Genomic DNA, 115,343 nt, shown 5'->3' on the forward strand with positions numbered 1-115,343 from the left:
CCTCCATGCCGAGCCGTTCGAGAATCCGGACGGTGGCGACGCCCGTCGCCGGGAAGACGGCGTCGTTGACGCAGGTGACGAAGAGGGCGACGCGCATCACGGGTTCCTCGGGGACGGTTCGGTTCGGGCGGCGGCCGCGTCCCAGGCGGCCCGGCCGGCGGGGTCCTTCCGCGGTACGTAGTGTCGCAGGGGCTGCGTCCGCGCGACGAGCCGACGCGTCGAGGGGAGATCCCCGACGAGCCCGGCGGCCCGCGCCTGGACGAGGACGTTGCCGAGGGCGGTGGCCTCGACGGGACCGGCGGCGACCGGCAGCCCGGTGGCGTCCGCCGTCCACTGGCACAGCAGCTCGTTGCGGGCTCCGCCGCCCACCAGATGGACCCGTGCGATCTCCCGGCCGGCCAGTTCGGCGGCCTGTCGCAGGGTGCGCCGGTGAGCCAGGGCCAGGCTCTCCAGGACGCAGCGGACCACCGCCCCGGGACTTTCGGGCGCCTGCTGCCCCGTCCCGCGGCAGTGGGCGCGTATCCGCTCCGGCATGTCGCCCGGGGCCAGGAACTCCGGCGCGTCCGGGTCGACGAGCGCCGCGAAGGGCTCCGCCCGCACGGCCTCGCCGAGCAGCTCCGGCAGGCCGGCGGTGAGCCCGCGCCCCGCCCACGTCCGGCGGCACTCCTCCAGGAGCCACAGGCCCATGATGTTGCGCAGGAAGCGGACGGTGCCGTCCACCCCGCGCTCGTTGGTGAAGTTGGCCGCCCGGGACTCCTCGGTGAGCACCGGGGAGTCCAGCTCCAGCCCGGCCAGGGACCAGGTGCCGCAGGAGACGTAGGCGAAGTCCGGAGCGGTCGCCGGGACGGCGACCACCGCCGACGCCGTGTCGTGCGAGGCGACCGTCGTCACCGGCGTACGGGCGTCGAGACCGGTGAACTCGGCCACGTACGGCAGGAGTTCGCCCGCAGGGTCGCCGGGTGAGCGGAGCGGCGGCAGCAGCCCGGGGTCGACGCCCAGCCGGCCCAGGAGCTCCCCGGACCAGGTGCCCGCGACGGCGTCGAAGAGGCCCGTGGTGGAGGCGTTCGTCTCCTCGGCGCCGACCGTACCGGTCAGCCAGTGGACCATCAGGTCCGGCATCAGCAACAGCGCGCGTGCGGCACCCAGTTGGGCCGTTCCGGCGGCCGAGGCGAGCTGGAAGACGGTGTTGAAGGGGAGGTGCTGGAGGCCGGTGACCCGGTACAGCTCCGCCGGGCCGACCCGCGCCCACACGGCCTCGGCGGCGCCGTCGGTCCGTGGGTCGCGGTAGTGGTACGGATTGCCGAGGAGGGAGCCGTCCGCGTCGAGGAGTCCGTAGTCCACCGCCCAGGTGTCGACCCCGACGGAGGCGACCCCGCCGGAACGGGCCGCCACGCGCAGCCCGTCCAGGACGCCCCGGAAGAGGGCGAGCGCGTCCCAGCGCAGTCCGTCGGGCAACCGGACCGGGGTGTTGGGGAACCGGTGGGCTTCGGTGAGGTCCAGGCGGTCGGCGCCGACCCGGCCGAGCATCACCCGTCCGCTGGTGGCCCCCAGGTCCGCCGCCGCGAACACCCCGCGCGGTCCGCTCATCGGAGGAAGGCGGCCGCCACGCCCGCGTCCACCGGAACGTGGAGCCCGGTGGTGTGACCGAGGTCGCCGCCGACGAGAGCGAAGACGGCGTTGGCGACGTGCTCCGGCAGAACCTCCCGCTTGAGCAGGGTCCGCTGGGCGTAGAAGGCCCCCAACTCCTCCTCCGCGATGCCGTACGTGGCGGCCCGCTGGGCACCCCAGCCACCGGCGAAGATGCCCGAGCCGCGCACCACGCCGTCCGGGTTGACGCCGTTGACTCGAATCCCGTGCTCACCCAACTCGGCGGCGAGAAGCCGCACTTGATGGGCCTGGTCGGCCTTGGTCGCGGAGTAGGCGATGTTGTTCGGGCCGGCGAAGACCGCGTTCTTGGAAGCGATGTAGACGATGTCGCCGCCGAGCCCCTGCGCCGTCATGACCCGCGCGGCCTCCCGGGAGACGAGGAACGAGCCCCGCGCCATGATGGCGTGCTGCACGTCCCAGTCCCGCGCCGTGGTCTCCAGGAGCGGCTTGGAGATCGAGATGCCCGCGTTGTTGACGATCAGGTCCACCCCGCCGAAGGCGAGCAGCGCCGACCGGAACCCGGCCTCGATCAGCTCCTCCGACGTGACGTCCACGGCGACGGGCACCGCCCTGTCGGGGCCGCCCAGCTCCTCCGCGACCGCCGCCGCGTTCGCGGCGTCGAGATCGGCGACCACCACGCAGGCGCCCTCGGCGACCAGCCGGTGGGCGATGGCCCTGCCGATGCCGCTGCCCGCGCCCGTCACCAGCGCGACCCGGGTGGCGAGCGGCTTCGGCTTCGGCATCCGCCGCAGCTTGGCCTCCTCCAACTCCCAGTACTCGATGCGGAACTTCTCCGCCTCCTCGATCGGCGCGTACGCGGAGACGGCTTCGGACCCGCGCATGACGTTGATCGCGTTGACGTAGAACTCGCCCGCGACCCGCGCCGTCTGCTTGTCGCGGCCGAAGGAGAACATGCCCACGCCGGGGACGAGGACGATCGCCGGGTCCGCGCCCCGCATGGCGGGGGAGTCCGGGGTGGCGTGCCGCGCGTAGTAGGCCGCGTACTCCTCGCGGTACGCGGTGTGCAGCTCCCGCAGGCGGGCGACCGCCCGCTCGACGGGCGCGTCGGCCGGCAGGTCGAGGACGAGCGGCCGGACCTTGGTGCGCAGGAAGTGGTCGGGGCAGGAGGTGCCGAGGGCGGCGAGCCGCGGGTGCTCGGCACGGGCGAGGAAGTCGAGCACCTCCTCGGAGTCGGTGAAGTGGCCGACCTGCGGGTGGTCCTGCGAGGCGAGCCCCCGGACGTACGGGGCGAGCGCGGCGGCCCGCTCCCGCCGCTCGGCGTCGGGCAGGGGCGCGTACCCCTCGACGACCGGGCCGAAGGGCTCCGGGCGGCCCCGCTCGGCGAGGAAGGCCTCGGCGGTGCGGATGATGTGCAGCGCGTTCCGCTCGCGCTCCTCCGAGGTGTCGCCCCAGGCGGTGATCCCGTGCCCGCCGAGGACGCAGCCGACGGCCCGCGGGTGGGCCGCCTGCACGGCGGCGATGTCGAGGCCCAGCTGGAAGCCGGGGCGCCGCCAGGGCACCCAGACCACCGTGGAGCCGAAGCATTCGGCGGTCAGCTTCTCCCCGTCGGCGGCGCAGGCCAGCGCGATTCCCGCGTCCGGGTGGAGGTGGTCGACGTGCGCGGCGTCCACCAGGCCGTGCATGGCGGTGTCGATGGACGGGGCCGCGCCCCCTTTGCCGTACAGGCAGTGGTCGAAGGCGGCGACCATCTCGTCCTCGCGCTCGACGCCCGGGTAGACGTCGACGAGCGCGCGCAGCCGGTCGAGGCGCAGCACCGCCAGCCCGTCCTCGGTGAGCGTGCCCAGGTCGCCGCCGGAGCCCTTCACCCACATGAGGTCGGTCGGGCCGCCGGTCACGGGGTCGGTGACGGAGCCCTTCGCGGAGGCGTTGCCGCCGGCGTAGTTGGTCGTGCGGGGATCGGAGCCGAGCCGGTGCGCCCGCTGTACGAGGGAGGCGACGACGGGGTGTGTGGCCGGGGTCATGTGCTCTTCTTTCGGGCAGGATGCGAACGGATGTCGAGAGGGGTCACGCGCCCCAGCCGGCCTGGTCGCCGCCGACGCGCTCGGTAGCGGTCCGCTCCTGCCGTCCGGAGCGGAGGTAGGCGGCGACCGGGTCCGGGTCGAGGCCCAGCTCCTCGCGCAGTCCGCGCAGCAGGGGCCGTACGTCGGTGTCGTAGGCGTCCATCAGGACGGCGTTGGCGGCGAGCACGTCCCCGTCCCGCTGCGCGGCGGCGAGGGCCTCGCGGTCGACGAGCAGCGCCTTGGCGGTGGCCTCCTGGACGTTCGCCACGGATCGGATCACCGCGGGGACCTTCGCCTCGATGTTGTGGCACTGGTCGAGCATGAAGGCGATGTTCGCGGCCGGCTCCAGGCCGCCGTTGCGGACGACCTCGTACATGATCCGGAAGAGCTGGAAGGGGTCGGCGGCCCCGGCCATCAGGTCGTCGTCCGCGTAGAACCGCGAGTTGAAGTCGAAGCCGCCGAGCTTCCCCTCCCGCAGGAGCACGGCGACGATGAACTCGATGTTGGTGCCCGGCGCGTGGTGGCCGGTGTCCACGACCACCTGCGCCTTCGGGCCCAGCTTGAGGCAGTGGGCGTACGCGGTGCCCCAGTCCGGCACGTCGGTCGCGTAGAAGGCCGGCTCGAAGAACTTGTACTCCAGGAGCATCCGCTGCCCCTCACCGAGCCGCTCGTACACCTCGGCCAGGGACTCCGCGAGACGCTCCTGCCGGGCGGTGATGTCGTCCTGACCGGGGTAGTTCGTGCCGTCCGCGAACCACAGCTTCAGATCGCCCGAGCCGGTCGCGTCCATGATGTCGACGCAGTCGAGGAGATGGTCCACGGCCCTGCGGCGCACGGCGGCGTCCGGATGGCAGACGCTGCCGAGCCGGTAGGCGTCGTCCTGGAAGGTGTTGGAGTTGATCGCGCCCAGTTCGAGCCCGCGCTCCTTGGCGTACGCGGCGAGGGCGGCGTAGTCGTCGACCCGGTCCCAGGGGATGTGCAGCGACACCTTGGGGGCGACACCGGTGAAGGCGTGGACCTGCGCCGCGTCGTCGAGCTTCTCGTACGGGTTCCGGGGGACGCCCGGCTGCGCGAAGACCTTGAACCGGGTCCCGGAGTTGCCGTAGCCCCAGGAGGGCGTTTCGATCCGCTGGGCGGCGAGTGCGGCCTTCACGGCAGCGATGTCGGGCATGTCCACCTCGGAGTCCTTGAAACCTTGAAATGAATCGATTCATTTCACCGTCGGAAGCTAGCCATCGTGCGGCAGATCGTCAAGAGTCTTGACCGTGATCACACCCACGGCCTAGCGTCCTGGTCCACGGAAATGAAACATTTCAGTCGATCGGGAGACCGGATGACGAACACGCGGCGGGTCTGCTTCCTGCTGAAGGTCCGGGCCGAGCGGATCGAGGAGTACCGGGAGCGGCACCGGCACGTCTGGGCCGACATGCTCGCCGCGCTCTCCGCGGCCGGCTGGCACAACTACTCCCTCTTCCTGCGCGAGGACGGGCTGCTCGTCGGCTACCTGGAGACCCCGGACTTCGACCGGGCGCGCGCCGCGATGGAGGCCGCCGAGGTCAACGCCCGCTGGCAGGCCGAGATGGCGGAGTTCTTCGAGGAGCTGGACGGCCGGGCGCCCGACGCGGCCATGCGCCCGCTGACCGAGGTCTTCCACCTCGCATGACGGGCCGGGGACCGCGCCGGGGACGGCCGGGCTGCGGACCGGGCTGCGGGCGGCCGGGTGGCGACGAGTGGCCGGGTGGCGACGAGTGGCCGGGTCGCGGCGGACGGCCGCATAGGATGAAACGCGGGGCGGAAGCCCACCCGGACCGGGTGGCGGCAGGGGCAGGACGGACCAGGTGGGACGGATGACGGACACCGCGCGGACGGTCGGGAACGTCGGCATCAAGGACGTGGCACGCGAGGCGGGCGTCTCCGTCGGCACCGTCTCCAACGTGATCAACCAGCCGGACCGGGTCTCACCCGCGACGCTCCAGCACGTGCGGCGGGTCATCGCACGCCTCGGCTACGTCCGCAGCGAGTCCGCCCGCCAGCTCCGCGCGGGCCGCAGCAGGATCATGGCCCTGCTCGTCCTCGACATGGGCAACCCGTTCTTCGTCGACATCGCGCGCGGCGCCGAGCGGACCGCCCGCGCGGCCGGCCTGGGCGTCATGGTCTGCAACAGCGACCAGAACGCGCGCGACGAGGCCGACTACCTCTCCCTCTTCGCCGAGCAGCGCGTCCGCGGCGTCCTCGTCACCCCGGCCGACCCCAGCGGGGCGAACCTGCGCGACTTCCGCCGCCACGGCATCCCCTCCGTGCTCGTCGACCGGGTCGCGGGCGACGGCGCGGGCTGCTCGGTCTCCGTCGACGACGTCGTCGGCGGCTCCCTGGCCATCCGCCACCTCGCGGCGGCGGGACACCGGTCCTTCGCCTACGTCAGCGGCCCGTCCCACCTCCAGCAGATCCGCGACCGGCGCGAGGGCGCGCTCCTCGCGCTCGCCGAGGCCGGTCTGCCCGCCTCGGCCCTCCGGGAACTCCCGGCCGAACGCCTCGACGTGGCCTCAGGGCGCGACGCGGGCGCCCGTCTCCTCGGCCTCTCCGACCGTCCGACCGCGGTCTTCTGCGCCAACGACCTGCTCGCCCTCGGGGTCCTCCAGTCGCTGTACGCGGCCGGGGTCCGGGTCCCGGAGGACATGGCCATCGTCGGCTACGACGACATCGAGTTCGCGGCGGCCGCCACCGTACCCCTGACGTCCGTACGGCAGCCGGCGCTCACGCTCGGGGCCAGGGCGGCGGAGCTGCTCCTGGAGGAGACCGGCGAGCGGGCGGACGAGCACCGGCACGAGCACGTGGTGCTCCAGCCGGAGCTGGTCGTCCGCCGCTCCACCCTGGCGGGGCGCTGACTCCTCCGCCGTACGGGCGGGGTCCCCGGCTCCGTACGGCGGGGCCTCGGCTCTCCGTACGGCCGGCGTACGGCGGTACGGCGGGGCCTCGGCATTCCGTACGGCCGGCGTGCGGCGGGGTCCCTCAGCGGACGCCGAGCAGGTGCTCCAGGGCCAGCTGGTCGAGGTGCTCGAAGGCCATCGAGCGGGCCGCCGCCGCGTCCGGGTCGAAGGTCTCGTACGCCGTCGGGTCGGCGAGCAGCGCGGCGAGACCGTCGGCCGCCGTGGGCACGGCGAGCTCGGGCAGCCGGGAGGCCGCGAGCGCCCCCTCGACGTCCGGGTCGGCGCGGAAGGCCGCCGCGCGCTCCTTGAGGACCAGGTAGTTGCGCATGCAGTTCTTCGCGGACTCCCACACCCCGTCCGCGCCGTCGGTCCGCACCGGCTTGAAGTCGAAGTGGCGCGGCCCCGCGTACCCGGCCGTCTCCAACAGGTCCACCAGCCAGAACGCCTGACGCAGATCGCCCGCCCCGAAGCGGAAGTCCTGGTCGTACTTGATGCCCGACTGGCCGTTGAGGTCGATGTGGAAGAGCTTGCCCGCCCACAGCGCCTGAGCGATGCCGTGCGGGAAGTTCAGGCCGGCCATCTGCTCGTGGCCCGTCTCCGGGTTCACCCCGACGAGCTCGGGGCGCTCAAGCCGCTCGATGAAGGCGAGCGCGTGCCCGATGGTGGGCAGCAGGATGTCGCCGCGCGGCTCGTTCGGCTTGGGCTCGATCGCGAAGCGCAGGTCGTAGCCCTGCTCGGTGACGTACTCGCCGAGGAGGTCGAAGGCCTCCTTCATACGGTCCAGCGCGACCCGGACGTCCTTGGCGGCACCGGACTCGGCGCCCTCCCGGCCGCCCCAGGCCACGTACACGGTCGCGCCGAGCTCGACGGCCAGGTCGATGTTGCGGAGGGTCTTGCGCAGGGCGAACCGGCGCACGTCCCGGTCGTTGGCGGTGAAGGCGCCGTCCTTGAACACCGGGTGGGTGAAGAGGTTGGTCGTCGCCATCGGGACCGCGAGGCCCGTCCGCTCCAGGGCGGCGCGGAAGCGCTTGACGGCGGTGTCGCGCTCGCCCTCCGAGGCGCCGAAGGGGATGAGGTCGTCGTCGTGGAACGTGATGCCGTACGCGCCGAGCGCGGCGAGCCGCTCGACCGCCTCGACCGGGTCGAGGGCCGGGCGGGTGGCCTCGCCGAAGGGGTCGCGGCCCTGCCAGCCGACGGTCCACAGCCCGAAGGTGAACCGGTCCTCGGGGGTGGGGGAGAAGCGCTCCGGCATGGTGTGTCCTTCTCTCGATGCTCGTCTGCCGAGTGGCGCCCAGGTCTGGTCGCCGGATTTGTTTTCTGAGATAACTAATACGGGACTGGGTGCTCCGGCGCCAGACCCGCCCCCGGGACAATCAGCGAGAGATGAGGTGAGGGCGTGCGCACCAGCCGCCCCGTCGTGATCGGCGTGGACAGCTCCACGCAGTCCACCAAGGCCGTCGTCGTCGACGTGGAGAGCGGCGAACTCCTCGCCGTGGGCCGCGCCCCGCACACCGTCACCGGCACCGGGGGAGCCCGCGAGACCGACCCCGAGGAGTGGTGGACCGCCCTCGTCACCGCCGTCCGCGCGGCCGTTCGGGACGCCGGCGTCCCGAACGGCTCCGTCACCGGCATCGCGGTCGCCGGACAGCAGCACGGCCTGGTCGCGCTCGGCGCCGACGGCAGGCCGCTGCGTCCCGCGCTCCTCTGGAACGACACCCGCTCGGCGCCCCAGGCCGCAGCCCTCGCCGCCGCCCTCGGCGGACCGAAGTCCTGGCTGGAGCGCACCGGTTCGGTTCCCGTCGCCTCGATGACCGCCGCGAAGTGGCAGTGGCTGCGCGAGCACGAGCCGGCGCACGCCGCGGCGGCCACCGGCGTCCGCCTCCCCCACGACCACCTCACCGAGCGCCTCACCGGCGTCGCGGTGACCGACCCCGGGGACGCCTCGGGGACTTGCTGGTACGGGACCGGGGCGGGGACGGGGACGGGGGCCAGGACAGGGGTAGGGGCCGGGGGCGGGGGCGGGGCCAGGGGCGCGGGCGGCGACGGCTCCTCCGGCACTTCCGGCTCCTCCGGCTCCTCCGGCTCCTCCGGCTCCTCCGGCTCCTCCGGCACTTACGACCCGGAGATCCTGGACCTCCTCGGCCTCGACCCCGCCCTGCTGCCCACCGTCGCGCCGTCCGGCGCCACCCGCGTCGGCACCCTCACCGCGGCCGCCGCCGAGGCCCTCGGACTGCCCCGTACGGTCGCTGTCGCCGCCGGCACCGGTGACAACATGGCCGCCGCCGTCGGCCTCGGCCTGGGCGGCGCGGGCCTGCTCGACCACCCGGTCGTGAGCCTCGGCACCTCGGGCACGGTCTTCGCCGCCACCCGCGCCCGGCCGGCCGACCCCGGGCTCGCCGGGTTCGCCGCGACCGACGGCACGTACCTCCCGCTCGGCTGCACCCTCAACTGCACGCTCGCCGTGGACCGGTTCGCCACGCTCCTGGGGCTCGACCGCGAGGACGCCACGGCGGGCGGTGACGCCGGAGTCGTCGTACTGCCGTACCTCGACGGCGAGCGCACCCCCGACCTGCCGCACGCCGCCGGACTCGTCACCGGGCTGCGGCACGGCACCGATCCGCGGGCGATCCTCGGTGCCGCGTACGAGGGTGCGGCCTTCACCGTGCTCCGCGCGCTCGACGAACTCCTCGCCGCCTGCGGCCTCGACCCGGCGGAGCCCGCCGTGCGCGACCGTCCGCTGCGGCTGATCGGAGGCGGCGCGCGCGGCCGGGCCTGGACCGACACCGTACGCAGGCTCTCCGGGCGGCCCCTGATCGTCCCCGCCGCCGAGGAGCTCGTCGCCCTCGGCGCGGCGGCCCTCGCAGGGGGCGCCGTGACCGGCGACGACCCCGTGGCCCTGGCCACGGCCTGGGGCACGGGGGCGGGAGAACTCCTGCCACCGGTCGCGCGCGACGGGGCGACCTGGGACCGGATCGCCGACGTGCTGGCGGCCGCGACCCCCGGCCTCCTGCGCTGAGCGGAACGGGGCTCTGCAGGGTCGACGGACCTTGACGATCAAGGGGGAGAGTTCCATGACCAAGTTCTCGATGCCGGGTGCGGCGGTCGCCGTCGTCGCCCTGGCCGTGCTCAGCGTTTCCTGCGGCACGACCGCCCCGGCCGACACGAAAGCCGGGAACGGCGGGAACGCCCCGGCGAGCACGACCGCCCCGGCCGACACCGCTGCGCCGGCCGACACGGCGGCACCGACCGATCAGGCGGCCTCCGACGGAGGTGCGGGTGAGACGCAGGAGTCGCCCTCGGCGCCCGGGACGGCCGGACCCGAGAAGGTCCGCGACGCCTTCGCCGGACTCCAGGCGACCCTGAGCGACTCGTGCGACGCCGACTGCGCCTACTTCCTCGGGCGCGTCTACGCCGAACTCCAGGGCATGGACCAGGCCATGAAGGCGGATCCGAAGGGACCCGGCCACTTCCCCGAGCCGATCGCGCTGATCGAGAAGCTCGACGGGGAGCTCGGCGGCGACCGTTCCTTCGAGAACCTGAACAAGCACCAGAGCCTGCTGATCGGCACGCGCGACAAGATCAACACGTGGATGCAGGACCACCCCGACGACTACCGCTGACGCACGGGGCAAGGGCCAGGCCGATTCCTGTGGATCATCGCGGGCGCGGCACAGGCCCACGCCGTCACCTCGGTCACCGCCACGGGCGGTACGACCGGCACCGACAGCTACGCCTACGACTCGACCGGCAACCTCATCAAGAAGACCCCGGCCGGCGGCGCGGTGCAGGACCTGACCTGGAACGAGGAAGGAAAGCTCAAGACCTCCACGATCTCCGGCCGGACCACGTCGTTCCTCTACGACGCCGAAGGCACCCGCATCATCAAGCGCGACCCTGCCAAGACCACCCTCTACCTCCCCGGTGGCCAGGAACTCGAACTCACTCGCAAGGCCGGCACCACCCCCGCCGCCATCTCCAACGGAACCCGCTACTACAGCGTGCCCGGCGGCTCGGTCATCCGCACCAGCAAGGACAACAGCGTCCGCATCCTGGTCTCCGACCACCACAACACCAACACTCTCTCCATCTCCGCCAGCAGCCTCGCGGTCAACCGCCGCAAGACCATGCCGTTCGGCGGACAGCGAGGAGCCGCCCCGTATTTCTGGCCCGGCACCAAGCGCTTCGTCGGTGGCGACATCGACAGCACCACAGGTTTCACTCACGTCGGCGCCCGCGAATACGACACGACTCTCGGCCAGTTCATCAGCGTCGACCCCCTCCTGGAGATCGACAAGCCCCAGACCGTCAACGGCTACGGCTACGCCGGCAACAGCCCCGTCACCTTCTCGGATCCCACTGGCACCTGCATGGACGCAGGTAACGGGCACTGCGAAGACGACACAGCCTGGACCCCCGACGACAACATCAAGGACGACGGCGGGCAGGAGACCTTCCCGTCTTCAGATGGCGGCTCCGGTTCAGATGGCACCAATTCAGGCAATTCAGGAAACGGAAATAGCTCCGGAAGCAGCTCCGGCTGCCACTACGCAATGGGCATGAACTACTGCGAGTCAGGCGGCCCTGCAGACTCCAGTGGATCAAATCCGGCACCTGGCCCTCAGGTTAATTATGGGACTGGATATCCGGTTGCTCCAGGAATGGGGCAGGGGTGCACCAGTGGGTGGCAGTGCGGGTTGGTATACACCGTCGCTTTCGCCTCCCTCGCTGTTGTTATTGCCCCGCTCTGCGCGGCGTTGCCCTCCGGATGTGCCCAGGCGGTAATTGATGAGATCATTGCCAACGAGATAGGCGCGCCGATTGCTCGTCCTGGACTAAGGGCGCCCATTTCTCCGGCTGATACCCGGGCGACGTCGGAAACCCTGCGCGCTGTCGTAGCGAACCTTCACGCAAAGAGCATTGTGAGTAAGCATAAGACGGCACTCGCAGGGGCACTCCAGTTGGATGGAGGCGAGCAGCAAGTGCTTCTGGCATCTAGCGGTGTGCACACGCCTGCAAACTTCGTGCCGATGGTTGGCGACGCTGGAAACCCGGCACGCTTCAAGGCGGTATCCACCGGGAAGAATGCTCGTCAGAATGAGACTGAGTATAAAATGCTCACGTACATCGCCAACCAGATAGGCGCTCCCTCCGACGTTCGCGGGTCGCTCGTTATGCATTCTTCGCGGCAGGCGTGCACTTCCTGCACGGGTGTACTCGGGCAATTCATGGATCAATTCCCGAATATTCGCATCACCTACACGTCGGGGCAGTAAGGTATTGGCCGTCTGCCGCCCTAGGTGGACGGCCAATGCTATAGAATTGCGTCATGCGAATGATCGATGCCCTCAACCTGGAAAACCCGTGGACCCCTGCGCATCAGGCCGTCGAAGCAAGTGATTATGAGGGGCTCACTCGACTGCTCCATGCTGGAGCAGATCCGAATGAAGTTTGTTCAGGAATGACCCTCCTTGTGCATGCGATCGATGTGGAGGGTGATGGTGCTCGGCAATCTGGAGCGCCTTTGCATTCTGCCATGACGGCAATTCTGCTTGCTTACGGCGCCGATCCTTCAATGGAGCTATCAAACGGTTTCAGCCCTCGAGGGATGGCGGAAGGGTACGCTCATGATATGGCCATTGGTCTTCTCGACCGATATGGAGACCAAAGCTAGGTAGAGGTCTACCTCGGTCATCTCGGTGGCCCATCGGTTTTTTGATGGGGCGCCGTTGGTTTTAGAGGGCATCTAATCGGCATTTACGGGATTGCATGCGAGATATCTGTTTCGATTCGCCAGGTTGGTGCAGATTCTCCGGTCAGCTCGCGGTTCATTTCGTTAGCCGTCGCCTAGTACTCCAGCAGGACTTTGGTGTCTGACCTGGGGTGATGCCGGGCGGCTGGAGTGTAGCGGGGTGGTAGCTGGTCAGGGGTGGTCTCGAAGAGACCGCCCCTCGTTCGTCCGGCCGCTGTTGCCCGAGTCGTTGCGGGGGCGGAAGCGGCTGGACGACCGCAGGGTCGGCGATCCGCACCCGGCTCCGCCGCCGTAGCATTCCGCACACGATTCCCGAGCGGGCCGACCAGGTTCGCAACCGGGCCCGGCGAGGCAGCCGCGGAGGCCGCCCGCCGACCTTCGACCGCGAGGCCTATAAACGCCGCAACGTCGTGGAACGGTGCTTCAACCGCCTGAAGCAGTGGCGCGGCATCGCCACCCGGTACGACAAGACCGTCCAGTCTTACGAAGCAGCTGTCGCCCTCGCCTCACTCCTGATGTGGGCCTGACAGGGCCGTCCTAGAAGGGCGGCTCCAGGGAGTACCCGTTCTCGCGATCAGGAACGGATGGAGTTTTCGCTTCGGCGGCCTGCTGTTTGGCGGCGCGCTGCTCGGCCACGGTGGGGTGGGCCGCAATTGCCTGGGGTGCCATTCCTTGCTTGACCAAGATTTCGAACAGGGCCTCGCGTGCCTTGATCGTGCCAAGGTCTTGCAGTTCAGCGGCGGCGCTAGCAAGGTGGCCGGCGGTACTGAGGAGGTCGGCTCTGGCGATGCGGGGGTCGGTCCACGGGGCCGGGTGGGTCTCGACCACGGCTATCGCTTCCTCGGCGCGGCCAAGTCTGGCGAGGGCGAAGGCCCGCCACCAGCACTGGAACTCCTCGTGGCCGTGGTGGGGCACGGTGAGGGGATGGTCCAGGAGGTAGAGCAGTTCCTCGGGTCGGTCGAAAAGTGGGTAGACGAGTGGGGCCAGGAGGTTGGAGCAGTCGTACAAGCTGAAACCGGGTTCGGCCACGGTGATCGCGTCATCCAGCCGGCCGTCCTGCAGCAAGACCGAGGAGAGCCAGGCCCGGTACCCCACCCAGTTGTCAGTGGCGATGGCCTCACGCATCACCGTCTCGGCCTCCTCGGCCCGGCCCCGGTCGCGGAGAGCGCCGGCGAAGATGTCCAAGACAGTGTGTGCGTGCTGTCCGGTCGCCAGCTCGCGCAGGTCGTCGAGCCGGCCGTGGCGTGCCAGCAGTTCGGCGTAGGCGGTGAGGGTGTTCTGGGTGCCAGAGCGTTCTGCGGCTATGTCGGCGCCGAGGACGCCGATCGCCTCGTCGGCGCGACCCATACGTTCCAGCATCTGGGCCTGGAGCACCAGCGCGCCCTCGTCGCTGAAATCCCGGCGGTCCTTTCCGAGGGCTCGCCGCGCGGCCTCGGCGTGCGGGGCGATCAACTTCAGTACCCGCTCGTCACGGCCTTGCCCTTCGGTGATCTCCACCAGCACCGACCGGATCCACCACCCCGGGAGATGCGGCACGAGTAGCTCGATGGCCTCATCGACGCGCCCCGCCCTGACGAGCAGCTCGGCGAAGTCCCGGCACACGTACTGCGAGGAGCAGCTCTCTTCGTCCGGGCGGACCAGATCCAGGGCTTCATCCGTTCGGCCCGCCTGCAGCAGGATGTCCGCCTTCGCCCACAGGGCCGGGCTCCACCCGACCGCGGCAAACGGCTCCATCACCTTCAGCGCCCGAACGAACCCGCCCGATCGGCACAGCTCCTGCGCCGCGCGCTCCGCGCAGAACCACTCGCCGCGCTCTTCCGCCGCCCCGATCACCAGGTCCAGGTGACCGTGCTCCAGCAGAAGATTCACCGCCCGGGGAGACAGACCACCGCAGTTCCCGGCCTGCCATGAAAGATCATCTGTGTTCACGGCTGGAAGGGTAGAAGGAACCACTGACATGCCGCCGAGGAGATGTCGACCGCTCGAATCGGCCTGCAGCGAGGCAGCAGACTCCGCCGCCCGGGCTGCCGCATGAAATTTGACGACAGAACCTGGGCCCACCTCGGAAAAGACCCCATATCGATCACGGTAGGGGGTCTTTGGCACCCACGTTTGGCACCAATCCTCTGGCTACCCGCCCTTGCCGTTGGCTAGAGGCGTGTCGCGGTGCGGACGAGGTCGGCGACGGCTTTGGATCTGCTGTGTGGTGGCCAGGCGATGACGGTCGTGACAGCGGGTGCGTCCGGCACCGGCACCGTCGCATGATCGTCGCGCAGGTGGGCTCGGAGGGACTCGGGCACGACCGCGCAGGCCCGTCCGAGCGCGATCAGCTGGAACAGCTGGGTGTGGTCGCGCACTTGCGGGCCAGGTCCGTCCGGATAGCCCCCGCCCCGTCGAGGCCAGCGTGGCAGGGGCAGGTCCGTCAGGGTGGTGACCTCGGCTATCGACATATGGGGTCGGTTGGCCAAGGGGTGTCCCGCGGGCAGGACCACGACCTGCTGTTCGGTGTGCAGGTCCTCGGTGTCGAGTCCGGCCGTCGTGTCGAAGGGCCGCTGGAGCAGAGCAACGTCGGCACGCCCGTCGCGCAGCAGCCTTTCCTGCTCGCCGGGCCCGCACAGCATCACCTCGACGGCGACCGCGCCGGGCTCGGCGGCGTAGGCGTCCAGCAGCTTCGACAACAGTTCGCTGGACGCTCCGGCTTTCGTGGCCAGCACCACGCCGGGCGGTTCGGCAGCTGCGCGGCGGGTGCGGCGCTCGGCGGCTTCGACCGCGGCGAGTGCGGCCCGGGCCTCCCGCAGAAGCACCGACCCGGCCTCGGTCAAGGCGACCGCGCGAGCAGTGCGGTGCAGCAGAACCACTCCGAGCCGCCGCTCGAGCTGCTGGATCGCCCGCGACAGCGGTGGTTGCGCCATGGCGAGCCGCTGCGCCGCCCGCCCGAAGTGCAACTCCTCCGCGACGGCGACGAAGTATCGTAGCTCCCGCGTCTCCACCGCGTCATCGTATCCGGCGCTCACCACGACCGATACCCGTGCGGTATCACCGCCCACCCAGTCGGTCTTGGACGTCCCACCCGAGTCCGCACCACGCTTGATGACATGAGTGAACAGACGATCGCGCTGGTGACCGGTGCGAACAAAGGAATCGGATACGAGATCGCGGCGGGCCTGGGCTCCCTCGGCTGGCGAATCGGCGTGGGCGCGCGGGATCAACAGCGCCGCGACACCGCGGTGGAGAAGCTGCGCGCAGCCGGGACCGACGCGTTCGGCGTTCCGCTCGACGTGGCAGACGACGCAAGTGTGGCCGCCGCGGCCGAGCTGATTGCCGACCGCGCCAGAGGGCTCGATGTCCTGGTCAACAACGCCGCGATCACCGGCGGTATGCCGCAGACGCCCACCACGGTCGATCCCGCGACCGTACGAGTCGTCGTGGAAACCAACGTGATCGGGGTCATCCGCGTCACCAACGCGATGCTGCCCATGCTGCGCGGCTCGGCATCGCCGCGGATCGTGAACATGTCCAGCAGCGTCGGCTCGCTCATCCTGCAGACCACGCCCGGCATCGACATGGGCCCGATTCCCGCTGCGTACTTGGCGTCCAAGACCTTCCTCAACGCCGTCACCGTCCAATATGCCAAGGAACTGAGCGACACCAACATCCTGATCAACTCCGGCTGTCCCGGCTTCACCGCCACCGACCTCAACGGCTTCCAGGGCGTCCGCACCCCCCACCAGGGCGCGGCGATCGCGATTCACCTCGCGACCCTGCCCGACGACGGACCGACCGGCGGATTCTTCGACGACGGTGGAACAGTGCCCTGGTGACAGGCTCACCGGCCCCTGGTAGTCCAGCTGATGTTCGTTGCTGGTGTGGTGGGAGGGGCTGGCGAGACGGGACGGCCACCGCTATTCATCGTGGTTTGTGACGTCGACGAAGAGTTCTGCGGTGGCCGTTGGCCACACTTAGACCCTGGCGGGGCCGAGAAGTTGTTCAGGGAGTTGATGGGGCGGGTGGCCGGCCGGTTCGGCCGGGTTGAGCCGCGTCGGACCGCCGAGCGGATGGTGCGCGGGCTGCTTGCCGAGCTGCCGCGTAAGAACTGCCGGACGATCGCTGAGCAGGCCGGGGACGCCTCCCCGGCGGTGATGCAGTCGTTCTTGTCGCGCGGCGCGTGGGATCACGACGGGGTCCGGGACGACGTGCGGGACATGGTCGTCGAGCATCTGGGCGGCGGCGGGACGCTGGTGCTGGACGAGACCGGGGATGTGAAGAAGGGCGTGCACACCGTCGGTGTGCAGCGGCAGTACTCCGGCACCGCCGGTCGGATCGAGAACACCCAGGTGACAGTGTGCGCGGTCTGGGCCACGCCGGCCGGGGCGGCGTTCGTGGACCGCAGGCCAACGACCGGGCTGGGTGACGGCCGACGAGGTCTATGGCAGCGACCCGATGCTGCGTGCCGGTCTGGAGCAGCACCGGATCGGCTACGTCCTGGCCACTGCACGCTCGATGCGGATCAGCATCGGCCCGGCCCGGATCCGCGTCGACGACCTGGCAGCCGGCCTGCCCGAGTACTGCTGGCAGACCCGCAGCGCCGGGGCCGGGGCCAAGGGACCGCGCTGGTATCAGTGGGCGTACCTGCACCTGGTCGCAGTGGCGACGTCACCACCAGCACACCGCCCGACGATGCCACTACCAGCGACGACAAGCAGCGCCGCTATGACGAATCTCGAACGTCAGCTGGAGTACTAGGGCGTGTGTCGAAAGTCCCGCCTGCCCGGCGGCGCCCGGCACGCACGCTCGCCGCGTTGTCGGGATCACCCCGATACATCCAGTATCGGGGCGACCCTCCGCCTTGCGATCGCACGCACCGGACACCGCCGGGCCTGCCCTTCGGGCAGACGGCGCTACTTTCAACACACGCCCTAGGCGGGGCGGTGACGGACGGACGCGGGCGGACGGGGACGGACGCCGCCCCGACCGCGTCTCAGCGTGCGGGGTCGCTCAGGAGCAGGGTGTTGAGCGTGGCGTAGTCGAAGCCTCCCCCGAGGGTCGTCGTCGTGCCCTGGGCCAGCAGTTCGAGGGCGGCCAGGCGGACGAGTCCGTAGGCCGCCTCGGCAATCGAGGATCCCGCGCTGACACGGGCGACTCCCGCGGCGGCGAGCTCGGAGACGGGGAGCGCGCCCGGGTCGGCCAGGACGTTCACCGGCAGGGGCGATCCGTCCACGAGCGCCCCGATCGACCGCGCGTCCAGCGCGCCGAGGACGAAGACGCCGTCCGCACCGGCGGCCGCGTAGGCCCGGGCGCGGGCGAGCGTCTCGTCCAGCCAGGCGGCCCGGTCGCCGGTGGGCAGCCGGTGGGTGTCGATGCGGGCGTTGAGGAAGAGCGGGACGCCCGCCTCGTCAGCGGCCCGGCGGGCGGCGGCGATCCGTCCGGCCTGCTCGTCGACAGGACGCAGACTGTCCTCCAGGTTGACGCCGACGGCCCCGGCCGCCAGGACGCCCCGCACGGTCTCGGCCACGCCCGCGGCGTCGGCCGCGTAGCCGCGCTCGATGTCGGCGGTGACCGGTACGTCGACGGCGGCCGTGATCCGGGAGAGCGCGGCCAGCGCCTGGTCGCGGCTCAGGTGATCCCCGTCGCCGTGGCCCAGCGACCAGGCGACCCCGGCGCTGGTCGTCGCGATAGCGGCCGCGCCCGCGTCCGCCACCACGCGGGCGGACGCGGCGTCCCACGCGTTGGGCAGGACCAGCGGGTTGCCGGGCACGTGCAGGGAGCGGAACAAGCGTGCCTTGTCGAGAAGTGTCGCCATGAACGCATTGCACCACGGACGCCCGACGAACGATCACCGTTTCACGTACGCCGAGCGCCAGCGGATCCGGACCGCGGTAAGGTGCGCACTTCCCGGGACGGGCGCGGACCGTGGGGGTTACCGTGGTGGAAACGACGGGGGAGGCACAGTGGTCGCTCTACTGATCCTTTTCGGGGTACTCGGCGGTGTCGGGGCGCTGTTGACGGTCACGCTGATGCGCCGCGGCGGCAGCCGCACGGAGACGGCCGAGGGCCTGCTCCAGGAGCGGGAGGCCCTGAGTCGGGCCCGCCACGACCGGGTGTCCTTCGGCGCCGCCGCGGTCCACAACTCCGTACCCACGGCGAGCGACACGTACAGCCGCCGCGAGGGCCGCCTCTAGGGCGTGTGTCGCCGATCATGTGACTGGCCCGTGCTCGGGTTGTTGACGTGGGCACGGGGCGGGGTGGTCTGGACGATGAGGAGTGGGAACGGCTGCGGCCGTTCCTGCCGGTCAGCAACAGGCGTTGTGGCAGGTGGCGTGATCACCGGCAGGTGATCGGTCGACTCCACCATCGTGCGGGCACATCAGCACGCGGCCGGAGCCCGCAGCCGGAGAAGACCGACAGCCAGGCCGCCCGCCTGCGCAGAGGCTCACGCGGCGGACGGCCACCCGTCTTCGACGAAGAGCGGTACAGGAAGCGCAACACCGTCGACCGGGCCATCAACAAGCAAGCACGCCAGAGCCGTCGCCACCGGATACGACAAACGTGGCTACGCCTACCTCGGCACCGTAACCGCGGCGGCGCCGGCCGTCTGGCTCAGGACGTGAACCGCCGCAAGACCAGACAGTAGAGTGGCCTGCCGAGATCACCCCTTCGAAAGAAGAGTCATGCCCCGCAAGACGGCGGCTGCTCTACGTCTGGACGCTGTCTGCCGGTCCCATCTTCAGGACTACCGGCGCCGGCCCTCACAGTTCTCACCCCGCACGCGTCGCCAGGTGGCCCGGTTCGAGGCCGAACGGGGTCTTCCCGTCCGGGCGCTCGAACACGCCGTCCATTGCTGGCGGGGCTTCGTGCGCCGTCCAGGATGGCCGCTCTACCTGCCCAAACCACACCTGCCCGGCTACGACATCTGGGACGACCGCCTCCTGATAGAGCAAGCCATCGGCGCTCTCGACGGACGAGCAGCCCGGGAACTCGCGTCGGTCGTCAAGGAGACCGACGCCGTCTTCCTGGCACGCACTCTGCCCGACCCTCACGCTCCAGATGTCTGGCCGTGGTGGCGTCGCAGATGCCAGGACCTGGGCGACATCATGCACGTTCCATCACAGGCGCATGATCGGCCGGACAAGTCCTAGAGGTCGTCTTCCTCTGCGCCGGCGTCCCCAACGCCGATGTCCCGGGCCTACAACGACGCCGGCTACTTCGCCCGCAACGTCCGCACCATCGAAGTCCACCGCGACCTCGTAGTAGTCCTCCGTGAACTGCTGATGTGTCTCGGGGCGGCCAACCAGCAAGACGTCGAACAGCCACTCCGCGCTGTCGCTGAAGTCGCGGTAGGGGGCGGGGGCTTCCTCGCTCGCGGTGATGGCGGGGAGGGCTGCGTGGTGGTGGGGGAGGGGGAGAGGGGGCTGGGCTGTTCCGTGGCGCCCACGCGCGCGCATTGGCCGATGGCCCTTCCCTGCTTGCCTGCGCGCTCGGGGTGATGGCCTCTGACTGCCGGTCATGCGCGACCCTGCCGCCCCAGGGAAGGGCGAGATCTAGCCATTTCATGCCTCTGGAATGCAGTGTTTACGTGAACATGGCAAGCTCTGGCCAGAGCAGGGCGTCGGACCCCACGTCAACAGGGCTTTCTTGCAACGGGGTTCACAGTGCGCTGACGTCCTGCCGCTCAAACCGGTCGGCACGCCCCCGTCCGCAACCTGGCCGGGATCGACCGGCCATGCCACAAGGAGTTCCGTTGAGACGTTCTTCCCGCAAGGCCGCTGCGGCCGGTGCGCTGATCGTGGGTGCCGCGATGGTCGCCGTCGCGCTTCCTGCCAGTGCTGCCACGGCCGGTACCACCGCCGTGGGCGGTAAGGCCGCCGGTGCCGGCCCGGCACCGCGGGCCGGTGCCCTGCCGGTCCGGCTGAGCCCGGCCGAGCACGCGGCGCTGGTGGCCGACGCGCAGGCGGCGCGTGCCACCACCGCCAAGGCCCTGGGCCTGGGCGCGAAGGAGGAGCTGCGGCCGAAGTCCGTCCTGAAGGACGCCGACGGCACACTGCACACCCGCTACGAGCGCACCTTCGCAGGGCTGCCGGTCCTGGGCGGCGACCTGGTCGTGCACACCGGGGCGAACGGCACGGCCAGGGGCGTCACCAAGAACACCCAGGCCACGATCACGGTCGCCTCCACCACCGCGGCCAAGAGCGCCGAGAGCGCCAAGTCCTTCGCGCTGGGCGAGGCGAAGGCCGAGGGTGCCAAGGACCCGAAGGCGGACTCGGTCCGCAAGGTCGTCTGGGCCGCCTCCGGCAAGCCGGTGCTGGCCTGGGAGAGCGTGGTCGGCGGTGTGCAGCACGACGGCACCCCGTCCAGGCTGCACGTGATCACCGACGCCACCACCGGGGCCGAGCTGTTCGAGTACCAGGCCGTCAACACCGGTACCGGCACTGGCCAGTACGCCGGCCAGGTCACCATCGGCACCTCGCTGTCCGGCTCGACCTACCAGCTGGACGACACCACGCGCGGCGGTCACAAGACCTACGACATGAACGACAGCACCTACAGCAGCGGCATTCTGTTCACCGACGCCGACGACGTCTGGGGCGACGGCCTGCCCTCCAACCGCCAGACCGCCGCCGTGGACGCCGCCTACGGTGCCCAGCTGACCTGGGACTACTACAAGAACGTTCATGGCCGCAACGGCATCAGGAACGACGGCGTGGCCTCCAACAGCCGCGTCCACTACGGCGACCGCTACTCGAACGCGTTCTGGGACGACTACTGCTTCTGCATGACCTACGGTGACGGAAAGGAGAACGCCAAGCCGTTCACGTCCGTCGACGTCGCGGCCCACGAGGTGACCCACGGCCTCACCTCCAACACCGCCGGCCTGGTCTACAGCGGCGAGTCCGGCGGCCTGAACGAGGCAACCTCCGACATCATCGGCACCGCCGTGGAGTTCTGGGCGAACAACCCCTCCGACCCGGGTGACTACCTGCTCGGCGAGGAGGTCGGCTACCGCGGCGCGGGCATCCCGCTGCGCTACATGGACCAGCCGTCCAAGGACGGCAAGGGCGCCGACTCCTGGTACTCCGGCGTCGGCGGCATCGACGTCCACTACTCGTCCGGCATAGGCAACCACTGGTTCTACCTGGCCTCCGAGGGCAGCGGGAGCAAGGTCCTCGGCGGCGTGAGCTACAGCAGCCCCACCTCCGACGGCCTGGCGGTCGACCCGGTCGGCCGCGACGCGGCGGCCAAGATCTGGTACCGGGCGCTGACCACCTACATGACCTCCTCCACCAACTACGCCGGTGCCCGCACCGCCACCCTCCAGGCCGCCGCCGACCTGTACGGCAACGGCAGCGCCACCTACGACAACGTCGCCAACGCCTGGGCCGCCGTCAACGTCGGCAGCCGGGCCGACGGCGTGAAGCTGACCAACCCGCCCGCCCAGAACACCCTGGTCAACACCGCAGCCAGCCTTCAGTTCCAGGCCAGCGGCGCTCCCCGGAAGAGCAAGCTGACCTACTCGGCCACCGGCCTGCCCGCCGGGCTGTCGATCAACGCCTCCACCGGCCTGATCTCCGGCACCCCGACCGCGCCGGGCACCGTCAACGTCACCGTCACCGTCACCGACTCCACCGGCGGCGCCGCCACCGCGCGCCTCACCTGGAGCGTCCTTCGCTTCACCGGTGGCAACACCACCGACGTGACGATCACGGACAACGGCCCCGCGGTGTACTCCCCGATCACCGTCACCGGGGTCTCCGGCAACGCGTCGGCCGCCGTCAAGGTCGACGTCGACATCAAGCACTCCCTGCAAGGGGAGTTGCAGGTGGACCTGGTCGCCCCCGACGGCACGGCCTACCGGCTGAAGGACGCCGACTTCTACTCGGGAACCGGCAACCTGATCAAGACCTACATCGTGGATGTCTCCAGCGAGGTCGCCAACGGCACCTGGAAGCTCCAGGTCGAAGACACGATCCTCGGCGACGTCGGCTACATCGACAGCTGGAAGCTGACCTTCTGATCCCTCTCGCCTCCACCGCAGGCCCCACGCACAAGGGGGCCCGCCAGCCTGGCGAGGGCCCGCACCCGCACCAGCCACTTCGCAGTACTTCGCCCCGCCGACCCGGTCGGCGGGGCGAAGTAACAGGGCGCGAACCGACCAACACCGTTGCCTGGCGGCTGCCGTGCCGTCCGAAGCAAGGAACGCGCCCTGAATTCGTCCGTCTCTCCCCCACAGTTCATCACGCACCACAAGGAGTTCCGTTGATAAGAACCGCCCGCAAGGCCGCCACCGCGGGTGCGCTGCTCGCCGGCGCCGCGATGGTCGCCGCCGCGCTCCCCACCGGCACCGCCGCCGCCGGCACCCCGGCCCAGGCTCCCGCCGCGCAGGCCCGCGCCGGCGCACTCCAGGTCCGGCTGAGCCCGGCCGAGCACGCGGCGCTGGTGGCCGACGCGCAGGCGGCGCGTGCCACCACCGCCAAGGCCCTGGCCCTGGGCGCGAAGGAGGAGCTGCGGCCGAAGTCCGTCCTGAAGGACGCCGACGGCGCGCTGCACACCCGCTACGAGCGCACCTTCGCGGGGCTGCCGGTCCTGGGCGGCGACCTGGTCGTGCACACGGGGGCGGACGGCACGGTCAGGGGCGCGGACAAGGCCGCCAAGGCCACCATCACGGTCGCCTCCACCACCGCGGCCAAGAGCGCCGAGAGCGCGAAGTCCTTCGCGCTGGGACGGGCCAAGGCCAAGAAGGCCAAGACGGCCAAGGTCGACTCGGTCCGCAAGGTGGTCTGGGCCGCCTCCGGCAGCCCGGTGCTGGCCTGGGAGACCGTGGTCGGCGGCACCCAGCAGGACGGCACCCCGAGCCGGCTGCACGTGATCACCGACGCCACCACCGGCAAGAAGCTCTTCGAGTTCCAGGCCGTGGAGAACGGCGTCGGCAACAGCCAGTACAGCGGCCAGGTCACCATCGGCACCGCCAAGTCCGGCGGCAAGTTCACCCTGACCGACAACACCCGTGGTGGTCACAAGACCTACGACATCAACCACTCCAACGACTACCTTGCTCCCAGCACGCTGATCAGCAGCACCAAGGACATCTTCGGCAACGGTCTGCCCAGCAACGTGCAGACCGCCGGTGTGGACGTGCACTACGGCTCCCAGGTCACCTGGGACTACTACAAGAACGTCCACGGCCGCAACGGCGTCCGCAACGACGGCGTCGCTCACCGCAGCCACGTCCACTTCGACAACAACTACACCAACGCCTTCTGGATGGACAGCTGCTTCTGCGCCTTCTACGGCGACGGCGCGAACAACCTCAAGCCGCTGACCCAGCTCGATGTGGCCGCGCACGAGATGACGCACGGCATCACCGCCAGCACCGCGGGCCTGAACTACAGCAGCGAGTCCGGCGGCCTGAACGAGGCCACCTCCGACATCATGTCGGCGGCGGTGGAGTTCTGGGCCGACAACCCGAACGATCCCGGTGACTACCTGGTCGCCGAAGATTCCGACGTCTTCGGTGACGGCACCCCGGGACGTTACATGGACAAGCCCTCCAAGGACGGCTTCGCCGCCGACTACTGGTACCCCGGTCTGGGCAGCCTCGACGTGCACGACTCCTCCGGCGTGGGCAACCACTGGTTCTACCTGGCCTCCGAGGGCAGCGGCGCCAAGACCGTCAACGGTGTGAACTACGACTCCCCGACCTACGACGGGGTGCCGGTCACCGCGATCGGCCGGGATGCCGCCACGAAGATCTGGTACCGCGCGCTGACCGTCTACATGACCTCCAGCACCGACTACGCCGGCGCCCGCACGGCCACCCTGAAGGCCGCCGTCGACCTGTACGGGCTGGGCAGCACCACCCACCTCAACACCGCCGCCGCCTGGGCCGGCGTCAACGTCGGCACCCGCATCAGCGGCGCCCTGATCGCCGGCCTGAGCGACCAGAACACGGTGCTCAGCACGGCCGTCGGCCTCCAGGTCCAGGCCACCAGCACCAACCCGGGCGCGCTGACCTACTCGGCCACCGGCCTGCCGGCCGGCCTGTCGATCAACGCCTCCACCGGCCTGATCTCCGGCACCGCCACCGCCGCGACCACCAGCCCGGTCACGATCACGGTCACCGACTCTGCCGCCTCCACCGCCACCACCAGCTTCACCTGGCGCGTCCGCCCCTACGTCAACGTCTTCACCAACACCACCGACGTGGCGATCCCGGACGCCTCCTCCTACAACGGCCCCTCGGCCTACTCCAACATCACTGTCACCGGGATCCCCGGAAACGCCCCCGCAGACCTCCAGGTCAGCGTCGACATCAAGCACCCGTACAGGGCCGAGCTGGTCATCAGCCTGATCGCCCCGGACGGCACGGAGTACGAGCTGCAGCCGTACACCAACTACCTCACCGGCCCCTACACGCCCACCACCTACACGGTGAACGCCTCCAGTGAGGTCGCGGGCGGCACCTGGAAGCTCAAGGTCCAAGACTGGATCCACGGCGACGCCGGCTACATCAACAGCTTCAAGCTGACCTTCTGACAAGTCCGGTCGGCGAGTCGGCAGATTCGTAGCACGCAGATCGAGGAGGAGGGACGGGTCGCCCGTCCCTCCTCTCACACCAGCACCGGAGATGCGGGCCACGCGTCTCGCCGACGAGCTTTTGTGGGACGCCCCCTGGCGAGACGGCCGAACGGCGTCACGCGCCTGCCCCACATGGGCGCGTCCGGCCCCGCCAGCGGAGTGTTCGGACGGGATGCCGCCGGTCCTCCGGACATAGTGCGGCCATGACACGCACCTCCTCCCGTACGCTTCCGCGTTCTCGCGCGGGCGCCCGCCGGGCACTCCTCTGCGCCGCCCTCCTCGCCGTCACCGTCCAGACGACCGCCCTCGCGCCCGCGTTCGCCGACGGCCCCGGGGGCCCCGGCGGCCGTGGCGGACGCGACTGCGTGCGGACCGAGCGCCCCCTCGACGACCGGGCCCGTCAGGTCCTGGCCATCACCCGCAAGGCCAAGGACGAGCTCCGGCTGAAGGCCGTGCAGCTGCGGGTCACCGTCGACGGGCACGAGGTCGTCACCGACGCGCTCGGCGAGTCCATGACCGGTGTCCCGGCCGAGCCGGACATGCACTTCCGCGCCGGCTCCGTCGCCTTCGCCCACATCGGGACGGCCCTCCTCCAGCTGGTCGAGGAGGGGAAGGTGAGCCTCGACGACACCGTGGAGCGCTGGCTGCCCGACCTGCCCAAGGCCGACAGGATCACCCTGCGGATGCTGGCCACCAACACCACCGGGCTCCACGACTACGTCACGGACCCGGCCTTCGGCGCCGAACTGGAGGCCCACCCGTTCCGCGCGTGGACCCCGGAGGAGCTCGTCGCCTACCCGCTCCGCCACTCGTTCTGGTACGAGCCGGGCACGAACTGGAGCTACTCCCACGCCAACTACGTGCTCCTGATCGCCGCGCTGGAGAAGATCACCGGCGTCCGGATCGACACGTTCGTGAAGGAACGGGTCACCGGCCCCCTCGGGCTCCGCGACACGCGGAACAACTTCACCCCCGAGATCCCGCGCCCCGCCCTGCATGCCTTCACCTCGGACCGCGGCCTCTACGAGGAGTCCACCTTCTGGAACCCCTCGTGGACCACCGCGCCCGGCGCCGTCATCACCACCCACATCTGTGACCTGGCCGGGTCGGCCCGGGCCATCGGCAGCGGCGAACTCCTCTCGCCCCGCTCCTACCGCACCCTCCTCGACCCGGGCACGGTCGGCCTCGGCGGCGCGACCGCGAAGTGCCCCGCCTCCATCTGCCTGAAGCAGACCGAGGCGAAGCACTTCGGCTTCGGCGTCATCGTGATCAACGGCTGGGTGCTCCAGAACCCGTCGTTCTCGGGGTACGCGGCGATCCAGGCGTACCTCCCGTCCGAGCGTCTCGCCATCGCGGTCTCCGCCACCAAGACCGCGACCACGCCCGACGGCAACATGGCCCAGGAGATCGCCAAGCGCATCGCGGCCGATCTCGCCCCGGGCACGCCGCTGGACATCTTCTGACCCACGGGCGGCCCACCGGCTGACCCACCAGCTGCCCACGGGCCGATCCATCGGACGGCCCACCGGCCCACCCGCCCACCGGCAGATCCACCGCGCGCGACCCGAGGCCGACGCGGTCGCTCGTCAGGCTCCGGCGGCCGCCGTAGCGGTGGCCCGGCGCTGGTGGATCCGCAGGTGCAGGGTCGCCAGGTCGAGCAGCGGGGTCGCCACACCGAAGTCGCGCGCACGGGCGGTCAGGTCGCCGAAGAGGTGCTCGACCTCGGTGGGTCGCCCCGCCGTCAGATCGCGGTAGAGCGACGGGACCATCGGCGAGCCGGACGCGGAGACCACGGCGAGCGTCGCCGCCCGCTCCGCCTCCGGTACGGGGTGACCCGCCGCGGCGGCGACCGCGGCGGCCTCGTCGAGCACCGCCGGGCCCAGACCGGAACCGCCCGGGGCGTCGTACACCTCGCCGACCGTGCCGCGCATCAGGCTCGTGACGGCGCCGAAGGTCGTGATGAAGACCCACTTGTGCCACATCGCGGTCAAGACCCGCTCCGGCACCGGCGCGTCGATCCCCGCCCCTTCGAGGACGGCCCGGATCTTCTCCACGCGGGGGGAGACCGTGCCGTCCTGCTCGCCGAAGGCCAGGTGGGCGAGCGGGGCCAGTCGGCGGATGTCCCCCGAGTCGTCGAGGGCGGTGACCACCTTGGCGACACCGCCGAGGACGGCCGCCGCACCGAAGCGGGTGTTGAGGGCGTCGATGTGGGCGAGGCCGTTGAGGAGCGGGACGACGGCGGTGTCGGGGCCGACGGCCGGCGCGATGTCCTCGACGGCCCGGTCGAGCCCGGTGGACTTCACCGAGAGCAGGACGAGGTCGTACGGGCCGGTCAGCTCGTCGGCCGTGACGAGCCGCGGCGTGAGGACCCACTCCTCGTCCCGGCCGACGACCCGCAGCCCGCGCTCGCGCAGCACGGCGGCCCGGGCCGGGCGGACCAGGAAGGTGACGTCCTGTCCGGCCCGGGCGAGCAGGGCACCGAAGTAGCCACCGGTGGCACCGGCTCCGACGACCAGGATCTTCATCGTTGGGGACCTCTCGTGGGGCGCCCCTGGGGCGCGGTGGTGAGCAGGGGGGTGAGCAGCCGGTGCGGGCGGGCGAGCGCCGCCGTCACCGGGTCGGCGTCCTCGGCCGGGGGTGGGAGCCCCGGGCCGGGGGTGACCAGGACGTCTCCGACGGGCACGGTCGCGCCGCAGCCGGTGCAGCGCCCCTCCGGGCCGATCGGGGCCTCGTCCGCGGCGTGCCGGAAGACGCGACGCGGGCCGCCCTCGGCCGCGTAGAACTCCTCGCCCCAGGCGGTGAGCGCGCGGACGGCCGGCCAGAGGGCGATCCCCTTGGGCGTCAGGGCGTAGACCTCGCGCCGGCCGGTACCGGTCTCCGGCCGGCGGTCCAGGACCCCGGCCCCGACGAGCGTGGCGAGCCGGTCCGTGAGGACGGCACGGGGGACCGCGAGATGCGCCGCGAACTCCCCGAACCTGCGGACCCCGTAGAAGGCGTCCCGCAGGATGAGCAGCGTCCAGCGCTCGCCGACGATCTCCATCGAGCGGGAGAGGGCGCAGGTCTGGCCGCGGTAGTCGCGCGGAAGCGTCATGGGGGGAGGCTAGCGCAGAAGAGTTCGGTCACCGAACTGTTTTCGGGTGAGCGAAAGGGCCGACTAGGCTCTCGCTCACCATGAACCAGCCCACGGAACCCAAGGCCGACAAGTCGGGAGTGCGCCGGCACAACCTGAGCCTCGTCCTGCGGACCGTCCACGAGGCGGGCGAGACGACCCGGGCCGCCGTCGCGGCCCGCGTCGGACTCACCCGGCCCGCCGTCTCCTCGCTCGTCGAGCAACTCCTCGACCTGGGTTTCCTCGTCGAGTCGGGCAAGACGTTCAGCGGCCAGGCGGGGCGGCCGGGCACCGTACTGAAACCGGCGGACACCGGCGCCGCCGGGCTCGGCGTCGAGATCAACATCGACTACGTGACGGTCTGCGTCGTCGACCTGACCGGCACCGACCGCGTCCGGCGCACCGAACGGCTCGACAACCGGGCGGCCGACGCCGCCGAGGTCCTGGACCGGGCCGCCCGCATCGCCGCGGAGTCGCTCGACGCGGCGGCCGGACGGGGGCTGGCACCGGCCGGAGCGGGGCTCGCCCTCCCCGGACTCGTCTGCGACGGCACGGTCCGGCAGGCCCCCAATCTCGGCTGGAACGAGGTCGCCGCCGAACGCCTCTTCGGAGAGGCCCTCGCCGCGCGGCGCCCCGGTACCGGCGGACCGGCCGGCCTTGCCCTGACCTCCGACAACGAGGCCAACATGGCGGCCCTCGCCGAGCTGTGGTTCGGCACCCTCGGGGACCTCCGCACCTTTCTGCACCTGACGGGCGAGATCGGCGTCGGCGGCGCGATCGTCGTCCACGGCGAACTCCTGCGCGGCGCGCACGGCTTCGCCGGCGAGATCGGCCACATGGTCGTCGACGCCGAGGGCCACCGCTGCCGCTGCGGATCGCGCGGCTGCCTGGAGCAGTACGCGGGCCAGGCCGCGCTGCTGCGGGCGTCGGCGGCGACCGACGTCGCGGAGCTCGTCCACCGGGCCGAGTCGGGCGAACCCCGCGCCCTCGCCGCGCTCGCCGAGGCGGGGCGCATGCTCGGCCGCGCACTGTCGGGCGCCGTCAACCTCCTCGACCCCGAGGCCGTCGTCCTCGGCGGCATCTACCCGCGCCTGATGTCCTGGCTCGCCCCGGCCGTGGCGGAGGAGCTCTCCGCCCGCGTGGTCTCCGGCCTCTGGACCCCGGACGCCGCCCGCCTGCGCCCCGCCTCCCCGGCCACCGACGCCGCGCGCGGCGCGGCGGCCCTCGTCCTCCACGACGTCCTGGCCGACCCACTGGCGTACGCCACGACGACGGCCGGATCCACGACGACGGGCACTACGGCGACGGGTGCCTGACGCCGCCGGGGGCTACGGCGACCGGATCTACGGCGGCCGGCACTACGGCGTCGGGCGCCTGACACCGCCGGGCACTACGTCGCCGGGCGCTACGAAGGCAGTCGCCTGACGCCGCCGGGCAGCCGAAGCGCGTCCGGCGGTTCGACGAACGGCCGGGTCAGGTGGGCCGTCGCGAGCACCGCCCCGCTCTCGACGGCCCGTGCGAGCAGCTCCTCGCGGGAGGCCCGCGCCGCGGCCGGGTCGCGCTCGTGGGCGTAGGCGACGGCCGGATTGGCGAGCTGTACGGCGTGCACGAGGAGGTCGCCGGTGACCAGGACGTCCCGGCCGCCGGGGCGTCCGACGAGTACGGACTGATGGCCGGGGGTGTGCCCCGGCGTGGGCAGCAGGGTGACCCCGGGGCGCAGCCGGTGCTCGCCGTCGACCTCGTGCAACTGCCCGGCTTCCCGTAGGGGTTCCACGACCCAGGACCACACGGGGTCCGCCCGGTCGAGCGCGGCGGTCTCCGCGCGCTGGACGACGTACCGGGCCTGCGGGAAGAAGGGCCGTCCGGCGGCGTCGGCGGCCCAGCCGGTGTGGTCCTCGTGCAGATGCGTCAGGACCACGGTGTGGACGTCCGCCCGGTCGATCCCGGCATCCGCGAGCACGTCGGGCAGTCGACCCGGTACGGGACACCAGGGCGCCCCCGGGCCCTCGGCGGGCCCCACCCCGGCATCGACGAGGGTCCAGCCCGCGCCGTCCGGGTCGGCGACCGCGAAGCAGCGGAAGTCCAGCCGCCAGGCTCCTTCCGGACCGACCGCCCCGGGGTCCAGGGCGGCGGCCTCCGCCCAGTCCGCCGCGACCGCCCCCGGGAACGCGTCCCGCGCCGCCTTGAAGAACAACCCGGTGGCGTCGAGCAGCGCCGTCACCGGGCCCCGCCGCACCGTTCCCCCTGTACCGGTCATGGCGCAGACTCTGCCATCGCGAGGGCTCCGCCCGCCGGGAAAGCGGAAAGCCGCTGACGAGGTGACGGGCTCTCATCCCGCTCTCACGCGGGCCTTATCCCGCCATCACCCGCCGCCCCTACCTTCGCGCCATGTTCTTCACCTACCTCCGGCGCGAACTGCGCCGTCGCAGAAAGGCGGCGCTCGTCGTCGCCTCCGGGCTCGCGCTCGGTATCGCGCTGGTCATCGTCGTCAACTCCGTCTCCTCCGGCATGAAGGTGGCCCAGGGCAAGGTCCTGGAGTCCCTGTACGGGCTCGGTACGGACCTGACGGTGACCAAGGCCCAGGAGCAGCCCCAGGAGGGCGGGCAGCCGCAGCGGCCCCGGTTCGAGTTCCAGGGCCAGGAGGACGGCGCGGAGCGGCAGAGCAGCGACCGGCTGATGGTCCAGGGCTTCCAGACCCTCGCGGACTCCACCGTCGCGACGGTCGCGAAGCAGCAGGGCGTCGACCGGGCGGTGGGCGGTCTGAGCCTCGTCAACCTCAAGATCAACGGCGAGTTCACGCGCGGCCGGATCCAGCGCGGCGAGGCACAGCCGGCCCAGCCGGGCGGCGGCACCGGCGGCACCGGTGGCCCCGGTGGCGGATCGGGCCCGGGCGACACGGTCACCGGCGGCGGCGCCGCCTTCGACGTCAACTCCTTCACGATCTACGGCACCGACGTCACCGCCCCCGACCTCGGCCCCCTCACCACCTCCACCGTCTCCGAGGGCCGTACGTTCAAGACCACCGAGACCGACGCGAAGGTCGCCGTCCTCGACAGCGCCTACGCCCAGCAGGAGGGCCTCGCCGTCGGCGCGAAGCTCACGGTCAAGGGCGTGTCGTTCGAGATCGTCGGGATCGCGACCGCCGACAGCGGCCAGTCCGCCGCCCAGGTCTACCTGCCCCTGAAGCAGGCGCAGTCGCTCTCCTCCGCCACGGGCAAGATCACCACGATCTACGTGAAGGCGACCGACTCGACGAAGATCGACGCGGTCAAGACCGCCATCCAGAAGAACGTCACCGGCACCACCGTCACCACCTCGGCCGACCTCGCCCAGACGGTCTCCGGCTCCCTGGACACCGCCGCGAACCTCGCCTCCACCATGGGCACATGGCTCTCCTACGCGGTGCTCCTCGCCGCCGTCCTCGTCGCGGGCCTGCTCACCTCCTCGGCGGTCGGCCGCCGGGTCCGCGAGTTCGGCACGCTCAAGGCGCTCGGCTGGACGAGCGGCCGGGTCACCCGCCAGGTCGTCGGCGAGGCCCTCGTCAACGGAGTCGTCGGCGGCGCCCTCGGCATCGCGGTCGGTCTCGCCGGAGCGTACGCGGTGACCGCGGTCAGCCCGACCCTCACCGCCGAACTCGGCGCGAGCGCGGGCGGCTTCGGCGGTCGCGGCGGCGGAATGGTCTTCGGCGGCGGAGCGGGTGGCCCCGGCGGAGCCCGTACTGCCGTCGGCAAGACCGTGGACATCGCCCTCACCGCCCCGGTCGGCCTCACCACGGTCGGTCTCGCCGTGCTCCTCGCCCTCGGCGGCGGCCTCGTCGCGGGCGGCTTCGGCGCGTGGCGCGCCTCGCGTCTGCGCCCCGCGGACGCGCTGCGCCGCGTCGAGTAGCCGACCGCCCGCACCGCACCACCTCACACAGGAGTCGCACCATGTACGAACTCATCGGCGTCACCAAGCAGTACCGGCGCGGCCGGACCAGAGTCGAGGCCCTCGCCGGGGTCGACCTCACCATCGGCCAGGGGGACCGGCTGGTCATCCAGGGGCCGACGGGCGGCGGCAAGTCCACCCTGCTCCAGATGTTGGGCGGCCTCGACCGCCCCACCTCCGGCAGCGTCCTGCTCGACGGCACCGACCTGGCGAAGCTCTCGGAGGGTCGGCTGACGGCCGTGCGCGGCCAGAACATCGGCTTCGTCTTCCAGAGCTTCAACCTCATCCCCACCCTCACCGCCCTGGAGAACGTGGAGACCGCGCTCGTCCCGCTCGGAGTCAAGGCCGCCGAGCGCCGGAGCCGGGCCGGCGAGGCCCTGGAGTCGGTCGGGCTCGGCGAGCGCCTCGGGCACCTGCCGTCCGAGCTCTCCGGCGGCCAGCAGCAGCGCGTGGCGATCGCCCGCGCCCTGGTGAAGCGGCCGAAGGTGCTGCTCGCCGACGAACCCACGGGCAACCTCGACGAGTCGATGCGCGACGAGATCGTGGACCTGCTCGAAGGGCTCTGCGAGGAGCACGGGCTGACCTTCGTCATGGTCACCCACGACAGCGCCGTCGCCCGCCGCGCACCCCGGCTGGCCACGATCCGCAAGGGGAGGATCACCGTCAAGGAGAACCGTCCGGTCGGCTGAGACGCGGATCACTCCACCGTAACGCTGTTCGGCATTGTCGAACGTCGTTACGGTGGCGGGCGTCAGGAGAGCCGAGGCGCACGGGCGCACGGGCGCACGAACCAGGGGTCAGGAGCCGCCATGTTCACCTTCACCTCACGGGACGGCATCGCCATCCACGTCCATGAGTGGCTTCCCGAGGGGGAGGCTCGCGGTGTCGTCCAGATCGCGCACGGCATGGGCGAGCACGCCGCCCGCCACGCACCCCTGGCAGGGCACCTCGCCGGACTCGGCTTCGCCGTCTACGCCGGTGACCACCGGGGCCACGGCCTCTCCATGCACGCCGGCGCCGGCCACTTCGGCGAGAACGGCTGGAACCTCCTCGTCGAGGACGTCGCCGCACTCACCCGGATCGCCCGTGACCGGCACCCCGGCGTGCCGGTGATCCTCCTGGGCCACAGCATGGGCTCCTTCGCCGCCCAGCAGTACCTGCTCGACCACGCCGCCCTCGTCGACGGCGTCGCCCTCTCCGGCACCACGGCCGTGGACGGTCTCCTCACCGGCCTCGCGGAGGCCGCCCGGCAGGCCGCCGAGGCGGGCGTCGAGGGCGGCGGGGTCTTCGACGCCTTCAACGCCGGCTTCGCGCCCAACCGTACGGACGCGGACTGGCTCAGCCGCGACGAGAAGCAGGTCGACGCCTACCTCGCCGACCCGCTCTGCGGCTTCTCCGCCGACGACCGGGGGATGGCCGACATGGGCGCCGCGGCCGGCCGCCTCGCCGCCCCCGGGGGCATCCCGGCCGACCTGCCGGTCTATGTGCTCGTCGGCGACCGCGACCCGCTCAACGCCCGCCTCGCCCTCTCCGACCTGCTGGTCTCCCGCTACCGCGAGGCCGGGCTCACCGACCTCACGTACCGCAGCTACGAGGGCGCCCGCCACGAGCTCCTCAACGAGACCAACCGGGACGAGGTCGTCGCCGACCTCACCGCCTGGATCGAGCGCGTGGCGGGCTGAACACCCCGCCCCTACACGGGCACCCCGTGGCCGCGCAGATAGGCCAGCGGGTTGACGTCCGAGCCGAAGTACGGCGTGGTCCGCACCTCGAAGTGCAGGTGCGGACCGGTCACCCGGCCCGTCGCCCCCGACCGCGCGATCCGCTGCCCGGCCGACACGCGCTGCCCGGGGGACACGTCGATCCGCGAGAGATGGGCGTACTGCGTGTAGCGGCCGTCGGGGTGACGGATCACCACCTCGTAGCCGTACGAGCGGCTGTACCCCGCCGCGTTCCGGAACCAGTACTTCGAGCCGTCCCAGCCGGCGTGCGCCGGGGCGGGTTCGGCGAACGCCGTTCCGCTGCCCGCGCCCGCCAGGGCGACGGCGCCGACGGTCGCGACGACGACGCCGCGCACCCCGTGCAGGGCCGTACCGCCACGGCGACCGCCGGCGGCCCGACTCCGGGAGGCGGCGTCCGCGCACCCCGCGCACGGGCAGTCGAGGGGTATCTCCTCGGTGAACCCGGGCGCGGTGAAGTCGGGTGCGGTGAATTCGGGGGTGTCCACGAGCCTCGTCACTCCTGATCCTGTGGGGTCGGTCCGCCGCGCCGGGTGTAGAAGGCCACGGTCAAGTCCTTGACCAGGGCCTGGCGTTCGAAGTCGTCGAGGTCGACGAGTCCCCGCGTGGTCAGCCGTGTCACCGTGTCGTCCACGGCGTCGATGACACCGGTCAGGACGGAGTCCCGGTGCTTGGCGTCCAGCGCCGCGACCTGCCGTCGCTGCATCGCGGCGGCCACCTCGGGGGCGTACTCGATACGGGTCGGCTGCGCGGAGAAGACCGCGATGCCGACCGGCCGGCACTCGGCCGCGAGCATCCGGGTGAGGGAGTCGCCGACCGCCTCGGCGTTCCGCAGGGTCGGCGCGCCGCCCCGGAAGGCGTCCGCGGGCAGTTGCGACAGCACCCGCGCGGCGGCCGCCTCCACCTGCTCGCGGAGATAGCCGAGGTGGTCGTCGACGGCGAACAGCGCACGGGCCGTGTCCCGTACCGACCACACCACCAGGACCACCACTCGCAGCGCCGAGCCCTCGGCGTCGACGACGGCGATCGGCTCGCTGCGCCAGTGCCGCAGCCTGACGTCGATCCGGCGGCGCAGGACGAAGGGGCTGATCCAGGCGAGGCCGGTACGCCGCACGCTGCCCCGGTAGCGGCCGAAGAGGGAGAGCACCCAGGCGGAGCCGGTGCGTCCACGGATCAGGCCGCCGAAGGCGACGACGGCGACGGCGGCGCAGCCGGCGAGCGCGGCCCCCTCCCAGGGCGGCAGCTGAACGCCGGTCAGGGGGCGGGCCCGCCACAGCGTCGCCGCCGCCCCGGCGAGCGCGGTCAGACCGGCGAGCACGGCGAGCCATCCGGGGACGGCGGGTCCGGGGCGCTCGGCGAGGTCGGGATCGGAGGGCGGCGGGCGCCGGGAGAGGGCGACCGGCCCCGCGGACGGCGCGGTCCGCGCCGCCTCGGCGATCCGCGCCCCCCGCTCCCTTCGCTCCTGACGGGACGTCTGTTCGGTCGGCCTGCCCTCCTCGGTCCGCTCACCCGGCTCCGTCGCCCCGGGGCGGTCGTTCGGCCTGGGCAGGGTTCCGGTCGGCCGCGCGGGGCCCGACCGGAAGAGGTCGTCCATCGGTATGCCGTCCAGGGGACGGCGCACTCGGACGGGCAGGGGCCGCTTCTGCTGCTCGGTCATGTGGCCCTTCCGGCCGCCCGGAGGTGACGGCACGTCGGATGATCATCAGAGACCATCGTCACAGGGGTGAATGTCCGGAATGCCGCGACGAAAGTCCTGAATGTCGGGACTTTGGCCCCTTGGCCAAAGCATCACGTCGGGCTGTTGTCAGTGGCGGCCCCTACCGTTTCCGGTATGACGACGACGAGCGGCGGGGGCACGTTCGAGGCGGCCACGGGCGACGGCGTGCCGTCGCCCGCGGCCGACGCCGAGCAGCGCTCCCGGGAGGTACGGACGGCCCTCGACGGACTGCTCCAGATCAGACGGCTGACGAACGGCCGGGGCGGTGACCCCACGGCGGTGCCCGCCGACTGGGAGCGGGGGCGGCCGGTCCGCGCGGTGGCCCTCGCCCTGGAGTCCGGCGGGCTCGTGCCCTCGTCCGTGGACGCCGCGGGCGCACGGGTCGGTACGGGCTACCGCGTCCGGGCGGGGGACCGGCCCGGCACCGCGGTGGTGGAGTGGCTGGGCCCGCCGGGCTCCGGGGCCGCACAGGAGGAGCCGGCGGCGCTCGCGGCGTGCGTCCCCGCGCTGGCGCGACTCGGCTGGGAGGCGCTCCTCTACCGGGGGCCGCGCGGTCGCCGCTTCCTGGAGGTGGAGCCCATGGCTCCGTGAGGGTGAGAGGGGGCGACCGAGAAAACTCCCCCTGGACGGAACCGAATCCGACGGCAGCCGTCCGCCCGGCGCGCACCGGAAATCGATGTCGTGTCGATCTGGCGGCGTGTCAGAATCCGGCCCATGCCAATTCGATACCCGCACCCCCTGCGTCCTGGTGACCGTATAGGCATCACCTCCCCTTCGAGCGGAGTGCCGAAGGAGATGCGTGCGCGCCTCGACGTGGCGATCCGTGACGTGGAGGCCCGCGGGTACGAGGTGGTGGTCGGCAGCTGCATGGACGGTGCCGGTCATGTCAGCGCCCCCGCCGCCGACCGCGCGAGCGAGCTGATGTCGATGCTGACGGATCCCGGGATCAGGGCCGTGGTGCCCCCGTGGGGCGGCGAGACCGCGATCGACCTGCTGCCGCTGCTCGACTGGGACCGACTGCGTGCCGCCGAGCCGACCTGGCTGGTCGGGTACTCCGACATGTCGACCGTCCTCACGCCGCTGACCCTCCTCACCGGGACGGCGACCGTGCACGGGAACAACCTCATGGACACGCCCTACCGTGTGCCGGAGGGGCTCCTGTCCTGGCTCGACGTCGTCGCCGCCCCGCCGGGACACCGGTTCACGCAGCACCCGCCGAACCGCTACCGGTCCACCGGCTGGGACGACTACCGCGTCGACCCCGGGGTGCGCGAGTTCACGCTCGACGCGACCGGCAGCTGGACGAGGCTGGACGGCGACGGGGACGTGGAGGCCGAGGGGCGCCTGGTCGGGGGCTGTATCGAGATGCTGTGCAATGCCGCGGGCACGCCGTATCTCGACACGACGGCCTTCGCGAGGACCGAGTCCCCGGAAGGACTGCTCGTCTATGTCGAGGCGGGGGGCGACGACGCCTTCGCCATCTGCAGGAACCTGCACGGGATGAGGCTGGCCGGCTTCTTCGACGCGGCGAACGCGGTTCTCGTCGGCCGCACCGAAGCGCCGGGCACCGACTCGCTCACCCAGCACCAGGCCGTGCTCGACGCGCTCGGGCCGCTGAACGTGCCGATCATCGCGGACGTCGAGTGCGGGCACGTCGCGCCCTACCTGTCGATCGTCAACGGAGCGCGCGGCCGCGTCGTCCACACGTCGGCGCGCAGCGAACTGACCCAGACGCTGGACTGACGGTCCCGGCCGGACGCTTCCGGACGCCGCTCCCGCGCGGACACTCCCGCCCGGACGCACAGAGGACGCGGCCCGTCGGGCCGCGTCCTCCGTGTGCGACGTCCTCGGTATGCGACGTCCTCTGTGTACGACGTCAGGCGATCGAGGCGGAGACGATCGCCGAGACCGCGATGTTGCAGGAGGCCGTGACCCACACCGCCGGGTGCGGCTCGGGTTCGACGAGCGTGGCGCCGAGGCGGCCCGGGGTGACCAGGTCCACGACGAGGAAGGCCACCGCCATCATCACGAGGCCGAGCAGCCCGAACGCGGCGGTGGAGGCGAGGCCCTTGCCGAAGTTGTCGTACGTCGTCCAGATCGAGGTGAAGACGATGCCGCCTATGCCGAGGAGCGCGGAGCTCAGCAGGATCGCGGCGTTGCGGTTGCGCTCTTCCCAGATCTGCCGACCGAGCTTCCCGGGTGTCAGCAGATCCACGAGCACGATGCCGAGGATCAGCAGGACCACGCCGAGGGCGCCGTAGGCGCCGGCCCGGCCGAGGCCGTTGACGATGTCGCTCATGGGATGCCGACTCCGGAAGGTTGCGATCGCGGGGGATCGGTGGTTCAAGGACCGGCAAAATGTAGCGCACAGGTCAACCGCGCCCGCCGCCCGCCCGGGAATCGGGCGGACGGCGGGCGCGCGGCGGGGTGGGAAGCGCGGGCGGAAGTGCGTCCCGTCAGGCCCCCGGGGGCAGGTTCTTGGCGCGCGAGCGGACCATGAAGGCCGTGACGACCTCGACCACTCCGACGGCGACCAGCCAGATCCCGGTGAGCAGGGTGAGGACCGCCGCCGACTCCAGCGGCGACACGATCAGCACCACACCGGCGATCGCGCTCACGACACCGAGGAAGATCTGCCAGCCGCGCGCCGGCATCGCCGGGTCCGAGGCCGCGGCCACGGTATGGGTGATGCCCCGGAAGAGCCAGCTGATGCCGATCCAGAGCGCGAGCAGCAGGATCGACTGCATCGCACCCCGGAAGCAGAACAGACCGAGCAGGATCGAGAGCGCTCCGCTGATGAACGCCATGACCCGAAGCGCGGTGGTCGCGTGCGTGCCGAAGGCGGCGACCAGCTGCATGACACCGCTGAAGAGGAGATAGAGGCCGAAGAGCACGCCGGCCACGACCAGGGAGGCGTCCGGCCACACGAGCACCATGATGCCCAGGACCACCGAGACGAGCCCGGCGATGAGCAGCGCCTGCCAGGCCGCGCCCGCCAGCACGCCGAGCGGCCCGGGCGGTACGTCCTGCCGCGGCGGTCCGTCGTGAGTCTGTGTCATGGGAGGTTCGGGTCCTTTCCGTTCGGGTGCGCCGGTCAGCGCGCGGTCGCGTAGCCGCTCAGGAACAGCGCCTCGGCCAGCGCCATGTGCTCGATCTCGGAGGGGTCCACGCTCTCGTTGGGCGCGTGGATGAGACAGCCCGGCTCCTCGACGCCGATCAGGGCGATCTCCGCCTCCGGGAACCGGTCGGCGAGCACGTTGCAGAGCGGGATCGACCCGCCCTGGCCCGACTGGACCATCTCCTTCCCGTACGCCTCGCGGAGCGCCGCCGCCAGCGCCCGGTAGGCCGGGCCGTCGGTGCGCGCCCGGAAGGGCTGGCCGGCGCTCTCCGCCTCCACCTCGACCCGGGCGCCCCACGGCGCGGCCGAGGTCAGATGGTCGGTGAGGGCGCGGAGCGCGTCGTCCGCGTCGATCCCCGGCGGGACCCGCAGGCTGACCCTGGCCCGTACCTTCGCCTGGATCGCGGCCGAGGAGCCCACGACGGGCGGGCAGTCGATGCCGAGGACGGTGACCGCGGGCCGTGCCCAGAGCTCGTCGGCGACCGAGCCCGTGCCGACGAGGGACACTCCGTCCAGGACGCCCACGTCGGTCCGGAACTGCTCGGCCGGATACTCCACGCCGTCCCAGGTGCCGTCGTCCGGCAGCCCCTTGACCGCCGTGTTGCCGTCCTCGTCGCGGAGGCTGTCGAGGATCCGTACGAGCGCGGCGAGCGCGTCGGGCGCCGGCCCGCCGAACATGCCCGAGTGCATCTCGCCCTTGAGCGTGGAGACGGTGACGACCACGTTGGTGAGGCCGCGCAGCGAGGTGGTGGCCGTGGGCAGTCCGAGCGCGAAGTTTCCGGTGTCGCAGATCAGGAGGGTGTCGGCGGCGAAGAGGTCGGGCTGGAGCGGCACCAGCTGCTCCAGGCCGCCCGTTCCCTGCTCCTCCGAACCCTCCGCCACGAACTTGATGTTCACGGGGAAGCCCTTGCCCTCAGGCCCGCCCAGCGCGCGCAGGGCCGTCAGGTGCATGGCGATGTTGCCCTTGCAGTCGGCGGAGCCCCGCCCGTACCAGCGGCCGTCGCGTTCGGTGAGTGCGAAGGGCGGGGTCCGCCAGGCGGCGTCGTCCAGCGGAGGCTGGACGTCGTAGTGGCAGTACAGGAGCACCGTGGGCGCACCCTCGGGGCCCGGCGCGTGGCCCACCACCGCGTCCGTGCCGTCCGGGGTCGCCACCCGCCGCATGTCGCGGAGGCCCGCCTCGGTGAAGGCCCGCACGAGGAAGTCGGCGGCCTTCGCGCACTCCTCGGGCGGGAACTGGCGCGGGTCGGCGACGGAACGCATCGCCACCAGGGCGGTGAGGTCCTCCTTCGCCCGGGGCATCAGCGCCCGGACCTTCTCCCGCAGAGCGGCGGTCTCGGTGGACTCGGCGGTCATGCGTACCCACTTCCCTCGGGCCGGTCGGGGTCCGGCCCCGGTCCGGCTCCGGGGGCGCGGCTCGCCACGGCCCCCGGGACGGCGACAGCTCCCTCACTAAAGCAACGGAGGACAATTGCCGCAAAAGATGACTCCGATGGAGCAGGGGGCGCGGTCCCGGGCGGCGCGCCCGGGGGAGCGGGACGAGAGTGGGCGGCGTACGAGTCCGGCTTCCCGCACGTTACGGAGACCCCCACCCATGTCCCAGCCCAGGCTCAACCGACGCGATCTCGGGCTGCTCGTGCTGCGGGTCGGCACCGGCGCCGTGCTCGCCGCGCACGGCACGCAGAAGCTCCTCGGCTGGTTCGGCGGCGGCGGCGTCGAGGGCACCACCAAGGCCATGGAGGCGATGGGCTTCTCGCCGGGCAGGGAGAGCGCGATCGCCGCCGGGCTCGGCGAGGCGGGCGGCGGAGTGCTCCTCGCCCTCGGTCTCGCCACCCCGGCGGCCGGCGCCGCCGCGGCCGGCGCCATGACGGGAGCCGTCGCCGTCCACGCCCCGGCGGGCTTCTCCGCGCAGGGCGGCGGCTACGAGTACCCGGCCTTCCTCGGCTTCACCGCCGCCGCGATCGGTGTCGCGGGCGCCGGACGGTACTCCCTGGACCACGCCACCGGGCACGTCCTCGACCGTCCGTGGGTGGTGGCCACCGCCTTCATCGGCACCGCGCTCGCGGCGGCGGCCGTGGTCGGCCGCCGGGCCCAGGACCAGGCGTCCGCCGCGGACGAAGCACCGCTCCAGGAGAGTTAGGCTCGCCGCAGAGGAAGGGACGGGCGTCGCGACATGAAGATCGATCTGACGGACACCAACTCCAGCAAGATCAACAAGGCGATCCTGGAGGGCCGCCGGGCCGTCGGCACCCCTGCCGTCGGTGTCGTGCTCACCCTCCTCGTCGTGACGGACGAGGAGAACGCCTACGACGCCGTGAGGGCCGCCAACGACGCCTCCCGGGAGCACCCCTCCCGCACGCTCGTGGTCATCAAGCGCCACGCCCGGTCGCCCCGCGGGCGGCAGGAGACGCGGCTCGACGCCGAGGTCCGGCTCGGCAGCGACGCCGGTTCGGGCGAGACGGTCCTGCTCCGCCTCCACGGCGAGCTCGGCGACCGCGCCGACTCCGTGGTCCTGCCGCTGCTGCTGCCGGATGCGCCGGTCGTCGTCTGGTGGCCCGTCGACGCCCCCGAGGTCCCCTCCCGGGATCCGCTCGGCGTCCTCGCGCAGCGCCGCATCACCGACATGTACGCGGTCGAGGACCCGCTCGCCGCTCTGGAGGCCCGGGCCGCCTCCTACGCCCCCGGCGACACGGACCTCGCGTGGACCCGGCTCACCCCGTGGCGCTCGATGCTCGCCGCGTCGCTCGACCAGGCCCGGGCGACCGTGACCTCGGCCGCCGTCGAGAGCGAGGCGGAGAACCCCAGCGCCGAACTCCTCGCCCGCTGGTTCGAGGTCCGGCTCGGCGTGCCCGTCGACCGGATCGTCACGGACGGCCCGGTGGTCACGGCGGTCCGCATGGGCACCCCCGACGGGGAGATCCGCATCGACCGGCCGGAGGGCCCGGTGGCCCGCCTCGCCATCCCCGGCCAGCCCAGCAGGGTCCTCGCCCTCAAGGTCCGGACGACCGCCGAGCTGATCGCCGAGGAGCTGCGCCGCCTCGACCCCGACGAGGCCTACGCGACCGCCCTGCGCGGCCGCGTGTGACCGGTCCGGCCGACCCCGTCGCCGTACCCCTCCTCAGCCCTGTGGTGTGCAGATCACCGGCAGGGCTCCTGTCCACCCGCGGGGTGGCGGCAGGCCCGAGCCGTCCCCGGCCGCGGTCTGTTCACGGTCGACGGGCGTGCAGCACGTGCATGCCCCGGGGGCCCGTGGCGTCGTGGACGATCTCCAGCCCCGCGGCACGGCAGCGGGCGGACAGCCACTCCGCGCCGATGCGGAGCTTGGGGTAACTGCTCGCCCGCATCGACCACTGTCCGTCCGTGCGGGTGTGGAGCAGGTCGTGGACCATGACGGTCTCCTCGTCGCGGTACTCGAGGAAGCAGGTCAGCAGGTGGTTCTCGTCGCTCCGCACGGGAAGGAAGCGGTCGGTTCCCCGGAGCGGCCGGGTGAGGTCGCGGTACGTGATGACCAGGTGGCCGCCGGGCGCGAGGGCGTTCCTGACCTCGCCGAGCAGCGTCACCACGTCGGACACGGCGGGGAGATGGGGGAGCGTGTCTCCCATACAGACGACGACGCCCGCCGTTCCCGGGCCGGCGACATGCGGCAACGCCGTGAGGATGTCGGCGTGGACCGTCCGGACCGGTGACCGGTCGCCGGCGTGGCGGGCGAGCTCGTCGAGGAGTTTCCGGCTCGTGTCGACGGCCGCGACGGAGCGGAAGCCGAGGCCGGCCAACGCCAGGGACTGGGCGCCGGACCCACAGCCGAGGTCGACGGCCACGGCGTCGTCGAACTCGTCGGGCGAGACGCCGAGACCGCGGAGCAGCGCGGACTGCTCCTCGGCCAGCGCGGCGATGTCGCCGCCGAGCATCCAGGTGTACCGGTCCGCGAGGAGGTCTTCGTAGTGCTCGGTCGCTGTCGCCATGCGAACTCCCTGGGTGAGGTGGTGAAAGACGGTTCTGAGCGTCAGCCTGCCGCTTCGTCGGCCCTCCGGGCGACACCTGGCGGCAGACTCATCTGCGGGAGCTGCGCAGCGCCCTCGGCACCGTCCTGGACGCCTTCGTATGCGCCGACGAACCACCGCACGACGCCCTGCAGCTCCGGTGACTGCGGCAACCGCGATCGTGCTCGCCGCCACTACGCACGCACCAGGCAGGGCGCTTGAGGCCAACTCGGTGAATCCCAGCTCGCCGGCTGCGGCGGAACCACCACGGTGGAGCCGCTTGCCCAGGATGGTGCCGACACCTGTTCGTCTGCCCCGGGTGGACAACGAACCATCCCCGTGCAACATCCACTTCGGACGAGGTGATCCGTGAGAAGCCCCAGGTCCTGGACCTACGTCTCCGCGGCGGCCCTGGCGCTCGTCGCAGCCCTTCTGGGAGCCCCCTTCGCCCTCCCGGCCGCAACGGCGACCTGGCCGCCCCCGTTCCCTCCCGGCCATGCGAGATCAGTCCTCGAACGGCTTCTGCCGGACCATGCCTCCCAGTTCACCCTCGTACCGGTGAGCCGCCCCGAATCCGGCGACTACTTCACCATCGCCGGTCACGCGGGCCGTGTACGTGTCGAGGGCACCAGCCCGGCCGTGATCCTCAGCGGGGTGAACTGGTACCTCAAGCACACGGCGAAGGTCGACATCGGTTGGCCCGGCGACAGCACCACGATGCTCCCGGAAATCCTTCCCGCCCCCGAGCCGGTCCGTAAGGACGCCTCCGTCCCGCACCGGTTCGCGCTCAACGACACCGACGACGGCTACTCCGGCGCCTACCGCACCTGGGCCGCCTACGAAAGACAGATCGATCTGCTCGCCCTCAGCGGTGTCAACGAGGTGTTCGTGCAGATGGGGGCAGACGCCGTCTACTACAAGACGTTCCAGGAGTACGGCTACTCGCCGGAAGAACTGCGCGCCTGGATCCCCGGGCCGGCACACCAGCCGTGGTGGCTGATGCAGAACCTGTCGGGCTTCGCCGGCCCGGAATCCCGGCAGCTGCTCCAGCAGCGCGCCGTTCTGGGCCACAGGATCGCGGACCGACTGCGGGAACTCGGCATGACCCCGGTGCTGCCCGGCTACTTCGGCACGGTGCCCCCCGGTTTCACCACCAGGAATCCCGACGGACCGGTGGTCCCTCAGGGCCGATGGGTCGGCTTCGACCGGCCCGACTGGCTCGACCCGCGCAGCGCGGTGTTTCCCAAGGTCGCGGCTGCGTTCTACCGCCACCAGCGTCGGATGTTCGGCGAATCGACCATGTACAAGATGGATCTGCTGCACGAGGGCGGCCGAGCGGGCGACGTACCCCTGGGGGAGGCCGGGAAGGCCGTCATGCACGCTCTGCAGACGGCCCACCCCGGTGCCACATGGGTCCTCCTCGGCTGGCAGAGCAACCCGTCGACACAGATCATCGACGCGGTCGACAAGTCCAAGCTGCTCATCGTCGACGGGCTCTCCGACCGGTACGACGAACTCGACCGGGAGGCCGCCTGGCAGGGCGCGCCCTACGCGTTCGGCACCATTCCCAACTTCGGCGGACACACCTCCATCGGAGCCAACACGGCCGTCTGGGCCACCCGCTTCGAGCAGTGGCGCACCAAGCCGAACAGCGCCCTCAAGGGCATCGCCTACCTGCCGGAAGGCACCGGCGGAAACCCGGTCGCCTACGAACTGTTCACCGAGCTGGCCTGGCGCACCGGCCCGCTGGATCACCGGGCGTGGTTCGCCGAGTACGCCGAACGACGATACGGCGAAGCCGACCCGCACGCCTCCAAGGCGTGGGAGCTGCTGCGTACCGGCCCGTACAGCACCCCGTCGGGAACCTGGAGCGAATCCCAGGACAGCCTCTTCACCGCGCGTCCCCGGCTGACGGCCGTCGCTTCGGCGCGCTGGAGTCCCCGATCGATGCGCTACGACGCCGCCACCGTACAGAGGGCACTGACCGAGCTGCTCCAGGTCGCACCAGGGCCGAGAAGCACCGACGCCTACCGCTTCGACCTCGTCGACGTCGCCCGCCAGGCCCTCGCCAACCGCAGCCGCACCCTGCTTCCCCAGATCAAGGCCGCCCACGACGCCAAGGACATCCCGCTGTTCCGCGCGCGGGCGGCCGAATGGAAGAACGACCTGGCCCTCCTGGACCGACTTCTCGCCACCGACACGCGGTTCCTCCTCGGACCCTGGCTGGAGGAGGCGAGATCCTGGGGCGCGACGGAGGCGGAGAGAACCGCGGCCGAGTTCGATGCCCGCTCGATCCTGACCACCTGGGGACACCGCACCGGCAGTGACGCGGGCGGACTGCACGACTATGCCAACCGTGAATGGTCCGGACTCGTGGCCGATTTCTACGCCGTGCGCTGGACGAAGTACCTCGACTCCCTCGACACGGCACTCGTCACCGGGCAGTCCCCCGTCCCGATCGACTGGTACGCCATGGAGAACGCCTGGAACGAGCAGCGCAACCCATACCCCGTCACACGATCCGGTGATCCCGTGGCCCTGGCCACCGAGGTACGCGACTCCCTTCCCCCGACCCGCTCCTTCCGGGACGGAGACGGGCCCCGTTCCGGCGGTCCGGCCGGAACGGGGCCCTGCGGGGGAGTGCGGTGTGCCGGGGGCAGTTGAGTTCGTCGAGATTCTCGGTGTGGTCGAGGCTGATCAGGCCGAGGCCGCCGGTGCCCAGGCGGGTGCCGTGGTCGGCGAAGACCTCCTACCGGGTGCGGGTCATCGGGACAGCCCCTCGAGCGCGGCGGTGGCGAAGGAGTGGTCCTGCTCCGGGGCGCCGCCGCCGACGCCGATGGCGCCGATGAGGCGGCCGTCGCGGTGGACCGGCAGACCGCCGGCGATGAAGAGCAGCGGCCGGTCGAGAGCGGTGGGCAGCGAGTGGAACGGGCCGTCGGGCTTGACGAGGTCGACCAGGTCGGCCGTGGGGGCGTTGAGCTGGAGTGCGGTGTACGCCTTGCGGGTGCTGGTCTCGCCCGAGATCAGCACCGCCCGGTCGTCGCGGCGGAAGGCGAGCAGGTGTCCGCCGGCGTCGAGCACGGTGATGCTGACGGTGACCCCGGCGAGATCGGCGGCGCGGCGGGCGGCGGTGATCAGGGTCTCGGCCTCGGTGGTCGTCAGCGGGGTGAGGGCGGCGGCGGTGGTGGTCATCGGGCTTCTCCTTGGGGTGGTGGGGGCCGAGAGCGGTGGCGGCGAGGGCGGCGCCGACCCAGTTCGGGGAGGTGTAGCCGAGGCCGGCGGTGATGACGATGCCGCCGAGCCAGGCGGCGAGCGCGTTGCCGAGGTTGAAGGCGCCGATGTTGACGGCGGAGGCGAGGGTCGGCGCGCCGTGTGCCTGGTCGAGGACGCGCTTCTGCAGCGGCGGCACCGTGGCGAAGCCGAGCGCCCCGACGAGGAGGATGGCGATCGCGGCGAGGATCTTGTCGTGGGCGACCACGGTGAACAGCGCGAGGACGATCGCGAGCCCGCCGAGGGTGGTGTACAGCAGGGGCATCAGCGCGCGGTCGGCGTACCGGCCGCCGAGCAGGTTGCCGAGGAACATGCCGACGCCGAAGAGGACGAGCAGCCAGGTGACCGCGCCGTCGGAGTAGCCGGCGACCTCGGTCATCATCGGTGCGATGTAGGTGATCGCGGCGAAGACACCGCCGAAGCCGAGCACGGTCATCGCCATCGCGAGCAGCACCTGTGGGTTGCGGAACGCCTTCAGCTCCCGGCGCAGGTGGGAACCTCCGGGGCGGGGCATGGCGGGCACGAGCCTGGCGTCGCAGCAGGATCTGGCCGTGGTCCTGGTGAACCTCAACCAGGTCACCCACGGATGGGCCAACTACTTCAGGCATGGCGTCGCGAAGCGCACCTTCAGCAACCTGGACAACCTCGTCTGGTGGCGAGTCATCCGGCTGCTGCAAGAGCGGCATCACTGGAACTGGACGGACGTCCGCAGACGGCTCACCACCCCCACCGGGCGGTGGCGGCCGATCAGCGCGGGCGAGATCGAGTTGCGGAAGATCAGCGCGATCCCGGTCACCCGGTATCGCTACCGCGGCAACAAGATCCCCACCCCCTGGACCCCTGCAACAACCTGACGGCAGAGACCGTGGAGAGCCCGTTGCCTAGTAATAGGCACGGCGGGTTCGGCGAGAGGTCCGGGGAAACGGACCGGGAGCAATCCCGGCACCGCGCCCCGGGCCTACTCAGCGACGAAGCCGGGCAGTCGATGACGCCGCCGCGTGCCAGGACCTGGGGCCGGATCGGCCGGACCCCGGTCGTCAGGATGCGGGGCCGGGGTTCCGGCCGGGGCTCCGGCCGGGTGTCGATGGCGGGCATGACCTGCTACAAGCCCGGCGAACGGTCCCGGCTGATCTACCGCATCCGCGAATATCGGGGCCGCAAGGACGAGCCGAAGGGCTTCGGCTGGCGCGATTTCCGGGACCTGATCGTCCGTGCCCGGATCCAGCTCGGCGGCCCGATCGTGCTGGTCTGGGACAACGTGCGCCTCCATCTGACCAAGCCGCTGCGGGAGTTCATCGCCGCGAACGCCGACTGGCTCACCGTCTTCCAACTGCCCACCTACGCGCCGGACCTCAACCCGTAGGAGGGCATCTGGTCGCTGGTCAAACGCGACATAGGCAACCTCGCCGCCGCCGACCTCAGCCAGATCACCCGAGCCGTGAAGCACCGGCTCAAACAGATCCAGCACCACCCCGGCCTGGTCGACGGCTGCCTCGCAGGCACCGGCCTACTCATGGACGGCTGATCGACATCACCCAATCAAGTTCAGTAGTGGTCCTGTACGGGCAGACCGTTTCCCGTGGGAGCCGTGGCCGACGGCATGGCCGGGGCGGAGGCGGGTGCCGTCCTCGCGGTGTGCTCGGTGAGGAAGCCCGCGACACTTCCGACGTTCGTGTAGACGCCCGGGTAGCCGGCGCGGGCGCAGCCGTTGCCCCAGGAGACGATGCCGACCAGGGCGCCGCCGGCGTCCGTCAGGGGGCCACCGCTGTCGGCCTGGCAGGAGTCCTTGCCGCCGCCCGCCACCCCGGCGCAGACCATCCGGTCGGTGATGGTGGTGGCGCCGAAGACGCGTTCGCACTGGTTGTTGGCGATCGCCTGGACGTCGACGGCTCGCAGCTGTGCCGATGACGGCCCGCCCTCGCTGGTGGCTCCCCAACCCGTGACGGTCAGCGGCGTACCCGCCGGGGGGAAGCCGGCCGCCGGCGTGGTGGGTTGGGTGCGGGAGTCGAAGGTCAGGGGTTTGCCCAGCTTGAGGACGGACACGTCGTAGTCGAGAGTGCGGTTGTCATAACTGGGGTGTTGAACGATGGAGCTGACCGGGACCAGTTGGCCGCCGGAAGCCTCGTACGTGCTCCCGGCCCGGACGAAAAGCTTCCAGGGGGCGATCCCGGCCGTGCAGTGCGCAGCTGTCACGATCGTGGTCGTGTTGAGAATGGTGCCGCCGCAGTGGTGAGTGCGGTTCACCTGGAGTGAGACCTGGTACGGGTATTGGTCGATGCCGACGGGCTGGCCGCCGACGATCGCGTTCGCCGGTGCCGCGCCGACCAGCACGGCACCCACCATGGACGCGGCGCTGAGCGCCGCCAGAACGAGGCTCCTGAATCCGGTCCTCACAGTGCTTCCTCCCCTGCTGTCGTGCCGTCGAACTTGCTTTACCTGTCGTGCACTTGGCTCAGTTGACGTTTTATCAGCTCTTCCTGGACGACTGGCGTGGGCCGGTCGGTTCCCTGCTCGTGCTCCGCAAGACTGCGAGCTTCGGCATCAGCGGTCGCCACGACGACCGGGCCGTTGGGGGCGATGTGGATCGGCCCGAGGAAGCCGTCACTGACGAGCGCACCCGCCAGCAGGAACAACAGGGAGGTGGACAGTACCGAGCGGCCCGCGAGACCGGAGACGAGCAGTGCGACCCCCAAGACAGCGATGAGCACCATACGAGCCCCTGGCGAAGAAGGGATGTGTCCCTTGTCCGCCGACCAGGCTTCCCGGTGTTCCGCCCAGGCCTTTATGCGACTCTTACGCCTTTGATACAGACCCTTGACGCGCGTCCGGTGCTCCGGCCGCGAAGACTCACCGGGCTGGGAGGTCCGGGCGCGGCGACTGCTAGGAGCGTGTCCCAGTAACGGGTAAGCGGTCAGCTGGCCGTGATCGATGGGATCGGTCGCGGTCGCGCTGCTGACACCTGTGAGGCTGTGGTCGAGGTCCTGCCCGCCAGCCGTGCGGCCCGGCAACGCCGCGACGGGGCCGGGAGGCCCGGCCGGCCAGCCGGCCAGGGCGGTGAGTCCGGTGGTTCCGGTGTGTCGGAAGATCTTGCGGAGGTTGTGGCAGGCGGCGAGCAGTCGCCACTCGCCGCGTGCGCCGTCCTCGCCCCGCAGGAAGAAGTTGGCGGCCGCGCTGGCCCGTGCCCGGATGTGCGGGTGGGCCGCCCAGCTGACGGTGGCCCTCTTCCTCATTCGGCCGTTGCGACTTCCCCTTCTGCGAGAGGATGCGCGAGAGATTCTCACGCATCACCACACGAAGGAGGCGCACAGAGTGAACTGGCTGGAGAGCGTTGTCAGGGTCGTCGAGATCCTCGGCCCCGTACTTGGCGGCCTCCTCTGACACCACGCCGGAACGGTGACGTTCCTGTGGACACGGCCAGACCGGCGCCCCAGGAGCGCCAACTGCGTCTTTCCGCAGAAACGATGTCTTGGCAGGGCAGTGGCGGGGAAGGGTTCGCGCGGCCCCGTCCGGGTGGGCCGGGCAGAGAAGAGAGGGACGAGTGTGCGAAAAGGTGAAGGGCTCAGGCCGCTGATGGCTGCGGCGGCGCGGGCCGTGATGACGGTCGTGGTCATGGCGGGCGCCCTGGCCACGGGGGCAGCAACGGCGTCCGCCGAGCCACCACCCCCGTCCACGCGGATCGTCGGGGGGGCCGACGCTGCAGACGGCGCGTATCCCTACCAGGTATCCCTTCGTGACGGCGGTCAGCATTTCTGCGGTGGTTCGGTCATCGGCGCCCAGTGGATCCTGACCGCGGGCCACTGCCTGGAGGGCCACGCTCCTTCGTCGATTCAGGTCGTCGCTGGGAGCAACACCCTGAACGCGGGGGGTACCGCTCTCGCGGTGGAGCGGTACACCATCCACGAGAACTACCACTACAACGTCGTCGGCACCGTGTCCAACGACATCGCGGTCCTGAAGCTGAGAACCCCCCTCGGCTACACCCCGCGCATCCAACCCGTCGCCCTGTCGGACCTCCCCGAACTGCTCGGCGGGAGCGCGACCGTCACCGGGTGGGGACTGACGAGCGCCACCGGCCAGACGTCGAACGCCCTCCAGCAGGCCACGACGACGGTGATGCCCGTCGCCACCTGCGCTCTGCGCTACGGGACCGGCGTCGTGGACATCCTCCGCAACATCTGCACCTACACCGGCTACGACGGCGCCTCCACCTGCACGGGCGACAGCGGCGGTCCCCTGGTCCAGAACGGCAGGCAGATCGGCATCGTCAGTTTCAGCGCCAATTGCAGCCCGCGCTACCCGAGCGTCTACACCAACGTCGGGTTCTACCGGCTCTGGATCAACGCCCGCACCGGAATCTGACCCGCCTTCGCTTCCCGTCCACGTGACCGCGGGGCCGGCCGCTGCCGAACCGCGGACGGTTCGGCAGCGGCCGGCCCTGGAGGACTGAGATTCCCTCGGCTGGTGCCCGCACCGCAACCCGGCGTCCAGCACCGGACAGCTCACGTGCGGGCGCCGGAGGCGGTCTACGGGTGCACGAGTTGCCCCACGAACATGGTCACCGGCTGGAGGATGGTGTAGAGCTGAATGAGATCGTCGATGTTCAAGGCAGGGAATTCCTTTTCACCAAGGGGCGGGCTGCTGCGCGCCGGTTGATCTTCCCTACCCGCGTGCGCACCTCAACTACCCCACCCGAAGCGGGTTTCGCCCGCACCGATGGCACGGGAACGGGTGTGCCGATTGCGGGGTTGGACGGGCGGCGCTTACTCGCTTCAGCCGCGCTGATGCGGCACCGGGCTGGGGCCTGTCGTCAAACCGGATCCCGCTACAGACGGTGACGAACGGGGCGAGTCCTACAGCCGGTTCTGCTCATGAACACCGAACCCATTCCACGGGGCAAGCATCGCTCAGCGCCACCCTTCGTGTGAACACCCGAGACCGCGCCGGCTCGGCTGCCTACGCCTGCCTCAGCGCGCTGGGGTGCGGGTGGTCGGCGTGGCTCCCCGTCGAGTTCGCCGATCCACCGGTGCCCGGATCGGGCACGCACTACGGCATGGGCCCGCACCCAACGTTGAACCGAGGAGAACACGGTGGACTGAACCGGGGACGGGCTCCCGCGCGGGTCTACGGGGCTGAGCCGGTCCGGCCCGGAGCCGGGCTTACCGCGAGCCGGTCGGCGGGCTGCTGGACGTCACCGGCTGGGAGCCGGAGCGGCACTCCTCGCGCTCCGACGAAGTGGGTGGCACTACCGAAGCAGTTCGAGTCCGGATTCCGTCGGCGGCCGGCGAGGTCGGACCCGAGGCCGGCCGTCGTGGCGGCGAGGCATGTCAGGGGCGCCAGTGGGGGTCATGCAGTCGCGCCAGGTTCTGGCGCGCGAACATCTCCGCCTTGGCCTGGTCGACGATCCCGGCGGCCGCCAGGTCGTCCAGGATCTCCCAGTACGCCTCGATGGCCTCCTGCCGGAAACCGCCGACGGCCAGGGCGAAGGCGAGGTTGTTGCGTGCCACGACGGTGGCCTGGTCCGTTGCGCTGAAGGTCTCGACTGCCTGCGTGGCGAGCTGTCGGAGCAGCGTCAGCGCGCTGAGGAGATCGCCGCTGCGGCGGTGCTGCTCGGCGACCGCGAGCCGGTAGCTGAGCGTTTTGCGGTCGGCCAGCGGCTCCCGGCCCACGCCGGCCGCGCGCCACACCGCGATGGCCTGCAGAGCCACCTGCTCCGGTGTGCCCGCGTCGCCCGTGCCCGCCTGCCGCGGGGCGTCGGTGGCGCCGAACGTCCAGGAGGCCAGCCGCGTCCTGAGCTCCCGGACGGGCGTCTGCGGCGCGAGCAGCCAGCAGTCGACGTTGTCGATGCCCAGCCCGATCACGCTTGCGGCGTCGCCGCACTCCCATGTGCGGTTCAGGTTCGGGACGAGGAGGAACTCCCCGCTGCGCGCCTTGGCCTGGAGGTCTTCCACTGTCAGGACGTAGAGCCAGGTGAGCGAGGGCCAGCTCACGGAGAGCAGGCTGCGTAGCGGCCGTCCCACCGACAGGCCCGCCAGGGCGACGTCCAGCCGCAGACCCTCGATCAGGCGGGGGTGTCGCGGATGCCCGCCGAGATAGGTCACTCCGGTGACACGTAACCGTTCCATCGTCCCCTCCCAATCGGCCGCCGGCCAGCCCCGCCGGGCGCCGCACCACCATCCTGCCGCGCCGCCAGGGATACTGTCTGCCTGATTGGCCGTCATCTTTTGTGGCAGCCATGCGCGTTACTGTGCGGGCATTGATGGGAACGGAAGCGAACACTGCTGAGGGCAAGACTTCCGGGTAGCTGTGGGTACGGAGCAGCCATGTCGAGCTGACCCTGCAGTTCCCGCCCTTACCCGCTGTGGAGGCGGCCGGCTCGCTGAGCCCGCCGATTCGTCGAGACGCTGGTGACGGTCGAGGAGGTTCTCGAGGAGCACCCGCAGCGGCTTCGGCAGTATGTGTCGGGGCCCCAGGTAGGCGCAGACCTGGACCTCGTCGCGATTGGCTGCTGGGGAGGTCTGGTGACGTCGTTGACCCGGTGCTGGCCGGCGACTTGCTCACGTTAGCGATGACCGATGAGATCTCCGGGCAGCGCGAACGGCCGCCAGGATCCGCTCCCAGGTGCCGTCAGCGCACCAGCGCCGATGCCGGTCGTAGACCGTGGTCCACGACCCACCCCAGAAACTGTCAGGCCAACAGCGCCGACATCACTCAATCAAGTTCAGTAGCAAGGAGAGCATCGCGGTGATCCTCGGCCTGAATGTCGGCTGCGGTGGCAGCGGGTGCCTATCGCGCCCGTGCTGCCGCACCCGGAAGCCGCACACAAGCACGGCGAGATCGCCGACGCCGAGCGCTCCGGTTACAAGGTCCCACCGGCCCGACCGGTCCGCCTGACCTGACCGGCCGGCGAGCAGCGCCAGGATGCCCGCATCGGGACCCCGAAAGCAGGTACTTCGTGCCACTCTGGGTCGATCGAGAGGGAACGTTCCTCCAGGGGAGGACGCATATCGTTGCGGTATCGGGCCCGCCGACGGATGTGCTCGGACGCAATGTGGCGCATGCCCGCATGCGTTGAACTCGATCTTGCCGGTGCCGCGAAACGCGTGGAACTCGCCGACGTCGGAGAAGTCGCGCCCGTGCTCGGCCCCGCCGATTTCTCCGAGGCGGCAGACCTTCCAGAAGGCTTCGGCACGGCCACGCCCGTCGCCAGCGGAGGACGTGCCGCCGCGCTCGCCCAGGACGTCCTTTCCCTGTCTAGTTCAGCGTGTTGAAGCTCGAGGTCGCGCCTGAGGGTCGACAGCTGACGGCTGTCGACCCTCAGGGATGAAGAGGTCAGTGGGGGTCCAACTCTCGCCGTTCCTCCCGTCGGGCGTGCAGGTGCGTCTTGAGAACAGCGGACCGCGGCCTGCCAGTCAGCAGGATCTGTGTTCCTGCCGTTGACGCGGCAAGGACGCTAAGGACAGCGCCTAGCACCGCTGACCCTCCCTGCATCGCGAAGAGCGCGATCGTCGTCATGAGTACCAAGGAGGCCACATTGGTGACTGCCCGGGTCCTGGTGAGTTGGACCTCCAGAGCGGGGCGAGAGCGCTCACTCGGGTGATCCGGCATCACCGGAGTCGCAGGCGCCGGATCGCGGAAGGCCTCGGACTCAGCTTCGCGACGGGAGCCGAAGATTTCGACATTGTTGGTTTCACCGCCATTGACGTTCACGACCACGTGCTGGTGATGGCTGCGATCAGTCACTTGCTGGTCAACGAGTTCCGCTTCATCGATGATTGAATCGATGCGTGCGGCTTCGGAAGGATCATCGTGCAACCGCTGTAGCGCCTGCCGGAACGACGCAACGCGCTCCCCCTCCGAGCGGATTTCCTCCTGATTCATGTTCACTGCTCCTCCTCCCCGCACTCGTTGTCCAACTCGTTGAGCTTGGCGCGAAGCTTGATCTTGGCTGTATGCGTGTAGCTCTTAACCGACCCGGTCGACAGCTGGAGAGCTTCGGCTGCCTCCTCCACGCTCAACTGTCTGTAGAACCGTAGATGGATGACCTCCTGCTCCCTGGGCGTCAGGTCCTTGATTGCTTGGTTGATCATGACGCGGTTCAGAATCTGGAGATACTCGTCGCGCTCATCAGCGAGGTCTTCCTCGTTCCGATCGCGGTATTTCTCTTCCTTCGTGTTCTGAGTCCACCACTTCGCGCATTCGTTTGCCGCAATCTTGTAGGCGTACCCGATCGAGAAGTCATCTCGGATGTGGGGCCACCGCCGGCGGACTGCGACAAAGACGTCATTGACGATCTCATCCGCGACCGGGTGCGGGATGCCCCTGCGGAGAAGTGATCCACGCATCGCCCCGTGATGCTGCGTGTAGAGATCGACGACCTCATCGTCGAACTGCTGCCTGTCATTCACTGAGAGTGTCCACCTGCGGAACGTCGTTGGGACGGGAGTACTCAGGCTGGGGCCCGGGTGATGCCGGGCTGATCGCCGTCCGCCCCTGCCGCAGCTGCATCGGAGCCGGATCGGTGTGAGAGGAAGCAGCAGAAGGAGGAGCAGGCACCGCTTCGTCGCCGCCTGCGATGCCGCTGTCCCGTGACTGGATGGGCATCATGCGGATGACCCGGGTTCGCCCGCCCACCTCGCTCTCCATGAAGTCAGTGCCCGGCGGCAGAAGCGGGAGCACGCTGACGGTGGCAGCGTTGCGTTCGCGCTCAAGCTCGATTGCCGTGCGGCTCTTGGTCCGTTCTGTCAGGTAGCCCCACATTCCTCCTTCGCGGCGGAAGAGGCTCATGACCCATGTCAGCGGTCCCATCCCTCGCTCCCCTCGTCCTCAAGTCCTTCTGGTTCTGAGAACAAGAAGGGTGAGCGCGAGGGGATCGGTTGGGGGCATGCGGCTCTTTTCTTGGGCGGCCTTGCGGATCAAGCCGAGCGCGCCATGGCTCAGCGCTTGGGGAGCAGGGAGTTGAGGCGCGTGAACAGCTGGTCGGCGCGTGTGATCGTTGCTGCGTCGATGCTCGGGGCGAGTGCCGCCTGCTCGCGGAGGAAGCGGCCGCCGGCTTGTAGTGGTTGAACCGAGTGGTGATCTTGCGCTTCTTGAACACCGCCTCGATCTGCCGGATGACGCGAGGGTCCTTGGCGTTGAGTTCCGAGGCGTCGATCGGGGTGGTGAGCTGGTTGGCGTAGGCGCGGTTTACGAGGTCGAGGTAGAAGTCCCTGTCAAACAGGTCCTCGACGTCCGCGTCGGCCGTGGCGGTGAACTCGCTGATCTCGACGAGTCCGTTCTTGGCGAGCTGGTCGTTGTCCCGGAGGCGCTGGACGGCCCCGACGTCCTTGCTGCTGGAGTCGACGAGGACGGCGACGTTCAGCTTGTTCGCGCCCAGGAGGGTCACGAAGGTGGACAGCTTCCCGGAGCCGCCGATGGGGGTCTTCACCCAGCGCGGGTCGAGTCCCGTGGAGCCGTTTGCCTCGGCGACGTCGGTGAGCACGTCGAGGTAGATCAGGTCGCTCGGGCCTTCGAGGAGCAGGGTGTGCTCGCCCACGAACAGCGTCTGGGTCATCTCGACACCCATCGCGGTCAGGAGCGGGAAGGCGGTGTCCTCGTCGGCCTTGAAGATCTCCGAGGAGACCTTCGCTCCGCCGCGCTCCATGTCCATGACCGTCCTGACCCTCTGGAGGTTGTGGGGGTCGACCATGAACGGAGAGTGGGTGGTGTAGAGCACCTGGTGCTTGGGGGCCAGCCGCTCGTCGATCAGACGGAGCAGGTCCTCCTGGGCGCGGCCGTGAAGGGACAGGCCGGGCTCGTCCAAGAGGAGGATCAGGTCAGTGCTGCCCGCCGCCTCCAGCTCGTTGAAGTAGGCGAGGAAGGAAAAGAACCAGACGAAGCCGCGGGACCGCTCGTCGAAGGGCACTGAGGCTCGGTGCCGAGTGTTGAAGACGCGGACCTGGAGGATCGGTCCTTCGTTGAAGGGCGGCACAGCCCCTGTCTCAGGGGCCAGGACCTTCAGCTGGACTTCCAGCTCGGTGTTCTGCGACCAGTAGTCGAAGACCTCGTCCGAGATGACGTTGCCGGAGTTCTCTAGTTCCCGGATGAGCCGTTCGTGCTGGTCGGAATCCTGGAACTCCTCCGGCGAAACTCCCGCCATGTCCAGCAGGCTCAGCAGAGCCCGCTCGCCGCGCGTGATGTCTCCTGACGCTCGCCGCCGGATCAGATCGGGCAGCGCGACCTTGCCCGGCATCGTGTCGTAGTCCGCGAAGTAGACGAAGTTCGGCATCGACGGGCTGCCGTACTGGTCGATGAGGTGACACCCGAGGCTGCTGTCGCGCCAGCCGCGGATGCGGTCGGCCAGTGCGGTGGCGCCGGACGGGGGCTCTTCCAGTTCGTCGAGGGCATCAAGAAGGTCCGCGACGGTCTTCGCGCTCCCGATGGCCTTGGCGGTCGCGGCCGGGAGGCCCAGGGCGGAGCGCAGGTGGTTGACGACCGCGACCTCGTCGTAGGAGAAGGCAAAGGTCTTGGTGCTGTCGCGGTAGCCGATGACGACGTCAAACTCGGGGCTCTTCATGGCCTTGCGACCGAGCTCCTCCTCGATCGCCTTCATCTCGGTGTCGTCGAAGCGGAACGTCGCCCGGACCACGGGGATCTTCTGGCCGGCCGGGATCTGCTTGCGCTCGCGGGTCTTGCGGGCAAGGAAGTCGACGACCTCGTCGAAGGTGGCGGCCTCCACGGGGTTGAGCCGGAAGAGCGCCTGGAGGAGGGTCGTCTTGCCCGACTCGTTCTTCCCGACGAGGCAGGTGACATCCTTTTCGATGTCGACTATGTCGGAGTCTTCGACAGACCTGTAGTTGGTGATGTGTGCCTTGATCAGCTGCATTGTGCCTGGTGGGTTCTTCCTCGTGCTTGCGAGGAGGCCCGGCGTGCCAGGTCGAGAGGCGGTGATCACAGCAGCGTGGCACTGGGTGCCTTCGGCGTTGTGTTCGAGGTATGTTCCAGATGCCAATCATGAGTAACCCCGGCGCCCGTCGACCTCGACGCCGCCGGGGTCCTCTTTGAGCTAGATCTGAGGGTAGCGCCCGCCTCTGACAACTCCGCTCGATTTGTCTCCCGTTGATCTCACCGTGCTGTCGGCCGTGGTTGGGCCCGGAGGACTGGGAGGTTGTCGGGCCTCTAGGCCAGCTGGAGGCGGAGCTGGCGGTTCTCCATCACAACCTGATGCAGTGGGCCGACGAGTGCCTCGTTGTGGGCCTGGAGCCGGTCGTTCTCCTTCGGCGTCTCGGCCCGGAGCTCCTTGGCCTTGACCAGCTGCCGGCGGAGCTGCTTCTCGCCGTCGGGCGTCTGTCCGCAAGCCCCGGACCTTCTGGTGGAAGTCGTTCTTGAGGACGAGGTGCAGCTGGGTGAGAGCGTTGCCCGGGACGTCGGCCTCGGTCGCGAGAGCGAGGCCGAACTGCCGTCGGAGGGTCGATGCTTCATGTCCGGTCCGAGTCCCAGTCGCACTTCTTCACCACAGGCCAGGAGCCGGGTACCGGGCGGCTCGCTGCCCGCAGCGGCCGACAGTCCTAGACGTTGACGTCGAGTGCCGTCCGTACGGCCGACGCGCTTTCTCGGCCCCGCCGTCGGCCGCAAGCGTCGGTATCCGGCTTCGGACGTGATCGCCCAAAAGAGGTCCTGAGGCGCGGGCTATCGGGATATCTCCTCGCGTGCGGTGGTGGCGAAGGAGTGGTCCTGCTCCGGGGCGCCGCCGCCGACGCCGATGGCGCCGATGAGGCGGCCGTCGCGGTGGACCGGCAGACCGCCGGCGATGAAGAGCAGCGGCCGGTCGAGAGCGGTGGGCAGCGAGTGGAACGGGCCGTCGGGCTTGACGAGGTCGACCAGGTCGGCCGTGGGGGCGTTGAGCTGGAGTGCGGTGTACGCCTTGCGGGTGCTGGTCTCGCCCGAGATCAGCACCGCCCGGTCGTCGCGGCGGAAGGCGAGCAGGTGTCCGCCGGCGTCGAGCACGGTGATGCTGACGGTGACTCCGGCGTGTTCGGCGGCGCGGCGGGCGCTGGTGATCAGGGCCTCGGCCTCGGTGGTCGTCAGCGGGATGACGGCGGTGGTGCTCATGGCGCTTCTCCTTGGGGTGGCGGGGGAGGGGAGGGGGGTCAGTGGCGTACGGGGATGCGGGCGTCGGTGTCGACGGTGGCGGCGGCTTTGGCCGCCGTGGTCCGGCGCTCCAGCGCGGCGGACCAGAAGGCGAGGCCGAGAGCGGCGGCGGCGAGGACGGCGCCGACCCAGTTCGGGGAGGTGTAGCCGAAGCCGGCGGTGATGACGATGCCGCCGAGCCAGGCGGCGAGCGCGTTGCCGAGGTTGAAGGCGCCGATGTTGACGGCGGAGGCCAGGGTCGGCGCGCCGTGCGCCTGGTCGAGGACGCGCTTCTGCAGCGGCGGCACCGTGGCGAAGCCGAGCGCCCCGACGAGGAGGATGGCGATCGCGGCGAGGACCTTGTCGTGGGCGACCACGGTGAACAGCGCGAGGACGATCGCGAGCCCGCCGAGGGTGGTGTACAGCAGGGGCATCAGCGCGCGGTCGGCGTACCGGCCGCCGAGCAGGTTGCCGAGGAACATGCCGACGCCGAAGAGGACGAGCAGCCAGGTGACCGCGCCGTCGGAGTAGCCGGCGACCTCGGTCATCATCGGTGCGATGTAGGTGATCGCGGCGAAGACACCGCCGAAGCCGAGCACGGTCATCGCCATCGCGAGCAGCACCTGGGGGTTGCGGAACGCCTTCAGCTCCCGGCGCAGGTGGGCACCTCCGGGGCGGGGCATGGCGGGCACGAGCCTGGCGATGCCGAGCAGCCCGATCACACCGAGCGCGGCGACGATCGCGAAGGTGGTGCGCCAGCCGACCGACTGCCCGATGAAGGTGCCGAGCGGCACGCCGACGATGTTGGCGACGGTGAGGCCGGTGAACATGGTGGCGATGGCGCCGGCCTTCTTGTCCGGGGCGACGAGGTCGGCGGCGACGACGGACCCGATGCCGAAGAACGAGCCGTGGGCGAGCGAGGCGATCACGCGGCCGGTCAGCATCATCCCGAAGCTCGGGGCGAGGGCGGAGACCACGTTGCCGAGCACGAACAGGCCCATCAGCAGCATGAGCATCCGCTTGCGGCTCACCTTGTTGCCGAGGACGGTCAGCAGCGGCGCGCCGACGACGACGCCGAGCGCGTAGCCGGTGACCAGCAGGCCCGCGGTGGGGATGGAGACGCCGTAGTCGGCGGCGATGTCGGGCAGTAGTCCCATGACGACGAACTCAGTCGTTCCGACCCCGAAGGCCCCGACTGCCAGGGCGAGGAGCGCGAGCGGCATGGCTCACCCCTTCTGTGATTGCTTGAGTAAGCTCTTTACGTGCCTCCACAATAGTTGCATGCGCGCTATAAGTGCAATCGCAGGTAGTCGGTGTGCTCGGGATGGCGGTGATCGCATACGTGGGGGCGCGCCGATGCGCCGGGGTACCGGTGTGTGGGCGAACGAAGCCGGCCCCGGCGCGATGCCGGGGCCGGTCGGCCCGACTGGCGGGCGAAGGGGAAGGCCACCGCCTCCATCGCGGCAACGAGCGGGGTCAGCAGGAGACGGTCGACGAAGGCGCTTCACCGCTGACCAGGCACGAGCGTGGTCAGGGGCGCGGCGGGCCCGAGGCTTCAGCCGCGCTCGCGCCCGAAGCGCAGCCTCCACGGAGTGAGGGCGGATTCGAGCTGCACTCCCAGGCTCATCTTCGACGCGCCGTGCCCGCGTTCCTCGAAGCGAATCGGCACCTCGAGGATGGTGAACCCACGCCTGACGGCCCGGTGGTTCATCTCGACCTGGAACGAATACCCGTTGCTGTGTACGGAGTTCAGGTCGAGCGCCCGTAATGTCTCGGCCCGCCACGCCTTGAATCCGGCGGTGGCGTCCTTCAGGCGCAACCGCAGGATCACATTGACGTAGATGTTGGCCCAGGCCGACAACGCTCGGCGGAACCAGGGCCAGTCGGAGGCGATCGAGCCGCCGGCCACGTAGCGCGAGCCGATCACGACGGAGGCGTTCCCGGTCGACAGCGCATCGATCATGGCCGGGATCGCCGAGGCCGGGTGCGAGAGATCGGCGTCCATCTGGACCACGATGTCGGCACCCTCGTCCAGCGCACGGGCCATGCCGGCGAGATAGGCGCGGCCGAGTCCGTCCTTGGCGCCACGGTGCAGCACGCCGATGGTGTCCGGTGTCTCGGCGGCGAGCTTGTCGGCGATCTCGCCGGTGCCGTCGGGTGAGTCGTCATCGACCACGAGCAGATGCAGATTCGGCACCGGCAGGTCCGCGAGCAGACCGGCCAGTACAGGCAGGTTGTCCCGCTCGTTGTAGGTCGGCACGACGACAACGGTCTTCGGAGATACGACGGCCATCGGCACCTTCTCGGTCGTCGGAAACGGTTCAGGGGCTGGTGACTCGGCGCTCTTCGGGCGCCGCTCGGCTGGTCCGGGGGAGAGGGCGGGCCGGAACGCTGCGGAAGAACTCGAGCATCCGCCGGTTCACCTCCTCCGGTTGCTCCATGTACCCGTAGTGACCCGCGTGGTGGATCAGCTGGTGGGCGGCGCCGGGGATGGCACGTGCCACCTCGGCGACCAGGTGTGGGGGCGTGACCAGGTCGTCGGCGAAGCCGAGTACCAGGCACGGCGTGGTGATCGCGGCGTAGGCCGCGAGGCGACCGGGGTCCGGCTTGATGGCGAGCTGATGCCGCAGTCCGGGGCCGGTGGACAGCGACTGCTCGAACACCGACAGCCAGTCGGACACCTCGACGTCGTCGTTGAGCGTGTGCGGGGACAGGTTCTGGATCGCCTGCAGGGCCGCGTGATAGCGGAGTGGCAGCGTGATGCCGGAGTCCAGCAGCTCGATCTCGGCCCGGGCGGCGGCCGCGCGCAGTCCGTCGTCGCGGCCGCGCGTGGCCATCAGTACGGCGGCCGTGGCCAGATCGGGCCGGGTCAGCAGCAGCTCCTGCACCACGAGCGCGCCGAGCGACGTGCCCACCAGACGGCACGGCCCGATGCGCAGGTGCTCGATGAGCCCTGCCAGGTCGGCCGCGAGATCGCCGAGCGTCAGCCCCGCCTCGCCGGGGTCGCTGGGGGGCACGCCCCGGGAGTCGTACGTGATCACTCGATAGCCGGCCTCGGCGAGCGCCGGCACCTGGTGCAGGCGCCACGCCCGGCCGCGACCACCCGCGCCCATGACCAGCACGACCGGCTCCCCGCCCGATCGGCCGTCGGGTGCGTGGTCGTCGTAGTGCAATCGCGTCCTGCCGATGGTCGCGACGCTCATCAGCCCGCGGCCATGCGGTCGGCCAGGCTCTTCGGGCGCATGTCGGTCCAGTGCTCCTCGACGTACGCGAGGCAGGTCTCGCGGTCCGTGTCGGCCAGCGAGACCGACCACCCCTCGGGAACGGCGGCGAAAGCGGGCCAGAGCGAATGCTGACCTTCGTCGTTGATCAACACCTTGAATCGAGCGTCGGGGTCGTCGAACGGATTTGTCATCTTCTGCTCCTTCGGGGGTGGGTATCAGTCCAGGGCTTGGCCGGAGACCAGCGTCTCGGCGTATCCGAAGACATGGCCGCGCCCGACCGAGACCGGCCGCAGCGAGGCGAAGTCCGCGTCGAGCACATCGAACATCTCGAGGTTCGCGTCGCCCGACCACACCTCGGAGAACTCGACCCCCGTGACGGTCGAGGTCACCAGCCCGACGGGCGGCTGCTCACCGGCGAGCCAGGGCGGCTGGACCCGGCTGTGCACCAGCGGAACGGTGTGCAACGCCGGCGGTTCGGCGGCCCGGGCGGTCACGCTCACCGAGGCGTGGGCGATCCGGCGGCCGCCTGTCGCGGCCGTGCCGTGATACATGCCAGCGGCGGAGCCCAGGGGCCCTGCCTTGCCGACGCGCATCGGCCGGGTCTGATGCACCTCACCGAACTGCTTCGGCATTCCCTGCACCCAGCCGCGCAGGAGTGGCACGGGCTGGTCGACCCAGGCGTACGGGCACCGGGCCAGGGGACGGCCGCGGTACTCGCAGCCGAGCAGGATCAGGAACTCGCTGAACTGGCTGGCGCCCGGATCGGCCAGCTCGGTGCCCGGCTCCGAGCACCACTGCCAGTGCGCGAAGACCGCGGCGGCCTGCCCCGGATCGGCGCCGGGGTCGAGCTCGGGCGGGAGGAACCGAGCCGCCGCCGCCGGGTCCACGCGGTAGTCGACCATGACGACCTCGCCGGAGAAGTGCCACGGCGGAGGAGTCAGCGTGGCCGAGGTACCGGACGGGGAGAGCGGAAGGCTGTAGCCGCGCAGGGTGTTGACGGCGATAGTCATCGAAGGGTTTCCTCATTTCTCCAGGCGGCGGCGAGCCGCGCGGCCGCCGCCGCCAAACCGTCGGGCGAGTTGAGGCTGTACGCGAGTCGCAGGTGAGTGCCGGCCACGCTGCCGAAGCGGGAGCCCGGTGCCACCGCGACGCCTGCCCGGCCGGCCGAGGCGAGCAGCGACGACTCGCTGCGCCGCGGGTGCTCGAAGGTCAGCCAGACGAAGAAGCCGCCGGCCGGACAGTCGAAGGTCACCGACTCGCCCATGCCGGCCCGCAGGGCGGCCACGAGTGTGTCGCGCCGCAGCCGGAGTTGCGCACGCAGCCACGACAGGCGCCGGTCGTAGCGGCCGTCCCCCATCAGCATGGCGACGGCCAGCGAGGTCAGGTGGTTGAGCGCTCCGCCGCTGACCAGTTGTCCGCGGTCGGTCATCGTTTCGACCAGGTCCGGGTCGGCCTCCAGCCAGCCCAGTCGCAGGCCCGGTCCGAGTGTCTTGGCGAACGACCCGAGCCGGATCACGCCCCGCCGGCCGGCCAGCGCGGCGAGCGAGGGCGGCGGAGCGGTGCGGTCCAGGCCCAGTTCCGTGTACGCGTCGTCCTCCACGATCCGCACGCCGTGCCGGGCGGCGACGGCGAGGAGCTCCAGGCGGCGTGACTCGCCCGCGACCGTGCCGGTCGGGTTGTGGAAGGTCGGCGTCAGGTAGACGAACGCCACGTCGTCACCGTGGGACAGGGCCCGGTCCAGTGCCTCCGGCCGTACGCCCTCACCGTCGGCGTCCACCTCACGCAGGTGCAGACCGTGATCGGTCATGATCCTTCGGCCCAGGTCGTAGCACGTACGCTCGACCACGACGGCCTGGCCGGGCCGACCCAGCACGGTGCACAACAAGGTCAGCGCCTGCGAGGTACCGGCGGTGACCATGATCTCCTCGGGTGCGCAGCCGTGCCGGGCGGCCAGCAGGGCGCGCAGTGGCTGGGCTCCGGCGTTGGCGCCGTAAGTGAGCGCCGCGGGGCCGTACTCGGCGAGGGCCTCCGCGTAGAGCGGGTACACCTCGTCGACCGGCAGCAGGCTCGGTTCGAGGTAGCCGGGTCCCAGGTCGAGGACGCCGGGTGGGGAGACGGCCTGCACCACTCCCGCACGCCACCATCGGGCGTGCGAGAGCGGGGAGACCGCCGAGTCCGGTGGAACCATCAGCCCTACAGCTCCTGCGCGTTCAGCAGGGCCGCGCGCAGCACCTGGGCGCCCGCGATCAGGGTGGAAGCGTTCCGGGACAGGGCCAGGCGCAGCATCCGCTCGCCCTCGTGCGGTCGAGCCCAGTGGAACTTCTGGCAGGGCAGTACATAGAGGCTCTGCGAGCGGACCGCCGACCAGACGTCCATTCCCAGCCGCGAGCCGACGTGCAGGCGCTCCACGCTGGTCCGGGCGTGTTCGTCGACGAAGCTGATGTCGGGTACGCCGGCGAGCTCGGCACGCACGAGGGCCCGGTGGTCGGCGATCGTGCGCTGCAGCTCGGCCAGGCCGCCGTCCGCCCCGTCGTCGGCGAACCGCTTCACCATGAGCATGATCAGCGGCGAGGTGCCGAGCAGGATGTCCGAGTGGATCTTCTCGATCGGCAGGTCCACGTTGGCCGAGCGGACCAGCCAGCCGATCTTGAGTTCGAGGGTGGGCCACAGTTTGCCGGTGTCCTCGATGACCACCCAGCGGCATCCGCTCGCGTCGAGCACGGCGTAGTGGTCGAACTGCGCGGCGGGGTCGAACCCCCGGAAACAGGTGTCCAGGGCCAGCACCACGCCGTACTCGGCGCACTGCTCGGCGAGCCTGCGCAGCCGGGCCTCGGTCATCACGCGGCCGGTGGGGTTGTTCGGCGTGGTGATGAAGACGCAGCCGACCTGTTCGAGCAGCTCCGCCGGCAGGTCCTCGTCGTGGGCCTGCTCCTCCTCGACCGGTACGAGCCGCAGGCCGACCCCGCGCAGGATGTCGGGGATGTTGTCGAACGTCGGGTGGACCAACGCCACCGCGTCGGACGTGGTGACCAGGGAGCGGGCGAGGATCTCCATGGCCAGCGAGGACGAGTAGCAGCTCAGCGTCCGTCCGGCGTCGAACGGATGACTGTGCTGGCCGAGCATGCCGAAGAACGACTCGGCGGCCTCCCGCTCGATTTCGGCCACCGGGCGCAGGGTGGCCTCGGCCCACATGTTCGGCAGATCGGCGACGATCTTGCTCTGCGCGGCCGTGAGTTGCTGGCGGGCGTGTCCGTCGGCGAGATTCATCGAACTGGCCAGGGCGAGGGTCTCGAACTGGGTCAGGTTCTCCGCGGAGACCGTCGGCAGAATTCTGTTCACAAGCACCTCTCATATGAGCGAAGGGTGAAGCGTGCTTGGAGCCACGGCGGGTGCCGGGACTCACCGGCGCTCGGGCGCCGGGATAGGAATCGAGTGATCTCCTGATCTCTGTCAGCAGAAGGCGAACTGGGTGAGCAATTGCTCGACATCGTCGATACGGTCGCCGGAACCCAGTCCGGCCTTGCCGACAAAGCGTTTGAGGTAACCGGCGCCCTCGGTGCCGCCGGACCCGGTCATCTCCGGCAGATAGCGGCGGCCGAATCCGTAGTGCCGGCCGCGCCAGATGTGCAGCGGACTTTCGCTCGCGGTGAATGCCTCGCGAATGTCGGGGTCTCGGGCGCCGGCCGCGGCGTCCTGCAGGGACGTGAACTCGCGAAGCAGCGGGCTGGTGATCGGGGCCAGGTGCGCGAACCGCTTGTAGGTCTCGATCTTCCGTTCGTCGTAGCCGTACACCACCAGCTCCATCAGGTGGTAGTTCAGCGAGTGGACCGCGCTGGCGCTCCCGGTCAGATCCCGGAAGCCCATGAAGAGTTCCGGGGTCAGCGTCCGGAGCGCATGGAAGACGACGTTCAGCAGTTCGGCCGCCGAGGCGAACTGGCTCATCCGCAGGTCGAACTCGCCGCGGTCGCGGCCGATTGCCTCGGTCGCGCGGCGCGCGGTCCAGCGGATGAGGAAGAAGCCGATCTCGCAGGCCTGCACGGCCCGCATGAAGATGTGCTCGTCATGCTTGTCCGACCGGCGGAATCCCGAACAGCGGTTGACCACCAGCAGGTCGTGGACGAGCACGTCGTCGTGGTCGGCGAGCCGGACCAGGTCGGCGCTCGCCATGGTGCGGTCCGGGCCGACAGGGGACCTGCCCAGGTGGTCGAGCACGGCCTCCAGCCGGCGCACGCGTTCCGCGCCCTCCTCGACCGTGGTCTCGTGCAGTCCGGCCTCGCGCTCCTCCAGCGCGATCAGGTCGGTCACGAGCGCGTGCAGGAGCAGCAGGCTCGCCTCGTACGAGTCCTCCCGCCGGGCGAGGTACCAGCCGGCCACGTGCAGTCCGGTGTAGCGGTAGTACTCGGGTATGTCGAGGCGCCGGCTGAACGATCGGGTCAGGAGCCGCAGGATCTCGTTCTCGTGGGTTTCCGGCCCGGCCACGGCCGCGTCGTAGCGCTCGGACAGGCGGAGGATTTCGTCGTCGGGCAGCTCGGCGAGGGGCGTCGCGTGCAGCTGGGCTGCCAACTCGGCGCAGGCCGGGGGTAGTTCCCGCGAGCGGGTCGGGGTGAGCGTTCTTATGGCGCTCACCGCGCGGACTCGCTCTCGGCGCGCCGACCGGTGATCAGGTGCTTCTCGCCGCTGGAGCGCCGGACCGTGCCGTCCACGAAGCCGGCCTGACGCAGCAGGTCCAGGTACTCGGCCGCGGTACGGTGCCGGCCCTGGGTCTCGACGTGCATGGAGAGGTTCATGACGGCCGTCGCGAGCGGGCCGCCGCGGTCGTCGTCGAAGAGCCGCTCCATGATCAGGACCCGGCCGCCGGGGAGACACGCCTCGTACGCCTTGCGCAGCAGCGCCGCGCAGGTCTCGTCGTCCCAGTCGGACAGGATGTAGCCGAAGGCGAAGCAGTCGCCGGCCGGCAGCGGTTCGGCGAAGAAGTCGCCGGCCGCGAAGTCCAGCCGGTCGCCGAGCTCGTGCTCGGTGGCCCGCGCCGCCAGGTGCGGACCGACCTGGGGAAGGTCGAACACGGTCGAGCGCAGCTGCGGAAAGGCATGCAGGGCGGCCACCGAGAAGGGCCCGCTCGCTCCGCCCACGTCGATCAGCTGCCGGGAGTCGCTCAGGTCGGCCAGGGCGGCGAGCTCGTGCGAGACGTGGTGGCTGAGGCCCCACATCGCGTTCAGGAAGCGGCCCACCGACTCTTCGTCGCGGTAGATGGCCTCGAACGGAGCCGGCGTGTCCCGGTCGGTCTCGGCCTTGCCCGCGTTCAGGTAGCCGCTCAGCCGTCCGAACTGATCGGCGGTGTCGCCGATCAGGTGATCGACGAATCCCATCAGGTAGCGGGGGTCCTCGCGGTCGACGTAGGGCCGGACGTCGGCCGCGAGCGCGTAACGCTCACCGTCCGCGTCGAGGACGCCGAAGGAGGACAGCACCAGCAGGAGCCGCTCGAGGGTGTCCTCGTCGACAGCCAGCGCGGCCGCGATCTTGTCGGCGCTGTCGCCGCTGTGTCGTGCCAGGTGCTCGAAGACGCCGTGCCTGTCCGCGACGTGCAGAGCGTGGGTGGCGTACATTCCGTAGACGGCGCGTTCCAGATTCGCAGGAATCATTGTTCTCGCTGCCCATCTATGCAAGGGATTTATCAGGCGATATCGGCGCGGCGATTTTTCGACGCGGCCGCGGAGATTTCCGGGCGTGGTACATCCATTACCCGCTGGTAAAGAATCCTCCGGGTCGTCGAGAATTATTTCGGCGTGTGCGTCGGATCGGCCATCTTGTTGACCGCAGAGTGAAATCCCCAGTTCGGAGCCGCTCTCCGGGGCCTCCGGCCGTGGTTCGCGATCCGACGGGGAGGCCGGCGAGGAGACGGCTGCGCCCCCGTTGGTCATCGGGGCGAAACCGCTTGTCATCGACGCGTTAAACCGCTGGTCATCGGCGCGATGCGGGGGGCGGGCAGATCCCTGCGACCCACCGGCCCGGCCGACCCCCGTCGGCGAGGCCGCCGCCAGGCCCGCCCTGCCCGGCCATGACCGGCGGAAAGCCGTGCAGCGGACGTCAAGTTCCGGCCGGGCGGCCGGTCAGGGAAGCCCGGGCTGAAAGAAGGGAGTGCAGGTGGGGGCCATATTCGTGAGACTCCGAGGCGCGGCTCGAAGTTGTTTTCCGCCACAGCCGGGTTGATCGACGATGGCGTCGAACGGTAGCGTTCCGCTAAAAGGGAAAGGGTCTGCAGTGGCTGCCAGGTATGCTCTCTTATTGGAATCCGTGACAAAAACCTACGGTTCCGGTCGTAACGCGGTCACAGCCTTGGACGACGTGACAATGGGCGTGCCGCACGGGACATTCATCGCGATCATGGGCCCCTCCGGCTCGGGCAAGAGCACGTTCCTGCACTGCGCGGCGGGTCTCGACGAACCCACGAAGGGTGGCGTGGTCCTCGGCGACACCCGCCTGGCCGGCCTGAACGAGGAACAACTCACCGAGATCCGCCGGGAACGGATCGGGTTCGTCTTCCAGGCGTACAACCTGCTCGACCCGCTCACCGTCGCCGACAACGTAGGCCTGCCGTTCCGGCTGGCCGGCGATCCGGTCCCCATCGACCGGGTGCGCGCCACGCTGGCGAACGTCGGGCTCGACGACATGGGTGACCGCTACCCCGGGCAGCTCTCCGGCGGTCAGCGGCAGCGCGTGGCCATCGCCCGCGCCCTCATCACGGGACCCGACGTGATCTTCGCCGACGAGCCGACAGGCGCGCTCGACACACGGACCGGCAAGCAGGTCCTGGAACTGCTGCGGGGGGTCGTCGACCGGACCGGCCAGACCGTGGTGATGGTGACCCACGACCCGGTCGCCGCCTCGTACGCGGACTCGGTGACCTTCCTGGCCGACGGCCGGCTGGCCGGTGAACTCCCCGCGCCGACGCCGGAGAAGGTGGCCGACCGGATGACCAGGCTGGGTGACCGGTGAGCCGCAAGAAGAGCGGGGCCCAGGCGGTGGGCCCGCCGGCGGCCGGCAAGGCGAAGAAGAAGAAGGTCCGCACGCTCTCGCGCCAGAACCTCTCGCTGGCCTGGAGCACGATCCGCGGCCGTAAGGGCGGCTTCACGGCAGTACTGATCGCCGTCGCGATCGGCTCCGCCGTGATCAGCGCCTGCGGTGTGCTGCTGGAGACCGGCATCAGCTCGGGAGTCCCGGCCGAGCGGTACCACCGGACGGCCGTGGTCGTCGGCGGCTACCAGGCCATGGAGGTCGAGGGCGATGCGGACCCGCGGCTCTCCGAGAGGGTCAGGCTGCCCGCCGACACGGTCGAGAAGGTCGGCGCGGTCAAGGGCGTCGAGTCCGCGGTCGGGGACATCAGCGTCCGTACGACCGTCCTCAAGAACGACTCCGTCCTCGACGGCCCGCCCGTGTACGGGCACGGCTGGAGCGCCTCGGTGCTGGCGCCGTTCACGCTGCGCTCGGGCACCCCGCCACGAGCGGCCGGAGACGTCGTGCTCGACAGCGTCCTCGCCCGGCGGACCGGGGCCGCCCCGGGAGACACGGTCACGCTGGTGACCGGGTCGAAGCCGGGGTCGTACCGGGTCAGCGGTGTCGCCGAGCCGGCGGTGCCCCTCGAGCGGCAGGGCGCGGTCTTCTTCACCGACGACGAGGCGGCGCGGCTCCACGGCCTGCCCGGCAAGATCGACGCGGTCGGTGTGCTGGCCGCGAAGGGGACCGACGCGGGCGACCTCGCCGACCGGATCGAGAAGGCCGTGCCCGGCGTGGTCACGTACACCGGCGACGACCGCAGCGACGCGGAGACGCTCGACGTCGGTCAGATGCGGTCGTTCGTCATCGAGGTGGCCAGCGCGTTCGGCGCCACCATGATCCTGCTCGTGGTCATCGTGGTCGCCGGCACGCTGGCACTGTCGGTGCAGCAGCGCCGCCGCGAGCTGGCCCTGCTGCGGGCCGTCGGTGCCACTCCCCGGCAGGTGCTGCGCATGATCGGCGGCGAGGCCGTGATCGTCGGCGGGATCGGCGCGGTGCTCGGCGCCGTCCCCGGCATCCTGCTCGCCATGCTGCTGCACACCGTGTTCACGGCGGCCGGTGCGCTGCCGCCCGGATTCTCGCTGGTGATCACAGCGACGCCCGTACTGTGCGCCCTGCTGATCTGCGTCCTCGCGGCCCGGATCGGCGGCTGGCTCGCGGCCCGGCGCGCGGCGAAGGTCAGTGCCGTCGAGGCGCTCGGCGACGTGGCCGTGGAACCGAAGAAGCTCGGCTGGTTCCGGCTCACGCTCGGCGTGCTGCTCGTACCCGCTGGCCTGGCCGTCGCGATCGTGCTGCCGATCGCGCTGCCCGGTGAGTCGGCCATCGAGGGTGCCGCCAGCTCCGCCCTGGTCCTGGTGATCGCGGTCGGCCTGCTCGGACCGAAGCTGTTCGGCGGCGTCGCGTCACTGCTCGCCCGTCGCCGCGGCGACGTCACCTGGTTCCTCGCCACCGCCAACTCCCGGGCCAGGGCGCGTCGGCTCAGCGCCGCCACCACCCCGCTGATCATGGGCGTGACCATGGCGTCCGCTCAGCTCTTCAGCGGCACGACACTCGCCGCGACCGCGCACGACCAGGCCGTCGACGGTGTGATCGCCGACCACGTGGTGACGTCCGACAGCGCGGGGATCTCACCCGGCCTGGCCGAGGAGCTGCGAGGCGTCCCCGGCGTCCGCACCGTCGGCCCGGTCGCCCGGACCTCGACGATCCTCACCTGGCCCGACGGCGACAGCATCCAGTACCGGATCTCCACGGCGCAGGGCGTCGACCCCGCGGCCGTACCGGACACGATGGACCTGGGCGTGCTGCGCGGCGACCTGAGCGGTCTCACCGGGTCCACGGTCGCACTCAGCCGCCTCGTCGCCGGCACGGTCGGCGCCGACGTGGGCGGCCAGGTCGACGTGCACCTCGGCGACGGCACCGTCCAGAAATCCAAGGTGGTCGCGGTCTACGAGAACGGGCTCGGCTTCGGCGACGTCACGCTGCCCCACGACGTGGTCCTCGCCCACACCACCGACCACCTCGACCAGTGGCTGATGGTGAACTCCGACCGGGAGGCGGACCTGAGCGCGGCGCTGAAGCCGTACCCGACGTTGAGCGTGCGCACCGCCGGGGCGGTCACCGCCGCACCGACCGGTGACTCGGGTGACGGCGGGATCAGTCTCGTGCTCAACGCCGTACTCCTCGGCTATCTCGCGATCGCCGTCGTCAACACGCTCGTCATGGCGACGATCTCACGGCACCGCGAGTTCGCCCTGCTGCGCCTTGTCGGCACCCGCACCAGGCAGGTCCGCTCGATGATGCGCCAGGAGGCGGGCATCATCGTGGTCTCCGCGGTCGTCGTCGGCTCGATCGCCGCACTGCCGTCGCTGATCGGGATGAGTTACGCGATTCGCCACTCGGTGTTCCCCTCCATCCCGCCCCTGATGTACCTCGGCATCGTGATCGCGGCCGCGGTGATCGCCTGGCCGGCCGTGATGCTGCCGGCCCGGCTCGCACTGCGGCCCCCGGCCGTGGAGGCGGTCTCGCGGCCCGAGTGACGTACGACCGCTGTCGCAGGTGAGGCGTGGCTTCGGCCACGCCTCACCTGTTTCGCGCATCCCCCACGGCATTCGCACGGAGCGGGCAGTTTCCTCACCGCTCAAGAACGTGGAGCTGGAACGCCTGTGCGGGCCAAGCTCGACCGTCGACAGATCCGCGTGACACACGTGTTCCAGTGGAGGGCCGAGCATGTCCCACGATTTCGACAACGCCCCCGCCGCCCCGCAGGACCGGGCCGTCCACCGCCTCGTCGCCGCGCGCACCCGGCAGAACCCCGACGCGCCCGCGGTCGTCGACGCCGACAGGACCCTGACGTACGGCGAGTTGGACGAGCGCGCCAACCACCTGGCCCACCGCCTCGTCGCCGCCGGGGTGACCGCCGAGTCGCGGGTCGGCATGCTGATGGGCCGCTCGGGCCACTCGCCGGAGACCGTCGTCGCCATGCTCGCCGTGCTCAAGGCGGGCGGGGTCTACGTGCCGCTGCACGAGAGTTACCCCGACGACCGGATCCGCCGGCTGCTCGCCGAGACCGAGGCGGTCCTGCTGATCGCCGACCGGTCGACCGCCGGCCGGGCGGCGACCGCCGGGCCGCCCGTGCTCGTCGTGGACGGCGCGGACACGGGCCGACGCCCCGACGCCCCGCGCGTGACCGTCGACGAGGAACAACTCGCCTACATCATTCACACCTCGGGCTCCACCGGCCGGCCCAAGGGCGTCTCGATCACCCACCGCAACATCGTGGCGCTGGCCCAGGAACCCCACGTGCGCGCCGCCTTCGGCCGAAGCGCGCTGTTCAACGCACCGCTCGCCTTCGACGCCTCCACGTACGAAGTCTGGTTGCCGCTGCTCAGCGGGGGCCGCGTCGTCATCGGGCCGGAGCTGACCGCGCCGGGTCTCGCCGCGCTCGTCGCCGAGCACCGCCTCGACGCGGTCTTCCTCACCTCGGCGCTGTTCCGGCTCTTCGCCGAGGAGCGGCCCGGCTGCTACGCGGGGCTGCGCGAGGTATGGGTCGGCGGCGAAGCCCCGTCGGCGACCGCCATGGAGCGGATGCGGCGCGCCTGCCCGGACACCACGCTCGTCAACGTGTACGGCCCGACCGAGTGCACGGTCTTCGCCACCGCGCACCGGATGACACCGGACGAGGTGCGCACCCGGGCCGCGGTGATCGGTACGGCCCTCGACGACACCGAGGCGTACGTGCTCGACGAGCGGCTGCGGGCCGTCGGCGCGGGCGGTGCCGGCGAACTGTACCTGGCCGGCGAGGGTACGGGCCGCGGCTACTTCGGACGCCCCGCGCTGACCGCCGAGCGCTTCGTGGCCGACCCGTTCGCACCCGGCGGCCGCCTCTACCGCACCGGCGACCGGGTGCGCCTGACCGAGGACGGACTCATCGAGTTCCTCGGCAGGACAGACCACCAGGTCAAGATCCGGGGGTTCCGGATCGAGCTGGGCGAGATCGAGGCCGCGCTGCGCGACTGCCCCGGGGTCACCGACGTCGTCGTGGTCGTGCGGGAGAGCGGCCCGACGCGCAGCATCGTCGCGTACCCGACGGGGCCGAGCCCCCTCGCCGAGCGTGAGCTGCTCGACCGGCTGGCCGAAACCCTGCCGGGCTACATGGTGCCCGCGCGCATCGTCTGGATGGACCGGCTCCCCGTCAACGCCAACGGCAAGGTGGACCGGCCCGCGCTGCCCGAGCCCCCGGCCGACGACGCCGAGGCGTACCGCGCGCCGCGTACGGACGCCGAGCGCGAGCTCGCCGCGATCTGGGCCGAGGCGCTGGGCGTCGAACAGGTCGGCACGAGAGACGACTTCTTCGCCCTCGGCGGCGACTCCGTGCTGACCATGAAGATCGTCGCGCGGGCGCGGGCCAAAGGCTTCGTGCTGAGCACGGCCGACGTCTTCACCCACCCGACGGTCGAGGCGCTTGCCGAGGCGGCGACGCGGCTCGACGAAGACCCGGCGGCATCGTACGACTCGCCGCGAGCGGGCAGTTACCCCTTGACCCCCATGCAGAGCGGCATGCTCTTCGACGCCCTCATGCTCGACGACCCGGCGCTGCACCTGATTCAGTTCGTCGTCCGGCTCGACGACGTCACCGACCCCGGCCGCCTCGGCCGGGCCTGGCAGGAGGCCACGGAACGACACGCGGTGCTCCGGACCGAGCTCCGCTGGGCCGACGTCGAGGAGCCCGTGCAGCTCGTCAGGGACGAGATCACGCTGCCCGTGACCCAGCTCGACTGGAGCGCCCTGCCGGAGGCGGAGCACCCGGCGCGGCTGCGGGAGCTGCTCGACGCCGACCGCGCCGCCGGCTTCGATCTCACCCGGGCACCGCTGAGCCGGGTCACGATCGTGCGGCTCGGCCCGGACTCCGTCCAGCTCGTCTGGACGATGCACCACGTGCTCACCGACGGATGGAGCTCCGCGGAGCTGCTGACGGACGTGCTCGACGGATACCGCGGCGAACCGGTGCGGACGCGGCCACCGTTCCAGGACTTCGTCCACTGGCTCGCGGAGCAGGACCTGGACGCCGCCGACGACTACTGGCGCGGCCGGATGGCCGACTTCGCGAGCCCGGTGTCCGTGCCCGGCGACCGGCAGTCGCCCGAGGGCCACCGGCCCGCGGCCAGACAATCGGTGCGGGTGACGGTTCCGGCGGAGACGGCCGCGCGGGTCTCGGCGTACGCGCGGCGCACCGGGCTGACGCCCAACACCCTGGTCCAGGGGGCGTGGGCGATCCTCCTTGCACGCCTGAGCGGCCAGCGCGACGTCTGCTTCGGCACGAGCACGGCGGTGCGGCCGGCGGAGCTGCCCGGCGTCGAGTCGATGGTCGGCATGATGATCAACACCCAGCCCGTCCGGGTCCAGGTGGATGACGACGAGCAGACCCTGCTCTGGCTGGCGGAGTTGCAGCGCGAGCAGGCCGCGGCACGGGAGTTCGGATACGCCCCGCTGAACCGCGTGCAGTCCTTCGCCGACGTGGCCCCCGGGACCGCCCTGTTCGACACCGCCGTGGTCTTCCAGAACTATCCGTTCGACCGGACGGCGATCAGCGCGTTCGACGTCGAGTTCGCCACGAACCATTCCCTGGCGCTCAGCGTGTTCCCCGATCAGTCGCTGGTCATGCGACTGCTCTACGACGAGGCGGTCTTCGATCCGGCCACCGTGGAGCGGATCGCCGCGCGTCTGATCACGGTACTGGACGGGCTGGCCGGCGGATCCGCGCCGAACGTCGGCGACGTGACCGCGCTGACCAGCGCCGAGCGGGAGCTCATCCTCGGCGAGTGGGGCGTGGCCGCCCCCTCCGCGTACGACATCGAACGGCGCATGCACCAGCTCATCAGCGACCGCGCAGCCCGATGGCCGGACACCGTGGCGATCGAGCGCGGCGGGCACCGGCTCACCTACGCGGAGGTCGAGGAGCGCTCCAACAGGCTCGCCCACCACCTGGCCGAACTCGGCATCGGCGCGGACGTACTCGTCGGGGTGTCCGTCGAGCGCGGCCCGGACCTGGTCGTCGGCGTCCTCGGCGCGCTCAAGGCCGGCGGCGCGTACGTACCGATCGACCCCGACTACCCCGCCGCGCGCACCGCGGCGATCCTGGAGGAGGCGCGCCCGGCGGTGGTGCTCACCCACACCCGCCACCGCGGCGTCTTCGCGGGTACGACGACCCCGCTCGTGCTGCTCGACGAGGACTGGCCCACCATCGCCACCCGGCCGGCGACCGCGCCGCCCGACCACGGCAGCCCCCGCGATCTCATGTACACCGTCTACACCTCGGGCTCGACCGGGAAGCCCAAAGGCACCATGGTCGAGCACCGGTCCATGGTCAACACCGTCGAGACGGTCGTCCCCCTGCACGTACGCCCCGGCAGCCGGATCTACCAGCTCTCCCCGATGAGCTTCGACGCCGCCTCGCTCGTTCTCCTGAGCACACTCGCGGGCGGCGCGACGCTGGTCGCTCCCGTGACCGCAGGGACCTACAGCGGCGCCGAACTCATCGAGCAGCTGCGCGAGGCCGACGTCAGCGCGGTCACCGGTCCGCCGACCGTTCTGCCGGTGCTCGACCCCGCGGCGCTGCCACACCTGGAGTCCATCCTGTGCGGTGGCGAAGCCCTCACCCCGGACGTCGCCGCCGCGTGGTCGCCCGGCCGCCGCCTGCTCAACGGGTACGGTCCCAGCGAATGCGCCGTCGCCGCGACGCTGTTCTCCGTGGAACCCGGCGCCCGGTACGACAACGTCCCGATCGGCAGGCCGATCCCCAACACCAGCGTCTACGTCCTCGACGACCGGCTGCGCCCCGTGCCACCCGGCGTCACCGGGGAGCTCTACCTGGGCGGCGACGGTGTGGGCCGCGGCTACATCGGCCGACCGGGCCTGACCGCGGAGCGCTTCGTGGCCGACCCGTTCGGCGGGCCCGGGACCCGGCTGTACCGCACCGGCGACCTCGCCCGCTGGAACCCGGACGGCACGTTGGAGTTCGCCGGCCGAGCGGACGACCAGGTCAAGATCCGCGGCTTCCGGGTGGAGCCGCGCGAGGTCGAGAACGTGCTGCTGCGGCACGAGGCGGTGGCCGAGGCCGCGGTCGTCGTGCAGGCCGACGAGGCCGGCAAACGGCTCGTCGCGTACGTGGTGCCGCGCGCCGGCGCTCCGGCCGCGGAGGAGCTGCGCGAACACGTCGCCCGGCACGTGCCCGCCTACATGGTCCCGGCCGCCGTGGTGTCGCTGACAGTGCTGCCGGTCACCCGCAACGGCAAGCTCGACCGGGCGGCGCTGCCCATGGCGAAACTCCGTCCGGACGAGGAGTCGTACGTGGCACCGGCCAACCCGACCGAGGAGGCCCTCTGCCGGATCTGGGGCGAGGTGCTGGCCGTGCCCCGGGTGGGCGCGCACGACAGCTTCTTCGACGTCGGCGGCGACTCGATCAACGCGATCCGCCTGGCCGTTCGCATGCGCGCGGCGTTCGGCGTGCCGATCTCCCCGAGAGACCTGTTCGAGCACCGTCACCTGAGCGACCTCGCCGGAGTGGTCCAGGAGCGCATTTTCACGAGCTTGGCCGCCGTCTCCGGCTCCGAAACGCCCGGACGGATATGACCCAGGGAGGAACGCAGATGACCCAGCTCGACGAGAAGTTCGCGTCCTTACCGGCACACGTGCGGGCGGAGCTGCTGCGCCGCCTCGCCGGCGAGGCCGCGTCCGAGGACCTGACGATCCCGACCGGCCTCCGCGACGGCACGCTGCCGATGTCGTCGGCGCAGGAACGGCTCTGGTTCCTGGCCGAACTGGAACCGGACAGCGCCGAGTACAACACGCTGCGCGCGCTGCGGCTGCGCGGCGAGCTCGACGCCACGGCACTCGCCGCCGCGCTCAACCAGGTCGTGCGCCGGCACGAGACGCTGCGCACCACGTTCGACGCGACGCCCGACGGCCGTGGCGTCCAGGTCGTGCACGAGCACGCCGACCGGGCGTTGCCGACCGTCGACGTGTCGGGTCCCGACGCGCGGACCACGGTCGACCGCTTCCTCGCGACGGAGATGAACAAGCCGTTCGACCTGCGCCGCGGGCCGCTGCTGAGGGCCGCGCTGCTGCGCGTGGACGCCCGCGAGCACGTGCTCGTACTGGCGATGCACCACATCGTCTGCGACGGCTGGTCGACCGGGCGGCTGCTCGCCGAGCTGGCCGCCGCCTACGAGGCGGCGGCCTGCGGCGTCGCGGCGTCCCTGCCGCCCTTGCCCGTGCAGTACGGCGACTTCGCCGTCTGGGAACGCGATCGGTCCGGCACGCTCGACGAGCAGCTCGGCTACTGGCGTGACCGGCTCACGGGGATGCGCACGACCGATCTGCCCACCGACCGGCTGCGGCCACCCGTCCGCACGCCCGCGGGCGCGACCCTGCCGGTGGAGATCCCCGCCGATGTACTGGGCCGACTGCGGGAGTTGAGCCGTGGGCAGGACGCGACGCTGTTCATGGCCCTGGTCACGGTCACGAAGGTGTTGCTGGCCCGGTACTGCGGCGAACCCGATGTGGCGGTCGGCACCGTCACCCTGGGCCGGCAGCAGCCCGAGCTGGAGAACCTGATCGGCTTCTTCATCAACACCGTGGTGCTGCGCTCCCAGGTCGAGGAGTCGCTGTCGTTCACGGAGCTGCTCGGCCGGGTGCGTACCGGTCTGCTAGAGGCGTTCGCCCACGACGAGGTACCTTTCCAGCGCCTGGTCGACACGCTGCGGCCCGACCGGGACGCGTCCCGGCCGCCGCTGGTGCAGGTGATGGTCAACCTGCAGAACATGGCCGACACGCTGCCGGCCTTCCAGGGGCTGGACGTCACCGAGATCCAGCCGCCGGTCGACGTCGCGAAGCTGGACCTCACGTTCGACTTCTACGAGGACGCCTCCTCCCTCGTCTGCTACCTGGAATACAGCACCGATCTGTTCGACCGGGCGACCGTGGAGCGGCTCGGCGGCCACCTCGTCACACTGCTGCGCGCGGTGTCCGAGGAACCCGCGGCCCCGCTCGCCGGTCTGTCCATGCTGCCGGCCGACGAGCTGCGGACGCTCACCGCCGACTGGCAGGGCCCGGCCCTCGCGGCACCGACCGCACGGACCCTGCACCAGATCTTCGACGAGCAGGCGGCCCGGACGCCCGACTCCGTCGCGGTGAGCGACGGCAGCCGGCGGCTCACCTTCGCCGAACTGGCCGCGCGGGCCAACCGGCTCGCGCACCACCTGGTCTCGGTCGGCGTCCGCCCCGGCGTGCTGACCGGCGTCTGCCTCGACCGCGGCGTGGACGCGATGGTCGCGCTGCTGGCCGTACTCAAGGCCGGTGGCGCGTTCGTACCGCTCGACCCGGAGCACCCCGCCGGGCGGCTGGCCATGATGCTCGACGACGCCGCGGCACCGGTGCTGATCACCGACTCGGCGGCGGTGGGCGAGGGCGCCTGGACCACGATCCGACTCGACACCGACCAGGACACGATCGCCCGCCACCCCGACACGCCGCCCACCACGGCCGCCGGGCCGGACGACCTCGCGTACGTCATCTACACCTCCGGCTCGACCGGCCGCCCGAAGGGCGTGATGGTCAGCCATCGCAATGTCGCCCACATGATGCGCGCCTGGGACGCCCGCTACGACCTGACCGGACTGCGGGGCCGCAGCCTTTCGGTGTCCAGCTTCGCCGTGGACCTGTTCCTCGGCGACTTCCTGATGTCCGCGATGTACGGCGGCGAGATGGTGATCTGCCCGGCGGACGTGATCAGCGACCCGCCCGCACTGGCCGCGCTGATCGCCGAGACCCGCCCGCAGCTGCTGGTGACCACCCCGTCGCTGGCCAAGGCGGTCGCCCAGGAGCTGTCCTGGACCGGAGGCCGGGCCGACTCGCTGCGCGTCCTCGCGGTCGGTTCGGAAGCCTGGCTGGCCGACGACGCGGCCGCGGTCCTGGAACTGCTCCCCTCCGACGCCGTCGTCACGAACAACTACGGCGCCACGGAGACCACCGTGGACTCCACGACGTACCGGCTGCGGGCCGGCGCGCCGGGCGGCACGGCGGTCGTGCCGGTCGGCCGGCCGTTGGCCAACACCCGTACGTACGTGCTCGACACCCGACTGCGTCCCGTCCCCGTCGGCGTGCCGGGCGAGATCCACATCGGCGGTGACGGTGTGGCGCAGGGCTATTGGAACCGGCCCGAGCTGACCGCGGAGCGCTTCCTCCGCGACCCGTTCACCGGCGGGCGGCTCTATCGCACCGGCGACATCGGGCGATGGCGGCCCGACGGAAACCTGGAGTACCTCGGCCGCGCGGACGACCAGGTCAAGGTCCGCGGCTTCCGGGTGGAACTCGGCGAGGTCGAGGCCGCCATGCTGCGCCATCCCGGCATCGCCGCCGCGGCCGCCGCGGTACGCGCCGACACATCCGGCCGCGACCGGCTCGTCGGGTACCTGCTCGCGGACGGCGCCGCGCCCACCCTCACCGAGCTGCGCGCGTTCCTCGCGGGGATCGTCCCCGACCCTGCGATACCCTCCGCGCTCGTCGTCCTCGACGAGCTTCCCATGACACCGAGCGGCACGCTCGACCGCAAGGCGCTGCCGGCTCCCGACATCACCGACCACACCGCCGGGAACCACGTACCGCCGCGCAACCGCACCGAGTCCGAGCTCGCCGCGATCTGGGCCGAGGTGCTGGGCCTCCAGCCCGGCACGGTCGGCGTCGGCGACAACTTCTTCGAGCTCGGCGGCGACTCGATCGTCGGGCTGCAGGTCGTGTCGAAGGCGCGACGGGCCGGCCTGCGCCTGACCGCCAAGCAGATCTTCCTGCACCAGACCGTCGCCGACCTGGCCGCCGTCGTCCAGCTCACGGAGCAGCCCGCGCCGCAGGCGGCCGCCACCGCGGTCGGGGACGTACCGCTCACCCCGGTGCAACGCTGGTACGTCGAGCAGTACCCCGAGGGCGCCGCCCACTTCAACCAGTCGATGTTCGTCGAGCTCGCGCCCGGTACCGATCCGGCCGCCCTGCGCACCGCGGTGACGGCGCTGCTCGACCACCACGACGCGCTGCGGCTGCGCGCCGTCCTCACCGACGGCGCCTGGCGGCAGCACTGCGCGGCCGCCGAGACGGGCGAGCCGTTCCGCACGGTCGACCTGTCCGGACTCGACCGTCACGCCCGCGAGGAGGCGGTCCGCGAGGCGGTCACGGCGGCGCAGACCGGCTTCCGGCTCGACGCCGGACCCCTGCTCAGCGCGGTGTTCTTCTCCGGTGGACCCGAGCCCGACCGGCTGTTCGTCACGGCCCACCACCTCGTCGTCGACGGGGTCACCTGGCGCGTGCTGCTCTCCGACCTGGAGCTCGCCTACGGGCAGGCGGCGCAAGGCGTGCACGTCAGCCTCCCGGAGAAGTCCACCGGCTTCCGGGACTGGTCGAGGCGGCTGACCGAGGCGGCCGCATCCGGCCGCTTCGACAGCGAGCGGCCGTACTGGCAGGCCGTGGAGGCGGCATCCGCCGCCTGCCCGCCACTGCCGGTCGACCGTGCGGCACCGGACACGCTCGCACACGCCCGCACGGTCGAGGCGGGCCTCGACGCCGAGCTGACCCGCGCGCTGCTGCGGGACGTGCCGGCGGCGTACCGCACCCAGGTCAACGACGTACTGCTGACCGCGCTCGCGGCGGTGCTGACCGACTGGACCGGCGGCGACACCGTCGCGGTCGAACTGGAGGGCCACGGCCGCGAGAACCTCTTCGACGACGTCGATCTGTCCCGCACGGCGGGCTGGTTCACCACCCTCTTCCCGGTGGTGCTGCCCGTGCCGGGCGAGGACTGGGGCACCCGGCTCAAGGCCGTCAAGGAGACCCTGCGCGCGGTCCCCGAGGCCGGCATCGGGTACGGCGCCCTGCGCTACCTGACCGAGGACGCCGGACTGGGCGGCGGCCGCTGCCAGGTCGGCTTCAACTACCACGGCCACTTCGACGTGGCCACGGGCGACGGCCTGCTGCGCGGCTGGCGGCCCAGCCCCGCACCGGACCGCAGCGCGGACCTGGCCCGCCCGAACCCCCTGGAGATCACCGGGATGGTCCGCGACGGCCGGCTCGAGTTCTCCTGGGAGTACTCGGACGTGCTGCACGACGAGGCGACGGTCGCCGGTCTCGCGGCCCGGTTCACGGCCGCGCTCGCCGACATCGTGGCGCACTGCGCCCAGGCCGGCGGCTGCACCCCGTCCGACTTCCCGCTCGCGGGGCTCGACCAGGACGGCGTCGACCGGATCGCCGGGGACGGCCGCACGGTCGAGGACGTCTACCCGCTCACGCCGATGCAGAGCGGCCTGCTGTTCCACTCGCTCGACGCGCACGAGGACGACATCTACCTCACCCACCTCGGGCTCGTCCTCGACGGTGTCACCGACCCCGCGCTGCTGGCCGAGGCATGGCAACGGGTCGTCGACCGCACGCCCGTGCTGCGTACGGCGATCGCCGACGCCGAGGGCGGACGGCCTCTGCAGGTGGTCCACAAGGACGTACGCGTGCCCGTCGTCACCGAGGACTGGTCGGAGCTGACCGAGGTCCAGCAGCAGGAGCGCATGCGCCTGCTGGCCGAGGCCCCGGTCGAACCGCTGGACCTGTCGCGGCCGCCGCTGCTGCGGCTGCACCTGGCCCGGCTCTCCGCGTCCTCCGTCCACCTGCGCTGCTCGTCGCACCACATCCTCCTCGACGGCTGGAGCTTCGCCGATCTGCTCGGCGAGGTCTTCGCGGAGCACGCCGCCCTCAGCGGACGGGAGGTCGCGCCGCCGCGTCCCCGCCGCCCGTTCCGCGAGTACGTGCGCTGGCTGGGGGAGCAGGACACCGCCGCGGCGCAGACCTACTGGACCGGCCTGCTCGCCGGGTTCTCCGCGCCCACCGCACTGCCCTACGACCGGGCGCCGCTGCGCTCGCACCAGTCCCGCGACACCGGCCACATCGATCTCGAACTCACGGCGGAGGAGACCGGACGCCTCGAGAGCTTCGCCCGGGAGGCCCGGGTCACCGTCAACACGCTGATCCAGGGCGCCTGGGCCCTGCTGCTGTCCCGATACAGCGGCGACCGGCAGGTCTGCTTCGGCACCACGGTGGGCGGCCGGCCCGCCGAGCTGCCGGGCTCGGACGACATGATCGGCCTGTTCATCAACACCCTGCCCGCCCGGCTGACCGTCTCGCCCGACAGCGAGCTGCGCGCCTGGCTGCGCGAGATCCAGGAGCAGCAGGTCGACGGCCGCCAGTACGAGTACGTCTCCCTCGCCCAGGTGCGGCACTGGGCCGCGATCCCGGCGGGCACCGACCTCTTCGACAGCTGCGTGGTCTTCGAGAACTTCCCGTACGACGAGCACGCGGCCGAGCGCCACGGCCTGGGCGTACGGTCGCTGGCCGGCCTCGAGACGTCGAACTTCCCGCTCACCTGTGTGGCGCACCTGGTGGACGGACTCCACCTGCGGCTCGGCTACGACCCGCGCCTGTTCGACGACGCCACCGCGGGCCGCTTCGCCGATCACCTGCTCGGCACGCTCGACGCGATGGTGGCGGCACCCGGCACCAGGCTGCGGGACCTGCCGACGGTCCGCGGCGCCGAACGCGACCGTCTGATCGAGGAGTTCAACGGCACCCCGTCCGGCTACCCCGACCGGTGCCTGCACGAGCTCTTCACCGAGGTCGCGCGCAGGTACCCCGACCGACCCGCGGTCGTCGCCAGCGACACCCGGCTCACCTACGCCGAGCTGGACGCCGAGTCCGACCGGCTCGCCCACCACCTCGCCGGCCGGGGTGTCGGTCCGGAGGTGCCGGTCGGCATCTGCCTGCCGGGTGGCGCCGAGATGATCACCGCCATGCTCGGCATCCTCAAGGCGGGCGGCGCGTACGTACCGCTCGACCCCGGGTACCCGCCCGAGCGCCTCGACCATCTCTTCCGCGACTCGGGTGTGCCGGTGCTGCTGACCAGCGCCGCGCTCGCGCCCGGCCTGCCGCCGACCGGCGCCGAGGTCCTGCTGATCGACGATCTGCAGCTGGGGCCGGCCGCCGGGCCGCTGCCGTCGCGGACCGTCCCCGACAACCTCGCCGTGCTCGTCTACACCTCGGGCTCGACCGGCACGCCCAAGGCGAGCATGGTCACCCACCGAGGCCTCGTCCGCCTCGTGCACGCCGCGGGCGAGCACACGTTCGGGGACGCCACCACGATCGCCCAGCACCACTCGATCTCGTTCGACGCCGCGCAGAACGAGCTGTGGCAGGCGCTGCTGATCGGCGCGTGCCTGGCCGTGCGGCCGGGCGACTTCCGCTCGGTCGACGAGCTCGACAAGTTCCTGCGCGACAACGAGGTGCAGGCCATGTCGTTCTCGGCGGGCTTCTTCCATGCCGTCGCCGACACCGACCCGGGGATCCTCGCGGGGCTGCGGAAGGTCGTCGTCGGCGGTGAGGCGCTGTCCGCGCCGCACTGCGCACGCGTTCTCGACCGGCTTCCCGGTCTGCGGATCGTCAACGCGTACGGGCCCACCGAGTGCTCGGTGACCGCGACGTGCTTCCCGGTCGAGCGCGGCGGGCGACCCGGACGGACCGTTCCGGTCGGCCGGCCGAGCGCGGACGCCCGGGTCTACCTGCTCGACCGGGACCTGCAGGTGGTCCCGACGGGCGTGGCCGGGGAGGCGTACCTCGCCGGGGACGGCGTGTGCCGCGGGTATCGGGACCGGCCCGCGATGACCGCCGAACGCTTCCTGCCGGACCCGTTCGGGCCGCCCGGTTCACGGATGTACCGCACCGGCGACCTGATGCGCTGGCGCCCCGACGGCACGCTCGAGTTCGTCGGCCGTACCGACGACCAGGTGAAGCTGCGCGGCTACCGCATCGAGCTCGGCGAGATCGAGCAGACGCTCGCCCGCCACCCGGATGTGGCACAGGCGGCCGTCATCGTCCGCGAGGACCAGCCGGGCCGCCGGCGTCTCGTCGGGTACGTGGTCTCGGAGCAGGACCCGGCCGAACTGACCGCGTATCTCGCCGCCCGCCTGCCCGAGTACATGGTCCCGGCCGCGCTCGTCCGGCTCGAGCGGATACCGCTCACACCGCACGGCAAGGTCGACCGCCGCGCCCTGCCGGAGCCCGTGACCGCGGCGGCCGGCCGGGCCTCGGTGGAGCCCCGCACCTCCGACGAGCGCACGATGGCCGCGATCTGGGCGGAGGTGCTCGGCGTGGAGGGCGTCGGGGTCACCGACGACTTCTTCGACCTCGGCGGCGACTCGATCCTCAGCATCCAGGTCGTGTTCAAGAGCCGCCGGGCGGGACTGCAGATCTCCTCCAGCGACCTCTTCCGCCACCCGACCGTCGAGCAGCTCGTCGCCGCCGCAGGCCGGGACCGCCAGGTCTCCGCCACCCAGCAGGCCGAGGCCGGCGAGGTGCCGCTCACCCCGATCCAGCACGAGTTCTTCGCGCGCAACACGGTCGCCCCGCAGCACCTCGCCCAGTCGATCCACGTCGAACTCGCCGCGGACACCGACGAGACGGCGCTGCGGGCCGCGCTCGTGGCGGTCGTCGCGCACCACGACGCGCTGCGGATGCGGTACACACGCGACGAGCGAGGCTCCTGGTCCCAGCAGAACGCAGCGGCCGAGACCGGCGAGCTGTTCGAGCGCCACGACCTGTCGGGGCTGCCCGACGAGGAGTTGCCCCCCGTCATGAACCGGCTCGCCGCGGCGGCCGACACGGGCTTCGACCTGGCGGCCGGCCCCCTGCTGCGGGCGGTCCTGTTCGACCTCGGCCCGGGCCGGCGGGCGCACCTGCATCTGACGGTGCACCACCTCGTGATCGACGCGGTGTCGTGGCGGATCCTCAACCACGACCTGGACCTGGCCTACCGGCAGGCGCTCGGGGGAGAGGCCGTCGACCTCGGCGCCAAGACCTCCTCGTTCCGGCAGTGGGCCACGCGGCTCGCGGCACACGCGGTCGGCGGCGGCTTCGCGGATCAGGCCGAACACTGGGACGCGGTACCCGAGGCGACGCCGCTGCCGGAGGACGGGCCCGGACCGAACGTGGTGTCGTCGCGGCAGATCATGCCGGTGAGGCTGGAGCGGGACGAGACCGCGGCGCTGCTGCACGTGGCGCCGGGCAGGTTCCGGGCCCGGGTCAGCGATGTGCTGCTCTCCGCGCTGGCCTGGACGATGTGCCGCTGGTCCGGCGACGACCAGGTGGTGATCGAGATGGAGGGCCACGGCCGTGAGGAGATCTTCGACGACGTCGACCTGTCCCGCACCGTCGGGTGGTTCACCAGCTCGTACCCCGTCGCGCTACGGGTGCCCGGACGGACGGACGCCGAGGCCGACTGGCCCGCCGTCGTGCGGTCGGTGCGCCGCTGCCTGCGAGCCGTTCCGGGCAACGGTCTCGGCTACGGCGCGCTGCGCCACCTCACCGGATCCGGCACTCCGCCGGCGGAGCACACGCCTCCCGCGGTGTTGTTCAACTACCACAGCCAGACCGAGGAGATCACCCGCACGGCCGACCGTTCGCTGTTCCACGCCTTCCACGACCCGATCGGCCAGGAACAGGACGACCGCGAGCGGGTCGTGCAGGCGCTGGAGGTGGTCGGCGCGGTCGAGGACGGCCGGCTCGGCTTCGACCTCTACTACTCGGTCAACCTGCACGAGCACGAGTCGATCGCGCGGGTCGGCTCCGAACTCGTAGCGGCGCTGCGGTCGATCGCACACCTCTGCGAGCCGGCCCTCGGGGCGGAGGATGCCCGGTGAACGACCTGCTGGCGGAGCTCGCGCTCCTGCACGGCGTGCCCGGCGCCCAGTTGGCGGTCTGGCGCGACGGCCTCCTCAGCACCGCCGAGACCGGTGAGGGGGAGGCCGGATCGGGAAGACCGGTGACGGTCGCGACGGCGTTCCCGCTCGGATCGCTCACCAAGCCGTTCACCGCGACGCTCGCGGCCCAGCTGGTCGCCGACGGCGACGCGGACCTGGACGAGCCCTTGGCGAAGCAGCTGGAAGAGTTGCGCGCGGGTCCGGAGTTCACGCTGCGGCAGGTGCTCAGCCACACCGCGGGCCTGGCGGCCAATACCGCCGAGTTGCCACCCGGAACCACCCGCGCCCGGTGGCTCGCCCGCCACGCGTCCGAGCCGGCCGTGCACGAACCGGGCACTGTCTTCTCCTACTCGAACCCGGGCTACCTGATCGCGGGCCGCCTGGTCGAGGAGATCACGGGGCTGGACTGGGCAGAGGCCGTGCACGCGATGCTGCTGCGCCCACTGGGCCACGACGCCGCGGCGCCGACCGCCCTGGGCCATCTCGTACGCCCGGACGCCCGACCCCGGCCCATCCAGGAACAGTCCGTACCGCCGCTGGAGGACCCGGCCGCCGGACTGCGCCTCTCCGCCCGCGACCTCGCGCTGTTCGGCGCCGCCCACCTGGGCCTCGGCCCGGGCGCGGCCCTGCTCGACGCCGCGACGGCGCGATCGATGCGCGAGGACGTCACGGAGGGGCTCGCCGTCGGCGCCTACGGGCTGGCGGGCGGCTGGGGCGCCGGATGGTCGCGGTACGGGACCTGGTTCGGCCACGACGGTACCGGCGACGGTGCGTGGAGCCACCTCCGCGTGAACCCGTCGACGCGGACCGTGGTGGCGCTGACCGCCAACGGCAGCACCGGCGCGCGCCTGTGGGAGTCGCTGCTCGGGCGGCTGGGCGAAACCGGCCTGGAGGTCGGCGACCATCCCCGGGACACGAACGACGCCGAGCCCGTGCAGGCGCCACCGGAGTGCGCGGGGCACTACGCGAACGGCGGCTGGTCGTGCCGGGTCGAGGCCGACGAGGGCGGACTCCTGCTCTCGGTCGCCGGAGCGACGCCGGTCCGGCTCCTCGTCGGCGAGGACCTCTCCTTCCGTACGCCATCGGACGGCGGCCCGCGCGCGGCGATGCCGTACCTCGGGCGGTTCCTGCGCGACCCGGCGACCGGCGACGTCGACCGTGTGCAGATCACCGGGAGGCTCTGCGTACGGCAGACGTAGCGCACCCGAGAGCGGCGGGCCCGTTCGACGAACGGGCCCGCCGCATTGCCGTACCCGGATACGTAGGTGTCTGTACGGTTCTCAGCCGGCAGCGTGCTCCAGATAGGTCAGCACGGCGCGGACCCGCCGATGACCGGCGTCGGTCTCGGTGAGCTCGAACTTCGCGAAGATGTTGCCGATGTGCTTGTGCACGGCGTTGTTGGTGATGGACAGCTTCTCGGCCAACGTGGAGTTGTCGTGCCCCTCCGCCATGAGCGCCAGGACCTCCCGCTCCCGGCGGGTGAGCGCGGACAGCGGTTGCGTTCGCCCGGTGAGCAACTGGGTTATCACGTCGGGGTCGAGCGCGGTGCCGCCGGTGGCGACCCGGTCGAGCGCCTCCAGGAACTCGTCGACCCGGCTGATTCGGTCCTTGAGCAGATAGCCGACGCCGCCCCCGCTGCCGGAGAGCAGCTCGGACGCGTACGTCGGCTCCACGTACTGGGACAGAACCAGGACCGGCAGGCCGGGATGGACGCGCCGGGCCTCGATCGCGGCCCGGATCCCTTCGTCGCGGAACCACGGCGGCAGCCGCACGTCGACGATGGTGACGGCCGGGCGATGCCGGTCCACCGCGGCGAGGAATCCCGCGGCGTCGGCGGCGACTTCGGCCACCTCGTAGCCGGCACTGGTCAGCAGCAGCTCCAGGCCGGTGGCGAGCAGGACGTTGTCCTCCGCGATGACTATCCGCACGGCAGCTCCACGGTGATCGTGGTGGGGCCGCCCACCGGGCTGACGACCGTGACGCAGCCGTCGAGAGCCTGCGCGCGGCCACGGAGGCCCGCCAGTCCGCTGCCACCGTTCTCCCGCGCGCCGCCCACGCCGTTGTCGGTGACGACGACCGTCAGCATGTCCTCGACGCGCCGCACGCTCAGCCCCGCCTCCGTGGCCCGGCTGTGTTTGGCCACGTTCGTCAGCGCCTCGGTGACCACGAAGTAGGCGACCGCCTCGATGGCCGCCGGGATCCGGTGCAACTCGCCGAGGTCGATCGAGACCGGCACGCCGCCCCGGGCGGCGACGGTGCGCAGCGCTCCCTGCAGCCCGCGGTCGGCGAGGATGGGCGGGTAGATGCCGCGGAGCACCTCGCGAAGCTCGACCATCGCCTCCTCGGTGACGTCGGTCGCCTCGCGCAGCATCCGGGCGACGGTGACCAGGTCATGGTCGAGGCACCGCCGGGCCATCGCGAGCCGCATGGCGACAGCCACCAGCCGTGCCTGGGTGCCGTCGTGCAGATCGCGCTCGATCCGCCGCAGTTCGGCGCCGTGCGCCTCGAGCGCGTCACTGCGGGTGCGGCTGAGCGTGGCCACGCGATCGGCGAGCAATTGGGTACGCGACGACGCGAGCACGGCGAGAGTCAGGCGGGCGTAACCCGTGGCGAGCACCGGCAGCGCCAGGCAGCCGACGGCGAACAGGACGGTCTCCACCGACGGACCGCCGGCGATGGCCCCGTGCCGGCCGACGACCGGGATGTCCAGCACCGTATTCGGGCTGCCCTGCACCGGAAACGCCCACCACTGCAGGGGAGCCGCCGCGACCAGCAGCGCGTTGCCGACGCAGACGACCGAGGCGAGCCCGCAGGAGAGGCCGAGGGTGAGGTGCAGGGCGAGCCAGTACAGATGACGGGGCAGGGCGATGCTCTGCGCGCGGACCGGGCGGCCCAGCAGACGACCGGCTCGCTGCCGGTGCCACTCGGCCCACGACCGGCGCATGCCCGGGTGACAGAGCAGCAGGAACGACAGAAGGGTCATGGCCGCGGTGCCGAATTCCCCGATCAGATAGACCGTGGCCCGCAGCGGCGGCGCCCAGGCACGGATCGCCGGGGCAGACCGGGCCACCGCGTGCAATACAGCAGGCTGTAGTTCTTTCCCTGGGGCAGAAGGTATGGGCTCGTCAGCGCGGGAGGTCATAGCATGCAGTTGAGGCCGAGTGTCCGAAACGGGAGATGAATAGATTTGGCTCACCTCCGCCGGAGTAGAACGGGGACGGTGGAACGGTTGCACAACCAACCTCCCGAGCATGGAAAGAGACCACCATGACTGAACAGCGTCCGGCTCTACAGCTGTGCCATGTCGGCAGGACCGAAGCCGGAGGCATCGAGTCCGGATTCGTGATCGAGAATGTGAACTTCACGTGCGAGGCCGGCACCTGGACGGCGTTGGCCGGGCCGGCCGCCGCGGGCAAGACCAGCGTCCTGCGGTGCGCCGCGGGTCTGGATCCGGTGACGGCGGGCGAGGTTCGTCTTGCCGCGGGTCTGCGGCTCGCGCACGTCGGACTCCGGCCGGTGACGGAACAGTTGGCGACGATCGGCACGCTCGGCTCGGCGCTGGGGCAGCTGGCGGCGGGGGAGGCCGAGATGCTGCACGGGGCATTGCACCGGCTCGACCTGTGGGAGGAACGGGACACCCCCGTACTCGGCCTGACGGAGAGTCGGCAACGCGCGGCGGCGGTCGCGATCGCGGTCGCCGATGCCCCCGACGTACTGCTCGCCGATGACCTCACCAGCGGCCTTCCGCCCGCGGGCGCGGCGGCGGTCCTGGACCTGCTGCGCGACCTGGTGGACCGGCAGGGACTCTGCGTCGTGTCCTCGGCCGCGGACCTGGCCTCTCTGGAACGGGCCGACGCGGTGGTGCTGCTCGCCGATGGCCGCGTGGTCGAGACACGGGTCATGCCTTAGCCGCGGGGCCGCGGACCGTCCCGCAGCTCACCCGTCCGTGGGTTGCCCGGCCTACCCGGCCCACTGGCGACCTCGGCGGGCAACTCCCTTTGCAGGAGCGCAAAGCCGAGCGGAGTGAGCGTGTGCATGGCGGTAGTACGGTTGCGTAACGTCGTGATCAGACCCGCCTCGCGCAGCACAGTGGCCTGCTTGCTGGCGCCGGAGAGGGAGATGCCGAGCCGGTCGGACAGATCGCCGGTGGTGCCGCTCTCGGACAGCGCGCGCAGGGCGGCCGCACGGGTGGCTCCGACGAGGGCGGCCAGCGCCCGGTCGCCGTCCACCTCCGATTCCTCGGGGGGCGACTCCAGATCGTTGAGATCCAGCGGCACGGAGAAGACGAGCGCGGGCACGCGGGACTGTCGCTCGGAGCGCACGAGCACGCAGGTCTTGTCGGGGAGGAACAGCGAGGGGCTCAGGATCAGGCCGCGCCCGTCGAGTGTGATGTCGAGGTCGACGTTGGACGCGACGCGCAGCTCCGAGGACTCCCAGGTCACCTTGGGGTGCAGGCCCGCGAGCAGGAATTCGACGCCGTTCGTGATGGCTATCCGCCCGCGCACGTCACGCTCGATCTCCAGCCGGGCCTGTATCTGCGACCAGTAGGGCAGGATGCCCGCGCTGCAGAAGAGGAAGACCACCTGGGCGAGGCGGCGAGCCCGGGCACGCACGGCGGGCGGCACCGAATCCGCGTCGGCTCCATCCCGCTCGAGCAGCCACAGAAGGTCGGGAATCACCTGGTACTTGGACACGACCTCGCCCACGGCGGGCAGATCGTCGCCGAGGCGCTCGCGCACGAACTTTTGCCAACCGGCACTGCTGCGAGCCCGTTCGCGTCCGAAGTGGTGAAGTGCGAAGACCGCTTCGGACACGGGTCCTAAAGTATGGACCATTCTTAGTCTTTGTATGTCCTGGCCGGTAACTTTGATGCGCAACATCGCCACCCCCGATATATAATTTGCTCACAAAGCCTATGCGCGTAGCGGCAGCGATGGCAAGGATAATGATCCCTCAAAGGACTTGGCGACAGTCCAGGCCTATCGGGATTTAGCCCTCAGCAATGGAATTGCGACCTTCGTGACCGATTCGTGCATCGCCGTCGCCAATGTCTGGCCTGGGCGCGGGTTTGATGGCAGCGTTGCCAGGGGGCGGCAAATATGTCTCGAAAGCGACGACCGCGATTCAGCCATGGCCGTCCTCGACCTCCCTCCGGCCGCCGGCGCACGGCGGCGAGCACCGGCAGCCGCGACGACCTCGGTCACGGCTGCCGCACTACAGCTCAGGCATTCCGTCCCGCGGCCCGAGACGCTGGGGAAATGCAGGGACGGACGAGCCGCGCATCAGTAGATGACCCGCGACTCCGCCGTCAACCGCGCGTGTCGGGACTTGCGCAGATCACGGGCGATATTCAGCCGACGCAGCCAACGGTCGGTGCCGTCGAAACGCGCCTGGAAGGGCTTACGGCCGTGTACTACCCGGTAGTTATCGATGAAAGCGATATCGCCGGGACTCAGGGCCACTCCGTCCATCCTGCTGTCCAGGGCCTCGCCGATCTCGTCCAGTACCCGCTGCTCGCTTTCACCCTGTGCACCCTGCATGTAATAGGGATCCAGTCGGACGTATGGATCCCTCGCTGAGCCGAAGAGAACCGCGACCGGTTCGGGGGACCGCAGGGCGCTGTCCACCCGCTCGGCGCTGCGCCTCATGAGTTCGGCCACTTCGGGATCCTCCTGACCGCCGGCGACCTGGTTCTGCGGACGGTGCGAGTCGTCCGGAAGGATCTTGAATCGCTCCTCCGCCAGGGCCGCGCGCGTCGCTTCGTCGAGCCGCACGTCGGCGATGTCGGAGAACGTCGTCTCCACCCCATCGGGGTTGCGCAGGCACATCAGGCCCAGGTAATCGGTGCGCAGGGGATGGAAGGCGTCCTCGGTGTGCCAGGTGAGCGTCTCCGCGCTTCCCCAGCCGATCTGGCCGTGTTCGTGGGCACGTATCGGGAAGATGTCGTGCATGACCCGCCCATCCTGCTGGGTGGCCCAGGCGATCGGCTCGCCGAGCAGGCAGGCGATGAGCAGGAACGGGATGTCGAGGTGCAGCGTCGCGTCGGGCGCGGCCTTGTCGCGCCAGTCCGGCGGGGTGAGCCCGAGCTCCGCGTCGTCGACCGGCAGACCGGACACGACCAGCACGCCCGACGGCTCGGTCAGCTTGAAATCGACCAGCGCCGTCCGTAGTTCGCGCGGCAACTCGTGCGCGTAGACCTGGGCGGCCCGGTGCAGGGCGGGATCCTCGATGGACGTGAAGCGCCCCACGACCTCCTCCGTGATCTTGTTGATCGCGGCGATGTCCTCGTCGCGCAACCGCAGCTTCAGCATGTTCTTCCTCCGTTGTCGGTGGTCAGGAGTGCGTCGGCTGTCGTGCGGCCGACGGCCCGGCCGGTGTGAGGCGGCGCAGTGTCGGGCTCAGGGTGGCGCCGACGGCGACGACCACCAGCAGCGCGGCCGCGCCGAGAATGCGCACGGCGCTGTCCTGGGTGCTGATGGACAGCACGCCGGCGATGACGGGGCCGGCTGTGGCGGCCAGTTCGGAGCCGAGTCCGACGAGGCCGGACAGGCGGCCACGCAATTCATCGGGCACAGACGACAGTTGGCAGGTGATCACGGTCGTGTTCGCGACCGGCATGGCCATCGCGGCCACGCCCAGCAGAATGCCGAGCGGCACGCCGCGCGATGCGTACGCCATGACGCCGGCGACGGCGGCGAAGACCCAGGTCGAGCCGATGACGAGCACCCCCGGCGACAGCGCCGCCGCGTGCAGACGGTCGGCGATCAGGGCGCCGACCAGGCCGCCCGCGCCGAAGCACGTCATCATCAGACCCATCTGCCCGGGCGCGACGTTGTCCTCGCCCGACACGATGAGCACGAGCACGACCAGGGTGTGGAACGCGAGGTTCACGCCGATGATCCAGGCCATCGTCGCCCGGATGATCGGCATGCGCAGCAGTGGCCCGAACCCGCCTGGCCGTGGCGTGGCGGCGGCCTCGGCTTCTGCGTCGGCCTTGGGGACGGCGGCGCGGCGCGGCAGGTGCAGCGCGGCCAGCGCCACGAACGACACCGCGAGCGCCGACGTGTTCAGCGTGAACGGCAGCACCTCGTGCAGCCCGAACAGGAAGCCGGCCAGCGCCGGACCGATCAGCAGCGCGGCGAACGGCCGGGCCGCGTTGCGCGCCACCGCCTGCGCCAGCATGCTCTCCGGCACGACCTGGGGCAGGGCCGCGTTCTCGGCCGGTACGAAGATGCCGGCGGCCGCGCCCTCGACGACCGCCACGAGCAGGATGTGCCACAGCGGGCAGTTGCCCAGCAGGACGGCGACGGCGACGCTGAGCATCGCCACCGTACGGACGCCCTGGGTCGCCACCATCACCCGCTTGCGGTCCACGCGGTCGGCGAGCGCCCCGGCGGGCAGGCTGACCAGTGTGCGGGCGCCCGCGAGCACCGCGGCGACGCCGGAGACCGCGGCCGCCGAGCCCCCGTGGGCAAGCACGAGAAGCGGGAACGCGATGTACGCGATCTCGCCGGCCAATTCGGACAGGAACATGCCCGACCAGAGAATGCGGTAGTTCCGGTTGCGCGGCAGAGGTGTGGTCATGCCGTGCCTTCCCTGTGAGACGGCAGCCGACGGAGTCGAGTCTTCCGGCGGCAGGGCCGCCCCCGCCATGAAGTTGACCCGTGGACGAAACTCCGAGGCCAGCCGCGTCGCGCCCCGGGTGAAGGCCACGGCCTGCGCAATGTCGGCACGGCTCAAGTTCGTTGAGGACAGAGGTGCGCGCGTCGATATTTGAGGGCTGAGTCGTGTCCGACATCCGGCACGGCAGCGAGCTACGACGGAACGGAACGGAGTCCCTATGGCTTTCGTGAAGGTGGCCGCTTCCCCGGAACCAGAGGCGTCCACGCCGCCCGAGGGGCTGACCCCCGTGCCATGGCGGACGGTGTCGCTGACCGCCGCCGCGATGACGGTGTGCCTGCTGGCGCTGGCCACTCGGCACGGTTACCACGTGGACGAGCTCTACACCCGGGCGGCGAGCCGCCATCTCGCGTGGGGCTACATCGACCAGCCGCCGCTCGTCGCGCTCGTCGCCAAGGCCGAGATGGCGGTGTTCGGGGACAACCTCTTCGGCTTCCGCGTGGTGCCGGCGCTGCTGGCCTCCGTCGCCGTGCTGCTCGCCCCGCTGATCGCCCGCGAGCTGGGCGGCGGCTCCCGGGCCCAGATACTCGCCGGGTTCATGGCCTTCGCGTCGGGCCTGGTCATGTACACCGGCCACATCATGGGCACGAACAACTGGGACGAGCTGTCCTGGCTCACGGCGTCCTGGCTGCTGATCCGGATGGTGCGCACACGCGACACCCGCCTGTGGTGGGCGATCGGCCTCGTGGTCGGCGTCGGCCTGACCGCGAAGTACCTGCTGGTTCTTCTGCTCCTCTGCCTCGGTGCCGGTCTGCTGGTGTTCGGACCGCGGTGGGTGTTCCGGACCTGGCGCTTCCCGGCCGCGGTCGGCGTGGCCGTGGTCATCGCCTCGCCGGTGCTGATCTGGCAGATCACGCACGGCATGCCGCAGCTGGAGATGAGCGCCGCGCTGTCCAAGGCGCTGGAGAGCCTGTCCCGCAGCACCTTCATCCCGATGCAGCTGCTCCTCATCGGCCTCTTCCTGAGCCCGGTGTGGATCGCCGGGCTGGTCGCGCTGCTGCGTCGTCCCGAGTGGCGCGCCTACCGGTTCGTCGGCTGGGCGTACCTGCTGATGGTGGTCGTGCTGCTGATCGTCGGCGGGCAGGGCGCCTACACGACCTCGCTGCAGTTCGTCCTTCTCGCCGCGGGGGCCGTGGTCGTCGACCGGTGGGCTCGCAGCGTCACACGACTCGGTGTGATCGGCGGGCTGACCGCGCTCAACGCGGCGAGCTCCGCGATCCTGCTGCTGCCGACGCTCCCGATCAACACGTACGCGAACACTCCCGTCCTCAGCGACATGGCCATCGTCCAGTTCGACCAGGTCGGCTGGCCCGCGATGACCAGACAGGTGAACGCCATCTATCAATCGCTGCCGTCGGACGAGCAGGCGCACACCGTCATCTACGGCAATCACTACGGCCAGGCCGGCGCGATCGACAAGTGGGGGCCGGAGTACGGGCTGCCGAAGGCGTACAGCGGCCACAACTCGTACGCCGACTTCGGCCGGCCCGGCGAGGACAAGACGACCGTGATCACCATCGGGGTCGACCCGAAGCAGTTCGGCACGCTCTTCCAGTCGTGCGAGAAGCGCGGCGAGTACACGAACGACCTGCCGGTCTCCGACGACGGCCAGAAGTTCATGGTGTGCCGTGGCCCGCTGAAGCCCTGGCCGCAACTGTGGGAGCAGCTGCGCTGGATCGGCTTCCAGTGCCCCTACACGGCCGAGGCGGTGACGGCCAACAGCACCAAGAGCTGCGACTGAGCCGGTAGGGGAGACCGGAGCCCCTCGGCACGACGGATCGTCGCGGGCCGTCCGGCTGCCGCTTTCGGAAGCGGCGGCCGGACGGCGCCCGCGCGGTCCGGTCTCAGCAGCGCACCAACAGGGCGGTGATGTTGTCCCGGCCGCCGGCGTTCATGGCGGCGACCCAGAGAGCCTTCACCGCCCGGACGTCGTCGTCGGAGTTCTCGGCGAGGATCCGTTCCATCTGGGCCACGTCCACCAGGTCCGACAGCCCGTCGCTGCAGATCAGCCACCGGCTGCCCGGAACATACCGCTCGGTGCCGGTGTGCGGCCGGACGGGCTCGAAACAGGCGGCACCGCCGAGAGTCTGGAGGACGAGGTTCGTACGGTCGACTGCTCGTCCCGGCACGTCCCAGTCCGCCACGGGCGAGTCGTCCACCGACACCTGTCCCAGATAGCCGCCGTCCTCGCGGTAGAGCCGGGAGTCGCCCACGTTGAACCAGAACACCCTGTGGGGGGTCAGCCACAGTCCCGCGGTCGTGGTTCCCGCACCGGCACACGCCGAGTCCGCCTCGGCCAACTCGTACAGCTCCGCGTTGATCTCTCGGAGCAGGTCGCCGACGCCGGCGCTCCGGGAAGCGTGCTCCGCCAGCCTGCGGACGGTGAGGGCCGCGGCGATCTCGCCTGCGTTGTGGCCACCGAGCCCGTCGGCGACCGCGACCACGGCCGGCTCCTCGACCAGCAGTCGCACCACGACAGGATCGATGGTGTCCACCCCGGCCGCGGTCAGTGCCCCGATGACGAACGCGTCCTCGTTGCCGTCGCGGACGGCGCCGCGGTGAGTCATCGCGGTGACGGTCACCTCGACCACTTCTCGGGGCCCGGTCATCGCCGGTCCGCTTCCCCTGGCCGCTCGACAGTGATCCCGAGCGTGCAGTCCGCGGCCAGCCTGAGAACGTCGCCGTCCCGCAGGGGTGTCCGGGCACCGGCACTGATCGGGCTGCTGTTCACGAAGGTGCCGTTGGTGGAGTGCTCGTCCCGTACCCATGCGGTGCCGTCCGGTTCCAGACCGACGGTCGCGTGCTGACGGGAGACGTTGTCGTAGCGTTCCAGCAGGGCGCGCGTCGTGTGTGCGGCCGGAGCGCGGCCGAGGAGCAGAGTGCTGCCCGGCGTCACGGTGCGCTCCACCGCACCGAACCGGATCCGCAGGACGGTGGTGGGGACGTCCCGGCGGGTCGCCTGCACGTCCACGGCCCCCTCTCCGGAACCGGCGGTACGGGACGGGCGCACCTCGGCCAGCATCCGCTGGCAGACCACGCACACCTGATTGGTCGGCACCGGAACCGGGGCTCCGCAGTGCGGGCAGGCCCGGGGCCGCTCCCCTTCGGCCGGATCGCCCTCGGCCGCGGTCCCAGAGGTCTCCACCCCGGCCGCGGGCGTGTGCGGGGGCGGGCCGGGCCGGGGGTACCGGGCGACGACGGGACGGCTGAGGTTCCCGGAGCATCCCCGGCAGACGAGATCGTCGTCCTCCGCCGCCAGGCCACAGGTCGCGCAGGTCAGCTGCGCCATGACACCTCTTCCATGGTGATGCCGGCCGATCGGAGGCGATCGCTCAGGCGATCCATGTCGCCCTGGCGGGGAACGCCGATGAACCAGATGCGGCCGTCGTCCACCGCGACCTGCATGGGCGGCGAGTCGACGGAGCCGGTTCCCTCGTACCGCTCGCGCCCCAGATCGGTCAGCGCGGTCAGACGCTGGTTGCTCGAACCGTGCCAGCGCAGACCGGGGCTGTTGAGGCGCTCCACATACGGGCCGGTGAGCACCGCGTCGCAGAGGCGGAGGAGCGCGGGGTGCTCCTCCCTCAGCCGGGCGAGGGAGTACCCGCTGTAGACGAGCACGTCCACGGGCGCGGGCCGCTCGCGGCGCCAGGCGTGGACCCACTCCAGGAGCGCGCCGAGCGCTTTCGGCTGCTGGAACGGCTCTCCGCCCGAGACCGTGATCCCGTCGAGCGGATCGGGCAGCCCGGAGAGCCAGGCCTGAAGTGCCGCGACGTCCACGAACGTGCCGGGATCGGCCGCCCAAGTGTCCTGGGAGACGCACCCGGCACAGCCGATCGTGCAGCCTTGCGTCCAGATGCCCGCCCGGGTCCCGGGGCCCAGCGAGGTCACCGGGTAGTGCGCCTTGTTCAGCATCAGCTCGACGGGGCGGGCGGGGGAGGCCGTCATGCCAGCTCCACGGAGACGATGTCACCCTCGCGCCGCAGGCCGGTCACCCGGACGTGTGCACCCGCTGCCGGGTCCCGGTCGAACAGGGCCCGGGCGAGGGGATTGACGAACTGCGATTCCAGGGCCATGCCGATGCCCCGGCCACCCATGTGCGGGTTGTCGGTGCAGCGCTCTCGCAACGCCGCCTGGGCCTCGACGTCGACTTCCAGGACGATGCCCTGCTCCTCGTGGACCCTGGAGATGATGTTGTCGAGCTGGAGGTCGAAGATGCGGGCGGCCGCCTCGCGGTCGATGAAGTCGAACACCACGATGTTGTCCCCGAAGCGGTTGAGCAGCTCCGGTCGGCCGAGGACTCTGGTGAAGTGGTCGTTGATCGCCGCTTTCATGCGCTCCTCGATCTCCTCGTACGGCATGCCGGGGTGAACCTGCGGCACGAGCCGCCCGCTGCCGTCCTCCACGCTCGTCCCGAGGTTGGAGGTGAACACGAGGACGGACTCGGAGAAGTGCACGGTCGAGCCGCGCCCGTCCGTCAGCCGGCCGTCCTCGAGGATCTGCAGGAACTTGTCCAGGATCCGCGGGTGGGCCTTCTCGATCTCGTCGAAGAGGATCACCCTGAAGGGCTGCTGACGCACCGCGTTGGTCAGTTCGCCCCCCGCCTCGAATCCGACGTACCCCGGTGGCGCCCCGATCAGCCGGTCCCCGGCGTGCTCCGAGGAGAACTCGCTCATGTCGAACCGCAGATAGGCGGACTCGTCCGCGAAGATCAACGACGAGATGGCCTTGGCCAGTTCCGTCTTGCCCACGCCCGTGGGACCGGCGAAGAACAGTACGCCACGCGGCCGGGCCGAAGACCTGGACTGCTGCGCGCCGGACAGCCCGAGGGCCGCGCGCTTCAGGATGTCGAGGGTCTTGGTGACGGCCTGCGGCTGTCCGACGACCCGCTGCGGGATCGAATGCTGGCCGTCCGTGATCCGCTTGCGGAGGTACTCCCGCTTCCAGGGGTTGTCCATGACACCGAGTTTGTAGATGCGGATCGCGTCCGGAAGCTCCGTCATCGTCAGGCCGCGGTCCCGGGCCAGCCGCGTGACCTCGATCATCGCCTGGAGGGTGAGTCCGTCCGTCTGAGCCGCGAACGCGTCGCACGCCTCGGTCGCCCGCGCGTCCGAGTCGAGGTCCGTGACGCCGAAGAGCTTCATCAGCAGGCGCGCGGTGGCCTGCCGGTCGCCCAGATCCGGTACCGGCAGCCCGATGGACCGGATCTGGTCGTTGGCCGAAGTGAGCCAGGCCGGCAGATCACCCTCACGGTCCGCCAGCCAGATCACCGGGTTGTACAACGGGGTCGTACGGCCGCTCGGCGCGCCCACCGGAACGGCGATGCGGGAGAGCCTGGCACAGAACCTGAAGAAGTCCCGTTCGTTCGGCTCCATCTCCGTCGCACTGCGCGCGATGCGGGAGGCGTCGTCGATCGCGAGCGCCGCCCGGATCTGCTGCGCGGGACGGGCCAGCTCGGCCATCAGCGTACGCAGGGTCTCCAGTGAGGGAAGTGCTCCCGGCCGTGGAGGCCGAGGAAGCAGCCGGGACATGGCCGCCTCGGCCTGATCGGTTTCCTCGGCCGTGGCACCGGCCGGCAGGTGCACCCGGAGACCGTCCACGGGGTCGTGCACGAGCAGGCATGCGTAGCCGTTCGTGCGGAGCGTCTGCCAGAGCAGGTCCAGCAAGGACAGCAGACGGGGGCGTGCGTCGCCGGACTCCCGGACAAGGAAGCTGTCATGGCGGTTCCCCCACAGGACGAACTGCGAGTGGACGGGCAGAGTCGCCTCGAATTCCCGGACGAACGGCGGCCCCGCCGTCGGCGGGACGCCAGCAGGTGTGCGCGTGTCCTCGGCGGACAAGGATTCCCCTCCCCATGTTGCCGGCTTCCGGTCCGGAACCTGTCAGTCGTTCGGACGGATCACCGGTCGCGCTCCCGGTATCCGGGCCGGGCCCGTGTGCTCGCCGCTACCGGGGCGACGACCAGGGGCACGGGAACCTGTCCGGGTGGGACCGCGACCTGAACGTCGGTGCTCAGCCCCGCCTGTGCGAGCCGGTCACGCAGTTCATGGAAGTCCTGACACCACTGTTCTTCGCGTTCGACGTCAAGGTGCGCGTCGTCGTCGCCGTCGCCGGCGGCGGTGCGCACCACCGCGGTACGCATCTGGCCGCCCTGCTGGTCGATGACCAGGTTGACCGCGTGCTCGGGCCATTCGCTCCGTGACAGGCGCAGGGTGCCGTCGGTGACGGTCAGCGTCTCGAATCCCTGGCCGACGTGGTAGCCGAGGTCGGTGAGGGCGTCGGTCACCGTGTTGACCACGTACTGCTGCTCGGCTTCCGCTTCGGCCGCGGCCCGGCAACCGGCCACCCGCCGGCGAAGTGGCTCGTCGAGGGCGCGGCGGCCGGCCACGACCTCCGCGAGCAGAGCCCGCACCGAGTCCACGTCCGCCTTCCGGGTGTGTTCGAGGTCTTGGAGGAACCCGATCGCTTCGTCGGCGTCGCGTCGCCTCGCCTCCGCGGCCGAATTGGCACGCTGCACCCGGAGCCTTGTCTCGGTCAGCCAGGTGCGTGCTTCGTCGAGGGTGGTCGCCTCGGCCGCTCGCACCGCGGCCAGCTGAGCGTCCGCCCGGTGGCCCGTGCCACAGTCCGGAAGGAGGCGCGACAGGACTCGGGTCAGGGTCCGTTCGACATCCTCGCGCGCGGCTTCGTCCTCGTGCTCGGAGCCGACGGCGCCGGAGGGCTCCGAGCGGTCCGCGAACAACTCGGCGGCATCGACCAGACGGCGCTCGGCAGTGCGCCCGGTCACGTCGGCGAAGAGATCCGTCGCGAAGGCGCGAGCGGTCTGTTCCTGGAGTTCCCGCTCCGCGGTGGCCAGCGCGCGGTCGGCCTCGGCGCACCAGGCTTCCAGCTCCGCCGTGGACTGCGTGCCGATGCGCAGCGGCTCGGGAGGCCGCACGATGATGGCGGCACCGTACTGCTCCCTGAAGTCCTCGCGGGACTGGGAGAGAGCCGTGATGCGCGCGTTGCGTGTCCTGACCCCGCGTACGGCCGCGTCCCGGGCGGCCGCGGCCAGGAGGGCTGCGTCGCGGGCGGCCTCCTGACGGCGTCGTGTGGCCTCGCGTACCGCTGCGTCCTGTGCGGCCGCGCGTAACGCCTCGGCGGTGAGGGACTGGTCAAGCTGGTACGTCGTACATTTGGGCCCGCTCATCGTTCCCCCTGAACCTGCGGCCGCTGTGCTTCGTGCGTGGTGCGCCAATCCCTGTACCGGATGAACGACCAGAATCCGTACCCCGCCGCAACCACGAGAGGAATCGGTGACCAGATCTCCAGCGTGACGATCGCCCAGATCACGGTGGCGAGTGTGAGGTAGAGGAGGCAGCCCCCGCCCAGGACCTTCGTGCTCCTTCGCATGGGCTGCAGTTGCGTCGCCACTGCTCTCCGTCGGCCGGGCAGGCGACGGAGCCCCTCGGCAAGGCGGGATTGAAGGGACCACCGAGGGTGGTAGGCCTGTCCGAGTCTCGCCGCCAGCACCAGCTCGCAGGCGAGCGGAACTCCGCAGGTCACCGTCGCGGCAGGGACGAACCGCAGCAGGAACTCGTCGTCGCCGACCAAGGTACCCACGATCAGCGGCACGCCGACCGGCAGGGCGAACAGCAAGGCCACTCCGCCGAGGGCGCGCCGGATGGTCCCTCCGGTGCCGGATCGTCTGTGTTCCTCTGATTCCTGCCACTCGTGCTGATGGGTCGCCGCCACGGCCTGGTGAGCGCGGCGCAGCTCCTCCAGGCGGCGGGCTTCGGCGACGGCGGCCGGAAGAGTGCGCGTGGCCGCCAGGTGACGGACGGGGTCTCCACCGTCGGCCAGCAGCGCGTCGAACCAGCCGGTCGTGCCCTGTGCGGACGCCGCGGAGGATTCGATCCGTTGTCGTAGCGCCCGGGCCCATTCCGGGTCCACCGCGATGGCCAGCGCCTCCACGCGGATCTCGGACCCCCTGAGTTCTGTGCGGATCCTGGGTGGCAGTGCGGCCGACTCCTGCAGTCCGTCCCACCGGGCATTGAGGTCGCGCCAACGACGGTTCACGTCGGCGAGCTGGTGAGCGCCTTCACCGAAGGTCGCGAGGGTTGCGAGCAGGTCGCGCGTGTACAACTCGTCGACGAGCTCTCGTGCGGTCCGGCGTCCGTCGTCGTCCTGGGTGGACGAGGCCTGCTGGGCCAGTGTGAGCAGATCCTCGGGAAGCATCCGTTTGCCGCGGTAGACGGGCGGCATCGTCGGATCGAGCCAGTGCAGCAGCCGCAGCACCTTCGCGTCCGGCGCGTCGGTTCCGGGAAGGTGGATGTCGATCAGGTCCACGAGGTCTTCGAGGTCGTCGTGCTCGGGATCCTCGAACTGCGCCAGCCAGTTGCGCAGTTGGCGCCAGCCCTGGCTGGGATTGTCCGCTTCCCCCATGGAGACGAAGAACCGGCGCGCGGCGGTCTGCCAGTCCGCTGCCAGTGCCCGGGCCAGTGCTGTTCTCTCCGTGTACTTCACACCGTTGAACTGCAGGGGCTTGCGGCCGGTGGTGCCGGCCGGCTCAGTGCCGGAAGCGGGTAACTCCTCCGCCACCTCCGGGGTACCGCCCTCGAGCCACCTGCGCACCTCGGAAGCACCCCACCGGCGGCCCGGATCCCTGACCAGCAGCCCGCTGCACAGCAGCCGTACCCGCTCATCCGTCACATCCGACACATCGACCGGCCGAGTGGCCAGATGATTCCGGACCGCCTGCTCCGACAGGCCCTCGAACGGCGCACGGCCTGTGGCCAATTGGCGGGCGAGCGCCCCCACCGCCCACCAGTCCTGCGAACCGGACACCTCTGCGCTGAACAGATACTCCGGGGCCGAATACGCCGGCGTCCCGAACGCGCGCTGCGTGAACCGGGACGTCTCATCCAATGACTTGCTCACGCCGAAGTCCGCCAGCGCCAACTCCAGCGGTTCCCTCCGGCGTAAGAGCACGTTCGAGGGCTTCAGGTCGCCGTGCACGATTCCTACACCGTGGAGCTCCGCCACCGCCTCCGCCAACTGGGAAACGACACTGGACAGGACAGCCGGCGACATCACGGCTCCGACCCCGACCAGGTCCTCCAGCGACCCCCAGGAGAGGTACTCCGACACCTCGAAGTCACGCCCGTCCGAGAAACCGGTCTCGATCACACGTACCACGTGGCTGGTGTCCAGCCCCCGCAAGCGCTCCCAGACCTCGGGCGCGACCCGGACCCCACTGCGGTACACCTTCGCGACGAACTCACCCCCCGCCGCGTCGCGGACCAGCAACACATCCGCCTCACGCCCCTGGTGCGGTAACTCCCCGACCACCACGAAGCGTTCGGCCAGCGCCGACGGAAGTCGCAGCAGAGCTGCGGAAGCTCCGTCGTCATCACGACGCGTCACGGCGGCATCAGGTAACCCACCGCCGGAACCGGCATCATCACGACGCGTCACATCAGATGACACAGCCCACTCGTCCAAACCGTCACCCCCGCGGCAGGATCTTATCCGGCCGCGTCTTTGCTTGTAGGTGCCGGAGATGAAAATTGGCCCCGCATTCTTGGGCCTGTCGACGGAGCCCGCCTGGACCTCCCGGAGGTCCCGGCGACGCAGCTGAAGGCCCTGGGGGCGGGTGTGCTGACCTGGGGTTCACGCTCGCCCGGATCCAATGACGGGTCGGGAACGACGAAGCGCCGCCGGCCCCTGACGGCGGGCGACGCTTCGTCGCGGCCGGAGTGCGGGTCAGCCGCGCAGCCTCCCGGGCAGCCAGCCGAGCTGGGCCGCCTGCTGGAAGGAGTCGCCGCCCTCGTGGTCGTTGAAGTCGTAGACCTCGATCTCCTTGTCCGTGTTCGCGTACGCGTTGAAGGCCGCGAACACCGTCGACGGCGGGCAGGTCAGGTCCTCCAGGGCCGTCGAGAACAGCGCCGGCGCCGTGGCGCGGGCCGCGAAATGGACCCCGTCGAAGTAGGCCAGGGTGTTCCGCGCCTGCTGGACGCGGCCGCGGTGGGTCTTGAGGTAGTTGCCGATCTCGCGGTACGGGGTGCGGTCCGTGATCGTCGTCGCGCGCGGGAAGTCGCAGAGGAACGGGACGTCCGGGGCCACGGCCACCAGGTTCCGCACCAGTCCCGAGACGGCCAGGGTGATGCCGCCGCCCTGGCTCACCCCGGTCACGGCCGTGCGAGCGGCGTCCACCAGCGGATGCGAGCGCGCCGCCTCGACCGCGCGGACCGCGTCCGTGAAGAGCCGCCGGTAGTAGTAGGTGTACGGATCCTGGATGCCCCGCGTCATGAAGCCGGGGAACGCCGGCGCGCTGCCGACCGGGTCGGGGGTGTCGCCGGTGGCCCAGCCGCTACCCTGCCCGCGGGTGTCCATCACGAAGTGCGCGAACCCGGCCGAGGCCCAGAGCAGATGCGTGTGCGGCAGTCCGCGCCCGCCTCCGTATCCGAGGAACTCGACCACCACCGGCAGCGGTTCGGACGTGCCGGCCGGCAGGACGAACCAGCCCTTGACCGGCTGCCCGCCGAACCCGGCGAAGGTCACGTCGTACACCTCCACCGTGGCGAGCCCCGTCGCGACGGGCTCGAAACGCGCGTCCAGCTCGTGCGCGCGCGCCTCGTCGAGGGTCTTCGTCCAGAAGGCGTCGAAGTCCTCCGGCTCCGCGGACGTGCTGCGGTACGTGCGGAGTTGGTCGATGGGCAGGTCGAACTGGCTCATGGAAACCGCCTGGTGGGTGAGGGGTCGCGTTCGAAATCTCGACCGGTCACTCCGGTCCTCCTCACCCTAAGGGCTGTCCCGTAATCCCCGGCGGGCGCGCGACGACAGCTACGGCGCCTCGCCGCGTTGTCGGAACGTCCGCATACATCCAGTATGCGGACGCCCCTCCGCCTTGCGATGCACCGCATCTGACGCCGCGCGCTGATCCACCGGGGATTACGGGACAGCCCTTAGCCCTCCGGCTCGCGCGATTCATGTACGTGAATGATCTGGGGCTTCCGGGAGAAGGGTGCCGGAATCACGGCTCCGGAGGGCCGGCCGCCGGCGCCTTCCGTCAGACACGTCGTATCGAGGGCGTTACGAGAACGCCGCGGGGCCGGTCCCCGTGGCATCCTCGGACGATGCCCGCGCCGAGTCGTGCTGCGGGCTCTCGTCGTCCTGCGCGGAGGGACACCACACCATGCTCATCAACCACACCGTTCGTCACGACGTCCTGCACGTGACGCTCCACCGCGATCTGGACGTCACCAACAGGGCCGCGGTGGCGCTCCAGGTCCAGGCCCTCGTCCAGGAACACCGTCCGAGCCGCGTGATCATCGCAGTCCCGACCGCCGAACCGACCCCCGCGACCCTCAGCGCCCTCGCCCGCGCGCACCGCATGTGCGTGAGCCTGGGCATCCCCCTCACCCTGAGCGGAGCGAGCGCCCGCACCCGCCGCCTCCTGGACGTGAACACCCCGTAGGGGGTTCGGCGGGTCCGCCGTCAGAGCGGCCGGGCTACGGGAGGCCGGGTGGATCGCCCTGCGGGGGCGCCGGCGGGACACGGGTGGCCCGGCGGAGGCGGGCGAGGCCGGGCGGACCCGGGCGGACGTCGATCGTTTCGACGTGGCAGGCGCGTCCAGGGTGCCGGATAGTGGACGCAGGGGCTACTTCCGAGACCTCGGAGCCGCAATGGACCGCTACCCTCCCATCGCCGAGCACGGGCTGGTGGGCGACCTGCAGACCGCGGCGCTCGTGTCGTCGCAAGGCGTCGTCGACTGGTTCGCGGCGCCCAGGTTCGACTCGCCCAGCATCTTCGCCGCCCTGCTCGACCACGACGGCGGCGGGTACCTGCGGCTTGCTCCCGAGCACCCGGACGGGACCTGTAAGCAGCTCTACTATCCCGACACCGCCATCCTGGTGACCCGTTTCATGTCACCGGACGGGGTGGGTGAGGTCGTCGACTTCATGCCCCCGGACCAGACCCGCACCGCGACCGACCGGCACACCCTGGTCCGTATGGTCCGCGTCGTGCGGGGCAGCGTCGACTTCACGCTCGAATGCCGGCCGCGCTTCGACTACGGCAGGGCCGAGCACGCACTCGAACTCGGCCGGGACGGCGCTGTGTTCCGGGCGCCCGGGCTCGACGGGCACCTGCAGACCACCTTCCCGCTGGAGCGGGACGGCCAGGACGTACGCGGACGAGTGACGCTGAAAGCCGGCGAGTCCGGCGGCGCCGTCTTCACCGTCTGCGCCTCGGGTGGCAAGGCGCCCGTACCCCCCACCGCCGACGGGCTCGAGAGGCAGTTCGACGAGGTCAGCCAGTTCTGGCGGCACTGGCTGCGCAAGTCCCGCTACCGGGGGCGGTGGCCCGAGCTGGTGCACCGCTCGGCCATCACCCTCAAACTCCTCACCTACGCCCCCACCGGCGCGCTGATCGCGGCAGCCACCATGGGCCTGCCCGAACAGGTCGGCGGAGAGCGCAACTGGGACTACCGGTTCACCTGGGTACGCGACGGCGCGCTGTCCGTACGAGCCATGCTGGACCTCGGCTTCGTCGAGGAGGCCACCGCGTTCATCCACTGGCTGGTGGACAGGCTCCACGAGCGCGAAGGCAAGGAGGGGGAGCCGCTCCAGACGATGTACCGGGTCGACGGAGACCCCGACCTGCCGGAAGAGACCCTCGATCACTTCGAGGGCTACCGCGGCTCCGCCCCCGTCCGTATCGGCAACGGCGCCGCGGACCAGCTTCAGCTGGACATCTACGGCGAGGCCCTCTACGCCGTGTCCCAGGGAGCCGAGATCGCGCAGCAGGCCGGCTTCAAGGGATGGCGGACGCTCGCCCGGACGCTGGACTGGCTCGCCGAGGCCTGGGACCGGCCGGACGAGGGCATCTGGGAGACCCGGGGCGGCCGTCAGGACTTCACCTACAGCCGGGTGATGTCGTGGCTCGCCTTCGACCACGGGCTGCAGCTGGCCGAGCACTTCCGCAGACCCGCCGACCTGGAACGGTGGCGCAAGGCCCGGGACGCCGTGTTCGAACAGGTCATGGAACGAGGCTGGAGCGAGAAGGAGCGCGCCTTCGTCCAGCACTACGACGGCGATGTCCTGGACGCCTCGCTGCTCCTCATGCCCCTGGTCGGGTTCATCGCTCCCCGCGACAGGACCTGGCTCTCCACGCTCGACGCGATGGACCGCAAGCTCGTCTCCGACAGCCTCGTCTACCGCTACGACCCCGCCGCATCGCCGGACGGTCTGCGCGGCTCGGAAGGCACCTTCAGCCTGTGCACCTTCCTCTACGTCGACGCGCTGGCGCGGGCGGGCCGCGTCTCCCAGGCCCGGTACGCCTTCGAGAAGATGCAGACCTACGCCAACCACGTGGGGCTGTTCGCCGAGGAGGTCGGTCCCAGCGGCGAGCAACTGGGCAACTTCCCGCAGGCTTTCACGCACCTGTCCCTGATCAGGGCCGCCATCACTCTCGACGTGGCGCTCGACGCGGAGAACGGGAGCTGATCCATGGTCACGCATGCCCGTCGAGCCGAAGGCCCCACGCTGACCGCGGCCGAGTTCGCCGCGCTCTACCAGAGCCTCCTCTCGCGCACCGCCTGGGCCGGCGGCGAACGGGGCGCTCTGGTCGCACTCACGCCCGCCCGAGTGCTGGCCGCCGGCCGTGAGATACGGACCGGCCGGACGGTCACACTGGCCGCACCTGTGGAAACGTCATCAGGACCCGACAACCCGGAGCCCGCCCAGCACAAGATGAAGGGCAACCCGAAGGACCGCGCCACAGGCGGGCTCGGTTTCGCCATGGACCGCTTCGCGATGAACGTGCACGGCGACGCGGACAGCCACATCGACGCCCTCTGTCACGTGATCTACGACGGCACGCTCCACGGTGGCGTGGCCGCGAGCAGCGTCACGCCGGGCGGTGCCGCGGCACTCTCCATCGATGTGGCTCACGACGGGATCGTCGGACGCGGCGTACTGCTGGACATCCCGCGGCTGCGCGGAGTGCCGTGGCTCGAACCGGGTGATCACGTGACCGCCGAGGACCTCAGCGCGGCCGAGACCGCGCAGGACGTCCGTGTGGGTGAGGGCGACCACCTGTTCGTCCGCGTCGGCCACCGCCGGCGCCGCGCCGAACTGGGCGCATGGAACACGGCGCAGTACCGCGCCGGGCTCCACCCGACGGCGCTGGAGTTCCTCGCGGACCGGCGGGTCGCCGTGCTCGGCGGTGACGGTAACAACGACACCGCCCCGAGCTCCACCGAAGGCGTCGACTTTCCGGTGCATGTCCTGGCGATCCACGCCATGGGCATACACCTGCTGGACTACCTCCAATTCGAGGACCTGGCGAAGGTGTGCGAAGCGGAGGAGCGCTGGTCCTTCCTGTGCGTCGTCGCCCCCCTGCGGCTGCCTCACGCCACCGGCTCACCGGTCAACCCGATCGCCGTCCTCTGAGAAGACCAGGTCCGCATCGCGTCGAGTCGCCGCTCCCGAGGGGGACCGGTAGCTTCGAAAGAGCCACGAATCCGATCAAGCGGGTGCGCTCCGGCACCCCGTAGCACCGCGACTCTCCGTACGGACGCTACGGCCAGGACGGCCCGCGACTCCAAGAACGGGATCTCCGCATGGCTGACGATCAGCACTACGACGTCATCGTCGTCGGTACGGGAGCGGGTGGCGGCACCCTCGCCCACCGGCTGGCCCCCACCGGCAAGCGGATCCTGATCCTGGAACGCGGCGACTACCTGCCGCGGGAACGGGACAACTGGGACTCCACCGCCGTCTTCGTCAAGGGCAGGTACCGCGCCCCCGAGTTCTGGTACGACAAGCATGGCAACGAGTTCCCCCCGGAGGTGAACTACTACGTCGGGGGCAACACCAAGTTCTACGGTGCCGCGCTCTTCCGACTCCGCCCCGAGGACTTCGGCGAACTGCGCCACCACGACGGCGTCTCACCCGCCTGGCCGATCCGCTACGAGGATCTGGAGCCGTACTACACGGAGGCGGAGCAGCTCTATCTCGTGCACGGCCGCCACGGCGAGGACCCCACCGAGGGTTCGGCGAGCGGCCAGTATCCGCATCCGCCGGTGGAGCACGAGCCGCGCATCCAGCAACTCAGCGACGACCTGGAGAAGAAGGGGCTCCACCCCTTCCATCTGCCGATCGGGGTGAACCTGACCCAGGACGGGAACGGCCGGGCCACCCATGCCAGCGTGTGCATCCGCTGCGACCGTGTGGACGGCTTCCCGTGTCTGCTGGGCGCGAAGTCCGACGCCCAGGTGATCTGCGTCGACCCGGCGCTGAAGCACGACAACGTCACCATGGTCACGGGCGCCCACGTACGGCGGCTGGACACCGACCCGACCGGACGCACCGTCACCGGGGTCGTGGCCGAACTCGGGGACGGGACCACCCAGGTGTTCAGCGCCGACATCGTGGTCGTCGCCTGTGGCGCCGTAAACTCCGCCGCGCTTCTGCTGCGTTCGGCGAACGACAAGCATCCCGGCGGCCTGGCGAACAGCTCGGACGTGGTGGGACGCCACTACATGCGACACAACAACCTGGCGCTGATGGCGGTGTCGAAGGAACCCAATCCCACAAGGTTCCAGAAGACGCTGGCCCTGCACGACTGGTACCTGGGTGCGGACGACTGGGACTTTCCGCTCGGCGGCATCCAGATGCTCGGGAAGTCCGACGCCGACCAGATTCACGGCGAGGCACCGCGCTGGGCCGGCGCCGTCATGCCGGACATGCCGTTCGAGACGCTGGCCCACCACGCCGTCGACTTCTGGCTCTGCGGCGAGGATCTCCCGCTGCCCGAGAGCCGCGTCACTCTGGACAAGGACGGCGCCATCCATCTGGCCCTCGACGAGAAGAACAACATCGCCGGTCTGGAACGCCTCCGGCACAAGCTCCAGGGCATGCTCGGCCACCTGGGCATGCACGAACACCACCTGCTGCCGCACAGCATCTATCTGCACAAGGGCATGCCGATCGGCGCCACCGCGCACCAGGCCGGCACCGTCCGGTTCGGCGACGACCCGAAGAGCTCCGCGCTGGACGTCGACTGCAAGGCCCACGACCTGGACAACCTCTATGTCGTCGACACGAGCTTCTTCCCCAGCATCGGTGCGGTGAACCCGTCACTCACCGCCATCGCCAACGCCCTGCGGGTCGGCGACCGGATCGCGGCCCGCCTGAGCTGACACGAGGCGCCGGCGATCAGCGCACGGCGATCGGCGCACGGCGATCAGCCGCCGGTGGCGAAGCCGGGATGAGGTTGCGCCGTACGGATGGCCACGGCCGTCCAGGGGTGCGGCGCACCGGCCGCACTGGTGTCGGTCTGCTTGTCTGGGCGGCTGAATCAGCCTGCGTTGCGGTGTGATGGGTGTGGACACATGAGTCAGCTGGATCTGGCGCGATTGCAGTTCGCGATGACGTCGATCTACCACTTCCTGTTCGTCCCGGTGACCATCGGTCTGAGCCTGCTGACCGCCCTGCTGCAGACCGCCTGGCACCGAGGCGGGCGGGTCGAGTACTTGCGGCTGACCAGGTTCTTCGGGACCTTGCTGGTGATCAACGTCGCCGTCGGCGTGGTGACCGGCCTGGTCCAGGAGTTTCAGTTCGGCATGGACTGGTCGGGCTACGCCCGCACGGTCGGCGACGTGTTCGGGGCCCCACTGGCGATGGAGGGCCTCGCGGCCTTCTTCCTGGAGTCGACCTTCCTCGGACTGTGGATCTTCGGCTGGGACAAGCTGTCCAAGCGCGTCCACCTGGCGACGATCTGGGCAGTGGCAGCCGGCAGCGCCCTGTCGGCGCTGTTCATCATGGCGGCGAACTCCTGGATGCAGCACCCGGTCGGCTACGCCATCGACCCGTCCACCGGTCGACCTCAGCTCAACGACATCTGGGCGCTGTTCACCAACCCCGTCTTCCTCCGCGGCTACGCCCACGTGCTGTTGGCCGCGCTGGTCACCGGTGCGATGGTCATGCTCGCCGTCTCGGCCTGGCACCTCCGCAGAGCCCTCCGCGAGGACAAGGGTGGCGCCGAGAACAAGGACGGCGCCGCGGACAAGGATGGCGCCGAGAGCAAAGGCGACCCGCACACGGCGAAGGATGCGTCCTCGGCGTTCCGGCTGTCGGCTCGTCTGTCGCTGCTGGTCCTCGTCCCCGCCCTGCTGTTCGCCATGCTCGTCGGCAGCGAACTCGGCGTGACCGAGGGCAAGTTCCAGCCGATGAAGATCGCTGCCGCCGAGGCGCAATGGGAGACCTGCCAACCCTGCTCCTTCTCGCTCTTCCAGATCGGCGGCGGCAACGACGACCAGACACCCACGCAGGTCCTGGAGATCCCCCACCTGCTTTCCCTGCTGGCCACCAACCACTGGAACGGCAAGGTCCTCGGCCTCAACGAGGTCAACAGCCAGTACGAGCAGGAATACGGTCCGGGCAACTACGTGCCCAACGTCTTCATCCAGTACTGGTCGATGCGTGTCATGGCCTACCTGGCCGTGGTCGCCCTCCTCGTCGGCCTGTGGGGCCTGTGGCTGCTGCGACGCAAGCGGCTCACGCACTCCCGCTGGTTCCTGAACGCCGCGGTCTGGGCCGTTCCGCTGCCGTTCCTCATCAACACCGCCGGCTGGCTCCTCACCGAGAACGGCCGCCAGCCCTGGATCGTGCAGGGCATCCAGCTGACGAAGGACGGCGTCTCCTCCTCCGTCAGCACCACCGAGGTCGCCATCAGCATCGTGGCCTTCTTCCTCCTCTATGCCGCACTGGCCGTCGTCGCCGCCGTGCTGATGACACGCCACGCCCGAAAGGGCGCGGGCCCCACGCACAAGGACGACCAGCCCGCCCCCGAGATGACCTACTGAGGTCCCGAGCCGCCGGAAGGCCCGCGATGGAATTCACCACCGTCTGGTTCATCATCATCGCCGTGCTGTGGGTCGGCTTCTTCGTCCTGGAGGGCTTCGACCTCGGCGTCGGCATGCTCCACGGAGTGCTCTCCCGCGACGAAGCGAGCCGACGGGCCGTCCTCCACACCATCGGACCGGTATGGGACGGCAACGAAGTCTGGCTGGTCACCGCCGGCGCTGCGATGTTCGCCGCCTTCCCGGGCTGGTACGCCACACTCTTCTCCGGCTTCTACCTCGCCCTCGTCCTCCTCCTGGCCGGACTCATCGTCCGCGGCATCGCCATCGAGTACCGCGACCGCGTCGACGGCGCGCGATGGCGACGGACCTGGACCGTCCTGCTGACCGCCGGCAGCCTGATCGTGCCCCTCGTGCTCGGCATCGCCCTCGGAGACCTGCTCCACGGCGTACCCGTCGGCCGCGACCAGGAGTACGCGGGCACCTTCGCGGACCTGTTCACCGGCTACGGCGTCTTCACCGGGATCACCATGACCGCGCTCTGCCTGCTGCACGGGGCGACCTTCCTCGCCCTCAAGACCAGCGGGGAGATCCGCGAAAGGGCCCACCGGCTCGCCCGCCGCGCCGTCCTGCCCGTCGGCCTGGTCGTCCTCGCCTTCGTCTTCTGGACACGCTCCCTCGCCGACCAGGGCATCCTCCTCAACCTCCTCGAACTGGCCGCCGTCCTGGCCGTCGCCGCCGCGGCCTGGGCCATCAGCAGCGGCCACGACGGCTGGGCCTTCGGCGCCACCACCCTCGCGATGGCGGCAACCGTGGGATCGCTGTTCACCGAGCTCTACCCGAGGGTCATGGTCTCCAGCACCAGCAGCGCCTTCGACCTGACCGTCGACAACACCGCGTCCGGCCCCTACGCGCTCAAGGTCATGACCGTCGTCGCCCTCGTCCTGCTCCCCGTCGTCCTCATCTACCAGGGCTGGACCTACCACGTGTTCCGCAAGCGGATCTCCGCCGACCACTTCCCCGCTCCGGGGCAGGCGTCGCCCGGACCGCTCACCGCCCGGCCGGAGAGCTAGGGCGTGTGTCGAAAGTCCCGCCTGCCCGGCGGCCGTAAGTCCGTCCACAGGGTCCGGCCCCTGCTGGCACCGGCGGCTAGCGCGACAGCGGACCGGACACACCCGAAGGCGCCTGTGTGGACTCGGCCAGCCTGGGGCTGATTCAGGACCGGATCGTCGATGCGAGGTCAGTGACGCCGCGGCTGCTCCTAGCCTGACGCGGACGCCCTACGCCGAGCATCAGGAGATCAGTCGGATGGCCGATCAGGTATCCCCGTACGTTCTGCCTCCGGTTGCCGTCTTCTGCGACTCGACGCGGCCGCACCTCATGCCCTGTCTGGAGGGTGAAGCGCGCTCCCAGGCCGCACGGCTCGCCACCGCGCTCGCAGCCGTTCCCGCGTTCGGAACTGCCACGGAACGCGCCTCGGGGCTACAGGCGGCTACCCTCGCGGCTGCCGGGCTGGTCCGGGCACTGTCGGCGCAGGATTCCCAGGCCGATGGGGACGCGCTGCCGGTCAGGTCTCCCGTGCAGAGCTACTTTCGGGTGCGCACGGCCGATCTCACCGCCGTGCAGGCTGCCCAGGAGGCGGCCCTCGTGATCCACCGGGGACTCGCGGACCTGTGTGAAGCGCCGCTCTCGGGAAGCGACATCGTCCGGGAGACCGCCGCGATGAGGCAACTGGTCGAGGACCTCGCGGGGAACCAGGAGAGCCCACAAGCCTCCGCGGGGCGGGACGACGCGGCGATGGACACCCTGGGGGAGGGGGCAGGGGCAGGGGCAGGGGCTCGGGCGGCCGGAGGAGATGTGGCTCTCCCGCTGGATCACGGGCCACCATGTGCACGTCCTGTTCAACGTCTACGCGACGATAGCCCTGCGCCAGGCCAACGAGCGTCTGCGCGAAGGGATGGTGCACGAGGCGACCGCTCACCTCGCCCGAACCACCGTTTACGTCAAGGGATTTGCCGCGGCCCGGGCGCATGCCGCAGCGGTGCCCTCCGACTTCTACAACACCACGGTCCGCCCCACCATGGTCCCCACCGTCGTACCGGTGCCCCTCAGTGGAAGCATGCATGTGGAGTACCGCCAGTACCGCAACGCGGTCGACGAACTCCTCGAAGTGCTGCCCGAACCCATCGGAGACCTCGCCCTGCGCGAACCAGGACTCGCCTTCGCCCGCGAGAGCCTCCTGGAGGCCGACCTCATCGAGGCGGAGCGCCACGTATGCCTCGTCGAACCGGTGGTGGGCAGCGAACGATCCCTGGTTCAGCCCCCGGCGACCATGGACAACGCCGTCTCGGTACTGCGCCTCATGCGCCATGTCCGGGCGGCCAAAGCCGCACCCTTCGTCCGATTCGGAGACCACCTCGTGGAGGCAGGCGCCCGGCTCCGGCAGAAGGACGGAGACGGCCCGTCCGGGACGGGACACTGCCCGCGCTGATCGCTGCGGTCCCTGGAGACATCCGGCGTCGCCGGGCCATGCTCGCGGCTGTGCCCGAGCCACTTCACGCCGCGGGCCGATCGTTGCCCGGGCGTGGTTTCCGGTGGCTCCGACGTGACCGGCTCACCCGGACGAGATCTCTCCGGCAGTGAAGGCCTCGAACTCAAGGCCATCACCGCCGCCGCCCTCGGCGGCTGCGCCCTCAAGGGCGGCAAGTCTCCGGTGTCGGCGTCGAACCCAGCCTGCCCACCGGCCTCATGCTGCGGGAGCGCCGCACCAGCGATCACACCCGAGTCGCCTACTACCGCAGGGGACTCGCAGGATCCAGTCTCTCCCGGGGCGACGTGGACGAACACCTCGTGCCCGGGGCACGCCTCCTCCACATCACCGGTAACACTCCCGCGCTGGGCGGCACAGCCCTGGAGGCGGTGCGACACGCCGTGGACGTCGCCCGCGGTGCCGGCGTCACGATGTCGCTCGATGTCACCTACCGGTCGCTCCTGTGGTCCCGCAGCGAAGCCGCCGCCGCTCTCGGCTCACTGGTGCGCCAGGCGACCTCGGCCCCCGGCAGGCGGTGATCAAACTCGGGGCGGACGGGGCCGTCGGCGTCGTGGACGGTACGGCCGTCGAACAGCCCGTGGTCCGCGTCACCGCCATGGATCCGATCGGCGCGGGAGACGCCTTCGTCGCCGGATATCTGGCGGCCCACCTGGACGGAGCCGAGCCCATCGAGCGACTGCGCACCGCGGCGACCTGCGGAGCCTTCTCCGTCGCCGTCATGGGCGACTGGGAGGGCCTGCCGCACAGGAACGAACTCTCGCTGCTCGGCGGCGGTGACGTTCACCGCTGACCGGTCGGCTGCCGTCGAACGCCTCCTTTCCAGTCGGTGGCAGCCGGCTCCGGACGATTGAGCCGGACTCCCTCGATCTCGATCACCTGGCTTCTCCCTGGAGGCGTAACGGACTGATATCGCATGCGAGGTTGTGGATTCCTCCATGTTGACTCGGTCTGCCCGGCCATGTTCTCTATTGCCCACCGCGTTGAATCAAGTTTGATTCTGAGCGATTCAGTTGGTGGGTCGCGTCCCGTGCCGCGGGCGTCGAGCAACTTCCGTGGATCCCGTCGATCCGGTCGATCCGTTCATGAAGGAGTACTGCCATGTCCATGGAGCGTCGCCGCCGGGTTACCGCAGCCATTGCCCTGGGCATGGCTGTGACGTTGGGTCTCGGAGCGTGTTCGAGTGGTCAAGAGACCGCGAAGTCCAGCGGAGAGACCAAGAAGGTCGACGGCAAGATCTCGATCACGTACCTCCAGAAGCAGGGTGACCAGGAGTACTTCGTCGGTGAGGCCGCCGGTGCCAGGGCCAAGGCGCAGGAGCTGGGCATCGATCTGAAGGTGGTCAACCTCGGCAACGACGCCAACAAGACGATCAGCGAGGCACAGTCGGCGATCGCCCAGAAGGCCCACGGCCTGATCGTCGTTGTGCCGGACCCGGCTGTCGGCCCGCAGCTCGTCCAGATCGCCGAGAGCAGCGAGGTCGAGCTGCTCACCTCGGACGACCAGATCTGTACGACAGGGCCGGACCCCGCCGCCTGCGAGCCTGACGGGCTGGTTCCCCGTATCGGCTTCAGCGGCCAGCAGATGGGTGGTGAGGTCGGCAGGCGGGCGGCCGCCGAGTTCAAGAAGGCCGGCTGGAATGCGGCCGACACTCGGACGATCTCCGCATGGAAGCAGGACGTCACCGTCTGCACGGACCGGGTGACCTCCGCGAAAAAGGCCTTCAAGGAAGGTTCCGGTTCGGAGGTCAAGAACATTGACGTTCCGACGGACAACACGCCCACCGGCGCGCAGGACAAGATCGCGGCCACCGTCACGGCCAACCCTGACGTCAAGCACTGGGTGGTCTGGGGCTGCAACGACGAGAACGTCCAGGGCGGCGTGACCGCGCTGGAGAACGCGGGCTTCAAGGCCGATGACGTCATCGGCGTGGGCCTCGGCGCCTACCTGGCCTGCAAGAACTGGAGCTCCGGCAAGCCGACCGGCATGAAGGCCGCGCTCTTCATCAACGGCAAGGACGTCGGCGCGCTGGCCGTGCAGACGATGTACGACAAGCTCAAGAACGGCAAGGACTTCGCGCAGGAAGCCTTTGCTCCGACCACGATGATGGACGCCGCCACCTGGAAGGCGTCAGGGGTCGCGTGCAGCTGACCTGACACACGAGGCCCGCCGGCGGGGCTGCAGTCCGCCCCGCCGACGGGCCTTCAACCTCTGGGTCGTCCCTGAAGGAGATCCCGCTTGCTTCCCGTGTGCACCACGTGCTCAATCGGCACGGGCGGCCAGAGGACCCA

At 70.8% G+C, this 115,343-nt stretch carries 88 protein-coding genes and 8 pseudogenes (1 of these 96 only partly in view); 47 read left to right on the forward strand and 49 right to left on the reverse strand.

Annotated features, from left to right (window positions below; translation table 11 throughout):
- The 4 genes in view from OG361_RS34065 to rhaI are tightly spaced (at most 43 nt apart) and all read right to left on the reverse strand, a layout consistent with a single transcriptional unit that may run on beyond the window.
- A protein-coding gene (locus OG361_RS34065) for a (Fe-S)-binding protein (RefSeq protein ID WP_405859723.1) crosses the window boundary here: on the reverse strand, positions 1–97 show its beginning. 620 nt of this gene lie to the left of the window's left edge; only the first 97 of its 717 coding nucleotides appear in the window; it begins with the start codon at positions 95–97; its stop codon lies off the left edge, out of view.
- Positions 97–1,587 (reverse strand): rhamnulokinase family protein, encoded by a 1,491-nt coding sequence (locus OG361_RS34070; RefSeq protein WP_405859725.1) that lies wholly within the window; start codon positions 1,585–1,587, stop codon positions 97–99. The genes OG361_RS34065 and OG361_RS34070 overlap by 1 nt, the downstream gene beginning before the upstream one ends.
- Positions 1,584–3,629, reverse strand: a complete 2,046-nt coding sequence (locus OG361_RS34075) for a bifunctional aldolase/short-chain dehydrogenase (protein ID WP_405859727.1) — start codon at positions 3,627–3,629, stop codon at positions 1,584–1,586. Before OG361_RS34075 ends, OG361_RS34070 begins: the two co-directional genes overlap by 4 nt.
- 43 nt (positions 3,630–3,672) lie before the next feature.
- The gene (gene rhaI, locus OG361_RS34080; RefSeq protein ID WP_405859729.1) at positions 3,673–4,839 is read right to left on the reverse strand and encodes an L-rhamnose isomerase; all 1,167 of its coding nucleotides are present in this window, start codon (positions 4,837–4,839) and stop codon (positions 3,673–3,675) included.
- Positions 4,840–5,001: 162 nt separating this feature from the next.
- On the opposite strand from rhaI, the gene OG361_RS34085 reads away from it, so the two are divergent.
- Positions 5,002–5,331, forward strand: coding sequence for an L-rhamnose mutarotase (locus OG361_RS34085; protein ID WP_405859731.1), 330 nt, complete (start codon positions 5,002–5,004; stop codon positions 5,329–5,331).
- A gap of 184 nt (positions 5,332–5,515) precedes the next feature.
- The gene (locus tag OG361_RS34090) at positions 5,516–6,553 is read left to right on the forward strand and encodes a LacI family DNA-binding transcriptional regulator (RefSeq protein ID WP_405859733.1); all 1,038 of its coding nucleotides are present in this window, start codon (positions 5,516–5,518) and stop codon (positions 6,551–6,553) included.
- A 124-nt stretch (positions 6,554–6,677) separates the two neighbouring features.
- Here the strand turns inward: OG361_RS34090 and xylA are convergent, their stop codons facing one another.
- Positions 6,678–7,847 carry a xylose isomerase gene (xylA, locus tag OG361_RS34095; RefSeq protein ID WP_405859735.1) on the reverse strand — a complete coding sequence of 390 codons (1,170 nt, stop codon included), beginning with the start codon at positions 7,845–7,847 and terminating at the stop codon, positions 6,678–6,680.
- 144 nt (positions 7,848–7,991) lie between these two features.
- Here xylA and OG361_RS34100 point away from each other — a divergent pair, with 144 nt between their 5' ends.
- The 5 genes and pseudogenes from OG361_RS34100 to OG361_RS34120 form a co-directional block, all read left to right on the forward strand.
- Complete coding sequence (locus tag OG361_RS34100; RefSeq protein ID WP_405859737.1) at positions 7,992–9,611, forward strand: FGGY family carbohydrate kinase; 1,620 nt, start codon at positions 7,992–7,994, stop codon at positions 9,609–9,611.
- A 55-nt stretch (positions 9,612–9,666) separates the two neighbouring features.
- The gene (locus tag OG361_RS34105) at positions 9,667–10,215 is read left to right on the forward strand and encodes a hypothetical protein (RefSeq protein ID WP_405859739.1); all 549 of its coding nucleotides are present in this window, start codon (positions 9,667–9,669) and stop codon (positions 10,213–10,215) included.
- 162 nt (positions 10,216–10,377) lie between these two features.
- On the forward strand, positions 10,378–11,868 hold the full coding sequence (locus tag OG361_RS34110; protein WP_405859741.1) for an RHS repeat-associated core domain-containing protein: 1,491 nt from the start codon (positions 10,378–10,380) through the stop codon (positions 11,866–11,868).
- A 53-nt stretch (positions 11,869–11,921) separates the two neighbouring features.
- On the forward strand, positions 11,922–12,266 hold the full coding sequence (locus OG361_RS34115) for an ankyrin repeat domain-containing protein (protein ID WP_405859743.1): 345 nt from the start codon (positions 11,922–11,924) through the stop codon (positions 12,264–12,266).
- A gap of 344 nt (positions 12,267–12,610) precedes the next feature.
- Positions 12,611–12,871, forward strand: a pseudogene (locus OG361_RS34120) (transposase); the annotation flags it as partial.
- Between the two features lie 10 nt (positions 12,872–12,881).
- Here the strand turns inward: OG361_RS34120 and OG361_RS34125 are convergent.
- Positions 12,882–14,273 carry a tetratricopeptide repeat protein gene (locus OG361_RS34125; protein WP_405859745.1) on the reverse strand — a complete coding sequence of 464 codons (1,392 nt, stop codon included), beginning with the start codon at positions 14,271–14,273 and terminating at the stop codon, positions 12,882–12,884.
- A gap of 221 nt (positions 14,274–14,494) precedes the next feature.
- Positions 14,495–15,334 (reverse strand): LysR family transcriptional regulator, encoded by an 840-nt coding sequence (locus OG361_RS34130; RefSeq protein ID WP_405859747.1) that lies wholly within the window; start codon positions 15,332–15,334, stop codon positions 14,495–14,497.
- A gap of 105 nt (positions 15,335–15,439) precedes the next feature.
- Between OG361_RS34130 and OG361_RS34135 the strand changes: the two genes are divergently transcribed.
- The 3 genes and pseudogenes from OG361_RS34135 (at position 15,440) to OG361_RS34145 (ending at position 17,087) form a co-directional block, all read left to right on the forward strand.
- Entirely contained in the window at positions 15,440–16,165 is a 726-nt protein-coding gene (locus OG361_RS34135) for an SDR family NAD(P)-dependent oxidoreductase (RefSeq protein ID WP_405859749.1), read from the forward strand.
- A 234-nt stretch (positions 16,166–16,399) separates the two neighbouring features.
- Positions 16,400–16,675 (forward strand): annotated as a pseudogene (locus OG361_RS34140) (transposase); the annotation flags it as partial.
- A 76-nt stretch (positions 16,676–16,751) separates the two neighbouring features.
- Positions 16,752–17,087 (forward strand): hypothetical protein, encoded by a 336-nt coding sequence (locus tag OG361_RS34145; RefSeq protein ID WP_405862740.1) that lies wholly within the window; start codon positions 16,752–16,754, stop codon positions 17,085–17,087.
- A 235-nt stretch (positions 17,088–17,322) separates the two neighbouring features.
- On the opposite strand, the gene OG361_RS34150 is transcribed toward OG361_RS34145, so the two are convergent.
- Positions 17,323–18,144 (reverse strand): isocitrate lyase/phosphoenolpyruvate mutase family protein, encoded by an 822-nt coding sequence (locus OG361_RS34150; RefSeq protein ID WP_405859751.1) that lies wholly within the window; start codon positions 18,142–18,144, stop codon positions 17,323–17,325.
- A 148-nt stretch (positions 18,145–18,292) separates the two neighbouring features.
- Here OG361_RS34150 and OG361_RS34155 point away from each other — a divergent pair, with 148 nt between their 5' ends.
- The 6 genes and pseudogenes from OG361_RS34155 to OG361_RS34180 all read left to right on the forward strand — a co-directional run bounded on the left by OG361_RS34155 (position 18,293) and on the right by OG361_RS34180 (position 26,377).
- On the forward strand, positions 18,293–18,523 hold the full coding sequence (locus OG361_RS34155) for a hypothetical protein (protein ID WP_405859753.1): 231 nt from the start codon (positions 18,293–18,295) through the stop codon (positions 18,521–18,523).
- A gap of 47 nt (positions 18,524–18,570) precedes the next feature.
- A pseudogene (locus tag OG361_RS34160) lies at positions 18,571–18,952 on the forward strand (hypothetical protein).
- A gap of 60 nt (positions 18,953–19,012) precedes the next feature.
- A complete protein-coding gene (locus tag OG361_RS34165) occupies positions 19,013–19,480 on the forward strand; it encodes a hypothetical protein (protein ID WP_405859754.1) in 468 nt (155 codons plus the stop codon).
- A 584-nt stretch (positions 19,481–20,064) separates the two neighbouring features.
- Entirely contained in the window at positions 20,065–22,353 is a 2,289-nt protein-coding gene (locus OG361_RS34170; RefSeq protein ID WP_405859756.1) for a M4 family metallopeptidase, read from the forward strand.
- 299 nt (positions 22,354–22,652) lie between these two features.
- Entirely contained in the window at positions 22,653–24,872 is a 2,220-nt protein-coding gene (locus tag OG361_RS34175; protein WP_405862600.1) for a M4 family metallopeptidase, read from the forward strand.
- A 245-nt stretch (positions 24,873–25,117) separates the two neighbouring features.
- Entirely contained in the window at positions 25,118–26,377 is a 1,260-nt protein-coding gene (locus OG361_RS34180; RefSeq protein ID WP_405859758.1) for a serine hydrolase domain-containing protein, read from the forward strand.
- A gap of 123 nt (positions 26,378–26,500) precedes the next feature.
- Here the strand turns inward: OG361_RS34180 and OG361_RS34185 are convergent, their stop codons facing one another.
- Both OG361_RS34185 and OG361_RS34190 read right to left on the reverse strand, forming a co-directional pair.
- Entirely contained in the window at positions 26,501–27,439 is a 939-nt protein-coding gene (locus tag OG361_RS34185; protein WP_405859760.1) for a ketopantoate reductase family protein, read from the reverse strand.
- Positions 27,436–28,005 carry a winged helix-turn-helix transcriptional regulator gene (locus OG361_RS34190; RefSeq protein WP_405859762.1) on the reverse strand — a complete coding sequence of 190 codons (570 nt, stop codon included), beginning with the start codon at positions 28,003–28,005 and terminating at the stop codon, positions 27,436–27,438. The genes OG361_RS34185 and OG361_RS34190 overlap by 4 nt, the downstream gene beginning before the upstream one ends.
- An 80-nt stretch (positions 28,006–28,085) precedes the next feature.
- On the opposite strand from OG361_RS34190, the gene OG361_RS34195 reads away from it, so the two are divergent.
- Positions 28,086–29,339 (forward strand): ROK family protein, encoded by a 1,254-nt coding sequence (locus tag OG361_RS34195; RefSeq protein WP_405859764.1) that lies wholly within the window; start codon positions 28,086–28,088, stop codon positions 29,337–29,339.
- A gap of 89 nt (positions 29,340–29,428) precedes the next feature.
- Here the strand turns inward: OG361_RS34195 and OG361_RS34200 are convergent, their stop codons facing one another.
- A complete protein-coding gene (locus OG361_RS34200) occupies positions 29,429–30,280 on the reverse strand; it encodes an MBL fold metallo-hydrolase (RefSeq protein WP_405859765.1) in 852 nt (283 codons plus the stop codon).
- Positions 30,281–30,411: 131 nt separating this feature from the next.
- On the opposite strand from OG361_RS34200, the gene OG361_RS34205 reads away from it, so the two are divergent.
- The 3 genes from OG361_RS34205 (at position 30,412) to OG361_RS34215 (ending at position 33,629) form a co-directional block, all read left to right on the forward strand.
- Positions 30,412–31,908, forward strand: coding sequence for an ABC transporter permease (locus OG361_RS34205; RefSeq protein WP_405859767.1), 1,497 nt, complete (start codon positions 30,412–30,414; stop codon positions 31,906–31,908).
- 41 nt (positions 31,909–31,949) lie between these two features.
- Positions 31,950–32,636: an ABC transporter ATP-binding protein gene (locus OG361_RS34210; protein WP_405859769.1), complete on the forward strand. Its 687-nt coding sequence runs from the start codon at positions 31,950–31,952 to the stop codon at positions 32,634–32,636.
- A gap of 120 nt (positions 32,637–32,756) precedes the next feature.
- Positions 32,757–33,629 carry an alpha/beta fold hydrolase gene (locus OG361_RS34215; protein WP_405859771.1) on the forward strand — a complete coding sequence of 291 codons (873 nt, stop codon included), beginning with the start codon at positions 32,757–32,759 and terminating at the stop codon, positions 33,627–33,629.
- Positions 33,630–33,640: 11 nt separating this feature from the next.
- Here OG361_RS34215 and OG361_RS34220 read toward each other — a convergent pair.
- Together OG361_RS34220 and OG361_RS34225 are read right to left on the reverse strand one after the other, a co-directional pair.
- Positions 33,641–33,886, reverse strand: a pseudogene (locus OG361_RS34220) (M23 family metallopeptidase); the annotation flags it as partial.
- A gap of 296 nt (positions 33,887–34,182) precedes the next feature.
- The gene (locus OG361_RS34225; RefSeq protein WP_405859773.1) at positions 34,183–35,343 is read right to left on the reverse strand and encodes an SPFH domain-containing protein; all 1,161 of its coding nucleotides are present in this window, start codon (positions 35,341–35,343) and stop codon (positions 34,183–34,185) included.
- A gap of 174 nt (positions 35,344–35,517) precedes the next feature.
- Here OG361_RS34225 and OG361_RS34230 point away from each other — a divergent pair, with 174 nt between their 5' ends.
- Positions 35,518–35,994 carry a hypothetical protein gene (locus tag OG361_RS34230; RefSeq protein WP_405859775.1) on the forward strand — a complete coding sequence of 159 codons (477 nt, stop codon included), beginning with the start codon at positions 35,518–35,520 and terminating at the stop codon, positions 35,992–35,994.
- A gap of 204 nt (positions 35,995–36,198) precedes the next feature.
- Entirely contained in the window at positions 36,199–37,146 is a 948-nt protein-coding gene (locus tag OG361_RS34235; RefSeq protein WP_405859777.1) for a S66 peptidase family protein, read from the forward strand.
- 133 nt (positions 37,147–37,279) lie between these two features.
- Here the strand turns inward: OG361_RS34235 and OG361_RS34240 are convergent, their stop codons facing one another.
- The 3 genes from OG361_RS34240 to OG361_RS34250 all read right to left on the reverse strand — a co-directional run bounded on the left by OG361_RS34240 (position 37,280) and on the right by OG361_RS34250 (position 39,874).
- Complete coding sequence (locus tag OG361_RS34240; protein ID WP_405859779.1) at positions 37,280–37,702, reverse strand: DUF350 domain-containing protein; 423 nt, start codon at positions 37,700–37,702, stop codon at positions 37,280–37,282.
- A gap of 157 nt (positions 37,703–37,859) precedes the next feature.
- Positions 37,860–38,462 (reverse strand): HdeD family acid-resistance protein, encoded by a 603-nt coding sequence (locus tag OG361_RS34245; protein ID WP_405859781.1) that lies wholly within the window; start codon positions 38,460–38,462, stop codon positions 37,860–37,862.
- A 35-nt stretch (positions 38,463–38,497) separates the two neighbouring features.
- Positions 38,498–39,874, reverse strand: a complete 1,377-nt coding sequence (locus OG361_RS34250) for a dipeptidase (protein ID WP_405859783.1) — start codon at positions 39,872–39,874, stop codon at positions 38,498–38,500.
- Positions 39,875–40,112: 238 nt separating this feature from the next.
- Between OG361_RS34250 and OG361_RS34255 the strand changes: the two genes are divergently transcribed.
- Positions 40,113–40,658, forward strand: coding sequence for a DoxX family membrane protein (locus OG361_RS34255; RefSeq protein WP_405859785.1), 546 nt, complete (start codon positions 40,113–40,115; stop codon positions 40,656–40,658).
- Positions 40,659–40,691: 33 nt separating this feature from the next.
- Positions 40,692–41,603 (forward strand): glucose-6-phosphate dehydrogenase assembly protein OpcA, encoded by a 912-nt coding sequence (gene opcA, locus OG361_RS34260; protein WP_405859787.1) that lies wholly within the window; start codon positions 40,692–40,694, stop codon positions 41,601–41,603.
- 121 nt (positions 41,604–41,724) lie between these two features.
- On the opposite strand, the gene OG361_RS34265 is transcribed toward opcA, so the two are convergent.
- Positions 41,725–42,480: a class I SAM-dependent methyltransferase gene (locus tag OG361_RS34265; RefSeq protein ID WP_405859789.1), complete on the reverse strand. Its 756-nt coding sequence runs from the start codon at positions 42,478–42,480 to the stop codon at positions 41,725–41,727.
- Positions 42,481–42,867: 387 nt separating this feature from the next.
- On the opposite strand from OG361_RS34265, the gene OG361_RS34270 reads away from it, so the two are divergent.
- Complete coding sequence (locus OG361_RS34270; RefSeq protein ID WP_405859790.1) at positions 42,868–45,162, forward strand: alpha-N-acetylglucosaminidase; 2,295 nt, start codon at positions 42,868–42,870, stop codon at positions 45,160–45,162.
- Positions 45,163–45,261: 99 nt separating this feature from the next.
- Here the strand turns inward: OG361_RS34270 and OG361_RS34275 are convergent, their stop codons facing one another.
- A complete protein-coding gene (locus OG361_RS34275) occupies positions 45,262–45,690 on the reverse strand; it encodes a heme-binding protein (protein WP_405859792.1) in 429 nt (142 codons plus the stop codon).
- 28 nt (positions 45,691–45,718) lie between these two features.
- Positions 45,719–46,300: pseudogene (locus OG361_RS34280) on the reverse strand (MFS transporter); the annotation flags it as partial.
- On the opposite strand from OG361_RS34280, the gene OG361_RS34285 reads away from it, so the two are divergent.
- Both OG361_RS34285 and OG361_RS34290 read left to right on the forward strand, forming a co-directional pair.
- On the forward strand, positions 46,281–46,622 hold the full coding sequence (locus OG361_RS34285; RefSeq protein WP_405859794.1) for a group II intron maturase-specific domain-containing protein: 342 nt from the start codon (positions 46,281–46,283) through the stop codon (positions 46,620–46,622). The pseudogene OG361_RS34280 and the gene OG361_RS34285 overlap by 20 nt on opposite strands.
- Positions 46,623–46,633: 11 nt before the next feature.
- The gene (locus tag OG361_RS34290; RefSeq protein WP_405859796.1) at positions 46,634–47,131 is read left to right on the forward strand and encodes a transposase; all 498 of its coding nucleotides are present in this window, start codon (positions 46,634–46,636) and stop codon (positions 47,129–47,131) included.
- Between the two features lie 182 nt (positions 47,132–47,313).
- On the opposite strand, the gene OG361_RS34295 is transcribed toward OG361_RS34290, so the two are convergent.
- Positions 47,314–48,162, reverse strand: coding sequence for a serine protease (locus OG361_RS34295; protein ID WP_405859798.1), 849 nt, complete (start codon positions 48,160–48,162; stop codon positions 47,314–47,316).
- A 38-nt stretch (positions 48,163–48,200) separates the two neighbouring features.
- Positions 48,201–48,998: a hypothetical protein gene (locus OG361_RS34300; RefSeq protein ID WP_405862741.1), complete on the reverse strand. Its 798-nt coding sequence runs from the start codon at positions 48,996–48,998 to the stop codon at positions 48,201–48,203.
- A gap of 340 nt (positions 48,999–49,338) precedes the next feature.
- Here OG361_RS34300 and OG361_RS34305 point away from each other — a divergent pair, with 340 nt between their 5' ends.
- The gene (locus OG361_RS34305) at positions 49,339–50,127 is read left to right on the forward strand and encodes a serine protease (RefSeq protein ID WP_405859800.1); all 789 of its coding nucleotides are present in this window, start codon (positions 49,339–49,341) and stop codon (positions 50,125–50,127) included.
- 965 nt (positions 50,128–51,092) lie between these two features.
- On the opposite strand, the gene OG361_RS34310 is transcribed toward OG361_RS34305, so the two are convergent.
- Positions 51,093–51,890, reverse strand: a complete 798-nt coding sequence (locus OG361_RS34310) for a hypothetical protein (RefSeq protein ID WP_405859802.1) — start codon at positions 51,888–51,890, stop codon at positions 51,093–51,095.
- A gap of 270 nt (positions 51,891–52,160) precedes the next feature.
- On the opposite strand from OG361_RS34310, the pseudogene OG361_RS34315 reads away from it, so the two are divergent.
- A pseudogene (locus OG361_RS34315) lies at positions 52,161–52,331 on the forward strand (DUF6333 family protein); the annotation flags it as partial.
- A gap of 24 nt (positions 52,332–52,355) precedes the next feature.
- Here OG361_RS34315 and OG361_RS34320 read toward each other — a convergent pair.
- Positions 52,356–52,439, reverse strand: a pseudogene (locus OG361_RS34320) (IS5/IS1182 family transposase); the annotation flags it as partial.
- Between the two features lie 384 nt (positions 52,440–52,823).
- Here OG361_RS34320 and OG361_RS34325 point away from each other — a divergent pair.
- On the forward strand, positions 52,824–53,036 hold the full coding sequence (locus tag OG361_RS34325) for a hypothetical protein (RefSeq protein WP_405859804.1): 213 nt from the start codon (positions 52,824–52,826) through the stop codon (positions 53,034–53,036).
- 61 nt (positions 53,037–53,097) lie between these two features.
- Here OG361_RS34325 and OG361_RS34330 read toward each other — a convergent pair whose 3' ends face one another.
- From OG361_RS34330 to OG361_RS34395, 14 genes are all read right to left on the reverse strand, one after another.
- The gene (locus OG361_RS34330; RefSeq protein WP_405859806.1) at positions 53,098–53,646 is read right to left on the reverse strand and encodes a hypothetical protein; all 549 of its coding nucleotides are present in this window, start codon (positions 53,644–53,646) and stop codon (positions 53,098–53,100) included.
- Positions 53,647–53,648: 2 nt separating this feature from the next.
- Positions 53,649–54,173, reverse strand: a complete 525-nt coding sequence (locus OG361_RS34335; RefSeq protein ID WP_405859808.1) for an RNA polymerase sigma factor — start codon at positions 54,171–54,173, stop codon at positions 53,649–53,651.
- Entirely contained in the window at positions 54,166–54,525 is a 360-nt protein-coding gene (locus tag OG361_RS34340; protein ID WP_405859810.1) for a hypothetical protein, read from the reverse strand. Before OG361_RS34340 ends, OG361_RS34335 begins: the two co-directional genes overlap by 8 nt.
- Positions 54,473–56,629, reverse strand: coding sequence for an AAA family ATPase (locus OG361_RS34345; protein ID WP_405859811.1), 2,157 nt, complete (start codon positions 56,627–56,629; stop codon positions 54,473–54,475). Before OG361_RS34345 ends, OG361_RS34340 begins: the two co-directional genes overlap by 53 nt.
- A gap of 803 nt (positions 56,630–57,432) precedes the next feature.
- A complete protein-coding gene (locus tag OG361_RS34350) occupies positions 57,433–57,855 on the reverse strand; it encodes a heme-binding protein (protein ID WP_405859813.1) in 423 nt (140 codons plus the stop codon).
- Positions 57,856–57,893: 38 nt separating this feature from the next.
- Positions 57,894–59,096 carry an MFS transporter gene (locus tag OG361_RS34355; protein ID WP_405859815.1) on the reverse strand — a complete coding sequence of 401 codons (1,203 nt, stop codon included), beginning with the start codon at positions 59,094–59,096 and terminating at the stop codon, positions 57,894–57,896.
- Between the two features lie 332 nt (positions 59,097–59,428).
- Positions 59,429–60,166, reverse strand: a complete 738-nt coding sequence (locus OG361_RS34360; RefSeq protein ID WP_405862602.1) for a polyprenol monophosphomannose synthase — start codon at positions 60,164–60,166, stop codon at positions 59,429–59,431.
- A gap of 28 nt (positions 60,167–60,194) precedes the next feature.
- On the reverse strand, positions 60,195–61,076 hold the full coding sequence (locus OG361_RS34365) for an alpha/beta fold hydrolase (RefSeq protein WP_405859817.1): 882 nt from the start codon (positions 61,074–61,076) through the stop codon (positions 60,195–60,197).
- Positions 61,076–61,288, reverse strand: coding sequence for an MbtH family protein (locus OG361_RS34370; RefSeq protein WP_384572365.1), 213 nt, complete (start codon positions 61,286–61,288; stop codon positions 61,076–61,078). Before OG361_RS34370 ends, OG361_RS34365 begins: the two co-directional genes overlap by 1 nt.
- Before the next feature lie 24 nt (positions 61,289–61,312).
- Positions 61,313–62,107, reverse strand: coding sequence for an enduracididine biosynthesis enzyme MppR (mppR, locus tag OG361_RS34375; protein WP_405859819.1), 795 nt, complete (start codon positions 62,105–62,107; stop codon positions 61,313–61,315).
- Complete coding sequence (locus tag OG361_RS34380; protein WP_405859821.1) at positions 62,104–63,285, reverse strand: aminotransferase class I/II-fold pyridoxal phosphate-dependent enzyme; 1,182 nt, start codon at positions 63,283–63,285, stop codon at positions 62,104–62,106. Before OG361_RS34380 ends, mppR begins: the two co-directional genes overlap by 4 nt.
- A gap of 5 nt (positions 63,286–63,290) precedes the next feature.
- Positions 63,291–64,436: an enduracididine biosynthesis enzyme MppP gene (gene mppP, locus OG361_RS34385; RefSeq protein ID WP_405859823.1), complete on the reverse strand. Its 1,146-nt coding sequence runs from the start codon at positions 64,434–64,436 to the stop codon at positions 63,291–63,293.
- A 111-nt stretch (positions 64,437–64,547) separates the two neighbouring features.
- Positions 64,548–65,723 carry a tryptophan 2,3-dioxygenase family protein gene (locus OG361_RS34390; RefSeq protein ID WP_405859825.1) on the reverse strand — a complete coding sequence of 392 codons (1,176 nt, stop codon included), beginning with the start codon at positions 65,721–65,723 and terminating at the stop codon, positions 64,548–64,550.
- Positions 65,720–66,736 (reverse strand): methyltransferase, encoded by a 1,017-nt coding sequence (locus OG361_RS34395; protein WP_405859827.1) that lies wholly within the window; start codon positions 66,734–66,736, stop codon positions 65,720–65,722. The genes OG361_RS34390 and OG361_RS34395 overlap by 4 nt, the downstream gene beginning before the upstream one ends.
- 574 nt (positions 66,737–67,310) lie before the next feature.
- Here OG361_RS34395 and OG361_RS34400 point away from each other — a divergent pair.
- The 5 genes and pseudogenes from OG361_RS34400 to OG361_RS34420 all read left to right on the forward strand — a co-directional run bounded on the left by OG361_RS34400 (position 67,311) and on the right by OG361_RS34420 (position 86,181).
- The gene (locus OG361_RS34400) at positions 67,311–68,090 is read left to right on the forward strand and encodes an ABC transporter ATP-binding protein (RefSeq protein ID WP_405859829.1); all 780 of its coding nucleotides are present in this window, start codon (positions 67,311–67,313) and stop codon (positions 68,088–68,090) included.
- Complete coding sequence (locus tag OG361_RS34405) at positions 68,087–70,684, forward strand: ABC transporter permease (RefSeq protein WP_405859831.1); 2,598 nt, start codon at positions 68,087–68,089, stop codon at positions 70,682–70,684. The genes OG361_RS34400 and OG361_RS34405 overlap by 4 nt, the downstream gene beginning before the upstream one ends.
- A 190-nt stretch (positions 70,685–70,874) precedes the next feature.
- A complete protein-coding gene (locus OG361_RS34410; protein WP_405859833.1) occupies positions 70,875–75,776 on the forward strand; it encodes an amino acid adenylation domain-containing protein in 4,902 nt (1,633 codons plus the stop codon).
- Positions 75,777–75,901: 125 nt separating this feature from the next.
- Positions 75,902–84,889, forward strand: a pseudogene (locus OG361_RS34415) (amino acid adenylation domain-containing protein); the annotation flags it as partial.
- A 29-nt stretch (positions 84,890–84,918) separates the two neighbouring features.
- Entirely contained in the window at positions 84,919–86,181 is a 1,263-nt protein-coding gene (locus OG361_RS34420) for a serine hydrolase domain-containing protein (RefSeq protein ID WP_405859835.1), read from the forward strand.
- Between the two features lie 81 nt (positions 86,182–86,262).
- On the opposite strand, the gene OG361_RS34425 is transcribed toward OG361_RS34420, so the two are convergent.
- Positions 86,263–86,910, reverse strand: coding sequence for a LuxR C-terminal-related transcriptional regulator (locus OG361_RS34425; protein ID WP_405859837.1), 648 nt, complete (start codon positions 86,908–86,910; stop codon positions 86,263–86,265).
- Positions 86,901–88,052, reverse strand: coding sequence for a histidine kinase (locus OG361_RS34430; RefSeq protein WP_405859839.1), 1,152 nt, complete (start codon positions 88,050–88,052; stop codon positions 86,901–86,903). The genes OG361_RS34425 and OG361_RS34430 overlap by 10 nt, the downstream gene beginning before the upstream one ends.
- A 197-nt stretch (positions 88,053–88,249) precedes the next feature.
- Here OG361_RS34430 and OG361_RS34435 point away from each other — a divergent pair, with 197 nt between their 5' ends.
- Entirely contained in the window at positions 88,250–88,891 is a 642-nt protein-coding gene (locus OG361_RS34435; RefSeq protein ID WP_405859840.1) for an ATP-binding cassette domain-containing protein, read from the forward strand.
- Here OG361_RS34435 and OG361_RS34440 read toward each other — a convergent pair.
- From OG361_RS34440 to OG361_RS34450, 3 genes are all read right to left on the reverse strand, one after another.
- Complete coding sequence (locus OG361_RS34440; protein WP_405859843.1) at positions 88,888–89,796, reverse strand: ArsR/SmtB family transcription factor; 909 nt, start codon at positions 89,794–89,796, stop codon at positions 88,888–88,890. The genes OG361_RS34435 and OG361_RS34440 overlap by 4 nt on opposite strands.
- 468 nt (positions 89,797–90,264) lie before the next feature.
- Positions 90,265–91,293, reverse strand: a complete 1,029-nt coding sequence (gene gntD / locus OG361_RS34445; RefSeq protein WP_405859845.1) for a guanitoxin biosynthesis L-enduracididine beta-hydroxylase GntD — start codon at positions 91,291–91,293, stop codon at positions 90,265–90,267.
- Positions 91,294–91,315: 22 nt separating this feature from the next.
- The gene (locus OG361_RS34450; protein ID WP_405859847.1) at positions 91,316–92,566 is read right to left on the reverse strand and encodes an MFS transporter; all 1,251 of its coding nucleotides are present in this window, start codon (positions 92,564–92,566) and stop codon (positions 91,316–91,318) included.
- Between the two features lie 256 nt (positions 92,567–92,822).
- Between OG361_RS34450 and OG361_RS34455 the strand changes: the two genes are divergently transcribed.
- The gene (locus OG361_RS34455; protein ID WP_405859849.1) at positions 92,823–94,403 is read left to right on the forward strand and encodes an ArnT family glycosyltransferase; all 1,581 of its coding nucleotides are present in this window, start codon (positions 92,823–92,825) and stop codon (positions 94,401–94,403) included.
- 103 nt (positions 94,404–94,506) lie between these two features.
- Here OG361_RS34455 and OG361_RS34460 read toward each other — a convergent pair whose 3' ends face one another.
- The 7 genes from OG361_RS34460 to OG361_RS34490 form a co-directional block, all read right to left on the reverse strand.
- Entirely contained in the window at positions 94,507–95,271 is a 765-nt protein-coding gene (locus OG361_RS34460; protein WP_405859851.1) for a PP2C family protein-serine/threonine phosphatase, read from the reverse strand.
- Positions 95,268–95,951 (reverse strand): FHA domain-containing protein, encoded by a 684-nt coding sequence (locus tag OG361_RS34465; RefSeq protein WP_405859852.1) that lies wholly within the window; start codon positions 95,949–95,951, stop codon positions 95,268–95,270. The genes OG361_RS34460 and OG361_RS34465 overlap by 4 nt, the downstream gene beginning before the upstream one ends.
- Entirely contained in the window at positions 95,939–96,607 is a 669-nt protein-coding gene (locus tag OG361_RS34470) for a 4Fe-4S single cluster domain-containing protein (RefSeq protein ID WP_405859854.1), read from the reverse strand. Before OG361_RS34470 ends, OG361_RS34465 begins: the two co-directional genes overlap by 13 nt.
- Complete coding sequence (locus OG361_RS34475; RefSeq protein WP_405859856.1) at positions 96,604–98,499, reverse strand: AAA family ATPase; 1,896 nt, start codon at positions 98,497–98,499, stop codon at positions 96,604–96,606. Before OG361_RS34475 ends, OG361_RS34470 begins: the two co-directional genes overlap by 4 nt.
- A 59-nt stretch (positions 98,500–98,558) precedes the next feature.
- Complete coding sequence (locus OG361_RS34480; protein WP_405859858.1) at positions 98,559–99,845, reverse strand: hypothetical protein; 1,287 nt, start codon at positions 99,843–99,845, stop codon at positions 98,559–98,561.
- Positions 99,842–102,061 carry a serine/threonine-protein kinase gene (locus OG361_RS34485; protein ID WP_405859860.1) on the reverse strand — a complete coding sequence of 740 codons (2,220 nt, stop codon included), beginning with the start codon at positions 102,059–102,061 and terminating at the stop codon, positions 99,842–99,844. The genes OG361_RS34480 and OG361_RS34485 overlap by 4 nt, the downstream gene beginning before the upstream one ends.
- A gap of 339 nt (positions 102,062–102,400) precedes the next feature.
- Positions 102,401–103,372, reverse strand: coding sequence for an acetylxylan esterase (locus OG361_RS34490; RefSeq protein WP_405859862.1), 972 nt, complete (start codon positions 103,370–103,372; stop codon positions 102,401–102,403).
- 460 nt (positions 103,373–103,832) lie between these two features.
- Between OG361_RS34490 and OG361_RS34495 the strand changes: the two genes are divergently transcribed.
- The 10 genes from OG361_RS34495 (at position 103,833) to OG361_RS34540 (ending at position 115,203) form a co-directional block, all read left to right on the forward strand.
- Positions 103,833–104,114, forward strand: a complete 282-nt coding sequence (locus OG361_RS34495; RefSeq protein WP_405859864.1) for a hypothetical protein — start codon at positions 103,833–103,835, stop codon at positions 104,112–104,114.
- 208 nt (positions 104,115–104,322) lie between these two features.
- A complete protein-coding gene (locus OG361_RS34500) occupies positions 104,323–106,143 on the forward strand; it encodes a glycoside hydrolase family 15 protein (RefSeq protein ID WP_405859866.1) in 1,821 nt (606 codons plus the stop codon).
- 3 nt (positions 106,144–106,146) lie between these two features.
- The gene (locus OG361_RS34505; RefSeq protein WP_405859868.1) at positions 106,147–107,091 is read left to right on the forward strand and encodes a cyclase family protein; all 945 of its coding nucleotides are present in this window, start codon (positions 106,147–106,149) and stop codon (positions 107,089–107,091) included.
- Positions 107,092–107,261: 170 nt separating this feature from the next.
- On the forward strand, positions 107,262–108,842 hold the full coding sequence (locus OG361_RS34510) for a GMC oxidoreductase (RefSeq protein ID WP_405859870.1): 1,581 nt from the start codon (positions 107,262–107,264) through the stop codon (positions 108,840–108,842).
- Between the two features lie 192 nt (positions 108,843–109,034).
- On the forward strand, positions 109,035–110,507 hold the full coding sequence (locus OG361_RS34515; RefSeq protein ID WP_405859872.1) for a cytochrome ubiquinol oxidase subunit I: 1,473 nt from the start codon (positions 109,035–109,037) through the stop codon (positions 110,505–110,507).
- A gap of 26 nt (positions 110,508–110,533) precedes the next feature.
- The gene (cydB, locus tag OG361_RS34520) at positions 110,534–111,577 is read left to right on the forward strand and encodes a cytochrome d ubiquinol oxidase subunit II (RefSeq protein WP_405859874.1); all 1,044 of its coding nucleotides are present in this window, start codon (positions 110,534–110,536) and stop codon (positions 111,575–111,577) included.
- Positions 111,578–112,359: 782 nt separating this feature from the next.
- Entirely contained in the window at positions 112,360–112,995 is a 636-nt protein-coding gene (locus tag OG361_RS34525; protein ID WP_405859876.1) for a hypothetical protein, read from the forward strand.
- A 257-nt stretch (positions 112,996–113,252) separates the two neighbouring features.
- Positions 113,253–113,573, forward strand: coding sequence for a hypothetical protein (locus OG361_RS34530; RefSeq protein WP_405859878.1), 321 nt, complete (start codon positions 113,253–113,255; stop codon positions 113,571–113,573).
- A complete protein-coding gene (locus OG361_RS34535) occupies positions 113,570–113,845 on the forward strand; it encodes a carbohydrate kinase family protein (RefSeq protein WP_405859880.1) in 276 nt (91 codons plus the stop codon). The genes OG361_RS34530 and OG361_RS34535 overlap by 4 nt, the downstream gene beginning before the upstream one ends.
- A 356-nt stretch (positions 113,846–114,201) precedes the next feature.
- Positions 114,202–115,203: a substrate-binding domain-containing protein gene (locus OG361_RS34540; RefSeq protein ID WP_405859882.1), complete on the forward strand. Its 1,002-nt coding sequence runs from the start codon at positions 114,202–114,204 to the stop codon at positions 115,201–115,203.
- The last annotated feature ends 140 nt before the right edge of the window (positions 115,204–115,343 follow it).

The sequence above is a fragment of the Streptomyces sp. NBC_00090 genome, assembly GCF_045160815.1.
In the GTDB taxonomy this organism is placed as follows: Bacteria; Actinomycetota; Actinomycetes; order Streptomycetales; family Streptomycetaceae; genus Streptomyces.

Excerpts from the sequence above, each read along its gene's own strand:
- OG361_RS34070 (WP_405859725.1), bottom strand. The coding sequence starts at position 1,587 with ATGAGCGGACCGCGCGGGGTGTTCGCGGCGGCGGACCTGGGGGCCACC.
- OG361_RS34075 (WP_405859727.1), bottom strand. The coding sequence starts at position 3,629 with ATGACCCCGGCCACACACCCCGTCGTCGCCTCCCTCGTACAGCGGGCG.
- rhaI (WP_405859729.1), bottom strand. The coding sequence starts at position 4,839 with ATGCCCGACATCGCTGCCGTGAAGGCCGCACTCGCCGCCCAGCGGATC.
- OG361_RS34085 (WP_405859731.1), top strand. The coding sequence starts at position 5,002 with ATGACGAACACGCGGCGGGTCTGCTTCCTGCTGAAGGTCCGGGCCGAG.
- OG361_RS34090 (WP_405859733.1), top strand. The coding sequence starts at position 5,516 with ATGACGGACACCGCGCGGACGGTCGGGAACGTCGGCATCAAGGACGTG.
- xylA (WP_405859735.1), bottom strand. The coding sequence starts at position 7,847 with ATGCCGGAGCGCTTCTCCCCCACCCCCGAGGACCGGTTCACCTTCGGG.
- OG361_RS34105 (WP_405859739.1), top strand. The coding sequence starts at position 9,667 with ATGACCAAGTTCTCGATGCCGGGTGCGGCGGTCGCCGTCGTCGCCCTG.
- OG361_RS34115 (WP_405859743.1), top strand. The coding sequence starts at position 11,922 with ATGCGAATGATCGATGCCCTCAACCTGGAAAACCCGTGGACCCCTGCG.
- OG361_RS34135 (WP_405859749.1), top strand. The coding sequence starts at position 15,440 with ATGAGTGAACAGACGATCGCGCTGGTGACCGGTGCGAACAAAGGAATC.
- OG361_RS34150 (WP_405859751.1), bottom strand. The coding sequence starts at position 18,144 with ATGGCGACACTTCTCGACAAGGCACGCTTGTTCCGCTCCCTGCACGTG.
- OG361_RS34165 (WP_405859754.1), top strand. The coding sequence starts at position 19,013 with ATGCCCCGCAAGACGGCGGCTGCTCTACGTCTGGACGCTGTCTGCCGG.
- OG361_RS34170 (WP_405859756.1), top strand. The coding sequence starts at position 20,065 with ATGCCACAAGGAGTTCCGTTGAGACGTTCTTCCCGCAAGGCCGCTGCG.
- OG361_RS34175 (WP_405862600.1), top strand. The coding sequence starts at position 22,653 with ATGGTCGCCGCCGCGCTCCCCACCGGCACCGCCGCCGCCGGCACCCCG.
- OG361_RS34180 (WP_405859758.1), top strand. The coding sequence starts at position 25,118 with ATGACACGCACCTCCTCCCGTACGCTTCCGCGTTCTCGCGCGGGCGCC.
- OG361_RS34185 (WP_405859760.1), bottom strand. The coding sequence starts at position 27,439 with ATGAAGATCCTGGTCGTCGGAGCCGGTGCCACCGGTGGCTACTTCGGT.
- OG361_RS34190 (WP_405859762.1), bottom strand. The coding sequence starts at position 28,005 with ATGACGCTTCCGCGCGACTACCGCGGCCAGACCTGCGCCCTCTCCCGC.
- OG361_RS34195 (WP_405859764.1), top strand. The coding sequence starts at position 28,086 with ATGAACCAGCCCACGGAACCCAAGGCCGACAAGTCGGGAGTGCGCCGG.
- OG361_RS34200 (WP_405859765.1), bottom strand. The coding sequence starts at position 30,280 with ATGACCGGTACAGGGGGAACGGTGCGGCGGGGCCCGGTGACGGCGCTG.
- OG361_RS34205 (WP_405859767.1), top strand. The coding sequence starts at position 30,412 with ATGTTCTTCACCTACCTCCGGCGCGAACTGCGCCGTCGCAGAAAGGCG.
- OG361_RS34210 (WP_405859769.1), top strand. The coding sequence starts at position 31,950 with ATGTACGAACTCATCGGCGTCACCAAGCAGTACCGGCGCGGCCGGACC.
- OG361_RS34215 (WP_405859771.1), top strand. The coding sequence starts at position 32,757 with ATGTTCACCTTCACCTCACGGGACGGCATCGCCATCCACGTCCATGAG.
- OG361_RS34225 (WP_405859773.1), bottom strand. The coding sequence starts at position 35,343 with ATGACCGAGCAGCAGAAGCGGCCCCTGCCCGTCCGAGTGCGCCGTCCC.
- OG361_RS34230 (WP_405859775.1), top strand. The coding sequence starts at position 35,518 with ATGACGACGACGAGCGGCGGGGGCACGTTCGAGGCGGCCACGGGCGAC.
- OG361_RS34235 (WP_405859777.1), top strand. The coding sequence starts at position 36,199 with ATGCGTGCGCGCCTCGACGTGGCGATCCGTGACGTGGAGGCCCGCGGG.
- OG361_RS34240 (WP_405859779.1), bottom strand. The coding sequence starts at position 37,702 with ATGAGCGACATCGTCAACGGCCTCGGCCGGGCCGGCGCCTACGGCGCC.
- OG361_RS34245 (WP_405859781.1), bottom strand. The coding sequence starts at position 38,462 with ATGACACAGACTCACGACGGACCGCCGCGGCAGGACGTACCGCCCGGG.
- OG361_RS34250 (WP_405859783.1), bottom strand. The coding sequence starts at position 39,874 with ATGACCGCCGAGTCCACCGAGACCGCCGCTCTGCGGGAGAAGGTCCGG.
- OG361_RS34255 (WP_405859785.1), top strand. The coding sequence starts at position 40,113 with ATGTCCCAGCCCAGGCTCAACCGACGCGATCTCGGGCTGCTCGTGCTG.
- opcA (WP_405859787.1), top strand. The coding sequence starts at position 40,692 with ATGAAGATCGATCTGACGGACACCAACTCCAGCAAGATCAACAAGGCG.
- OG361_RS34265 (WP_405859789.1), bottom strand. The coding sequence starts at position 42,480 with ATGGCGACAGCGACCGAGCACTACGAAGACCTCCTCGCGGACCGGTAC.
- OG361_RS34275 (WP_405859792.1), bottom strand. The coding sequence starts at position 45,690 with ATGACCACCACCGCCGCCGCCCTCACCCCGCTGACGACCACCGAGGCC.
- OG361_RS34285 (WP_405859794.1), top strand. The coding sequence starts at position 46,281 with ATGGCGGGCACGAGCCTGGCGTCGCAGCAGGATCTGGCCGTGGTCCTG.
- OG361_RS34300 (WP_405862741.1), bottom strand. The coding sequence starts at position 48,998 with ATGAGGAAGAGGGCCACCGTCAGCTGGGCGGCCCACCCGCACATCCGG.
- OG361_RS34305 (WP_405859800.1), top strand. The coding sequence starts at position 49,339 with ATGGCTGCGGCGGCGCGGGCCGTGATGACGGTCGTGGTCATGGCGGGC.
- OG361_RS34310 (WP_405859802.1), bottom strand. The coding sequence starts at position 51,890 with ATGGAACGGTTACGTGTCACCGGAGTGACCTATCTCGGCGGGCATCCG.
- OG361_RS34325 (WP_405859804.1), top strand. The coding sequence starts at position 52,824 with ATGCCCGCATGCGTTGAACTCGATCTTGCCGGTGCCGCGAAACGCGTG.
- OG361_RS34330 (WP_405859806.1), bottom strand. The coding sequence starts at position 53,646 with ATGAATCAGGAGGAAATCCGCTCGGAGGGGGAGCGCGTTGCGTCGTTC.
- OG361_RS34340 (WP_405859810.1), bottom strand. The coding sequence starts at position 54,525 with ATGTGGGGCTACCTGACAGAACGGACCAAGAGCCGCACGGCAATCGAG.
- OG361_RS34345 (WP_405859811.1), bottom strand. The coding sequence starts at position 56,629 with ATGCAGCTGATCAAGGCACACATCACCAACTACAGGTCTGTCGAAGAC.
- OG361_RS34350 (WP_405859813.1), bottom strand. The coding sequence starts at position 57,855 with ATGAGCACCACCGCCGTCATCCCGCTGACGACCACCGAGGCCGAGGCC.
- OG361_RS34355 (WP_405859815.1), bottom strand. The coding sequence starts at position 59,096 with ATGCCGCTCGCGCTCCTCGCCCTGGCAGTCGGGGCCTTCGGGGTCGGA.
- OG361_RS34360 (WP_405862602.1), bottom strand. The coding sequence starts at position 60,166 with ATGGCCGTCGTATCTCCGAAGACCGTTGTCGTCGTGCCGACCTACAAC.
- OG361_RS34365 (WP_405859817.1), bottom strand. The coding sequence starts at position 61,076 with ATGAGCGTCGCGACCATCGGCAGGACGCGATTGCACTACGACGACCAC.
- OG361_RS34370 (WP_384572365.1), bottom strand. The coding sequence starts at position 61,288 with ATGACAAATCCGTTCGACGACCCCGACGCTCGATTCAAGGTGTTGATC.
- mppR (WP_405859819.1), bottom strand. The coding sequence starts at position 62,107 with ATGACTATCGCCGTCAACACCCTGCGCGGCTACAGCCTTCCGCTCTCC.
- OG361_RS34380 (WP_405859821.1), bottom strand. The coding sequence starts at position 63,285 with ATGGTTCCACCGGACTCGGCGGTCTCCCCGCTCTCGCACGCCCGATGG.
- OG361_RS34395 (WP_405859827.1), bottom strand. The coding sequence starts at position 66,736 with ATGATTCCTGCGAATCTGGAACGCGCCGTCTACGGAATGTACGCCACC.
- OG361_RS34400 (WP_405859829.1), top strand. The coding sequence starts at position 67,311 with ATGGCGTCGAACGGTAGCGTTCCGCTAAAAGGGAAAGGGTCTGCAGTG.
- OG361_RS34410 (WP_405859833.1), top strand. The coding sequence starts at position 70,875 with ATGTCCCACGATTTCGACAACGCCCCCGCCGCCCCGCAGGACCGGGCC.
- OG361_RS34435 (WP_405859840.1), top strand. The coding sequence starts at position 88,250 with ATGACTGAACAGCGTCCGGCTCTACAGCTGTGCCATGTCGGCAGGACC.
- gntD (WP_405859845.1), bottom strand. The coding sequence starts at position 91,293 with ATGCTGAAGCTGCGGTTGCGCGACGAGGACATCGCCGCGATCAACAAG.
- OG361_RS34450 (WP_405859847.1), bottom strand. The coding sequence starts at position 92,566 with ATGACCACACCTCTGCCGCGCAACCGGAACTACCGCATTCTCTGGTCG.
- OG361_RS34455 (WP_405859849.1), top strand. The coding sequence starts at position 92,823 with ATGGCTTTCGTGAAGGTGGCCGCTTCCCCGGAACCAGAGGCGTCCACG.
- OG361_RS34460 (WP_405859851.1), bottom strand. The coding sequence starts at position 95,271 with ATGACCGGGCCCCGAGAAGTGGTCGAGGTGACCGTCACCGCGATGACT.
- OG361_RS34465 (WP_405859852.1), bottom strand. The coding sequence starts at position 95,951 with ATGGCGCAGCTGACCTGCGCGACCTGTGGCCTGGCGGCGGAGGACGAC.
- OG361_RS34470 (WP_405859854.1), bottom strand. The coding sequence starts at position 96,607 with ATGACGGCCTCCCCCGCCCGCCCCGTCGAGCTGATGCTGAACAAGGCG.
- OG361_RS34480 (WP_405859858.1), bottom strand. The coding sequence starts at position 99,845 with ATGAGCGGGCCCAAATGTACGACGTACCAGCTTGACCAGTCCCTCACC.
- OG361_RS34490 (WP_405859862.1), bottom strand. The coding sequence starts at position 103,372 with ATGAGCCAGTTCGACCTGCCCATCGACCAACTCCGCACGTACCGCAGC.
- OG361_RS34495 (WP_405859864.1), top strand. The coding sequence starts at position 103,833 with ATGCTCATCAACCACACCGTTCGTCACGACGTCCTGCACGTGACGCTC.
- OG361_RS34500 (WP_405859866.1), top strand. The coding sequence starts at position 104,323 with ATGGACCGCTACCCTCCCATCGCCGAGCACGGGCTGGTGGGCGACCTG.
- OG361_RS34505 (WP_405859868.1), top strand. The coding sequence starts at position 106,147 with ATGGTCACGCATGCCCGTCGAGCCGAAGGCCCCACGCTGACCGCGGCC.
- OG361_RS34510 (WP_405859870.1), top strand. The coding sequence starts at position 107,262 with ATGGCTGACGATCAGCACTACGACGTCATCGTCGTCGGTACGGGAGCG.
- OG361_RS34515 (WP_405859872.1), top strand. The coding sequence starts at position 109,035 with ATGAGTCAGCTGGATCTGGCGCGATTGCAGTTCGCGATGACGTCGATC.
- cydB (WP_405859874.1), top strand. The coding sequence starts at position 110,534 with ATGGAATTCACCACCGTCTGGTTCATCATCATCGCCGTGCTGTGGGTC.
- OG361_RS34525 (WP_405859876.1), top strand. The coding sequence starts at position 112,360 with ATGTGGCTCTCCCGCTGGATCACGGGCCACCATGTGCACGTCCTGTTC.
- OG361_RS34530 (WP_405859878.1), top strand. The coding sequence starts at position 113,253 with ATGCTGCGGGAGCGCCGCACCAGCGATCACACCCGAGTCGCCTACTAC.
- OG361_RS34540 (WP_405859882.1), top strand. The coding sequence starts at position 114,202 with ATGGCTGTGACGTTGGGTCTCGGAGCGTGTTCGAGTGGTCAAGAGACC.